Here is a 115343-nt window from a genome sequence, read left to right on the forward strand (position 1 = left end):
CGTCGGCCACCCGGACGCCGGTCACTTCGATCCAGTCCGGGCCGTAGGCCACCTTGGCGCCCATGTGCGCCAGCGTGTCGGCGAATGCGACGTCGCCCTGGATGCTGTCGGCGCCCACGCCGGTCACGCGCAAGGGGCCGCCGCCGATCGCGCCCAGCGCCAGGAAATAGGATGCCGTGGAGGCATCGCCCTCCACCGCGATCTGGCCGGGGCTGCGGTAAGCCGCGCCGCCGTCGATCACGAAGCGGCTCCAGCCGTCGCGACGAACCTGAACGCCGAAGCGCGCCATCAGGTTCAGCGTGATTTCGATATAGGGCTTGGAGATCAGCTCGCCCACCACTTCGATGGTGACGGGCTTGCCGCTGCGGCCGGCCTGCAAAGGCGCAGCCAGGAGCAAGGCCGTCAGGAACTGGCTGGACACCGAGCCCTGCACGCGCGTCACGGCATCAGCCGCGATCTCGCCGCGGCCGATATGCAGCGGCGGATAGCCCGGTTGGCCCAGATAGTCGATCCGCGCGCCCAGCGCGTTCAAGGCGTCCGCCAGGTCACCGATGGGCCGTTCGTGCATGCGCGGCACGCCCGACAACCGGTAGTCGCCGCCCATGAGGGCCAGCGCGGCCGTCAGCGGGCGAATCGCCGTACCGGCGTTGCCCATGAAGAGGTCCGCGCTTTCCACCGGAAAACGGCGCACGCCCTCGACGGTGACTCGGCCGGCCTCAAGGTCTGACACCTGCACGCCCAACTGGCGCAATGCGGCCAGCATGACGCGCGTATCGTCGGAATCCAGCAGGCCGGTGATGACGGTCGTGCCCTCGGCAATCGCCGACAGCAGCAGCACGCGGTTGGAAATGCTCTTGGAACCCGGCAAGGCGATCACGCCCTGCGCTTGCCGCACGCGCGGCAGGTCCAGATATGGCAAAGCGCCCATGTCGACTACTCCTTGCGCCAGTTGCGGCGCGCCTGGGCCGCGGTTTCCAGCAGCGCCAGCAAAACCGCGTCGTCGCCCTCGGCGATCGCGCGTTCGGCGCGATCCAGCACGGCGCGCACATCGGCAAGCTCGGCCAGCATCGCATCGCGATTGGATAGGAAGATATCGCGCCACATCTCCGGCGAACCCGCCGCGATGCGCGTGAAATCACGAAAACCGCTGCCGGCCAGATCCAGGCGGGTCCGGGCGTCGGCGGCCGTAGCCACCTGCTCCATGTAGACCGCAGACAACAGGTGAGGCAGATGGCTGACCGATGCCAGCAGACGATCGTGCGCGCCGGCGTCCATGTCGATCACGCTGGCGCCGCACGCCTCCCAGGCGCGGCGCACCAGATCGGCCGACGTCGCGCTGTTCTGGGCGAGCGGCGTCAGAATGACGGTGCGCCCGCGGTACAGCCCGGGATCGGCGGCCTCCGGCCCGGTGCGTTCGGCGCCCGCAATGGGATGCCCCGGCACAAAACGCCCGATATTGCCGCCCAGCGCCTCGCGCGCCGCCTCGACGACCTCGGCTTTGGTGCTGCCTGCGTCGGTCAGCACCGCCCTGGCGCCCAGATGCGGCAGCATCCGCGCCAGCACGTTCTTCAGCCCGCCGACGGGCGTGGACAGCAAGATCAAATCGGCGCGGGCCGCGGCGTCTTCCGCGCTGACGGCCTCGTCGATCAAGCCGAGCTCGACCGCGCGCGCCAGCGATGTCGCATTGCGCCCCACGCCCAGCACCCGGCCCACTTGCCCGGCCTGGCGCAAGGCCGCTGCGAAGGATCCGCCGATCAGGCCGACGCCCACGACGGCCAGTACAGGAATCAGGGGGCCAGCGGCCCCCTGATCGGTAGAAGGTAACGCGTCGTTCATGCGGACAGGATGGCGGTCAGGGCGTCGATGAAGCGGGTGTTCTCTTGCGGCAGGCCGATAGACACGCGCAGCCATTCAGGCAGGCCGTCTCCGGCCACCGGGCGCACGATCACCCCGCGTTTGAGCAGTTCCAGATTGATGCGCGGTGCGTCGCCTACATGCACCAGCACGAAATTGCCGTAGCTGGGCACATAGCGCAGCTTCAAGCGGTCGAACGCCTCGCACAATTGCGCCTTGCCCGACTTGTTCGAGGCATACGCCTCTTCCAGGTAGGCGGCATCGCCCAGCGCGGCGATGGCCGCTGCCTGGGCCAGCGTATTGACGTTGAACGGCTGGCGCACGCGGTTCAGCAGATCGGTCAGGGGCGGCTGCGCCACCGAAAAGCCCACGCGCAGGCCCGCCAGGCCGTAAGCCTTGGAGAACGTGCGCGAGACGATCAGGTTCGGGAACCGGCGGACCAGCGCGGTGCTGTCGAAGCGGTGTTCCGGATCCAGATACTCGTTGTAGGCCTCGTCCAGCACCACGGTGACGCGGTCGCCATGGGCGGCTTGCACGCGCTCCAGGAACGACGCGACCTTGTCGCCCGGCACGAAGGTGCCGGTCGGATTGTTGGGGTTGGCGATGAACAGCAGGCGCGTATCGTCGGCGATCGCGTCGAACATCGCGTCCAGGTCATGGCCGTAGTCTTGCGCCGGCACGACGATGTGGCGCGCGCCGCGCGCTTGCGTGGCCAGCCGATACACGGCGAACGAATGCTGCGCGTAGACCGCCGAGGCGCCCGGCTCCAGCAAGGCCAGCGCGGCGATTTCCAGGATGTCGTTCGAGCCGTTGCCCAGCGTGATCCAGCTCATCGGCACGCCGTAGCGTTCGGCCAGTGCCGCCTTCAGGTCGAAACCGTTGGGGTCGGGATAGCGGGCCAGCGATTCCGCCGCGGCCAGCATGGCCGCGCGCGCCGACTTGGGCATGCCCAGCGGGTTTTCATTGGACGCCAGCTTGACGATGCCGGCCGGATCCAGCCCGAACTCGCGGGCCAGTTCTTCAATGGGCTTGCCCGCCTGGTACGGCGCGATGGCGCTGACGTGGGCGGGAGCAACGAGGGGCTTGGATGCGGTGGTCATGGTGTGGGGGCTCAGGGCGCGGGGTACGAACCCAGCACTTTCAGGTAGGCGACCTGCGCCTGCAAGGCGGCAAGGGCGCGCTCGACGTTCGGGTCGTTGCGGTGACCCAGGACATCAACGTAGAAATAATATTCCCACTGGCCGGTGCGCGCGGGGCGGGACTCGAAGCGCGTCATCGACACGCCGTTGGCCGCCAGCGGGGCCAGCATTTCGTAAACGGCGCCCGCGCGGTTCGGCACCGCCAGGATCAGGCTGGTCTTGTCCTTGCCGCTGACCAGCGGCTGGATATTGCCGATGGCCAGGAAGCGGGTGCGGTTGTGCGGATCGTCCTGGATACCGGCCGCGACGACCTGCAGGTTCCAGGCAGGCGCGGCCACTTCGCCGGCGATCGCCGCGATGGTCGGATCGCCCGCCGCCGCGCGCGCCGCCTCGGAATTGCTGGAGGCCGCCACGCGCTCAAGGTCGGGATAGTTGCGCGTCAGCCATCCCTGGCACTGGGCCAAGGCCTGCGGATGGGCGGAAATGGCCTTGATGCCGTCCATGCCGCCCGATTGCGACATCAGGCAATGGCGAATCACCAGCGAACGTTCACCCAGGATCGTCAGCGGCGTGTTCAACAACAAGTCCAGGCTGCGGTTGACGGCGCCTTCGGTGGAGTTCTCCACCGGCACCATGCCCACATCGGCCTGGCCGCCTTCGACCGCGCGGAAGACCTCGTCGAACGAGGCGCACGGCAGCTTTTGCACGGAATGACCGAAATGCTCCAGCGCCGCCTGTTCGGAAAACGAGCCTTGCGGCCCCAGGTACGCGACGGTCATGCCGCGTTCCAGGCCGCGGCAGGCCGAGATGATCTCGGTCCAGACCGACGCCACGCCGGCGTTCGGAAACGGGCCGGGGTTGAGCTGCTGCAAGCGGCGGATGACTTCGGCTTCGCGCTCGGGGCGCAACACCGGGCCGTCGGCTTGCGCGGCATGCTTGGCCTCGCCCACTTCCAGCGCGGCGCGCGCGCGCTGCGACAGCAGGTCGAGTATCTGCGCGTCCAACGCATCGATGCGGGTGCGCAAGGGAAGCAGCTTGCGCTGCAGTTCTTCATCCATAGCGGCGCTCGAATTCCTTCAGATACTCGACCAGCGCCGACACCCCGGCAAGGGGCACGGCGTTGTAGATGGAGGCGCGCATGCCGCCCACGCTCTTGTGCCCCTTCAACTGCGTCAGGCCAGCCGCGTCGGCGCCTTGCAGGAAGGCGTCGTTGAGCGACTCGTCACGCAGTACGAACGGCACGTTCATGCGTGAACGCACGGGTGCGTGAATGGGGTTGCGGTAGAAGCCGGAACTGTCCAGATAGCCGTACAGCAGGTCGGCCTTGGCCTGGTTGGCCGCGTCCATGCCTGCGACGCCGCCGTTGGCCTTGACCCACTTGAACACCAGCCCCGCGATGTAGATCGCGAACGTCGGCGGCGTGTTGTAGCGCGAATGCTCGGCCGCCACGTTGGCGTAGTCGAAGGCCGACGGGCAGATCGGCAAGGCATGGCCGATCAGGTCGCGGCGGGCGATGACCATGGTCACGCCTGCCGGACCCGCGTTCTTTTGCGCGCCGGCATACATCATGCCGCAGCGCGTCACGTCCATGGGACGCGACAGAAAATGCGAGGACGCGTCGACGACCAGCGGCACATCGGGCGCACCCAGCGCGGCGGTGTCGGGCCAGTCCATGAACTCGACGCCGCCGATGGTTTCGTTGCTGCACAGGTGCAGATAAGCGGACTCCGGACGCACCTTCCAGGTGTCGACCGGCGGCACCCAGGTCAGCGGCCCCTGCTCGCGGCCATCCAGCTGGATGGCCTGCTCGCTGCTTGCCGCCACTTGGGCGCTGCCGTAGCGGCCGGCTTCCTTGTACGAACGCTTGGACCAATGGCCCGTCACGACGAAGTCGGCAGCCGGCGTGCTGCGGCGCCCCATCAGATTCATGGGAACGATGGCGTTTTCCCCGGAACCCCCGCCTTGCATGAACATGACGGCGTAATCGGCGGGCAAGCCCAGCAGATCACGCAGATCCGATTCCGCTTCGTCGCAGATCTGCACGAAATGCTTGCCGCGATGGCTCATTTCCATCACGGACATGCCGCTTCCGTGCCAATCCAGCATCTCAGCTGCTGCTTGCTGCAATACCACCTCGGGCAAGGCCGAGGGGCCTGCCGAGAAGTTCCAGGGGCGGGCCATTATTGCTCCGTAGGTTCCGTCGAATCCGTCGCTTGCGCGTCATCGTTGCTGCCGTCGCCGCCTTCGTCCGGGCCCTCTTCGCCCAGTTCGCCGTCGTCGTCCGCATCGCTTTCCACGACACGACGGACGCCGGACAGCGTGCTGCCGTCGTCAACGTTGATCAGCGTGACGCCTTGTGTCGCGCGGCCCATTTCGCGAATTTCCGCGACACGGGTGCGCACCAGCACGCCACCGGTGGTGATCAGCATGATCTCGTCGGTCGGGTTGACCAGCACCGCACCCACGACCTTGCCGTTGCGCGAACTGGTCTGGATGGCGATCATGCCCTTCGTACCACGGCCATGGCGCGTGTATTCGCCGATCGGCGTGCGCTTGCCGTAACCGTTCTCGGTAGCGGTCAGCACGGTCTGCGTTTCGTCGCCGGCAACCAGCAGCGCGATGACGGTCTGCGTTTCCTCGAGCATCATGCCGCGCACGCCGCGGGCGTTGCGGCCCATCGGACGCACGTCGTTTTCGTCGAAGCGGACGGCCTTGCCGGAATCCGAGAACAGCATGACGTCATGCTTGCCGTCGGTCAGGTCGGCGCCGATCAGGTAGTCGCCATCGTCAAGGTCGACGGCGATGATGCCGGCCTTGCGCGGGTTGGAGAAGTCGGACAGCGGGGTCTTCTTGACCGTGCCGCGCGTCGTCGCCATGAAGACGAAATGGTCTTCGCTGAACTCCTTGACCGGCAGCACCACCGTGACTTTCTCGCCGTCAGCCAGCGGGAACATGTTGACGATAGGCTTGCCGCGCGAGTTGCGCGTGCCTTGAGGCACTTCCCAGACCTTCAGCCAGTACACGCGGCCGCGGTTGGAGAAGCACAGCAGGAAGTCGTGCGTGTTGGCGATGAACAACTGGTCGATCCAGTCGTTTTCCTTCATCGCCGTCGCCTGCTTGCCGCGTCCGCCGCGCTTTTGCGAGCGGTACTCGGACAGGGGCTGGCTCTTGATGTAGCCGCCGTGCGACAGGGTCACGACCATGTCGGTGGGCGTGATCAGGTCTTCGGTGTCGAGCTCGGTCGCGTTCATCTCGATTTCCGAACGGCGCGAGTCCTTCACGCCGGTCGAGAATTCGGCCTTGATCGCTTGCAGCTCGTCGGAGATGATCGTCGTGATGCGCTCGGGGCGCGCCAGGATGTCGAGCAAATCGGCGATGGTGGACATGATGTCCTTGTATTCGCCGACGATCTTGTCCTGCTCCAGCCCGGTCAGGCGTTGCAGGCGCATGTTCAGGATTTCCTGAGCCTGCGTATCGCTCAGGCGGTACATGCCGTCGCCCTGCAGGCCGAACTCGGCGTCCAGGTCGTCCGGACGGAAGGCCGAACGGCCTCCCGGCGTATCGCCGTCTGCACGCGACAGCATGTCGCGCACCAGCGACGAGTCCCACGACTTGGCCATCAATTCCTGGCGGGCGACGGGAGGCGTCGGCGCGGCCTTGATGATCGTGATGAAATCGTCGATGTTGGCCAGTGCGACGGCCAGGCCTTCCAGCACATGGCCGCGTTCGCGGGCCTTGCGCAGCTGGAACACCGTGCGGCGCGTGACCACTTCGCGGCGGTGCTGCAGGAAGTAGTCGATCATCTGCTTCAGGTTGAGCAGGCGGGGCTGGCCGTCGACCAGCGCCACCAGGTTCATCCCGAAGGTGTCTTGCAGCTGCGTATTCTTGTACAGGTTGTTCAGGACAACCTCGGGAACCTCGCCGCGCTTGAGCTCGATGACCAGGCGCATGCCGTCCTTGTCGGACTCGTCGCGAATATCGGAGATGCCTTCGATCTTCTTGTCGTTGACGAGTTCGGCGATGCGTTCCTGCAGGGTCTTCTTGTTGACCTGGTAGGGAATCGCGTCGATGACGATCGCCTGGCGATTACCCTTCTCCATGTCTTCGAAGTGGGTCTTGGCGCGCATGATGACGCGGCCGCGACCGGTGCGATAGCCTTCGCGCACGCCGGACATGCCGTAGATGATGCCGCCCGTGGGGAAGTCCGGCGCCGGGATGAGCTCGATGAGCTCATCGACCGTGCAGGCCGGATTGCGCAGGCAGTACAGGCAGCCGTCGACCACTTCCTGGAGGTTGTGCGGCGGAATGTTGGTGGCCATGCCCACCGCGATGCCCGAGCTGCCGTTGACCAGCAGGTTGGGCAGGCGCGACGGCAACAGCAGCGGCTCTTGCTCGCTGCCATCGTAGTTGGGGCCGAAGTCCACCGTTTCCTGGTCGATGTCGGCCAGCAGTTCGTGAGCGATCTTGGCCAGGCGGATTTCGGTATAGCGCATCGCCGCGGCGTTATCGCCGTCGATCGAGCCGAAGTTGCCCTGGCCGTCGACCAGCATGTAGCGCATGGAGAAATCCTGCGCCATGCGGACGATGGTGTCATAGACGGACTGGTCGCCGTGGGGGTGGTACTTACCGATGACGTCCCCGACGATACGCGCCGACTTCTTGTAGGCGCGATTCCAATCGTTGTTCAGTTCATGCATCGCGTAGAGCACGCGCCGGTGGACGGGTTTCAGCCCGTCCCGCACATCCGGTAGCGCCCGCCCAACGATCACGCTCATCGCGTAATCGAGGTAACTGCGGCGCATCTCTTCTTCCAGCGAAACCGGAAGCGTCTCCTTGGCAAAGGAATCCATATATATAACGACAGAATCGTGTAAGGAGGAACCCGGGCCGGGTAAACAGGAAATTCTATCATTCGATTCCGATCCCGTTGGGCGGGGCCGCGGGAAGTGGCCGAGGAGCGGCCTCTGCGTGCCGCCATCCGAATGCCGCGGCCGGCTGTCGGGCCGCGCCCAATGGCCTTGTTGTCAAAAACCAACATGGAAAACCGATGGAGCGCCGAAAACGTCGTATCCAGCGTTAATGCGCCTGTCCAGGGAAGCCAAAGCCCCCCAAATGCCTTAAGATTGTTTCCAGCACGCAGGAAACCCAGTAGCTATTCCTTTGAACCAGCTCTTGGCGTTGCTATACTGGCCCCGTTTTCCTGATATGCGGCGGGGGTTCGCTGCGAGTCACTTATCCAGCTTCAAGCTCAACGAGGAGAAACATGAACAAACCCTCCAAATTCGCTCTGGCGCTCGCCTTCGCCGCCGTCACGGCCTCTGGTGTAGCTTCCGCGCAAACCGTGGACAACTGGCGCAACCCGTTCGGTAACGTTTGGAAAAACGGTACGAACGAACTGTGCTGGCGCGATGCTTTCTGGACCCCTGCCACCGGTATCCCCGGTTGCGACGGTGTCCCGGTTGCACAACAGAAGGCGAAGCCGGCCCCGATGGCGGCAAAGGTCGTGTTCAATGCTGACACGTTCTTCGACTTCGACAAGTCGACCCTGAAGCCCGAAGGCCGTCAGCTGCTGGATCAAGTCGCCCAGCAAGCTCGCGGTATCGAGCTGGAAACCATCATTGCTGTTGGCCACACCGACTCCATCGGTACTGACGCCTACAACCAGAAGCTGTCCGAGCGCCGCGCCGCTTCGGTCAAGACCTACCTGGTCAGCAAGGGTATCGACCCCAACCGTATCTATACGGAAGGCAAGGGCGAGTCGAACCCGATCGCTTCCAACAAGACGAAAGAGGGCCGCGCCCAAAACCGTCGCGTTGAAATCGAAATCGTGGGTAGCCGCAAGTAATTGCCGGACTAGCTACAATAAAGGGCCTCGCATAGCGAGGCCCTTTTTTTCGTCCGTCTTGCACCAATACGGTGCAATGGCGTGTTTCCTCCCCGCCTTTGCGCGACGGCCCCCTCTCTATATATAGCGTCGCTTTTCGCTGGACCGCCCATGACCACGCAAATTCACGACTCCGCCCGCCCCGCCGTCAACGCCGACCAGGCCGAACTGGACAAGTTCAGCGCCCTGGCCAGCCGCTGGTGGGACCCCGAAAGCGAGTTCAAGCCTCTGCACGCCATCAATCCGCTGCGGCTGGAGTGGATTCAGGAGTCCGCCGGCAGCCTCGCCGGCAAAAAAGTGCTGGATGTCGGGTGCGGCGGCGGCATCCTGTCGGAAGCGATGGCCCGCGGCGGCGCGGATGTCACCGGCATCGACCTGGCCGACAAGTCGCTGAAGGTCGCCCGCCTGCACGGCCTGGAATCGGGCGTGAAGGTCGAATACCGCAACGTGCCGGTGGAAGAACTGGCCGCGGAACAGCCCGGCCAGTACGACGTGGTCACCTGCATGGAAATGCTGGAACACGTGCCGGACCCGGCGTCGATCGTGCGCGCCTGCTCGACGCTCGTCAAACCGGGCGGCTGGGTGTTCTTTTCGACGCTGAACCGTAACGCCAAGGCATTCCTGTTCGCGATCGTCGGCGCGGAATACGTCCTGCGCCTGTTGCCGCGCGGCACCCACAGCTACGACCAGTTCATCAAGCCCAGCGAACTGTCGGCGGCGGCTCGCGCCGCGAGCCTCGAGCCGATCAGCATGCGCGGCATGGATTACAACCCGATCACCCAGATCTACACGCTGTCGGCCGACACCTCGGTCAACTATCTGATGGCTACCCGTAAATGAGCGCCCTGATCCTGTTCGACTTCGACGGCACCCTGGCCGACACCGCCCCCGACCTGGCCGCCGCCGCCAACAAGCAGCGCACCCGTCGCGGCCTGGAACCCCTGCCCTACGAAACCCTGCGCCCCGTGGCGTCGCAAGGCGCGCGCGGGCTGTTGCGCGTGGCACTGGACTTGAAGGCCGGCGACCCGGACTACGAACCCACGCGTTTGCAGTTCCTGGAAGACTACGCGGCCAGCTCGACCGTGCACAGCAAGCTGTTTCCCGGCATCGAAGCATTGCTGGCGGACATCCGCCGCCGCGGCCTGTCCTGGGGCATCGTCACCAACAAGGTCACCTACCTGACCCTGCCGATCGTCGAATTCCTGGACCTGACGCGCGACAGCGCCGTGCTGGTCTGCGGCGACACGACCGCTCACGCCAAACCGCATCCCCTGCCGTTGCAGCATGCGGCGCGCGAAGCCGGTTTTGCCGTGGACCGCTGCGTCTATGTGGGCGACGACCTGCGCGACATCCAGGCCGCGCATGCCGCGGGCATGCCCGCCGTGGCGGCCGCCTACGGCTATGTGGGCGAAGAAGACAACATCAGCACCTGGGAAGCCGAAACCTGCGCGAACACCCCCGCGGAACTCTGGTCCGCGATCCAGCCGCTGCTGCCCAGCGACCTGCGCTGACGCAGCGGGCGCAGCGGGCCACCGTCGGCCCGCCCGCCTTCCGGCATGGGTTTTCCTACCGTTTTTCGTGCCGATTAGTTGGCCTGATCGAATAATTTATCCGGAACCCGGCCCTTTATCCGGAATCCAAAGTCCCTTAAAGTGTCACTCATGCAAGGCATTCGGGTGCCTCCCGATTGCCCTTCCGGCTGACGCCGGGGTTGCGGCAGTTCCCATCCGCAACCACAACCCATCGCGCCGACGGCATTCTGCCGCCGCGCAGCGCCCGGCTTCTTGCCGCCGCGCCCCTTAGACCTTTCAGTACCTATAACGCCCTGCCCCGCGCGCCGCCTGACGGCATCGCGCCAGAGGAATGCCTATGCTTTTGCCCATCCTGCTACTTTCCGCCGCCGGCTTCACGATCCTGACCACCGAATTCCTGATCGTCGGCCTGCTGCCCGGGCTGGCCCGCGACTTGAATGTCACGGTGTCCCAGGCCGGCCTGCTGGTCTCGCTGTTCGCCTTCACGGTGGCGGCAACCGGCCCCCTGTTGACCGCACTGATGGCCAACGTCGAACGCAAACGCCTGTTCATCGGCGTACTGCTGCTGTTCGGCGTGTCCAACGCCGTGGCGGCGGTGGCCCCGAACATCTGGGTCATGGCCGTGGCCCGCTTCGTGCCCGCCCTGGCCCTGCCCGTGTTCTGGTCGCTGGCCAGCGCCACCGCCGTGGAACTGGTCGGGCCGGCGCGCGCCGGCCGCGCCATCTCGATGGTGGCCTTCGGCATCGTGGCCGCCACCGTGTTCGGCATCCCGATCGGCGTGCTGATCTCCGACGCCTTCGGCTGGCGCGCGGCCTTCTGGGTGTTGTCGGGCGTCGCCTTCGCCAAGGCGCTGCTCTTGCTGCTGGCATTCCCCAGCACCCGCATCCGCGCCGACAGCGTCAAACTGGTCACGCAACTGCGCATCCTGCGCAACCCGGTCGTGCTGGGCCACGTGGTGCTGTCGCTGCTGGTGTTCACCGGCATGTTCACGGCCTACACCTATCTGGCGGACATGCTGGAACGGCTGGCCGGATTCAACGGGCAGATCGTCGGCTGGACCATGATGGCCTTCGGCGGCGTGGGCCTGATCGGCAACACGCTGGGTGGCCGCATGGTGGACCGCAGCCCGCTGGGCGCGACCGCGCTGTTCTCGTCGATGATGGCGGCGGGCCTGGCATTCGTGGCGCCCGCGATGCAATCGCACGGCCTGCTGGCGGTGGCGCTGGGCATCTGGGGCATCGCGCAGGCCGCGCTGTTCATCGTGTGCCATGTGCGCCTGATGAAAGCGGCACCCGAAGCGCCGGCCTTCGCCGCGTCGCTGAACATCTCGGGCGCCAACATCGGCATCGGGCTGGGCGCGGTGGTCGGCGGCCATGTGATCGACCATTACGGCCTGGCCACGCTGGGTTGGGCGGCCTCGGTCATCGTGGCGGTTTCCGTCGCCCTGGCCTTCGCGCTGATGGCGGCGTCGCGCCCGCGCCAGGCGAAAGCCGAGTGCGCCAACGCCGTCTAGCCGGCGCGTGTATCCCCCGCGCCACGCTTGCAAAAGCGGGCGTGGACAACGCAGCAGGCTATTGCGTTTACCAGTACAATAGAAGTTCTTGGGGCCGATCCGGATTCGACGTGGGTCGCGAAACAACTCAGGGCATGCCGAGCACCAGTTCGCTCGTTAAACCACTGGAAACACTACAAACGCCAACGACGAGCGTTTCGCTCTCGCCGCTTAAGCGGTGAGCCGCTGCACTGATCTGTCCTTGGGTCAGGTGGAGGAAGGCAACTTCCTAGGGGGGTAACCCTCGAACCACAGCAGCGACATTCACAAGGAATCGGTCTGCGCTGGGGTCACACGGCTCAGATTTAAATTACGTGAATCGCTTTGGTCCGGCCTGTCGGTTGGCTAAGTCCAAAGTTAAAACTAAATAAATCGACTACGCATGTAGAACTGATTGCAGAGGGCTTGCGGACGGGGGTTCAATTCCCCCCGGCTCCACCAAACACTCCAGTGCTATCAAGCACTTAAAAAAGGCCAACCCTAAAAGTTGGCCTTTTTTTTCGGGCGAATTTGATTGGCCCACTTAGCGGAAGCGACGCGCGTCGCGGCATGGGCAAGACGTCAGGGTGGGAAATTTCTACAGCCCGAAAGGGCGATTTCCCAATCCCGCCAATACGCCGAAGAGAGATCCTAATCACATCGGGGCACGAAGCGAAAGCCAAGGCCCCTATCGTGAAAGAAGACCGTTCGACGCTCGGCAATCAAATCCAACCGCACCGCACTCGATCTGATTTCACTCCATACCTCTGGAGTTAATCATGCGCTTTCTTACCCATTCCGCCCCCTCTTCGCACACTGGCCTGCGCGCGTTCCACGAGCGCCGTCCCCATTTCAAAGTCGCAGCGTTGCTCGTCCCCCTGGCATTGGCTCTGTCGGCGACGACTGTCATGGCCCAACAGACCATCGGTTGCGTCAGCAGGCCCGATGCCAGCGCGTTGCTGCAGCTGGGTTGCCCGACCACCCCGACGGATAAAGGCCTCCTGAACGCAAAAGTCCAGCTGTCGTCCGACGACGTATTCGGCTTGGCCGGCAATACCATGACGCCGGGGATGACCGTCTACAACACCGCCACCACGGAAGGTCCGAACGGCGTTCGTCCGGGCCTGTATACCTGGGACGGCACGCGCTGGCTTTCGAACACCGCAGGCGAATACGTCTGGGTGAACTCGACGGCAACCGGCAACTCCACGGCTGCCAATTCCGGTGCGAAGGGTGCGAATTCGGTGGCGGTGGGAGGCAATGCCCTGGCCACCGGTTCCAGTGCGATCGCCATTGGGCCGCAGTCGGCTGCCCTGGGCGACGAATCCGTTGCAATGGGTATGAACGCCGCAGCAAACGCCTCGGGGGGAGTCGCCATCGGCAGCGGCGCGACCGTGCAACAAGCCGGCGGTGTCGCGATCGGCGCCGGTTCGGTCTCGAACACCGCAGCCGGCGTCGCCGGCTACGTTCCCACCGGCGCGACGTCTGCGCAGACGGCTTCGATTCAGGCCACGACGAGCACGCAGGCAGCGGTTTCGGTAGGAAATGCCGCATCCGGACAGTATCGCCAAATCTCGGGCGTCGCGGCCGGGACGGCCGATAGCGATGCCGTCAACGTGTCGCAGTTGAAGGCGGTCGGCGGTGACTCCCGCCAGTACACCGACGAGCAGGTCGACAAAGTCGGCGGCGAAAGCCGCCAGTACACGGATCACCAGATCAGCGCCGTGCGCGGCGACTTGTCGCAGTTGAAGGGCGGCGCGTACTCGGGCGTGGCCGCAGCGACGGCTTTGACCATGATTCCCGATGTGGACCTGGGCCGCACGGTTTCGGTCGGTTTTGGCACGGCTTACTACAAGGGGTACCAGGCGCTGGCGATTGGCGGCACGGTCCGCTTGATGCAGAACCTGAAAGCCCGTGCCGGCGCCGGCATCAGTTCCGGGAACACCACCTTCGGCGTCGGCGCGTCGTATCAGTGGTGACAGGGCGGGGCCGCCACCGGCCCTGCCGCAGTCACCGCCCGACTCGCAAAGCTCCCCTTACCTACTTGAATTCGAGAACATCATGAAATCCATTTTTATCTCCGTTGCGATAGCCCTTTCGGTCGCCCTTGCCGGGTGCGCCTCGTCGGGACCCCGCCATAACACGGATGTCATAACCCTGGCCGATGGCGAGCTCGCCTATCGCGTGCAATGCCAGGGGCTGTTGGAAGATGGCGCGGTCTGCCAGGAACACGCCAAACAGATTTGTGCAGACCGTCCGATCACATTGATCTCGACCCTCGGCCACGTTGACAAAACGTATCAACCCGAACAGAGGGCCCGCGAAATCACGATCCGATGCGGCGCTTCCAGCGCTTCCTGAATCGAAGACGCGAATGGAAAGCCCTAGCGAATGTTGCTAGGGCTTTTTGCTTTTTGCTTTTTGCCTTTTTTCTCGATGCGTATCGACGCGCCTGGCGCGCCGCCCACTGCGCCGCTTGTGCCCCGCATCAACTGCTAACCATTGCTTTGCATTCCTTGACGCCGCTCGGCGCTTTGGGCAATGGTGCACGGCGTATCGTTGGACCGGTGCAGTCCTCTGCTTGCGATATCTGCCGCGGCACTTGGACGGGCGGCCCGTCTATTACCGGATATGTCCCCAACATTATTCAGGGTCGAAATAATCCGTCACATATTACCAATGCTTTCAAGACATAATAAACGCAAGGAAATGCCACCAGCGTCTGTGAGGTCACTCTTGCGATGAAAGTCCTTTCCATATTCGGCACGCGCCCCGAGGCCATCAAGATGGCCCCGCTTGTCGCCGCGCTCCAACAGGAGCCGGAAATCCAGAGCGTGGTTTGCCTGACTGGTCAGCATCGGGAGATGCTGGATCAGGTCTTGGCCCTGTTCGACCTGCGCGCCCAGCACGACCTGGACATCATGGTCCCCAACCAGACCCTGAACGGGCTGTACGCGCGGCTGATCAGCCGGGTGGACAGCGTGCTGGAGGCCGAGGCGCCCGATTGCGTCCTGGTGCATGGCGACACCAGCACCGCATCGGCCTGCGCCCTGGCGTCGTTCCACCGCCGCGTTCGCATCGGCCACGTCGAGGCCGGTTTACGCACCGGCAACCTGGCCATGCCGTTCCCCGAAGAAATGAACCGCCGCGTGGTCGACGCCGTCGGCGACTGGCTGTTCGCGCCTACGGCGGAGTCGCGCGGCAATCTGCTGCGCGAAAACCTGGCCGGCCGCATCACCGTCACCGGCAACACCGTCATCGACGCACTGGCGATGACCTGCGCCAAACTGGATCCGCAAGGCCCGTTGGCGCGCCAACTGGAAACCCGCCATGACTGGCTGGATCCGTCCCGCCGGCTGCTGCTGGTGACCGGACACCGGCGCGAGAGCTTTGGCGGCGGTTTCAAGAGCATCTGCGCGGCGCTGGCCGAACTGGCCCGCCGCGACGACCTGCAGATCGTCTATCCCGTGCACTTGAATCCGCAAGTCCGCAATGTGGTGATGACGGAGTTGGCCGGCCTGTCGCATGTGCACCTGATCGATCCCCTGGATTACCTGGACTTCGTCTGGTTCATGCAGCGTTCTTACCTGATCCTGACCGATTCCGGCGGGGTTCAGGAAGAAGCCCCGTACCTGGGCAAACCGGTGCTGGTCATGCGCGACGTGACCGAGCGCCCGGAAGCCGTGCGCGCGGGAACGGTGGCGCTGGTCGGCACCGACACGCGGCGCATCGTGACCGAAGTCACCCGCCTGCTGGACGACCCCGACCTTCATGCGTCTTTCTCGCGACGCATCAATCCTTATGGCGACGGCCAAGCCAGCCAACGCATCGTGGACGCCTTGTGCGGACGCGCCGTATCGGAATTCGATCCCTACGGAACCGCGGCCGCCCCTTCCGCCTGACGCCCTCGCGACGTATTCCCTGCCCGGAGCCCCCATGCACCACCCCGCCCTGACCACCCCCGTTATCCGCAGGCTTTGCCGCGCCCTGATGGCCGCCGGCATGCTGCTTCCCCTTGCCACGATGGCCAGCCCCGTGGGCGACGCCTTGCGGCGCCTGCAAAGCGACGACTGGGTGACGCGCACCACCACGCTGCAAGACCTGGGCATCACGGAGCCGGTCGTCCTGAGCAATAGCGAGGCGCGGCAGGACTTCTACCTGCCCGTGCCGCGCGGTGTGCCCATTTCGGACGCCACGCTGAACTTCGACGCGAAATACACGAAGGGCGAGCCGGGGCGCACGAGCATGGTGCTGTGGGTGGACGGCGTGCCGCAAACCGCGCAGCGGATCGCCGACGGCGACGGGTCCCTGACCCGCAACCTGACCGTAGAGCCGCGCAGCCGCGAAACCGGCTTCCTGCGGCTGGGCGTGGACTGGCAATCGGAAATCGCGCTGCGCCATTGCGAAAGCAACCGCGACACGGCCAATGCGCTGACGATCTCGCCGCAGACCCGCTTGAGCTACCGCTATGACGCGTCGGCCATCGGCAACCTGGATGACGCGTGGGGCACCTTGCCCGGAAAACCCGTGCTGATGGTGCCCGCCGCCAAACTGGACGCGCAGGCCTTCGACAGCGCCTGGCGCATTGGCGTGGCGATGGAGCGCACGGGAAAGCGCGTGGCGGTCAAGGCGTTCCCCTCGGTCGGCGACGAGGTCGACACGCGCGGCCTGCAGGCGCCCGCCGGCCTTGCGCAGATCCCCGCGTTCGCCGCGCTGGCGGACAATGCGAAGCACAAGCTGGCCAGCCCGGCCGAAATCGGCGCGCTGCTGGTCCTGGGCGCCCCCGCCGTCAGCGGCGATGTGGTGATCGTCGACGCGTCGCTGCGTGCGCGCTACAACGCGGCGCTGGACGCCTTGCAGGCGCAGTTGGCCTCGGACGCCGACGCCGCCGACGCGTTCAAGGCCTGGCGTCAGCAGCGCATGCCGCTGGCCGGCGCCGACCTGCCTTCCAAGGATATCCGGCTGCTGTCGCTGGGCCGCCAAGCCGTGATCGCGGTGGCGGCCGATGCCGGCGCGCAGGGCGCGGGCGCGTTCGATGCGGCATGGCGCCGCATCCTGGTCACCCGCCAGGTCAACGTGAAGACCGCCACGCCGCCCCAGACGTTCGAGGACGGCGGCTTGCGCCTGACGACGTTGGGCGGTTCGCCGGACAGCTTCGACGTGGTCGACCGCGGCGACTGGAACACGACCTTCCCGCTGGCTTCTGTGTCTTCCGACGGCCAGATGCCGGACGAGCTGATCATGGACCTTGCCGCGGCGCCGGGCGCGTCGACGACGCGGCCCGTGGCGTCGGTGTTCTGGAACGGCATCCTGCTGGCCGCCAAGCAACTGGACGCCGACGGCCGGCCCGAGCGCCTGACCGCGCGCGTGCCGGGCTATGCGCTGGGCGTCACCAATGCCGTGCGCGTCACGTTCCAGCGCCAGCCGGTGTCGGTGGACTGCAACGAGATCCCCCAGGGCTACCCCGTGAACGTGCTGCCGACCAGCTACGTGAAGCCGGGCAAGGCGCAGCCCGACGGCACGTTCGTGGGGCTGCTGCCGCTATTGGCCGGCAGCCCGCAGTTGATCATTCCGGACAGCTACCTGGCCGATGCGCCCGACAACATCAAGCGCGTGATCGGCATCGCGTCCGCCAGCGGCATGTCCGCGACGCGCGCGGAATTGACGGTGGCGCCTGCGGGCCAGGCGGTCAAGCCGGCCCGGCCGTTCCTGGCGATGGAAGTCACGGTGGACGGGGCCAAGCCCCTGGTCCAGGTGACCGACCGCAAGCAATTGAAGGTGGACGGCAAGAACGCGACCTGGCTGGACCTCTCCGGCCTGGACCACTTGAGCACCGCGGAAGTCGTCCGCGGCGGGGGCCAGGACGGCTTGCTGTGGCACACGCTGGGCCAGCATCCGGGCATGCTTGATGCGCCTTTCGTGCTGAACCGCGGCAACGTCGCCATCATCGGCGCCACGGGCCCCGTGGCCTGGATCGATAGCGCCAACCCCGACGCCAGCCACCCGCCGGGCGCAGGCGAAAGCGCCTTCTTCGAATGGCGCCGCTATATCTCGTGGAGCGTGCCCGCCATCAGCATCAGCATGCTGATCCTGATTCTTATCCTGATCGTCGCCCTGCGCGTGAACCGCAGGAAGAGCAAGGAAAACAAGTAACCCGGAAGCGCCATGTCCTCGCTTTACTGGCCCTACTTCATCGCGGACTACTACCGCGGGCTGGAAGTCGTGACCGCCATCGTGGGCGTGGTCATCCTGCTGTCGAGCCTGGATGACCTGTTCATCGACGCCTGGTTCTGGCTGCGCGAACTGAAACGCTCGCTGACGGTCAAGCGCCGCTACACCCCGCTGTCCGCTGAGCAGCTGCGCGCCAAGGAAGAGCAGCCGCTGGCGATCATGGTGCCCGCGTGGCTGGAGTACGACGTGATCTCGTCGATGCTCGAGACCATGGTGTCGACGCTGGAATACAAGAACTACATGATCTTCGCCGGCACTTACCAGAACGACCAGCGGACGATCGACGAAGTGGAACGCATGCGCCGGCGCTACCGGCAACTGGTCCGCGTGGAGGTGCCGCACGACGGGCCCACCTGCAAGGCCGACTGCCTGAACTGGATCGTGCAGGCCATCTTCGCGCAAGACGAGAAGCAACCGGTGCCCTTCGCCGGCGTCATCCTGCATGACAGCGAAGACGTGCTGCACCCGCTGGAACTCAAGTACTACAACTATCTGCTGCCGCGCATCGACTTCATCCAGTTGCCCGTGACGTCGCTGGAACGCCATTGGTACGAACTGGTCGCCGGCACCTACATGGACGAATTCGCGGAATGGCACACCAAAGACCTGGTGGTGCGCGAAAGCCTGTCCAAGATGGTGCCGTCCGCCGGCGTGGGCACCTGCTTTTCGCGCCATGCGCTGGTGGAGTTGGCCGCCGAAACCAATAACCAGCCTTTCAACACGGACACGCTGACCGAAGACTACGACATCGGCGCGCGGCTGGCCCAGCGCGGCATGAAGCAGATTTTCGGCAAGTTTCGCGTGGAATACGTGACGCGGCGCCGGTCGTGGTTCGGGCTTGGGCCTGAAAAGATCTCGACCATCAGGATGCCGCTGGGCGTGCGCGAATACTTTCCCAATACGTTCCGCACCGCCTACCGGCAGAAGGCGCGCTGGACCTTGGGTATCGGCCTGCAAGGCTGGCAGCAGGTGGGCTGGACGGGATCGCTGGCCACCAAATACCTGCTGTTCCGCGACCGCAAGGGGCTGGTCACTTCGTTCATCGCCATCCTGGCGTATTTGCTGCTGGCCAACTTCTTCCTGTTTTTCCTGGCGGACAAGTTTGGCTGGTGGACGGTGTATTACCCGTCTTACTTCCGGCCCGGCGGGTGGCTGGTGACGCTGATGTGGATCAACGCAGTGGCCCTGCTGCTGCGCGTGGTGCAGCGGGCCTACTTCGTGGGCCACATGTATGGCTGGGAACATGCCTTGCTGTCGATCCCGCGGATGATCGTGGGCAACTTCATCAATGCGATGGCGGCGGCGCGGGCCTGGCGACTGTTCATCATGCATCTGATCACGGGCAAGCGCCTGGCCTGGGACAAGACCATGCATGACTTCCCCAGCACCGACCAGCTGTCGCAGCAGCGCAAGCGGCTGGGCGAACTGCTGCTGTCCTGGCAGGCCATCGACCAGGACACGCTGTCGCGCGCGCTTGAAATCCAGGCGCGCGAGAAAAAGCCATTGGGCAAGATCCTGATGGAGCAAGGCTGGCTGGACGAGCGCACGCTCAACGAGGCCATCGATTTCCAACAAGCGGGACAGGAGGCGCCGCCGCCCCCGCACGTAGAAGACAAACCCGCGACGACATGACTCCGTTGACCCGTTCGCTCATCTTGTCCGCCGCGCTGGCATGCGTGTGGGCCGCCGCGCCCGCCACGGCCCAGAGCCAGAACCCGCCCCGGCCCCCGGCCAAGGCGGAAGCACCGCTGGAAGGCGCCGCGTGGCAGTTTGCCGATGAAGGCTACAAGAACTACGACGCGGGCAAGTATGAACTTGCCCAGCGGCAGGCGGAATCCGCCATCGCCCTGCGTCCGGACGTGGAACGGCTGCGCTTGCTGCTGATCTATTCGCTGCAGAAGCAAGGCAAGCTGAAAGAGGCCGACCAGGCCGCCGCCGACGCCATCAAGAACGGCCTGGATACGCCCGCGTTGCGGCAGGCGCGCGCCAACCTCAAGCCGCAGGCCGCCCCCCGGCCGGCCGGCAAAGCCACCGCCGGCGCGGCTGGCGCACCGGCCACGACGTCCGCCTACCGCCGCGGCTTTCCCATCGCCACGCGTGCCTACGCCGATTACAACCGTGCCGACTACCCGGCGGCCGCGCGCGGCGCCGAACAGGCGTTCCGCATCGATCCGAAGCAAGGCGCCTGGGCCATGCTGTGGCTGGACGCGCTGGAAGCCCAGGGCAAGTATGAAGACGCCGACGCCGCTGCCGCCCGAGCGATTGCGCTGGGCGCGCCGAACAAGAACGACTTGACCGCGCGCCAGCAGACGATGAAGCGGCGCATGGCGATCAAGCCGGCCGAAGCGGGTTATCAGGCCCTGATCGCCAACCGTCCGGGCGACGCCGTGCCGCTGGCGCGCCAGGCCGTCGCGCTGGCGCCCGATACCGCCAGCCATCGCCTGCTGCTCGTCAGCGCGCTGATGCTGGACAACCAGTTGCAGGCCGCCGAAGACGCCGCGACGGACGCGATGAAGCAGGACGACGAAAACACCGTGGCGCTGGTCATGCGCGCCTATCTGCGCCAGCGCCAGGGCAAGACCGATCTGGCCAACGCCGACTTCGACGCGGCCCTCAAGCAGGACTGGCTGGACGATGACCAGCGCCGCAACATCCGGTTGATCGCCGCCGACGCGTCGCTGGCCGCAGGCGAGAATGCGCGCGCACTGGCTTTGATGCAGCCGCTGGGCGCCAAGGACGACGCGGCGGACGCCCGCGTCAAGCGCGCACGGTCGCGCCCGGCAGTGCCCGCCACGCTGACCTTGGCCAACTATCCCGCCCCCGTGCAGGATTGCCGCGACACGCCCTACGGCACGTCGTGTGAACTGCTGCCCTCGGACGCCGCCGGCAGCGGCGGCCCCGCCTCGCTGGCCTACGCCGCCTATGCGCGCGAAGACTATCAGGAAGCCATCGCCCAGGCCCGCCAGGCGGTCGCGCAAGACCCCGCCAACAAAGAGCTTCAGCGCCTCTTGACCACCACGCTGGCCGCCGGCGACCGCGCGCAATTGGCGGAAGCCAACCAGCGCATGAGTGAAGCACTGGCGGCCCAGCCCGACGACCCCACGCTGCTGATGCAGCGCGGTTATCTGCATCAGCGCATGAAACAACCCAAGCTGGCGCTGCAGGATTTCCAGGCGGCGCGCGCCACCGGCAAAGCCCCCCCCACCGTCATCCTGGACGAGGGCTACGCGCTATCGGGCGTCGGCGACAAGCGCGGCGCGGTCGGCAAGCTGAAGGAAGCCATCGACGAAGCCGATGCTGGCAGGCTGGAACTGACGCCGCAGCAGCGCTTCGACACCCGCAACGGCATCGCGGGACTGGACCGCGAATGGGGCGGCTATTTTTCCGCCGGCTATCGCGGCGCCCGGCCCGCTTCGGCCGGACTGGGCGGCGCGGCCGTCACCGTGCCGGGCGACGCCGTCTTCAGCACCGCCGAGATCTTCTGGCGGCCTTCGGATTTCCTGAATTCGTCCACCCAGGTCTTCGAACTGTACGGCCGCCTGTCCAATACGCTGTACGACAAGGGCGGCAAGACCTCGAGCCAGACGGTGTCCGACCCGTGCGGCGGCAGCGTCGACATCAATGAAACCAGCAACCAGGGGCTGGCCGGCTTCCCCACGACGATCGGCTCGCTGGGGATGCGCTTCACGCCGTCCACCGAGGTCGGCCTGACGTTCGGCCTGGAACGCCAGTTCAACCTGGGCTCGGCGACCCGGCGCGGGACCTTCAGCCCGGACCCGTCGGCGTTGCGCTGCGCGCTCAACCAGGACAACCAGACCGCCCACTATGAAACCAACGCCGGCAGCGGCGGCTGGCTGGCCTATGTGACTTACGGGCTGTATGAAGGCACCACACTGCGCATCGACCGGCCCGACTGGTTCACGATGGAAGGCTACGTGCAGGCCGGCTATTCCTGGCAGGACATGCCCGCCAAGTTCTGGCTGCGCGACAATGCGACCGGCGTGGACGGCGAGAAGTCATCGGGCAGGCTGAAGCGTGACCAGGCCTTCGGCGCCGGCGAACTGCGCGTGGGCCGCAGCTACCGCATGGACGCCATCAGCGACCGCCTCGTGTTCTTCCCGTATGCCGTGATCGGCGCCGACTGGCTGTCGAACCGCAACCGCGTATCGGGCCTGGACATCAACGGCACCGATTCCTATAACCTGCTGGGCAACGGTTCGTCCTGGTCGATGGGCGCCGGCCCCGGCTTCAACGTCCGTTACTGGTTCCGCGAAGACCATTACAACGCGCCGCGGTCCTATCTGGACTGGACGACGCAGTACCGTTTCAACATCGGCGGCGGGGCGGCTGACCGGGCCCGGGGCCTGTTCATCAACCTGACCCTGTCGTACTGACGACGCGCATCGAACAAGGAGTCCGTCCTCATGCAAACCCTTTTCCCCTTCTCCCGCCGCCTGGCGCTTGGCCTGTCCGCCGCGCTGCTGGCCGTTGCCGCCCACGCGCAGGAAGGCTCGTCCCTCGTCATCCAGGGCAAGGACAACTGGCTGTTCCCCGGTTGGGGCAGCCTGACGCAAGTCGACATGCGCGGCATCGACGCCTCGACCCAGCTGGTGCGCGAAACCCGCGACGCATTGGCCGCCAAGGGCATCCAGCTGGAAGTGCTGGTGCTGCCGGACAAGACGCTGTTCTATCAGGACAAGCTGCCCGACGGCAAATCGCTGAGCGCCGACGTGAAGAAGCGCTATCAGACCATCCAGGACAAGCTGAAGCAGGCCGGCGTGTCGACCTTCGACGACGAAGCCGTACTGAAGCGCGTGAAGGACAGCGGCAAGGACGTCTTCTACCGCACCGACCAGCACTGGACGCAGGCCGCGGCCGACGCCACCGCCGAAGCGCTGGCGCAGCAAATCAAGCAAGACGTGAAGACGCTGGCCGGCAAACCCGGCACCGGCATGCCGCTGGGCAGCGTGGTCAACGAGCGCCGCTATGGCGATCTGGCCGAACTGTTCCTGACGCCGGACCAGCGCAAGCAGGCCGGCCGCGAGACCTACACCGTGCGCCGCCAGGCCGAAAACCAGAGCCTGCTGGACGATGCGCCGGCCCCCGTGCACGTGACCGGCCACAGCATGGTGCAGCCGTATTTCGGTTTTCCGCAGAAGCTGTCCAACGTGCTGGACCGGCCGGTCTCCGTCAATTGGAAGCCCGGCAACGTCGGCCAGTGGATCATGCTGTTGGAGTACCTGGAGTCGCCCGCGTTCAAGCAGAACAAGCCGCAGGTGCTGGTCTGGCAGATGTTCGAGCCGACCTATGCGCAAGGGCCGGATGCGAAGGGCTTGTGGGACAACGCGTCCATCATGGGCGCCGACACCTGGCGCAGCCGCATGAAGGCCGCCATTGGCAAGTAGCGCCGTGGAACCCTCTGACAAAGCCGCCGCGCCCAGCCACCGGCTGAGTGCCTTCGTGGTCGCGTTGCTGCTGGCGGTCGGCCTGGGCTGGGGCGCCTGGTGCCTGGTCGACGCCAAGATCAGCCCGGCCGAGGTGTCGCCGGCCGCGTGGGCCGACGGATCGGCGGGCAGCGTGCTGAACAAGGCCATGCATATGCCCAGGCAGGCGGAAGTGGACACCTGGAACGCCTCGGTGCGCTACCGCGTGCTGGGCGACCTGGGCGACCAGGTCGCGATGGGCTGCCCGCAATGGCTGTTCTACCGCGACGGCTTGCGCCAGCAACCGGGCGTCCATGTTTTCAATGAACGCCTGCGCCTGATGCGGCACTGGGTGGAGGAACTGCGCCAGCAGCAGGTGCAGGTGCTGGTCGTCGCCGTGCCCGACAAATCCCGCGTCGAAGCCGACCGGCTCTGCGGCCTGCCGGTATCCCTGCCGATGCGCCAGACGCTGGACGCATGGCAGGACGCCCTGCGCGTGCAGGGCGTGCCCTTCGTGGACCTGCGCGACGCGCTGAAGGCCGCGCCCGCCCCCCGTTTCTTCCGCACCGACGTGCACATGAACGCGCAGGGTGCGGAAGCCGCCGCGCAGCGCGTAGCCGAAGCGGCCTTGCCGCTGCTGCAAGGACCCGGCGCGCAAGCGTTCAAGACCGACGCGCCCGTGCCCGCCGCGCCGCGGATGGGCGACCTGATCGTGCTGGCGGGGCTGGAGCATGCCCGGCCTGGCTGGCGGCCCGAGCTGGAAGTCGTCTCGGAACAGAAGATAGAACCGGTGCGCGCCGGCGGGCTGCTGGACGAGGCGCCGCCCGTGGAGGTGCTGCTGGCGGGCACCTCCAACGGCCGCCGCAGCCAGTTCGCGGAACGGCTGGGCATCGGCCTGGGCCGCGAAGTCTGGAACATGAGCCTGGACGGCGGGCAGTTCTCGGGGGCGTTGCAAATCGCGCTCAAGCAGCGCGGCCAATGGCCAAAGAGCCTGAAGCTGCTGATCTGGGAGTTCTCGGAAAACGCGTTGTCCCTGCCGCTGACCCCGGACGAAAAGGCCGTGCTGGCCCGCCTGCCTTAGCGAACCAAGATGCTATTCAACTCTTACCTGTTCCTGCTGATCTTCCTGCCCGTCACGCTGGCCATCTATTACGCGCTGGGGCCGCTGAACGTGCGCCTGGCGGCATTGTGGCTGTGCCTGACCTCGCTCGTCTTCTACGGCTGGTGGAACCCGCAGTTCGTCGTGCTTTTGGCCGGCTCCATCGCATTCAACTACGTGATCAGCCAGTTGATCCTGCGCAACACCGGACGCCCCAAGCTGCAAGGGCTGATCGTCGGGCTGGGCGTAGGCGCCGACCTGGTGCTGCTGTTCCACTACAAGTACTTCGCGACGCTGCTGAACTTCCTGACCGACCTGGGCGTGACCAGCACGACGATGGACGACATCATCCTGCCCCTGGGAATTTCGTTCTTCACGTTCACGCAGATCGGCTACCTGCTGGATTGCAAGGCGGGCGTGGTGAAGGAACGCAGCCTGCTCAGCTACGTGCTGTTCGTCACGTTCTTTCCGCACCTGATCGCCGGCCCCATCCTGCATCACAAAGAAATGATGCCGCAGTTCGCGCAACCCGGGAACTACCGGTTCAAGGCGGAAAACCTGTCGGTCGGCGCCATGCTGTTCGTGATCGGGTTGGCCAAGAAGGTGCTGCTGGCCGATGGCATCGCGCCCTATGCGGACGCCGGTTTCGCCGCGCCCGGCGAATTGATGTTCTGGGGTTCGTGGGGCGCCAGTGTCTGCTATGCGCTGCAGCTGTACTTCGATTTTTCGGGCTATTCGGACATGGCGCTGGGCCTGGCCAAGATGTTCGGCATCCGCTTCCCGCTGAACTTCAATTCGCCCTACAAGGCCAGCAGCATCATCGACTTCTGGGCGCGCTGGCATATGACGCTGACCCGCTACATCACCGCCTACCTGTACTACCCCGTGGCGATGGCGGTGTCGAAATGGCGCACGGACCGCAACCTGCCGGTGGGGTCTGCGGGCATCAGAACGCCGGGCGGATTCGTCAGCAGCATCGTGTTCCCGACGCTGTTCACAATGACGCTGGCGGGCGTGTGGCACGGCGCGGGCCTGCAGTTCATCGTCTTCGGGCTGCTGCACGCCATGTACCTGTCGGTGAACCACGCCTGGCGGATTTTCGTGGTGGGCCGCAAGCCGGCCGCCGCGCGCAAGGTGGGCGGCGTCAAGCGCGCGCTGTGCATCCTGCTGACCTTCGTGGCGGTGCTTGTGGCGCAGGCGTTCTTCCGCGCCCACGGCGTGGGCGACGCGATGCTGCTGATGCAGGGCATGGTGGGCATGCGCGGCATGGAATCGCTGGACCTGTCCGCGCATGTGGCCGGCCTGGCCTGGGGCGACGCCTGGCGCGTCATCGTGGGCCATCACCTGCAACTGGCCTATGCGGTCGTGCTGCTGGGCATCGCCTGGTTCACGCCCAATGCACACCAGATCCTGGGCCGCTATTCGCCCGCGCTCTTCAAGACGCAGGAAGCGCCCCGCGCCTTCATGCGGTGGCGTCCCAACGCGGCCTGGCTAGCGGTGATGCTGGCGCTGCTGTTCCTTTGCCTGGTAAACCTGCATAAGGAAACCCGGTTCCTCTATTTCCAATTCTGACCGCGACGCGGTCCTGGAGCATCCTATGGACATCAAGACGATCGAGGCCAAAGTCTCGGACATCATCGAAGGCATCATCCTGACCAAGGTGGATCCCGACACCCTGCTGATCGACTCCGGCCTGGTGGATTCGCTGGCCGCGGTGGACCTGGCGCTGGCCGTGGAACGCGAGTTCGGCTGCAAGATCCCCCCGACCGAGATCGACGTGCATCTGGAATCGGTGCACACGCTTGCCGCATTCATCGCGGAGAACGCCCGCGCTTGACGCGCACGCGAGCAGCCAGGGGGACGGGACGATGCGTTTCGATTTCAACACCTTTGATTTTGCCGACACGGCCGCGGGCGCCGATGCCGTCGCGGTCGTTGACGCGCAAGGCGCCACGACATGGGGCGAGTTGAAGGCCGCCACCGAGGCCTGGGAAGCGGCTGCGCGCCGGGCCGGCGCCACGGCGGGCGTGCCGCTTGAAGTCTCCGGCCACAAGGAGACCGCGTTCCTGGTCGCCATCCTGGGGTGCCTGCGGCTGGGCGTGCCTTTCGTGCCGGTGGACGTCATCAACCCGCCCGAGCGCATCGCGCGCATCGGCGAGCTGGTGCGCGCCGGCCTGCGCTACGACGCGCAAGGCCGCGCCTTCCTGCCGGGCTGCGAGGCGCCCGCGCCGCTGGCCGAAGCGGGGCTGGCCTACATCATGTTCACGTCGGGCAGCACGGGCGATCCCAAGGGCGTGCAGATCGGGCGGGAAAGCGTCACGCTCTTTGCCGGCTGGATCCGGGACTGCCTGGGCCTGGGCCCCGCGCCGGCGTTCATGGACCAGATGCTGTTCAGCTTCGACTTCTCGCTGTTCAACTGGGTGGGCGCGCTGGAACTGGGCGGCGCCTGCGTGCTGTGTCCGCGCGAGACCATCGCCGAACGCGACGCCTTCATCCGGTATCTGGCCGACACGCGCGTCAGCGTCTGGGCCTCGACGCCGTCGTTCGTGCGGCAGCAGTTGTTCAACCCCGACTTCGATCACGCCCATCTGCCAGACCTGCGCGTCTTCGTCTTCGGCGCGGAATCGTTGACGCCGCCCATGGCCGAAGCCCTGTGGCAGCGCTTTCCGCACGTGCGCATCATCAATTCCTACGGGCCGACGGAAGCCACCTGCTCCACGACCTGGGTCGAGATCGATCCGGCCTTGCGCGCCGCCGCGCCCAACCCCTTCCCCATCGGCCGCGCCAAACCGTATGCGGACGTCTTCATCGAAAACGGCGAAATCAGCATCGCGGGTGACCACGTCATGCGCGGCTACCTGAATCGCCCGGACCTGAACGCTTCGCGCATGTTCACGCGCGACGGCAAGCGCGGATATCGCAGCGGCGACCTGGGCGAGATCGATGCGCAAGGCCTGGTCACCTTCCGCGGCCGCGTCGACGACCAGATCAAGCTGCACGGCTACCGCATCGAGCTCGCCGAGATCGACGCGGCCATCGCCACACTGCCGGGCGCGCGCGCAGGCGCCACCGTCGCCCTGCGCCGCCCCGATGGCGCCATCGTCCGGCTGATCGGCTTTGTCGAACCGGCGGTCGCGGGCCCCGACGGCTTGCAGCCGCTGCCGCCAGCGCTGCAAGATTGGAAAGCCGTGCTGGGCCGCCGCCTGCCGCCCTACATGATCCCGTCGGAACTGGTCGCCTGCCACCGCTTCCCCACGACCAGCACGGACAAGGCGGACCGCAAGCAGCTGCAGGAGCTGTATCTGGACGCCCGCCTCAGCAAAAAACCGGAGTCCTGAACCATGCCCATCCCTTTTCGCAATGCGGCCCTTGCCTTGGCGCTGGCCGCTATCGCCGGCAGTGCCGCGGCCGAAGGCGCCTTCGCGCAGCTCTACGCGGCCCGTCCGCCGGCCGGCTCCTCGTTCGTGCGCCTGGTGAACCCGGACGCCGCGCCGTTGCGCGTGCAGATCGCCGGCGGGCCGGCGCAGGAGCCCGGCGCGGCCAAGCCCGCCACCACCTATGCCATCGTCAAAGGCAACCAGCCCTTCACCGTGCTGGTCGACGGCAAGCCCGCGGCAAGCCTGCAGGTGGCCCCCGACACCTTCACCACGCTGATTCCCCGGCGCACGGACGGCAAACTGACGTTCGCCGTCATCGACGACAGCAATGGCGCGCAGGACGCGCTGAAGGCGGAACTGCGTTTCTACAACCTGGCGGCCGACTGCCCCACCGGCCAGTTGGGCGTCAGCCCGTCCGGGCCGGCGCTATTCCAGGACGTGAAGCCGGGCGCGTCCGCCGCGCGCGCCATCAACCCCGTCAGCGCCACGTTGGCGGCAGGTTGCGGCGCCGCCGCCTCGCCCACGCTGCCCCTGCCGGCGTTGCAGCCCGGCGACCACTACAGCCTGTTCCTGACCGGGACCGTGGCCGCGCCGGTGTTGCGCGGTCAGGTCAGCGCCACGGACCCCTACCGCCGCTAAGGAGACGACATGCGCCGCGTTTTCCGCGATGACCACGAACTGTTCCGCGACCAGGTCCGGCGCTTTGTCGCCAACGAGATCGCGCCCCACTACGCCGAATGGGAAAAGGCCGGCGTCACGCCGCGCTCGCTCTGGTTGCGCGCGGGCGAAGAAGGCCTGCTCAATTGCGCCCTGCCGGACCCCTACGGCCTGGGCGGCGACTTCGGCCATTCCGCCGTCGTGATCGAAGAGCTGGCCCATGCCAATTTCCTGGGCATCGGCTTTTCGATCCACTCCGACATGGTGTCGCCCTATCTGCTGAACTTCGGCACCGATGCGCAAAAAGAGCGCTGGCTGCCCCCAATGACGCGCGGCGAAACGATCGGCGCCATCGCCCTGACCGAACCCGGCGCCGGCAGCGACCTGAAGGCCATCCGCACGCGGGCGCGCCGCAACGGCGACCACTACGTGCTGAACGGCCAGAAGACCTTCATCACCAACGGCGTCAATGCCGGCCTGGCCATCGTGCTGGCCAGCACCGACCTTGACCTGGGCGCGCGCGGCCTGTCGCTGTTCTGCGTCGAGGAAAACCTGCCGGGCTACACCAAGGGCGCGGCGCTGGACAAGATCGGCCAGCACAGCCAGGACACGTGCGAACTGTATTTCGACGACGTCCGCGTGCCGGCCGATTGCCTGCTGGGCCAGGAAAACGCCGCCTTCGAATACATGACCCGAGAGCTGGCCCGCGAACGGCTGGCGATCGCCTTGCGCGCGGCCGCCTCGGTCGAAGGCATGCTGGACGAAGCCGCGCAATACACGCGCGACCGCAAGGTCTTCAGCCGCCGCGTGATCGACTATCAGAACACCCGCTTCAAGCTGGCCAACGCGCGCGCGCAGACCACGATGCTGCGCGTGTTCCTGGACGACTGCCTGACGCGCCAGATGGAAGGCGAGCTGGACGCCACGACGGCCGCCATCGCCAAGCTCAACGCCACCGAAATCCAGGGCCGCGTGCTGGACGACCTGCTGCAGATGTATGGCGGCTATGGCTACATGGCGGAATACGGCATCGGCCGCGCCTGGGTCGACGCCCGCGCCCTGCGCATTTTCGGCGGCACCAGCGAAGTCATGCTGGAGATCATCGGCCGCAGTTTCAACTGACGCGCGCTCAGACGCGCGCCGCCAGCCACGCGCGCATCAGCGCGCGCGCCTCGGGCGTGTCGTCGATGACCCACGGGTCCATCGCGAACGCCACGACCCGCTTGGCCCCATAGCCGCGGGCCACTTCCCATTGCGATTTCACCCGGCCGAAATCGGCCGAACGCGCTTTGAAGGTAGACCCGTCGGTGCTGCCTGACGGCAATTCCTCGAACAGCTCCATGATCAGGTCGAACGAGGCCTGTCGCGCCAGCAGCATGTCGTGCAGCGGTTCCAACGCCTGATAGTTCGCCAGGCCGGCCACGCCCACGCCGTCCTGGATCATCGGGTGGATGCGCACTTGGTCAAGGATGCCGCGCCACAGCTTCATCAGCGACCCGTCGCCGGGCAGGCGGCTGTGATAGGTCGAAATGCAGGGCACGCCCCGGCTGGTGGCCTGCGCCGTGCGCGAGAACGCGTCCAGCCACGGGATCAGTTGCGCCTGGCGCTCGGCAGACGCCCAGTTGTACTGTTCAAGCTCATACGGCAGATACCAGCCGCGAAACGCGCGGCGCTTGGACCACGGGGCCGTTTCCATATAGGCCACGCCGCGCGTGCGGGTCTGGTCCAGGTAGCCCGTGAACGCCGCTTTGTCCGTGCCGGCCAGCACGTCCCACCAGCGCTGATCGTAGGGCAGGCCGACGTGCACTCCCAGCCCTTGGCGTTCGGCTTCATCGAAGATGCGGCGCAGCACGGCATCGGGCACCATCCAGTCGTCCGGACGTCCACCCTCCAGGCCGACCCATTGCAGGAAGACTTCGCGGCAGCCCAGCCGCCGGTAGGCGGACAGCCGCAAGCGCCAGTCTTCGGGGCTCAAGTCCAGATGGCTGCGCCAGAGTTGCAGGAACGTGGCGTTCAGCGATAGCGGGGGCGCACAGGCGGCCAACGGCGCCAAAGCACCCAGCGCCAGCGCCTGAAGCAGGCGCCGGCGGGAGGGGGATGCAAGCAGACGGCGTGTCAGGAGGGTATCCTGCGCCGCCTTCAGCCGCGGTTGCCGAACAGGCCGGACAACGACGCCAGCAGGTCGGTCGGGTTGAATTGCTGGCCCGGCTGCACCGCGCCTTCCGGCGTGGCCTTGTCCACCAGCTGCGGCAGCAGCGAAGACAGGGAGCCCAGCACGGAATCGGTGTCCTGGCCGGTCTTGGCGGCCAGATCATTGACGACGCCGGGGTCCAGCACGGCACCGAGCTGGTCGGGGCTGACGGGCAGGTTCTGCCCCGTGCCCACCCACGACGAGACGATCTCGTTCAAGCCGCCCTGCTGGAAGCTCGCGATCAGGCCGCTCAGGCCGCCCGGGTATTTGTTCAATTGCTCGATCAGCGCGGGCAGCAGCGATGCCGAGCCCCCTTGCTGACCGCCGCCGGCCATCGAGGCCAAGGTATCCAACAGACTCATCGCCATGCTCCTGGAAAGTCGGAAATCCAGTATAGGGCCGCGGCCCACGCAACGCATGTCAGGCCCGTTACCTGAGGCCGGATCTTTGCAAAACTTGTAAATCTCAGTCGGGTCAGCCCGGCGTCTTGGCCGCCGCCGACGCCTTCAAGGCCTTCAGCGCCTTCTGCCCCGCACGGCCGTCGGCCGGCAAGCCCAGTTCACGTTGCGCCGCCTGCAGGGCCTGCCGCGTGCGGGTGCCGATCATGCCATCGGGTTCGCCGACGTCATAGCCTTTGGCAATCAACAAGCGTTGCAGCTCGCGCCGTTCCGCCCGCGACAGTCCGGGATCATCCGTCGGCCAAGCCTGCGCCAGCGGGCCGCCGCCGCGCAGCCGGTCGGACAGATGGGCGATCGCCAGCGCGTAGCTTTCTGCCGCGTTGTACGAATACAGGGCGTCGAAATTGCGCGTGACCAGGAAGGCCGGGCCATTGCGCCCCGCCGGCAGCAACAGGCCGGCCGGCGTGTCGCCGCCGGTCAAGGGCTGCCCATCCGCCCGCGTCACGCCCTGCCTGGCCCACGACGACATCGGCCGCTTGTTCTTGCGGCCCGAGCCCGCCGTGTCCAGGCCGGCGGGAAGCCTGACCTCGTAGCCCCACGCCAGCGCCGGATTCCAGCCGGCGCGTTTCAGGAAATTGGCGGTGGAGGCCAGCGCATCCGGCACGCTGTCGACCAGGTCGCGCCGGCCGTCGCCATCGAAATCCACGGCCAGCCGCAGATAGGTGGACGGCATGAACTGGGTCTGCCCGAACGCGCCGGCCCAGGATCCGACCAGCCGGTCGGGTGCAATGTGCTCATCCTGGATGATCTTCAAGGTGGCGAAGAATTCACCGCGGAAATACGCTTGCCGGCGCCCGAAGCAGGACAGCGTGGACAGCGACGTCAGCAGCGGTCGGCCACCCAGCGTGCGGCCGAAGTTGCTTTCCACGCCCCACACGGCCGCGATGGTCGCCGGGTCCACGCCGTAGCGCGACGCCGCGCGGTCCAGCTCGGCCTGCCAACGCGCCATGCCGGCCTGCCCGTCCGCCACGCGTTCATCATCGACCAGCCCGGCCATGTAATCCCAGATCGGCGTCTTGAATTCGGGCTGGGCGTCCAGCAGGCCGATCACGGCCATGTCCGGGGCCAAGCCCGACGTATGCGTATCGAAAGTCGCGCCCGACACGCCCGCCTTGAGCGCGGGGCCGCGCAGCTGCGACAGGCAGGCCGCAAAGGAATCTGCCGCCTGCGCGGTCTGGGCGGCGCCCGTCAGCAGCGTCAGGGCGGCGCCGGAAAGCGCGGTGGCGAGCAGGGACTTCATGTTCGGTTTTCCTTAAGGTGGGCGGTGCGGGGCAAATGAAGGCGGACCGGATCAGCCTGCTTGCAACGCGGCCAGTTCATCATCGTCGAAACCTGCGGCGCGGCGCGCCTCCAGGTTGAAGGGGCCGCGCAGCCGGGGCGCGTCATAGCGCAGCGCCAGTTCGGCATAACAGGCCACGGGTTCCCGGCCCGCTTCGGCGCACAACCGCTTGAACCAATAATTGCCGATGGCCACGTGGCCGATCTCGTCGCGCAGAATGATGTCGACGATGGCCGCACTTTCCGCGTCCCCCGCCCCAGCCAGCTTGTTGCGGATCATGGGCGAGGCGTCCAGGCCCCTCGCCTCAAGCGTGCGCGGCACCAGCGCCAGGCGCGCCAGCAGATCGCCGCGCGTGCGTTCGGCCATGTCCCACAGGCCGTTGTGCGCCGGGAAATCGCCATAGGCGAAACCCAGCGCGAGCAGCCGCTGGCGCAGCAGCTCGAAGTGATAGGCCTCTTCGCGGGCGACGCGCAGCCAGTCGCGGTAGAAGGCGTCGGGCATGCCGGCAAAGCGCCAAAGAATGTCCAGCGCCAGATTGACCGCATTGAATTCGATGTGGGCCAGCGCATGCAGCAGCGCCGCGCGCCCTTCCTGGGTGGCCATCGACCGGTGCTTGACCTGTGCGGGCGCGACCAGCTCGGGCCGCGCCGGGTGGCCGGGCAAGCCGGCGGGCGCCGCGAAGTCCCGCTGGCAGTCCAGCGGCACGGTGTCAGCGATGGCGCGTACCGCCGCCATTTTCTCGGGCCATTCCAAAGCGGCCAAGGCCGCTAGCGCTTGTGCGCGCAGGCAGTCCGGACCCGGCCGTTCCTGGCTGGACGGGATCGTGTTGCTGTCCATGATGATTGCTAACCCCAGGCGGCGTGGCGCCGCTTCAAACCCTGAAAAAACCCACGGTTTCAGTACCGTGCATTGACGATGACTTTATCATTCACGGATGGATTCCCTGCGCCTGACCATTGAAACCGACCTGTCCCGCATCGACGCCCCGCAATGGGATGCGCTGGCCGGCGACCAGCCCTTTCTGCGGCACGCCTTCCTGTGCGCCCTGCATGAGACCGGCTGCGCGTCCCCCACCACGGGCTGGGCGCCGCATTACCTGGCGCTGTGGCGCGGCGACGCGTTGGCCGCGGCCACGCCGCTCTACCTGAAATCGCATTCGCGCGGCGAGTACGTGTTCGACTACGCCTGGGCCGACGCGTTCCAGCGCCACGGCATGCGCTACTACCCCAAGCTGTTGTCGGCCATCCCCTACACCCCGGTGACGGGGCCGCGCCTGCTGGCATCCAACGACGAAGACCGCGCCACGCTCGCGCGCGGCCTGGTCGCCTTCGCCGAAGAGATCAAGGTGTCGTCGCTGCATCTGCTGTTTCCGTCGGATGCCGACATGCGGGTACTGCGCGACGCCGGCTTCATGATCCGCGAAAGCGTGCAGTTCCATTGGACCAACGCCGGCTATGCGGACTTCGACGCGTTCCTGGCGCAGATGAGCCACGACAAGCGCAAGAAGATCCGGCAAGACCGGAAGAAGGTCGCGGCGGCCGGCTTGTCGTACCGCTGGCTGCGCGGCGGCGAGATCGGCGACGCAGAGCTCGGTTTCTTCTACGACTGTTATTGCCGCACCTATTTCCAGCACGGCAACCCGCCCTATCTGAACCGCGATTTCTTCGTGCGCGCGCACCGCGAACAGCCGGACGCCTTCGTGCTGATCCTGGCCGAACGCTGCGGCGAACCGGTAGCGGCGGCGTTGAACCTGACGGGCGGCGACGCGCTCTACGGCCGCTATTGGGGCGCGACGGAATATGTGCCGGGGCTGCATTTCGAGACCTGCTACCTGCAATCGATCGCGTACTGCATCGCGCACGGCATCGCCCGTTTCGAAGGCGGCGCGCAGGGTGAGCACAAGATGGCGCGCGGGCTGCTGCCCACGCCGACGTGGTCGGCGCATTGGGTCGCCCATCCCGGATTCGCCGAGGCGATCCAGAACTTCCTGGACGAAGAGACGTCGGCCGTGACGGATTATCTGGGCGAACTGGAAGGCCACACGCCGTTCAAGCGCAGCGAGTAGCGGACACCGAACGGTGACCGGCGCGTAGCGAATCTACAGGAAGCGGTCGAGCATCTTGCGGCTGTGCTTGTCCAGCGACAGGATGTCGCGCACCAGATAGAAGATGCCGTGGCTGTCGGCGATCAGTAGCGTCTGCGGGCTGAGCCGGCGGATGTCTTCTTCGCCGCGCAGGACGAAGGATGTCGGGCCACGGTCCGTTTCCACCTTCCAGGTGCTGGGCGTGGCGTACGTGGACACGCTGGCCAGCTTGCGGATCTCGGGCATGAATTCCCGGCCCGCCAGCTCTTCTTCGATCAGCGCGCGCGGCCCATCCGGCACATCGGACAGGTGTTCAATCCACAGCAGCTCGTGGCCGTCGCTGGTCACCAGCGACAGGCCGCGGCCCGCTTCGCTGATCGGGAACGCGCGCACCGGGATGACCCCTTCGTGCGTCTCGCCGTCGGCGGATACATATTCCAGACGCCCGAAGGCGTTGCGGCGCAGCTGAAAGGTCGGCAACGTCATGACGATAATCCCGGTTCCGCGTCAGGCCACGGCGGCCATGTCTTCGCTGCCCGACGCCTGCGCGTCGGCTTCCGCCTGGCGCGCCTGCGCCTGGTAGAGGCGATAGTAGGCGCCCTCGCGGGCCATCAGTTCTTCGTGCGGCCCCTGCTCCACGATCTGGCCGCGGTCCAGCACGACCAGGCGGTCGGCCTTGCGCAGCGTGCTCAGGCGGTGGGCAATGGCGATGGTGGTGCGGCCGCGCACCAGATTGTCCAGCGCCTTCTGGATTTCCTTTTCGGTCGTGGTGTCCACCGACGACGTGGCTTCGTCCAGGATCAGGATGCGCGGATCGATCAGCAGCGCGCGCGCGATCGAAATGCGCTGGCGTTCGCCGCCCGACAGGGCCTGGCCGCGTTCGCCCACCAGCGAGTCGTAACCGTGCGGCAAACGCAGGATGAACTCGTGCGCATGGGCGGCGCGGGCCGCGGCCACGATCTCGTCGCGCGTCGCGTCCGGCTTGCCGTAGGCGATGTTCTCGGCGATGGTGCCAAAGAACAGGAACGGCTCTTGCAGCACCAGCCCGATGTTGCGGCGGTAGTCCGCCACGCGTACCGAACGGATGTCGGCGCCGTCCACCAGCACCGCGCCTTCGGACACGTCATAGAAGCGGCAGATCAGGTTGATCAGCGTGCTCTTGCCTGAACCGCTGTGCCCCACCAGGCCGATCATTTCGCCCGGGGCGATGGTCAGGTCCAGCCCGCGGATGACCTGGCGGTTGCCATAGCGGAAACCGACGTCGCGCAGTTCGATGCGGCCGTTGATGTGCGGCAGCTTGGCCGGATTCTGCGGTTCCGGCACGCTGGAGACATGGTCCAGGATGTCGAAAATGCGCTTGGCGCCGGCCGCCGCCTTTTGCGTGACCGAGACGATGCGGCTCATCGAATCCAGGCGCATGTAGAAGCGCCCGATATACGCCAGGAACGCGGCCAGCACGCCGACGGTGATCTGCTTTTGCGAGACCTGCCAGATACCGAAGATCCACACCACCAGCAGGCCCACTTCCGTCAGCAGCGTGACGGTGGGCGAAAACAGCGACCAGGTCGTGTTCACGCGGTCGTTGACTTCCAGGTTGCGGTTGTTGGCTTCGCGGAACCGCGCGACTTCGCGCTTTTCCTGGGCGAATGCCTTCACCACGCGGATGCCCGGAATGGTGTCGGCCAGCACGTTGGTGATCTCGGACCAGATGCGGTCCACCTTCTCGAAGCCATGGCGCAGGCGGTCGCGCACCGCGTGGATCATCCAGATGATGAACGGCAGCGGCACCAGCGTGACCAGCGCCAGCCACGGGTTGATCGTCACCAGGATCACCGCCGTCATGACGATCATCAGGATGTCGTTGGCGAAATCCAGCAGGTGCAGCGACAGGAACACGCAGATGCGGTCGGTTTCGCTGCCGATGCGAGAAATCAGGTCGCCCGTGCGCTTGCCGCCGAAATACTCCAGCGATAGCTGCTGCAGGTGTTCATAGGTGGTCGTGCGCAGGTCGGCCCCGATGCGTTCACTGACCCAGGCCAGGATGTAGGTCCGGGCCCAGCCCAGCCCCCAGGCAAGAAAGGCCGACGCCAGCAGGCCGCTCAGGTACAGGCGGACCTTGCTGTAGTCGATGGGCGCGCCGTTCTGGAACGGGATCAGCACATCGTCCATCAGCGGCATGGTCAGGTACGGCGGCACCAGCGTGGCGGCCGTGCCCAGCAGCGTCAGGATGAAGCCGGCCAGCAACGGGCCGCGGTACGGGCGCGCGAACCGCCACAGGCGCAGCAGCGCCCAGGTCGAGGACGGCGCAGCCTGATCCTGGTGACAGGCGGGGCATTCTTCCTCGCCGGCGGGAATAACGTTATTGCAATTGGTGCAGGTGCGTTCGGCCTGCTCTTCTTCCGGCAGGCCGGACAGGCGGATCGCCTGCTGCGCTTCGAACTGGGCCAGTAGGCGCAGCGCGGCCGGATTGCGGGCCAGCGTGAAGCGCCAGACCGCCAGGCGGGCGGTATCGTCGTGCAGCTCCAGCACGGCGGCGCCGGCATGGTCGGTCAGATTCAGCGTTAATTGGGGGCCATAGACCCACGAGTCCCAACCGTTATCGTCGGAATTGCGGGCCAACAAGCGCCGGTCAGTGGCTGCGATCAGCCCCGGTTGGAACTTCAGCCGCTGATCCAGGTCTATTTCAACCCAGGCCAGCAGGCTTTCGCCCTCCGCCAATTCAGCGCGGATTTCGTCCCGCCAGCGGGCAGGAAAGGCATCGGCAAGGCCGGAAAGCAGGTGTGGTTTTTTCATTGGAACGCATACCGGGCCAGGACTCTGCCCTACTAGGCGGCAACCGGTCTGCCACCCACGGCGGCAAACGTGTCCCTTCCTTACAACACAACGAGTTCACGCCTTGAAGGCGTCGTATAGTATCAGCCGATTTTTCTAATTAGGAATATCTGGGATCCCCCACTCGTTGGCATTATTCTTAAGGCGTATCCCCATAAATTCGCCAATAAATTCGCGGTCTTGCATAGGGGCGTCCGCGCGTGCCAACCTGCTTCTCAAGTAAATTAAAACATGAAAAAGAAAGACATTGAATTTCTCGATGTCGTGGCTTTGCGCGGCCCGAACATTTGGACGTATCGCCCGGTCCTTGAAGCATGGGTGGATATTGGTGAATTGGAGGACTTTCCGTCCAACACCATTCCCGGGTTCTACGAGCGCCTTTCCAGCTGGCTGCCGACCCTGATCGAACACCGTTGCAGCCCCGGCGTACGCGGCGGCTTCCTGGCCCGCCTGAAAGAAGGCACCTGGCCCGGCCACATTCTTGAACATGTCACCCTGGAATTACAGAACCTGGCCGGCTTGCGCGGCGGTTTCGGCAAGGCCCGGGAAACCTCGACCCGCGGCGTCTATAAGGTCGTCGTGCGCGCGTGGCAGGAACAAGTGACCCGCACCGCCCTGAACGAAGCGCGCGACCTGGTCATGGCGGCCATCGAAGACCGCCCGTTCGACGTGCCCGCCACCATCGCCCGCCTGCGCAGCCTGGTGGACAAGCACTGCCTGGGCCCCAGCACGGCTTGCATCGTGGATGCCGCCGACGACCGCGACATCCCCTACATCCGCCTGTTCGAGGGCAACCTCGTGCAATTCGGCTACGGTTCGGCCCAGCGCCGGATCTGGACGGCTGAAACCGACCGCACCAGCGCCATCGCCGAAGGGATCTCGCGCGACAAGGACCTGACCAAGGAGCTGCTGTCGACTTGCGGCGTGCCGGTGCCGGAAGGCCGTCTGGTGCGCAGCGAGGACGACGCCTGGGAAGCCGCCGAAGACATCGGCCTGCCCGTCGTGGTCAAGCCCTACGACGGCAACCACGGACGCGGCGTATTCACCAACCTGACGACCCGCGACGAAGTCGTTTCCGCCTACCGCGTGGCGGTGGACGAAGGCAGCGGCGTGATCGTCGAGCGCTTCGTGCTGGGCAACGAACACCGCCTGCTGGTGGTGGGCAACCGCATGGTGGCCGCCGCCGCCGGCGAATTGGCCTGGGTGACGGGCGACGGCAAGTCCACCATCACCGCGCTGATCGACAGCCAGATCAACACCGACCCGCGCCGCGGCCGCACCGAGAACCATCCGCTGAATCCGGTGCGCCTGGATTCCGCTGCCCGGCTCGAGATCGCGCGCCAGGGGCTGTCCGAAGACAGCGTTCCCGACGACGGCCAGCGCGTGCTGGTGCAGCGCAGCGGCAATGTCGCCTTCGACGTCACCGACCGCGTGCATCCCAGCATCGCCGCCACCGTGACGCTGGCCGCCCGCGTGGTGGGCCTGGACATCGCCGGCGTCGACCTCGTGGCCGAAGACATCTCCCGCCCGCTGGCGGAGCAACGCGGCGCCATCGTGGAAGTCAACGCCGGCCCGGGCCTGCTGATGCACCTGAAGCCGGCCGACGGCACGCCGCGCCCCGTGGGCCGCGCCATCGTCGACCACCTGTTCCCCGAAGGCGACGCCGGCCGCATCCCCATCGTGGGCGTCACCGGCACCAACGGCAAGACGGTCGTGGCGCGCCTGGTGGCCCGCCTGCTGCACCTGTCGGGCAAGCGCACCGGCCTGGCCTGCAGCGAAGGGCTCTACCTGGACCGCCGCCTGGTGCAAAAGGGCGATCGCGCCGACTTCGCGTCCGGCACCCGCCTGCTGATGAACCGCAACGTGGATGCCGCCGTCATCGAAAACGACAGCGGCGTCATCCTGGGCCAGGGGCTGGCCTATGACCGCTGCCAGGTAGGCGTGGTCACCAACATCGACGACGCCGACCATCTGGGCGACTTCGATATCAACGAAACGGAGCGCATGTTCAATGTGTTCCGCACGCAGGTCGACGTGGTCCTGCCCACCGGCGCCGCAGTGCTCAACGCCCGTGACCCGCGCGTGGTGGAAATGGCCGAACTGTGCGACGGCGCCGTGATCTTCTTCGGCATCGACCCCGCCCTGCCCGCCATCGCCGACCATCTGCAACAGGACGGCCGCGCGGTGTTCGTGCGCGACGGCAGCATCATCCTTGCGCAAGGCGCCCGCGAAGAACGGCTGGCCGACGTGGCCGCGATCCCGTTGACGCATGGCGGCCGCGTGGCCTTCCAGGTTGAAAACGTGCTGGCCGCGGTGGGTTCGGCCTGGGCGCTGGACATTCCCGTGGAACTGATCCGCGCCGGCATCGAGACCTTCGACATCGACCAGGCCGACGCGCCGTGGCAATTCACGCTGTTCGAGCGCAACGGCGGCACCGTCGTGGTGGACGACGTGCACAACGCCTCGGCGTTGCGCCCGCTGATCGCCGCCATCGACCAGTTCCCGTCGGCGACCCGCGCCGTGGTCTATTCCGCCGGCGCCGACCGCCGCGACGCGGACCTGATCGAGCAGGGCCGCCTGCTGGGCGACGCGTTCGACCGCGTCGTGCTCTACGACGACAAGACGGTCGCCAGCAAGCGCCCCGACGGCCAGGCGCGCGCGCTGCTGCGCCAGGGCCTGTCGCAAGGCAGCCGCGTGAAAGACATCCAGGACGAGCCCGACCATGGCAAGGCCATCGAGAGCGTGCTGAACGGCATTGCAGCCGGCGACTTCGCCCTGCTGCAATCCGACGAAGCATTCTCCGGCCCCACCATCGATCTGGTCCGCCGCTGGATTCAACAATACTGACAGGAATACCTGCCATGGAAGTTTCCCGTATCCGAGCCCTGCGCGGCCCCAATCTGTGGAGCAAGAACACCGCGATCGAGGCCATCGTGTCCTGCGCCGACGCCGAGTGCTCCATCGACAATCTGCCCGAGTTCGAAGCCCGCCTGCGCGCGCGGCTGCCGCAGATCGGCCTGATGCGCCCGGAAGGCCATCAAGGCGCCCTGTCCATCGCCCACGTCTTGCAGATCGTCGCGTTGACGATGCAGGCGCACGCCGGCTGCCCCGTCACCTTCGGGCGCACCTCGTCCACCATCGAGCCTGGCGTGTTCCAGGTGGTGGTCGAATACAGCGAAGAGGAAGTCGGCAAGCTGGCGATGGAGCTTGCGCAAGCGCTGGTGCGCGCCGCGCTGGACGACACGCCATTCGACTTCGCCGACGCGCTCAAGCGCCTGCGCGAACTGGACGAAGACGTGCGCCTGGGGCCCAGCACGGGCTCGATCGTGAACGCCGCCGTCGCCCGCAGCATCCCCTACCGCCGCCTGACCCAGGGCAGCATGGTGCAGTTCGGCTGGGGCAGCAAGCAGCGCCGCATCCAGGCCGCCGAAACCGACCAGACCAGCGCCATCTCCGAATCGATCGCGCAGGACAAGGACCTGACCAAGATGCTGCTGGACGCCGCCGGCGTTCCGGTGCCGATGGGCCGTTCCGTGACCACGGCGGAAGATGCCTGGGAAGCGGCACAAGAGCTGGGCGGCCCCGTGGTGGTCAAGCCGCGCGACGGCAGCCAGGGGCGCGGCGTGGCCGTGAACATCGAAACGCGCGAACGCGTGATCCAGGCGTTCGAAGTAGCCGAAGAGATCAGCTCGGAAGTGATCGTCGAACGCTACATCCCCGGCCACGACTTCCGCCTGCTGGTGGTGGGCGGCGCGCTGGTCGCGGCATCGCGCCGCGATCCGCCTCAAGTGACGGGCGACGGCCAGCACACCATCCGCGAACTGGTGGATCAGGTCAATGCCGACCCGTTGCGCGGCGATGGCCACGCCACGTCGCTGACCAAGATCCGCTTCGACGACATCGCTTTGGCGACACTGAAGAAGCAGGGTTTCGACGCCGATTCCGTGCCGCCCCCGGGCACCCTGATCTTCCTGCGCAACAACGCCAACCTCAGCACCGGCGGCTCGGCCACCGACGTGACCGATGAGGTGCATCCCGAAATGGCGGCGCGCGCCGTGTCCGCGGCCCGCATGATCGGCCTGGACATCTGCGGCGTCGACGTCGTAGCCGAAAGCGTGCACTACCCGCTGGAAGAACAGCACGGCGGCGTGGTGGAAGTGAATGCCGCACCCGGCTTGCGCATGCACCTGAACCCGTCGTTCGGCAAGGGCCGCGCGGTGGGCGACGCCATCATCGCCAACATGTATGCGGACGGCGACGACGGCCGCATTCCGGTGGTGGCCGTTGCCGGCACCAATGGCAAGACGACGACGGTGCGCCTGACCGCCCATCTGCTGGGCACGGCCGGCAACCGCGTCGGCATGACGAATTCCGATGGCGTCTACGTGGACAACCTGCGCATCGACACGGGCGACTGCAGCGGTCCGCGCAGCGCCCGCAGCGTACTCATGCACCCCGACGTGGACGCCGCGGTGTTCGAGACGGCGCGTGGCGGCATCTTGCGCGAAGGCCTGGCGTTCGACCGCTGCAACGTGGCCATTGTCACCAACATCGGCATGGGCGACCACCTGGGCCTGGGCTACATCAGCACGGTGGAAGACCTGGCCGTGGTCAAGCGCGTCATCGTGCAGCACGTGCACCCGTCAGGCACCGCGGTGCTGAACGCCGCCGACCCCATCGTGGCCGAAATGGCCGCGAGCTGCCCGGGTTCGATCACCTACTTCGCCGAAGACCGCAACCATCCCGTGCTGGCCACCCATCGCGCGCAGGGCTTGCGCTCGGTCTACCGCGACGGCGACGCGATCGTCGCGGCGCAAGGCGCGGAAGAAGTCCGCCTGCCGCTGGCCGGCATCCCGCTTACGCGCAACGGCGCGATCACGTTCCAGGTCGAAAACGCCATGGCCTCGATCGCCGCCGCCTGGGCGTTGAACCTGGACTGGGACATCATCCGCCGCGGCCTGGCCACCTTCGTCAACGATGCCCAGACCGCGCCCGGACGCTTCAATGTGTTCGACCATCGTGGCGCCACGGTGATCGCGGACTACGGCCACAATCCCGACGCGATCCTGGCGCTGGTGCGCGCGGTGGACGCCATGCCCGCCAAGCGCCGTTCGGTGGTCATCAGCGGGGCGGGCGACCGCCGCGATGAAGACATCCGCATGCAGACCGAGATCCTCGGCGCCGCGTTCGACGACGTGCTGCTGTACCAGGACCAATGCCAACGCGGCCGTGCCGATGGCGAAGTGCTGGCGCTGCTGCAGGAAGGCCTGGTCGGCGCGCCGCGCACGACGCACATCGAAGAGATCCACGGCGAGTTCCTGGCGATCGACACGGCGCTCGGACGCCTGACGGCCGGCGACCTGTGCCTGATCCTGGTCGACCAGGTGGAAGAGGCGCTGGACCACATCGCCCGCCGCATCGCCGAAGGCTGATCCGTCCGCGGTTCACGACGGCCACAGTAACGAGAAACGGGGCGCTCTGGCGCCCCGTTTCTCGTTACTGCCGTTGTTCTCGCTGCAGCATGACCGCCGTTGCGGCCCTGCCATGCCTTATCGCGTCAACCGTGGGAGGCCTCCACGGGCGCCGTCGCCTGGTACCGATCCGTCACGTGGGTGCACCCCACAGCCGCCATGGCGGCCAGCGTCAGCAAGATAGCGCTGCAAAGTCGTTGCGTCATGCGTGCCCCTCTCCCATTCCTGTTGGTGAACCGCGCAGCGGGTTCCGCCACGACTATACCGGGGCTCGTCCGCGACAGCCAGCGCAGCCCGGGCGCGCCAATCCTGCGCCTGCCCCGCACCTCCCGTTACCTGCCCCGATCAAAAGGGGACAAAACATTGCGGAAATGTAACTCCCCTGCCTAGTACGCCTGATCGCCCGGCCCGTCTGAGAATGGCGCGAATATTGCGCTTTGCACCGTTACATTTACCCACAGCCAGGTTTGACAGGCCCCCTGCCGGACTCGTACGGTAGGGGCTAGCTGATCAGTGTCCAACTCAACCGCGATTGCAGGACTTATAGGCCATAAGCCTTGTGTCGCACGCAGACAGAGAGAGGTCACCATGAATAACGACATCATCGCCGGCAAGTGGAAGCAACTGACCGGCAAGGCCAAAGCGGCCTGGGGTGAACTCACCGACGACGAGTTGACCCGTACCGAAGGCAACGCCGAGCGCTTGGCTGGCTTGATCCAGGAACGCTATGGCAAGACCAAGGATGAAGCGCAAAAGGAAGTCCGGGATTTCTTCGACCGCAATCCCTGATTCCCGCCACCGCCTTGATCGGTCGAAACCACTGGAGAAGCTGACATGTTGCACTACGCCGTAGTTTTCTTCGTCATCGCGATCATCGCGGCGGTTCTCGGCTTCGGCGGCATTGCCGCCGGGGCTGCGGGTATCGCCAAGGTCCTGTTCTTCGTATTCCTGGTGCTGGCGCTCTTGTCCATCTTGAGCGGCGCCCTGAAGAAGAAATAGGAAACGTTGATAAAACGCGTACCCCAAAGCACTAGCAAAATCCGCGTCGTCTCGGGACGACGCGCCGAACACTGGATTTAAAGGAGCACAACTATGGAAATTCGTAAGCTGATCGCCGCCGCCGCACTGGGAACGGGCGCTGTCTTCACTTCCATGGCTTTTGCGGCCGATGACGGCAAACCCAAGCAATCGGTGGGCGAATACGCCTCCGACGCGACCGTGACCACCAAGGTCAAGGCCGCCATCGTCGCCGACAAGCAACTGAGCGCCCTGGACATCGCCGTGGAAACCAACAACGGCGTGGCCACGCTGACCGGTTCGGTGGGCACTTCCGCTGAAGCCGATCACGCCGCCACCGTGACGCGCGGCGTGGAAGGCGTCAAGCAGGTCATGAACAACATCAAGGTCGACCCGGCCAAGAACAAGAAGTAACGCGGATATCGTTTCCGACTGAGGCCTAGAGAGCCCTGCGGCGCCTGTGAATCACACAGGCGCCGCTTTCGTTTCGGCGTCCGTTTCGGCACGCCCTAGATCGTGACCGTGCCCCGCCCGATCTCCAGCGCCCGGCCGCCGACCTGGATGCGGCCATCGGCCAGCACATCCAGCAGCAATCGGCACGGCCGGCCCATCTGGTCGCCCTGCTCGACCAGGATGCTGGCCGGCAACGCACGCTTCTTGTGGACCAGCCAGCCCCCCAAGTTGGCGCAAGCCGACCCCGTGCCCGCATCCTCATCCACGCCGCCGCCCGCCTTGGCGAAGAAGTAGCGGGCCACCACCACCTGACGCGCGTCCTGCACCCGCCCTTCGTCGAAGGCGAATACATACAGTGTCTTGCGGCCCAGGCTGCTGGTCTGCCAGCGGTGCAGTTTCGAGCCGTCGGGGGCCGCGCGGCGCACGGCCTCGACGCTGGCCAGCGGCACCAGCAACTGATCGGCCCCGGTATCCACCCAGATCGGGTCACCCAGCAGGTCGTCGGCTTGCAGCCCGACCAGGCCGGCGATTTCGGCGCGGTCCAGTTCCGGTTGCGCCGTGCGCACGCCATCGGGGCACGGCGCCGTGAAGGTCCAGGCATCGCCGCGGGCCTGGACCGGCACCACGCCGGCCTTGAACTCGAGCGTCAGCGCGTCACCGGTTTGGCGCAGGTCGCGCACGACTTGCGAGGTGCCGATGGTGGGATGGCCCGCGAACTTCATCTCGTAGCCGGGCGTGAAGATGCGCACGCGCGCATCCGCGCGGTCGGACGGCAGGATGAAGGTGGTTTCGGAAAGGTTGAACTGCGCCGCCAGGTTCAGCATGGTGGCGTCGTCCATGCCGCGCGCGTCTTCAAAGACGCACAGCTGGTTGCCGCTGAACGGCGTGGACGCGAAAACGTTGAGCAGGCGAAACGCGTAAGAAGTCATGAAGGGGCGTGTGGAGGAAGGCCGCCGGCCAGTCCGGCGAGGCCTTCCAATGTATCGCAGCGCCCGGCTTCAGGCCATCAAGCAGTCCTTACCAGATTGCAAAGAAAAACACCCATGCCATGCAGAACGGCGCGAGGCCTGCCGTCAGCACAAGCCAGGCAGCGGCCTTGCGCCATCCGCCGGTTGGGCGCTGCGCCAGCAAGCGCGCGAACAGGCGCAAGGTCCACAGCACCGCAAGGGTCAGCAGCGTGAAGCGCACCGGGCCGGCCCAGGCGGCTTGCACGCCCTCGTGCTTGAGCAGGTTGACCGTGGTGGCGGACAAGCCCAGGAACACGCCGATGCCGGCCGACGGGATCAGCGCCTGCGCCAGCTTGTGCACGCCGGGGCGGATCCAGCGCGTGGCGGGCGCATCCGGCTGGCTCGCGGCGGGCGCCAGGCGGTCTGCGATCCACAGCGACAGGAAGCTTGCGCCCCCGACGATGACCGTGGCCCCGACGACGAACAGCAGGATGCCCGCGCCGTCCAGCCACGAAAAACTGTCGTTCACGTCCGGATAGTGGGTCAGGATGAACCAGGGCGCGTTGTCCATCAACGGCCACATGATGTCGCGCTCCACCAGCCAGGTCGCGGCCCATTGTTTGGCGGTCACGTACCACGGGCTGGCGCTCCAGAGGAACGCGCCGATCGCGATGCCCATCAGCCCGAAGCACAGCAAGGCCGTCTGCCACGCGTCGCCGTCGGCGACGTGCACGATCTCTTCTTCAGGCGAACGCGGAGTCAGTTCGATCGCGCCGCGATAGCCGCTGCACCGGCCGCACATGTGGCAATCGCCCGCGCCCTTCATGTGGCGAAGCGGCACCAGCGGCGCACAGTTGATGGTTTCGATACGAATGACGGGATGGCGCCACTTCTCTTCGTCTACCTTGAAGTGCCACGGCGCCAGCTTGGCCAGCAGATTGAACACGCCGTTGACCGGGCACAGGTACTTGCACCACACCCGTTTGCTGCGGCCATAGCGCCAGCCCACGATCATGGCCGCCACGGTAGAGCCGCCCAGCACCGCCAGCACCGCCAGCGGGTACTGGTAGACGCTGACCAGTTGGCCGTAGACCGTCGTTAGCGCGAAGGCCACGAACGGCCAGCCGCCCCAACGCATCCATTTGGGAATCGCGCGGCCCTGCCCCCGCTCGCTGGCCCATTCGGTCAGCATGCCTTCGGGACAGAGCCACCCACACCAGGCGCGGCCCAGGATCGGCATCGAGATCAGCACGAACGGCCACCAGACGCCCCAGAAGGCGAACTGCGCGACGATCGTCAGATTATTGAAGACCGATGCCGTGTTGTCCGGCAACGGAAGGATCACGGGAACGATCAAAAGGAACGCGTACAACGCGACAATGCCCCACTGCAGCTTGCGCAACAGCGGGGCATGGTCACGGAGGAAATCGGCGATCCGGGAGGTCACCCTCCCGAGTACAGCAGCCATGTTCAAACCTTCATAGTTCAGTCGGGCATCACGTCGGAATCAGGATGCGCTCCGCGCAGCGGCCGGCGCCCGGGCGGACTTCCCGCCCACCCAGCGCAGCAGCGCCCAGACCACGATCCAGTAAGCCACCCACAACAAGACCGAGATCAGTGCCGGCAAGGCGCGGTACCCGGCGAAGTCCGCCAGGATCTTGCCAATGCCGGTGCTGTCGCTCAAGAGCCACGAGGTGTCCCAGACCGGATCGATGATGGTGGGCAGCACGTCCAGCGAAATCAGATGGTCCAGGCCGCCGACCAGCAGCGACCCCGCCAGCAGCAGCAACAGGATTTCGGTCACTTTGAAAAAGCGGCGCCAGGTGATCAACTTGCCGCCCAGCTGCAGCAGCCAGAACGTCAGCAAGGCCACCGCGAAACCCGCGACGCCGGCCAGCGCCAGCATCAGCATGTCGCTGCCGCCTTCGCCCGCCGACACCGTGCCGTACAGGAACACCACGGTTTCGCTGCCTTCACGCGCCACGGCGATGGCCACCAGCACGAACAGCCCCCACCAGTTGTCGCTGGCGACCGAGCTGCGCGCCCCGCTTTCCAGTTCGCCTTTCAGCGTGCGGCCGTGCTTCTTCATCCACACGACCATCTGCACGACCAGCGCGCACGCCGCCAGCGACATGATGGCCTGGAACCATTCCTGGCCTTCGTCGCTAAGCCAGGACGAGACGCCCAGCAGCACCAGCGCCAACGCGACGGCCAGGGCCAGGCCGGCCGCGACACCGCCCCACAGGTAGTTCAGCCCGCGCTTGCCTTCCGGTGTGGAGCGCAGCCAGGTGTACAAGATGCCCACCACCAGCATGGCTTCGACGCTTTCACGCCAGACGATAAAGAGGACCTGTTCCATGTATAGCTACCGCTTATTCCTTGGGCTTGACGACCAGGGTGCCTTTCACGCTCTGGTGAAAGTCATCGAAGAAGGGATACTCGCCCGGGCGGGAAATGGTGATCACCACGAAGGATTTAACCCCCGGGCCCAGCACTTTTTCCTTGCGCAGCGGAATGCTCTCGAATTCCACCGGCTCGTTGCTCTCGTTGATGAGCTCGATCTTGAAACGGCCGGCGGGCACTTCGAGCGTCGCCGGCTCGAACGTGCCGTCCGGCTTGAACCGCAACGTGAACGTCGGCAGTTCGTCCGCCTGCGCGGGTGCCATGCCGGAAAAAGCGGCCAGGCCGATCAGCACGGCGGCCACAACGCGATACAGGCGGCGCACGATCAGTATCCGCCCTTCTTGCCGGTGCCGGCGTAGACGAATTCATATTCCAGTTCAAACGGCTCGAACCACGGACCCACGCCGGTTTCCTTGTCGACGTGGCGGCCGAAGTGGGCCATCTTGTTTTCGGACGGCGGCAGGATCGAGTACTTCAGCTTGTACTTGCCCGGACCTTCCAGCTTGATGTTGTCGCCATAGTGCGGGCCGTCGTTGGCGACCATGGGCATGAAGGTGCCCTTCTGCACGTTCTGGCTGCCGACCTTCTGGATCTCGAAGTTCACGACCAGGTAAGGCACCCATTCGCCTTCGGGGAAGCCCGTCTTGTTGCCGGCGGTGGCGTGGATGTCCGCCTCAAGGTGCACGTCGGAATCCTTGGCGGGACGCATCATCCCGGGCGGGTCCATTTCGATCGGCTGCAGATAGACCGCGCCGATTTCCATGCCGCCCTTCTCAACCGGCTTGCCGATGGGGTATTCGGCCGCTTGCGCGGCGGACACGCTCAGAGCGACGATGGCCAGCGCCAAGGCTTTCTTGATCATGTGCATAATCCTTGAGACACAAATGAATGGCGGTTTCGATAAACTAAACAAGAACCGTTTTCATTAATGTAACGAAAAAAACTGACATATCCCTGAACTCGAAGGCCAAACAAAGGGCGGATTATTGCGTTCAGTCAAAAGGGCAACCCTGTCGGACCGTGTCGGCGCGCGCCCACAAAAAAGCCGGTCAGGCTAACGCCCTACCGGCTTCTGGATCCACAGGGCAAGGGCCTCGGCCCGCCCGCTTGCGGCGATTACTTGCGGCCCGAACCCGGCGGCGTGCTGCCGGGCGTGAATGGGAACGTCGAGAACATCGCGCGCGTCTGGTCCTGCATCTGATCCTGCATCTGCACGAACAGGTTTTTGCTCTGATCGATGTAGTTGTTCATCATGTTCTGCAGCATGGGCGTCTGCACGTTCATGAACTGGGTCCAGGCTTCGGGCCCGAACTGGCTGCCGTACAGGCCCTTGGACTGCTCGGCCATGCGCGTCTGGATTTCCATGAAGGCCTGGATGTTCTTCTCAAGATAGGAACCCATGATGCCCTGCATGGCGTGGCCGTAGAAACGGATGATCTGCGACAGCATGTTCGACGAGAACATGGGCATGCCGCCGCTTTCCTCTTCCAGGATGATCTGCAAAAGGATGCTGCGCGTCAGGTCTTCGCCGCTCTTGGCGTCGACTACCTGGAATTCTTCGTTGGCCAGGACCAGTTGCTTGACATCTGCCAGAGTGATGTAGGTGCTGGTCCGGGTGTCGTATAGGCGACGGTTGGGGTATTTTTTAATCAGGCGCAGGCTGGCGCCGGTTTGTGCTTGCGTCATGTATGTCCCCGGATCGGGCGATCTCTAAGACTTCGGATAAGGTGGAGTGTAATGCCGGAAGGCCCTCTCCCCGAGGCCTTCCAGCGCCTGAGGCCGCCCGATGGCGGCCCGCTGACCAACATTAGCCCATGTGCAGGCCGCCGTTGAGCGAGAAATCCGCGCCAGTCGAAAAGCCGGACTCGTCCGAGGCCAGCCACGACGTCATCGACGCGATTTCCTCGGGCGTGCCCAGACGACGAACCGGAATGGTGGCCACGATCTTCTCAAGCACTTCGGGACGGATGGCGCGAACCATGTCCGTGCCGATGTAGCCCGGCGAAATCGTGTTGACCGTGACGCCCTTGCTGGCGACTTCCTGGGCCAGCGCCATCGTGAAGCCGTGAATGCCCGCCTTCGCCGTGGAATAGTTCGTCTGGCCGAATTGGCCCTTCTGCCCGTTCACCGAGCTGATGTTGACGATGCGGCCCCACTGGCGCTCGACCATGCCTTCGATGACCTGTTTGGTCACATTGAACAGGCTGTTCAAGTTGGTGTCGATGACCGCGCGCCAATCGTCCGCGGTCATTTTGCGGAACAGGCCGTCACGCGTGATGCCCGCGTTGTTGACCAGCACGTCAACCGGTCCCAGGTCTGCCGTGACCCGTTCAAAGGCCGCTACCGTCGAATCCCAGTCCGACACGTTGCCCACCGACGCGTAGAAGGTGTAGCCCTGCGCTGCCTGCTCATCCAGCCATTGCTGGTAGTTTCGGCTTGGGCCGCAACCTGCCACCACGCGAAAGCCATCCTTGGCCAAGCGCTGGCAAATAGAGGTGCCGATACCGCCCATCCCGCCTGTTACGTAAGCCAGTTTTCCGCTCATTGGACTTCCTCCTGTGTGCGACGGACGCCTCGTTGATTAACTTCTTATTGGCCTGGGCCAACCGCGCATGGCGGTTTCAGGCAGCCCGGACCTTTACATACCTGCCAGGCGCCGGCTCGATCGGCCGGTACTTGGCATTGCCTAATTTCGTACGCGCCTTGACCTGCTTGCCCGAGTGCCCCGACAGCCATTGCGTCCAGTCGGGCCACCAGCTGCCCGCGTTTTCGGCGGCTTGCGCGAACCAGGCGTTGGGGTCGCCCGGCATGTCATGGCCCGCGTTGCCCAGCTTGTCGGCCACCCAGTAGCTGCGGCGCTTCTTAGCCGGCGGATTCACCACGCCGGCGATGTGGCCCGACGCGCCCAGCACGAAGCGCTGCGGTCCGCGCAGCAATTGCGTGGACGCGTAGGCCGATACCCAAGGCACGATGTGGTCTTCGCGGGAACCGAAAATGTATGCCGGCATCGTCAGGCGCGTCAGGTCCAGCGGCAGGCCGGCGGCTTGCGCGCGGCCCGGCACTTTCAGGTTGTTCTCAAGGTAGGTATTACGGAAGTACCACGAGAAGAACGGCCCCGGCAGATTGGTGCTGTCGCCATTCCAGAACAGCAAGTCGAACGGAGGCGGCTTCTGGCCCTTCAGGTAGTTGCCCACCACATAATTCCAGACCAGTTCGTTGGGCCGCAGGAACGAGAACGTGGTGGCCAGGTCGCGCCCGGGCATCAACCCGCCGTTGCCCAACTGGTGGTCGCGCAGCAGCGCATGCGCTTCGTCGACGAACACCTTCAGGATGCCGGTGTCATGGAAGTCCAGCAGCGAGGTCAACAGCGTCAGCGACGCCACGGGCTGTTCATCGCGGGCCTCGGCCAACGCCAGCGCGGATGCCAGCATCGTGCCGCCCACGCAGAACCCCAGGGCGTTGACCTTGGGCTGCTTGGTGATGTCGCTGGCCACGCGCAGCGCTTGCAGCACGGCGCCGTCCAGATAGTCGGACCAAGTGGCACGGTCCACGCCGTCGGCGTCACTGGCGACCGGGTTGCGCCACGACACCAGGAACACCGTGTAGCCCTCTCCGACCGCGTGGCGCACGAAGGAATTCTCCGGCTGCAGGTCCAGGATGTAGAACTTGTTGATGTTCGGCGGCACGATCACCAGCGGCAGTTCGTGCACGGCGGCCGTCGACGGCGCGTACTGGATCAGCTGGAACAGCGTGTTTTCGTACACCACTTCGCCGGGCGTCACCGCCACGTTGCGGCCGATCTCGAACTGCGATTCGTCGGTCTGGGTGATGCGGCCTTTCTTGACGTCGCCCAGCAGATTGGCCAGCCCTTCGTTCAAGGCGCGTCCGGCGCTTTCCACGATGGATTGCTGGGCATCCGGATTCAGCGCCAGGAAGTTCGACGGAGACAGCGCGTCAACCCATTGCATGATGGAGAAACGCAGCCGCTCGCGCATCGGTTCGCTGACCTGGGCCGCGTCGACCATGCGTTGCATGGCGCGGGCCGACAGCAGATAGGTATGCGCCAGCAGCAGATGCGAACCGTTTGCGGCCCACGCATCGCCCGCGAAGCGGCGGTCGGACAGGGGCGCAAGCGCGCCGCGTCGGGCGTCGTCACACAGGCGCTGCCACTCGCGAGAGAATTCGGCCTGAATGTCGGCCAGGATTTCCGGTGCCACGCTCACCGGAATGGGCCCTGCGGCGGAGAGATTGGCATTCACTTCGACACCTTGTTATCGAGACTTCGCGATTGATGTTGCATTCCGGGTCCGGGACTGTCAATGCGGGTATACAAGGAGGCCGCCGGAGCGGGCGGCAAGCCCGCGCGCCGCCCTTGCGCAAGATCAATCCGGGTCGAGCCAGGCCACCAGCGCCATGCGTCCGGTTTCGCCATCGCGCCGGTACGAAAAGAAGCGTTCGGATTCGGACACGGTGCACATCCCGCAAAGGGACACCTCTTGTACCCCGGCGCGGCGCAAGCGGAAATCAGCCAATCCGGCGAGGTCCGCCAGCCACTTTCCCGATAGGCCAGGGCGCGGCGTGAAGTAGCGCGCGGTGGCGGGATCGTCTTGGGTGAAGGCGTCAAGCACGTCTTGCCCCACTTCGAACACCTGCGGGCCGATGCCGGGGCCGACCCAGGCGCGCCAGCCGGCGGCCTCGGGTGCCTTGGCGCGCATGGCCGCCAGCGTCTGTTCCAGCACGCCGCCCGACAGGCCGCGCCAGCCGGCATGCGCCGCGCCCAGCACCTGGCCGCCGGCGTCGGCGATGACGACCGGCAGGCAGTCCGCCACCATGACGGCCAGCACGCGGCCCGGTTGCGACGTGACGCTGGCGTCCACCGCGGGTTCGTCCGGCACGTCCGGCGCATCGGCGTCCACGACGTCGCTGCCATGCACCTGGCGCAACCACAGCGGGTCGGCCGGGACGGCGGCGCGCACCCGGCGCCGGTTCTCGGCCACGGTGTCGGGATCGTCGCCTGCGCGGCGCCCCAGGTTCAGGGTGTCGTGCGGCGCCACGCCCGCGCCGCCGGCGCGCGTCGTGCAGAAATAGTTCACGCCGGCCCATTCCGGGCCGGTTACGACAGGCAGGCTGGCGATCACGCGTTCCATGCAATGCTTTCCTGGACCAGGGTCATGTCCTCGGGCAGGGCGGCTGCGAACTGGACTTCGCCGCTGCCGCCCGGGTCGTCAAAATGCAGGGCGCGGGCGTGCAGCATCTGGCGCTGCGCCCCCGCGATGTTCCTGCCCCCGTAGATCGTGTCCGCCAGCAGCGGGTGGCCCAGGCTGGCCATGTGGACGCGGATCTGGTGGGTGCGGCCGGTTTCCAGGCGGCACACCACTTCGGTGACGCGTCCGCCGGGGTCCACCTGGCCGCGGCGGGCCGGGGTGTAATTGGTGATGGCGGGCTTGGGCGCGACAGGGCGCTCGACGCTCATGCGGATCGGCACGCGGGCATCACGGCCGATGGCGCGTTCGACGCGGCCGGCGCCTGCGACCCAGCCATGCGCCAGCGCCACGTATTCGCGGCCCATGCTGCGCGCCTGCAACTGGCGCACCAGATGCGTCTGGGCGCGCTCGTTGCGGGCCACGACCATCAGTCCGGACGTGTCCTTGTCCAGCCTGTGAACGATGCCGGCACGCGCAACGGACGCCAGTTCGGGGAAGCGGTGCAGCAGGCCATTGAGCAGCGTGCCGCTCCAGTTGCCCGCGCCGGGATGCGTGACCAGGCCCGCGGGCTTGTTCACGACGATCCATTCGGGGCTTTCGGCCACGACGGCGAATTCAACGGGTTCGGGAGTGAAGGCGCGCGCATCGGGCGCCGGCTGAGCCCAGACCAGCAGCTCGTCGCCCGGGCCGACCGTCTGGCGGATCTTGCCGGGAGCGCCGTTGACGTGCACGTTGCCGGCTTCGATCCAGCCTTGCAGGCGGCTACGGGAATGGTCGGGCAACAACCCGGCCAGCACCTTGTCCAGCCGGTCGGCCTTGACGGTGGAAGGCACGGTTACAAGTTGCGGTTCACCCCGGTTTCCACTGGGGTTATCACCGGCGTTTTCGTCGCCGGTTTCGTCGGAAAGGCCCAGAAGTTCATCGTCGGAAACGAGATCTGTGCCGGCGGCTGTATCAGACATGGAGACAAATCATATAATCAGCCTGCCATGCTAACACCAAGGATACGATTCTCGTGATTCACCACTCCGCAGCTCCCTTGAACCCCGCATCCCGAAGCGGGCCGGTTTTGCGCATGGTTATCGCGCTATTTGCCGTCATCGTCATCGCCGGTTGCGGCTCGACCAACAGCAAATACGACAAAACCACCAACTGGAGCGCCGAACAGCTCTACGCCGACGCCAAGGCCGAAATGTCCTCCGGAGGCTGGAAGGAAGCACGTGAACGTCTGACCGCCATCGAAAGCCGCTATCCCTTCGGCGTCTACGCCCAGCAAGCCCTGCTTGAACTGGCCTACGTCAACTGGAAGGACGGCGAGAACGAACAAGCCCTGGCCGCCATCGACCGCTTCCAGCAGCTGTACCCCAACCACCCCGGCACCGACTACGCCCTGTACCTGAAGGGCCTGATCAACTTCACGCCGGCCAGCGCCTTCATGAGCAACATCACTGGCCAGGATCCCGCCGAGCGCGATCCCAAGGGCCTGCGCGCGTCCTATGACGCGTTCAACGAGCTCATCAAGCGCTATCCGGACAGCAAGTACACGGTGGACGCCGAGAAGCGCGTGGCATGGCTGGTCAACACCATCGCCATGAACGAAGTCCACGTCGCCCGCTATTACTACGAGCGCGGCGCCTACGTGGCTGCCGCCAACCGCGCGCAAACCGTGATCACCGACTTCGAAGGCGCCCCCGCCACCGAAGAGGCGCTCTACCTGATGGTCGAGTCCTACGACAAGCTGGGCATGACGGAACTGAAGAACGACGCGCAGCGCGTCTACGACAAGAACTTCCCCAACAGCGACTTCAAGACCAAGGGCCTGAAGGCCGACCGCAGCTGGTGGAACCCGTTTGACTGATTCGTCCGCGTTTGACTGATTCGTCGGCGCTCGACGAATCAGTCCGCGGATTCTCCACGCATGGGAAAAGAAAGCCCCTCGATCGAGGGGCTTTCTTTTTGCCGTCGGAACAATGGGCCACGGCGGGCCACACTCCCGGCCGCGCACTCGGGCCTGTTGACGCTATGCGTCCGAGCCTTCCTGCTTGCGACGGTAGAACGCCAGCACCTCGTCCAGCTCGCGTGTTCGCGCGAACGGCGGCAGGCCGCGCCACAACCGCTTGCCGTAGGGCTTTTCGACCAGGCGCGCATCGCCCACCATCAGCACGCCCCAGTCCGATTCGGTGCGGATCAAGCGGCCCGCGCCCTGCTTGAGCGAGATCGCTGCCTCGGGCAATTGGTATTCCGAAAACGGATTGCCGCCCTGGGCCCGGCAGGCCCGCAGGCGCGCTTCGATGACCGGGTCGTCCGGCGGCGCGAACGGCAGTTTGTCGATGGCGACCAAGGTCAGCACGTCGCCGGGCAGGTCGATGCCTTCCCAAAAGCTCGCGCTGCCCACCAGCACCGGATGCTTGAGCTTGCAGAAGCGGTCCAGCAGATCGCGCCGCGTGCCCTCGCCCTGTTTCAGCAGCGGCCAGTCGTGCCCCGCGTCGTCGAAGGCATCGGCCAGCAACGTCGCGACCTTGTCCACCGCGCGCAAGGTCGTGCACAGCACCAGCGTGCCGCCGGGGCTGGCTTCGAGCAAGGGCATCAGCGTCTGGACGAAGCGGTCCAGGAACTGCGGCGATTGCGGTTCGGGCATGCCGCGCGGCACGTACAGCAGCGCCTGTTCGGGGTAGTTGAACGGCGATTCCCACTTGCCGGTGCGCGCGCTGGACAGGCCGAGCTGGCTGGTGAAGTGCGTAAATTCGCCGTTCACGGAGAGCGTAGCGGACGTCATGATCCAGGCCTGGCCAGGCTTGCGGTATTTGGAGAACGCCTGCGCCACCGACAGCGGCGCCGAGTGCAGGCGCACATGATGCTGGCCATGCTCGACCCAGCGCACCGCCGGCCCCGTCCACTGGACGGCCGCCGCCGCCACGCCTTCCAGGATGGCGGCGGGGGTCGACGGGCCGTCGCCCAGGTCGGCCGCCGCGGTGGCTTCGGGGGATTGGTCGTCGCGGCCCCAGCCTTCGTCGGCCATGCCGGCATCGGCGCGGCCCGGCGTTGCCCAGCGCTTGAGGCGCACCGATATTTCGGCGCCACTGCGTGCGGCGGCCAGCAGGTCGGGGTGCTTTTCCGCCACCACGCCCAAGGCCTTGGTGGCCGTGTCCACAGCCTCGCGCAGGACGGCCAGCGCCTCGTCGAATTCCTCGGGGTTCGGGATCGCGTCGAACGTGGCCTTGCGGCCCGGCATCCGGTCCAGCGGCGCGCAGGCCAGCCGCAATTCGCGCGCGGCGGTTTCCAGATGGCGGCTGACATCGCTCCATTTGGCGGCTTCGCGCGCATAGGCCAGGCCCGCGACTTCCAGCGCGCGGCCGAAATCCATCAATTGGTGCGTGGACACGCTGCTGCCCAGGAACCGGGTGGCCGTGTCGGGCAATTGGTGGGCTTCGTCGAAGATGACGGTATCGGCTTCGGGCAACAGGTCGGTCACGCCCTCTTCGCGCAACACCAGGTCGGCCATGAAGAGCGCGTGGTTGACGACCACCACGTCGGCCTCCTGGGCCTGGCGGCGCGCCTTGACGACGAAACAGTCGCGGATGCGCGGGCATTCCTGGCCCAGGCAGTTCTCGCGGGTCGACGTCACGCGCTGCCAGATGTCGGCGTCTTCGGGCACCTGCGCAAGATCGCTGCGGTCGCCCGTCTTCGTGATGCCCGCGAAGACCTGGATCTGGCGCAGTTGCTGGATCTCGGTGCGCGACTTCAGCGCGCGCTCGTCGCCCTGCAGGCGTTCAAGGTGGTAGTGGCACACGTAGTTGCCGCGGCCCTTGAGCAGCGCGGCCGTCACCGGCGCGGCCAGCGCGGCGCGCACGCGCGGCAAATCGCGCGCGAACAGCTGGTCTTGCAGCGTGCGGGTGCCGGTGGAGATCAGCACCTTGCCGCCCTGAATGAAGGCGGGTACAAGATAAGCCCAGGTCTTGCCGATGCCGGTGCCCGCTTCGGCCACGAGCGTGGCGCGGTCCTGGATGGCGTCGCCGATGGCCTGCGACAGCTCCACCTGCGATGGGCGTGGCTTGTAGCCGGGCATGGCCGTGGCCAGGGGCCCGTCCTCGTCGAAAAATTCGGAAATATCCAGGTCCAGCATTACGGCAGCCTAGTGTCGGTCGGAGTCTATGGTGAACCGGTACCGGTTACGGTTCGGGCGCCAGACACTGATGTGGGAAAGGACCAAATGATACCCGTTGCGGCGTCCGGTTTCGGCTGCCGCAGGGACGGATCGGTCCACCCTGGCACGTTCTGTAACAGCGGCTTATGGCACAATCCGCCCCTTGTTTTTCCTTTTTGTCGTCGTATAGAGATGTCTGAAACTTCCACTATCACGAACGTCGCCGCCGGCGTCGACAACGCCCGCATCGTCGCGCAGCTTGCTACCGAGCTTGGCGCGCGCGCCTCCCAGATCGCCTCGGCGGTGGAACTGCTGGATGACGGCGCCACCGTGCCCTTCATCTCCCGCTATCGCAAGGAAGCCACCGGCGGCCTGGACGATACCGTGCTGCGCAATCTGGAAGTCCGCCTGGGTTATCTGCGCGAACTCGAAGAACGCCGCGGCTCCATCCTTGAATCCATCTCGCAGCAGGGCAAGCTCACGCCCGAGCTGCAGCAGGAAATCGCAACGGCCGACACCAAGCAGCGCCTGGAAGACTTGTACGCGCCGTACAAGCCCAAGCGCCGCACCCGCGCCCAGATCGCCCGCGAGGCGGGCCTGGAGCCGCTGGCGGACGCCATCCTGGCCGATGCGGCCTGCGACCCCGCCGCGCTGGCCGCGCAGTACCTGAACCCCGAAGCGTCCATCAACGACGCCAAGGCCGCGCTGGACGGCGCGCGCGACATCCTGGCCGAGCGCTACGCGGAAAACGCGGACTTGCTGGCTGACATGCGCGAGCACCTGTGGTCCACCGGCCTGATCTATTCCAAGATGGTCGACGGCAAGGAAACCGAAGGCGCGAACTTCCGCGACTGGTTCGACTTCAACGAACCGCTGCGCACGCTGCCTTCGCACCGCATCCTGGCGCTGCTGCGCGGACGCCAGCAGGGCGTGCTGGAATTGCGCCTGGGCCTGGAAGCCGAGCTGGAAGCGCAACTGCCGCACCCGTGCGTGGCGCGCATCGCCGGCTTCCTGAAGCTGGGCAACGGCCTGTTCGCGCTGGACGCCACGCCGCGCGCCCGCTGGCTGGGCGAAGTCTGCCGCTGGACCTGGCGCGTGAAGCTGCTGACGGCGTTTGAAAGCGAGCTGATCGGCCGCCTGCGCGAAAGCGGCGAAACCGAAGCCATCCGCGTGTTCGCCGCCAACCTGAAGGACCTGCTGCTGGCGGCTCCCGCCGGCCCCAAGGCCGTGCTGGGCCTGGACCCGGGCATCCGTACGGGCTGCAAGATCGCCGTGATCGACCAGACCGGCAAGGTCGTCGACACCACCACCGTCTACCCGTTCGAACCGCGCCGCGACCGCGAAGGCACGATCAACACGCTGGCGGCGCTGGTCGCGCGGCACAAGGTGGACCTGATCGCCATCGGCAACGGCACCGCATCGCGTGAAAGCGAAAAGCTGGTGGGCGACATGATGGAACGCTTCCCCGACCTGAAGGTCACCCGCGTGGTGGTCTCCGAGGCCGGCGCGTCCGTGTACTCCGCTTCTGAAACCGCGGCGCTGGAATTCCCCGATCTGGACGTAACCCTGCGGGGCGCCGTGTCCATCGCCCGCCGCCTGCAGGATCCGCTGGCCGAGCTGGTCAAGATCGATCCCAAGGCGATCGGCGTGGGCCAGTACCAGCACGACGTCAACCAGCGCGAGCTGGCGCGTTCGCTGGACGCCGTGGTCGAGGATTGCGTGAACGCCGTGGGTGTGGACGTCAATACGGCGTCGGCGGCGCTGCTGGCCCGGGTGTCGGGCCTGAACTCGCTGCTGGCCAAGAACATCGTGGCCTGGCGCGACGAGAACGGCGCATTCCCCACCCGCAAAATCCTGCTCAAGGTACCGCGCTTCGGTGAAAAGGCCTTCGAACAGGCCGCCGGGTTCCTCCGCATCCCCAATGGCGACAACCCGCTGGACGCCTCGTCGGTCCACCCGGAAGCCTATCCGGTGGTCGAGCGCATCGTCGCCAAGATCAAGGCCGAAGTGAAGCAGATCATCGGCCAGCGCGAAGCCTTGAAGGGCGTGTCGCCGTCGGACTTCACCGACGAGCGTTTCGGCTTGCCGACCGTGCGCGACATCTTCGCCGAACTGGAAAAACCCGGCCGCGATCCGCGCCCGGAATTCAAGACGGCGCAGTTCAAGGAAGGCGTGGAAACGCTGAACGACCTGTACCCCGGCATGGTGCTGGAAGGCGTCGTGACCAACGTGGCCAATTTCGGCGCGTTTGTCGACATCGGCGTCCACCAGGACGGCCTGGTCCACATCTCGGCCCTGGCCGAGAAGTTCGTCAAGGATCCGCGCGATGTCGTGCGTGTGGGCCAGACCGTCAGCGTAAAGGTGCTGGAAGTGGACGCCGCGCGCAAACGCGTCGCCCTGACCATGCGCCTGAACGACACGGCGGCCCCGGCGCGCCGCAGCGGCGACGCGCCCAAGGGCGGCGACCGGCCCCGCCGCCCCCAAGGCGATGGCGGGCGCGGCAACACGGGCGGCGGCGCGGCGAACAGCGCAATGGCGGACGCCTTCGCCAAGCTCAAGCGCTGATCCTCCCGGATCGCTCGACAAAAAAAGCCCGGCGCATGACGCGCCGGGCTTTTTCTTTAGCTAGGACTTTCCCTTAAATGGGCCTAATCCTTGCGCTCCCTCAATCAAAAAAACACAAAAATAAGGGAAAATATCTAATTGTGTCCAAATAATAAAAACCGGCGGCATTGGGGAACCCGGCAGGCACAAATTCCATGATCAGGCGAACAGCGGCGCGAACCGTCTATCAGGCACGAAGCACAACAACAACAGCGCCCTACCCTGAGATCCCCCCGGAGAGCCATCCGTCATGCGCAATACCATTACGCTTGCCGCCAATGAAGCGGCAACCATTACCGAAAAAGAAGCCGGCCACAGCGGCGCCTACAGCGAAGTCACCCTGGGTCAGTACGCGCATCTGATCGTCGACGGCGCTGAAGTGACCTTCAAGCACATCACGCTGGAACGCCTGGGCACCCGCGTCATCGAACTGCGCAACGGCGCCCAACTGCATGTGGGCGCGTTGGGTTTCGCCAGCATGGGGGCAAGCATCGTCTATCGCATCGGGGCGGGCTGCGCGCTGGTGTTCGACGCCAGCCAGTGGGATCCGGAAGTCGTCGCCAACACCACCTTCGACTTCACCAGCCAAGGCAGCGGCGCGCTGAAGTACTTCCCGTTCATCAACCCGGAATGGTTGGACTGCCCGAACGTCACGGGCTATTCGGAAGGCGACATGCTTGAAATCGCGGGCCAGGGCAGCGCCCAGCGCTTCCAGGTGCGCGATGGCCGCATCGTGGCCAGCGCGCGGCAGGCCTGACGCTCGCCGGCTTCTGCCCTACTCTCGCAACGTCATGCCCGCCGGCGACGCATCGCGCCGCCGGTTCAAGCCTTATTCCTGCGACAACGACGCCAGGGCGTCACGCGCACGCACCAGTTGCGCTTCGGAATCGGCCTGCGCGCCCGCCGGCGCCGCGGCAACCGCCACGCCGTCGATCATGGCCGCGTAGCCCTCGCCGCTGGCCTGCAGCACGCTGTCGGCCGGCTCCGATTGCAGGCGGCGCATCAAGGCGCCGGCCTCCTTCGGATCGGCAAAGCGCTGCGACAGCAGCAATTCTTCGCCATCGGCCGCCAGCAGGCGGAAGCGGAAACCGCCATCTTCGTCGCGGAAGCTGACAAAGCGCGCGCCCTTGCCCTTTTCCTTCTTGCCCTGCGCCTTGCCCGCGGCGGCGCCAGCGTTCAGGTTGCGCAGGCCCACGGCCTCGCGCAGTTCCTGCATCATCGGCACGGCCAGCTTGCGGGCGCGGGCAGCGCCAGCTTGCAGGATGTCTTCGATGCGGCCCGGGTTAGCGATCAGATCGAAGTACTTTTCGCGCATCGGCGCCAGCAGCGCTTCCAGATGCTCGTACAGCGCCTGCTTGGCATCGCCCCAACCCATGCCCTCTTCCAGCTGCTTGCGGAACGCCGCCGATTCGGCATGCGTCGCAAACGCCCGGTACAGCGTGTACAGGTGCGAGCTTTCGGCATCCTTGGCTTCGCCCGGCGCACGCGAATCCGTCACGATGCGCATCACCGATGCGCGCAGCGCATTCGCGCCGCCTTCGAACAGCGGGATCGTGTTGTTGTAGCTCTTGGACATCTTGCGGCCATCCAGGCCGGGCAGCGTCGCCACGTCTTCCTCGATCGTCACTTCCGGCAGCGCGAAGTACTCGCGGCCGTACAAGTGGTTGAAACGCTGGGCGATATCGCGCGCCATTTCCAGGTGCTGGATCTGGTCGCGGCCCACCGGCACCTTGTTCGCGTTGAACATGAGGATGTCGGCCGCCATCAGGACCGGGTAGGAAAACAGCCCCATCGTAACGCCGTCGTCCGGGTCCACGCCCTTGGCGACATTCTGGTCCACCGACGCCTTGTAGGCGTGCGCGCGGTTCATCAGGCCCTTGGCCGTGACGCAGGTCAGCAGCCAGCTGAGTTCGGGGATTTCGGGAATGTCGGACTGGCGGTAGAACGTCACGCGCTCGTGGTCCAGCCCCACCGCCAGCCACGTAGCGGCGATTTCCAGGCGGGACCGCGCCACGCGGGCCGGGTCATCGCACTTGATCAGCGCGTGGTAATCCGCCAGGAAGAAGAACGCGTCCACGCCGGGCTGGGTACTGGCCTGGACCGCGGGACGGATCGCGCCTGCGTAGTTGCCAAGGTGGGGAGTTCCTGTCGTGGTAATGCCGGTAAGGACGCGGGTATTCATGGGGCGAAGAGGCGTTTGCTAGGGGAAACAAGCAGTGTAACGTGCCGGCGGCACGGAACCGCCGGCCGGCGCGCCCAAGGTGAATTCGCCGGCCTACCAGGTCACAGGACGGCCAGCAGCGGCGCCGCCAGCGCGCACAGCCCGCCCGCGGTCAGCGCGGCACGCGGGCGGAACGTCAGGAACCAGATCAGCAACAGGCCGGCGATGCTGAGAATGCCGACCCATTCGACCGTGCCGTAACTCCAGCCCCAGACCGCGGCGGAAGCCCACAGCGACAGCGCCAGCGCCCCCCAGCCGAATGCCCGCAGCGGCACCCGGTGGCGTCGCGGCATGGCGCGGTCGAACACGTCTTCGTAGTGGCGGTCCATGCCCAGGCACAGGGCGGAAAACCCGGCGTAGGCCAGGCAGAAGGCGGCAAGCGTCATGGCGTATCACCTCGCGGTTCATAGGCGACGGGGTTCGGGGCGCGGGGCGCCTCGGAAACAGCGACTTGGGCAACAGCTTGAGCAGCGGATTGGGGCGACGCCGTCTTGGCGGCGGCTTTCGCAGGCGCCTTCGCCGGGGCTTTTCGGACCCGGGCCGCCTTGCGCGCCATCCATGCGAACAGCAGCGCGCCGGCCAGGCAGGTCAGGTCGAATCCGGCCATGACCCAATCGCCTTGCGGCAGCGACACGCCCAGATGGCGAGACGTCGTGAACACGTTGACGACCGGCACCAGGGCCAGCGACGCGGCGGCCACGCCCAGCAGGTCCTGCCACTTGCGGCGCTGGAACAAGAAGGCGTAGACGAGCGACAGCGCCCAGGCCGAGAAGAAGGCCCGCACTTCCCATACCTGGCGTCCGGGCATGTCGGCCGGCAACAGTCGATTGGCCAGGAAAAAGGCCGCCACGCCAAATACCACGCCCGCGATCGTGCCGGCGTTCAGGCCGTCGACCAGGCGCAGGGAAAACGCTTCGCGCGCATCGCCCGGCCGCGCCTTTTGGCGGCGCTTGGCAATCCACAGCACCAGGCCCGAGCCCACCATGCCGGTGCCGGCCAGGCTGACCAGGAAATAGAACCAGCGCAGCAGGGGCTCGGCGAACAGCCCCAGATGCAGGCCCGTGATGACGCCGGCGGTCTTCACCGTGGCGCTCAGGTCGTCCTCGCCTTCCTGGAATTCACCCGTCGCGCCGTTAAAGCGCATATAGGGCGCCAAGCGGCCATACGACACGCCGTCGGCGGCATCGCGCACCAGCGTGACGGTGGCGCCGGCATCACCCGGGTTGTTGACGGTGACGCGGCCGACCCGGCCCTGCCAGTGCTGCTGGGCTTGCTCCACCAGCGGCGCGATCTGCACGAGCGGTGCGGGCTGGTTCAGCGGCGGCGTGACCTTGAACGATTTGAAGACATCGTCCGTGTATTGGCGGGGGTTTTCGTAGACGGCATGGATGCCCGCGGGCATCAACATGACCATGAACAGCACCAGGCCGCTGAACGTGATCATCAGGTGGAACGGCAACCCCAGCACGGACAATACGTTGTGCCCGTCCATCCAGGCGCGTTGCCCGCCCTTTTTAGGACGGAAGGTAAAGAAATCGGTGAATATCTTTTTGTGCGTGATGATGCCGCTGATGATGGCCACCAGCATGAACATGCCCGCGATGCTGGCCAGCCAGCGCCCCCACGGAAACGCGGTCTCCAGTTCGAAGTGGAAACGGTAGAAGAAGTCGCCGCCGCGCGTCTCGCGCCCGACCACGGCCTGCCCCGTCGCGGAATCCAGCTTCACGCGCACGAACCCGCGCTCGCCCGGCTTGGGCTTGGCCACCTGGTACAGCATCTGGATCAGCGGCTCGCGGTTCGACGGCGGCGTGATGAACCAGCGTTTGGCATCCGGCGCATGCGCGCTCAGGTAACGTTGTCCGATATCCACGGCCTGCACCGCAGGCACCGGCTGAACCTCGATCTCGGGCTGCATCCAATGCGTGATCTCGGGCCTGAAGAACGCCAGCGACCCCGTCAGGAACATCGCGAACAGCACCCAGCCGAAAATCAGACCGGCCCAGGTGTGCAACCAGGACATGGACTGGCGCAGGCCTTCTTCGCCCTGCGCGCGGGCTTTCCCTGCCTTCATGCCGCCCCCATCATGCGCCCCGCCAGGAACAGGCCGCCCAGCACGGCGGCCGGCAGCAATACCCCGGCCCAGGCGCGCCAGGCGTTGCGCGTGGCGAACACCCAGATGACGCCACAGGCATAGAACACGAAGGACAGCATCTGCGCCGTGGTGACGGCGTCCGCCCGCCCCATGGGCAGCCAGACGGCCAGGCACGCCGCAGCCGCCGAGGCAAGGACATAGCCGCCCAGGATGGCCGCAGCCATTCTGGAAAACACGGCCATTCGATAGCGCATCATGCCTGCGCCGGCTGCGGGAGCTTTCACTTGGACACGTTGAAGGTCAGGGTGGATACGTAGCGGATCTTGGCGTAGGACTTGCCGTCGGCCTCGCCCGCCTTCTCTTCGACGTGCGCGGCTTCCAGCACATACTGGCCGGGCCACGGCGTCGTGATTTCGATGCGGCCGTTCTCATCGCTGTGGAAACGCTTTTCCCACTTCGGCGGACCGAACACGGTGACTTCGGTCTTGGCCAGCGGCTTGCCCTGGAATTGCAGGACGAACGTGTTGGCGCCGGCGGCGGTCGGCACAAGCTCCAGGTCCAGCTTGCCTTGCGTGTCGGCGCGGCCGGCCCTGGCGTTGTACTTGACCAGGGTCTCCTTGAACTGGATGGGCTGGGCCAGGCGGACATCGCCCTTGCCTGCCGCACCGAACTCCACGAAATCCGCGCCTTCGGCGGACACCTTCAACGCCTTGCCGTCCGTGCCGGTCACGACCGGCGCGACCAGGACCTTGCCCAGCAGGCCATCGCGCTTTTCGCGCAGGTCATCGGCCCATTCGCCGAAGTACGCCTTGGCCGGACCCTCGGCGCTGCGTTCCAGCCAAACAAAGTGCGCCTGCGCGGCGCCCGCGCTGCCCAACAGGGCAATAGCGGCCAAAGTCCTAGCGAATTTCATTTTGGATTATTCCTTTAGTCCGAAAACCGGTCCATCAACCCAATCAGGCAAGCCCCGCGGCCGATGCCTGTTTGGCAGGGCCTAAATTATAACCATTCTCACTACGGTCTACACAAGAAAATGGGGGATGGATAGGACGCGCTGGTTAACCCCTATTCTTTTAAATCCCCATTTAAATATATTAATCACATATCAATGCTCTTCAACCGCGCTTCAACCAGGAGTCCCTGATGACCCATCCCCGCTGGACTGGCATCTTTCCCGCCATCACCACCAAGTTCCACGCCGACGAACGGATCGATGCCGAAGGCACCGCCAAGCACATCGATTTCCAGATTCGCAACGGCGTCCACGGCATGGTCACCTGCGGCTCGCTGGGCGAGGCCAGCACCTTGACGCTGGAAGAAAAGCTGGAGGTCGCCAAGATCGCGCTGGACGCCGCGGGCGGTCGCGTACCTGTCCTGGCCAACGTGTCCGAAACCAGCACCCGAGAAGCGCTGCGCTACATCGAAGGCGCCAACAAGCTGGGCGTGGCCGGGTTCATGCTCATGCCGTCCCTGATCTACGTGGCGGACGCGCGCGAAGCCATGCTGAACGTGCGCACCATGGCCGATGCCGCGCAGCAGCCCGTCATGGTCTACAACAACCCGCTGGCGTATCGCGTCGACCTGAAACCGGAACACATGGCCGAACTGGCCGACTGCAAATGGATCGCCGCAGTGAAGGACAGCTCGGGCGATACCCGCCGCGTCACCGATCTGCGCAATGCCGTGGGCGACCGCTACCAGATCTTCCTGGGCGTGGACGACCTGGCCTACGAAGGGCTGGCCCTGGGCTGCGACGGCCTGCTGGCCGGCGTGGGCTGCGCCTTCCCGCGTGAAACCGTCGCCCTCTATGACCTGGTGAAAGCGGGCAAGCACGCCGAAGCCCTGGCGCTCTACCAGTGGATGACGCCGCTGCTGCACCTGGACGTCTCTGCCAAGCTGGTGCAGAACCTGAAGCTGATCGATGTGCTGGTGGGCGTCGGCACCGAACACGTGCGCCGCCCGCGCCTGCCGGTCATCGGCGAGGAACGCGCGCTGATCGAACGGGTGGTGGCCAAGGCGCTGGCCACCCGCCCGGCGAAGTACCAGTCCGTGCCCTGACAGTGCCGCACGGCGATGCGCGGCGGCGGTAGCCCGTAGATAACCCAAGGTTATCCCGCTGCGCGATTCATTACCGGTTCGGACAGGCGTTGCGGCCGCCACGCCACGACGCCTGTCCGTTCCATGTCTAGACTGAAGCGGTTCCCCAAGACCAAAGGCGCGTCCATGCAACAGATCCGTGTCATCGATTCCCACACCGGCGGCGAACCCACCCGGCTGGTCATCTCGGGCTTCCCCGATCTTGGCGCCGGCACCATGGCCGAGCGGCAGCAGCGGCTGGCCGGCACGCACGATGCCTGGCGCGCCGCCACCGTGCTGGAACCCCGCGGCAGCGACGTCATGGTGGGCGCATTGCTGTGCGCCCCCGCCGACCCGGCCAATGCCGCTGGCGTGATCTTCTTCAACAACGCGGGTTATCTGGGCATGTGCGGCCACGGCACCATCGGTCTGGTGGCCACACTGGCCTATCTGAACCGGATTACCCCGGGTGAACACGGCATCGAGACCCCTGTCGGCACCGTCCGGGCCACGCTGCACGACGACGGCACAGTCAGCGTGCGCAACGTGCCCGCCTACCGCCTGCATCACGCCGTGCACGTGAACGTGCCGGGCTACGGCGACGTGACAGGCGACGTGGCCTGGGGCGGCAATTGGTTCTTCCTGACCGCCGAACACGGCCAGCGTGTCGCGCCGGACAACCTGGATGCCCTGACCACCCACGCCTGGGCCATCCGTCAGGCATTGCAACGCGCGGGCATCACCGGAGCCGACGGCGCGCAGGTCGACCATATCGAACTGTTCGCCCCCGATGCCGATGCCGACAGCCGCAATTTCGTCCTGTGCCCCGGCAAGGCCTATGACCGCTCGCCGTGCGGCACCGGCACCAGCGCCAAGCTGGCCTGCCTGGCGGCCGACGGCAAGCTCGCCCCCGGCCAGATCTGGCGCCAGGCCAGCGTGATCGGAAGCGTATTCGAAGCCAGCTACGCGCAAGCCGGCGACCAGATCCTGCCCACCATCCGCGGGCGCGCTTATGTCTGCGCCGACGCCACCCTGTTGATCCAGCCGGACGATCCCTTCGGCTGGGGCATCCGGTTGTAGTTCCTTCACGGAAAGCCCTCCCATGTCACACGGTCACACGGATGTCCTGGTGGTCGGCGCCGGCATCGTCGGCGCCGCCTGCGCCCACGAGCTGGCGCGGGCCGGCCTCTCGGTGCATGTGGTCGACGCCCGCCTGGGCGGCGCCACGCAAGCCGGCATGGGGCACCTGGTCGTCATGGACGACAACACGGCCGAGCTGGCGCTAAGCAGCGCATCGCTGGAGATCTGGCGCGAATGGGGGCCCCGCATGAACGCAACCGAAACCGGCTGCGCCTATACCGGCTGCGGCACGATGTGGATCGCCGCCAACGAAGAGGAAATGGCCGAGGCCGAGCGCAAGCAGGCTCGCCTGCGTGCCTGCGGCGTCGCCGCCACGCTGTTGAACGCGCGGCAACTGGCTGACGCCGAACCCGCCTTGCGAACCGGTTTGGCCGGCGCGCTGCAGGTGCCCGGCGACGGCCTGGTCTACGCGCCCAGCGCCGCCCGTTGGCTGCTGGCGCAAGCGCCGCCCACCCTGTCGTTCGAAGCCGTCGAAGTCCGGCAGATCGACACGCATGGCGCGGTTCTGACCGATGGCTCCCGGCGCGACGCCAGCGCAGTGGTCCTGGCCGCGGGCATGCCTGCCACCCGCTTGTGCGCCGACCTTCCCCTGCACCCCAAAAAAGGCCATCTGGCCATCACCGACCGCTACCCCTTCGCGATCCGCCATCAGCTGGTCGAACTGGGCTACATGGCCAGCACGCAACAGCGCGAAGGCGCCGCCGTCGCCTTCAATGTGCAGCCCCGGCCAACGGGCCAATTGCTGATCGGCTCGTCCCGCCAAGTAGGCGAGGAAGACCCCGCCGTCGAGCCCGCCGTCCTGTCGCGCATGCTCAAACTCGCCATCGACTACCTGCCGGCGCTGTCCGGCCACAACATCCTGCGCACCTGGACGGGCGTACGCGCCGCCACCCCGGACGGCCTGCCCCTCGTCGGCCGGCATCCCACGCGCGAATCGCTCTGGCTGGCGGTGGGCCACGAAGGCCTGGGTGTCACCACCGCCCCGGCCACCGCGAAGCTGCTGACCGCCTTGATGACGGGCGCGCCGCTGCCGCTGGATGCCGCGCCGCTTGCGGCCACCCGCCACTTCGACAAGGCCACGACATGAGGCCCACCCCGCCTGCCCGCCTGCGCATCCAACTGGACGGCCAGCCCCTGAGCGTTGCCCCCGGCAGCAGCGTCGCCGCCGCCCTGGCCGCCCGCGCGCCCGGCAATTCCCGCATCTCGGTCACTGGCGAAAAGCGGGCTGCCGTTTGCGGCATGGGCGTCTGCCACGAATGCCGCGTCCTGATCGACGGGCATCTGCGCCTGGCCTGCCAGACGCCTTGCCAGCAAGGCATGCGCATCGACACCGTGCTGGACCGCGCCTTGCACGCCGCCACGGCTAACCCGCCGGATGGCCACCACAGCGCGTGCGACCTGCTCATCATCGGCGCGGGTCCCGCCGGCATGGCCGCGGCGCTGGCTGCCGCCCCAAGCGGGCGCGCCATCGTTGTCGTGGACGACAACCCCGCCCCGGGCGGGCAGATATGGCGCGACGGCCCCGGCGTGAAACTGCCCGGTCCGGCCAAACGCCAACGCGAACAATTGGCGCGCCACAGCAACATCCGGCTCCTCTGCGGCACCCGCGTCGCGGGCCTCGCCGGCCAACCCGGCTCGCCCGCCCTGCTGCTGGAAGATGCGCACCAAGGCTGGGTCCAGCATTATGGTTCGCTGATCCTCTGCACGGGCGCACGCGAATTGCTGCTGCCCTTTCCCGGTTGGACGCTGCCCGGCGTGACGGGTGCGGGCGGCCTGCAGGCGCTGATCAAAGGCGGCGTGCCCGTGCGCGGCCAACGCATTGTGGTCGCCGGCACCGGGCCGCTGCTGCTGGCAGCCGCGCAAAGCGCGCGGCAGGCCGGCGCGACCGTGGTCCGCATCGCCGAGCAAGCCGGCTGGCATGCGCTGCTGCGTGTCTCCGGCAGCCTGACCCGCTGGCCCGGCAAAGCCCTGCAGGCCGCCGCTCTGTTCCACCCGCAGTACCGCGGCGCCAGCCATGTGCTGGAAGCCAGCGGCGACGGCCGGCTGCAGCACGTCAGGCTGCGCCGCGGACACCGCGAAGAACGGATCGCTTGCCATCGGCTGGCCTGCGGATTCGGTCTGGTGCCCAATACCCAATTGGGCCAGATGCTGGGTTGCGCCCTGAACCTCCACAACGGCCTGCACGTGAACGACATGCTTCAGACCTCCGTGCCCGGCGTCTTTGCCGCGGGCGAATGCACCGGCGTGGGCGGCAGCGAACGGGCAAGCAGCCAGGGCGCGATCGCGGGATACGCCGCGGTCGGCGAATTGGCGCAGGCCACGCGCCTGGCGCCCGGCCTGGCGCGGTGGCAGGCGTTCGCCGACACCCTGCGCCGCCATTTCTCGTTGGGCGAACCGGTGCTGGCGTTGGCCCGCCCCGATACGCTGATCTGCCGTTGCGAAGACGTGCCGCAATCCGCCCTGGCCGGATGCGACGGCTGGATCGACGCAAAGCTGCACACGCGCTGCGGCATGGGCGCCTGTCAGGGGCGCGTATGCGGCGCCGCCACGCAAGCCCTGTACGGCTGGCAGCCCATGCCGTCCCGCCACCTGCTGGCGCCCACGCGCATCGACACGCTTGCCGGCATTGGCCCCCCCGACGCCCACGCCGATGCCCCCCACGACAACACGCCGCCCCCACGCAGCGGATTCCCCGAATAAGGAGCCACCATGACTGACACCCTGGACGATTGCATCGCCTTTGCCGAGCGCCTGGCCGATGAAGCCCGCGACCTGTATGCGCCCTACCTGAGCACCGCGCCGCGCACCGACATCAAGCCGGACCGCAGCCTTGTCACCGCGCTGGACCACGCCATCGAGGCGCATTTGCGGTCACGCATCGAAGGCGCATTCCCCAGCCACGGCATCTATGGCGAAGAAGGCGGCACCGTTCGGCTGGACGCGGAATCCGTCTGGGTGCTGGACCCCATCGACGGCACCGCCCCGTTCATCGCCGGCGTGCCCGTGTTCGGCACGCTGATCGCGCTGCTGCACCGGGGCGTACCCGTGATGGGCGTGATGGATTTTCCGGCAATCCGCGAACGCTGGGTCGGCGCGGCGGGTCGCCCCACGCGGCACCAAGGGCAGCCTTGCCGCACACGCGCTTGCGACCACCTGGGCGACGCCATGCTCAGCACCAGCAACCCTGACTTCTACGCCCCCGAAGAGCTGCCCGCCTTCCAGGCGCTGCGCGAACGCACCCGCTGGCGCATCTACGGCGGATGCTGCCTGGCCTACGGGCTGTTGGCATCCGGCCGCACGGACGTCGCCATCGACGCCCGGCTGGCGCTGTACGACTACGCGCCCTTCATCCCGGTCATCCAGGGCGCGGGCGGCGTCATCACCGACTGGGACGGCCGCCCGCTTGGCCTGGACAACCCCAGCCCGCGCATTCTTGCTGCCGGCGACCCCGCGCGGCACCGCGAAGCGCTGGACCTGTTGCGCCACGCCATGGGCTGATCCGCCCACCGGCCGCCACCGGCGGCCCTATTCCCGCACTGACATGTTTCCTCTCGGGCCAGGAGCCTCCTGCCATGGATATCCGCATTGAAAATCTTTGCATCTCGTACAACCGGCAACGCGTCATCGACGGCTTGAACCTGGACATCGCGCCGGGCAGCTTCTTCACGCTGCTCGGACCCAGCGGCTGCGGCAAGACCACTTTGCTGCGCACGCTGGCGGGCTTCATCCCCGTCGAATCCGGACGCCTGCTGTTCGGCGGCAAGGACGTCACACGCTTGCCGGCGCACCAGCGCAACATCGGCATGGTGTTCCAGGATTACGCGCTCTTTCCCAACCGCAGCGTCTTCGACAACGCGGCGTATGGCCTGCGTGCCCGGAACGTCGCGCCCGCGTTGATCAAGCAGAAAGTCGCGGCCGCGCTGGAACGCGTCGGCCTGGCGGAATACGCGGCGCGGCTGCCCGCCGAGCTTTCCGGCGGGCAGCGCCAGCGCGTGGCCCTCGCCCGCGCGCTGGTCATCCAGCCTCAGGTGCTGCTGATGGACGAACCGCTGTCGAACCTGGACGCGAAGCTGCGCATCCAGGTCCGACAGACCATCGCCGAATTGCAGCGGGAAGCGGGCATCACCACGGTCTTCGTCACCCATGACCAGGAAGAGGCGCTGGCCCTGTCCGATCAGATCGCCGTCATGGAAAAGGGCCGTGTGGCGCAACTGGGCGCGCCGCGCGACGTCTACGGGCACCCCGCCAGCGGCTACGTCGCCGACTTCATCGGCGCGGCCAACCTGCTGCCCGTGCAATGCGTCACCCCGGCCCCCGGGTCCGTCCGGCTGGAGCTGGACGGGCACCCCATCGCCGCGCACGCGCCCGCGCCCTTGAACGGCGCCGCCGTGCTGGTCGCGCGGCCCGAAGACATCCAACTGAACGCCTCGCCAGGCGTGGGGGTGCCCGCCCGCATTCTGGCGGAGCAGTACCTGGGGATCAAGATGAACTACCGCGTCCAATTGCCCGGAGGCCGTCTCATGAACGTGGACGTGCACGGCGGGCAGGCGTCGCCGCTGGCCCGTGGCATGGCGGTCGGCCTGGTATTCGATCCCGGCAAGACCCTGGTGCTGGCATCATGAAGCGGCTGATCTCCTCGCTGCGGTCTCCATGGACCTGGCTGTCGCTGGCGGTGCTGGCCGTGCTGGCGGTCTTCCTGGTGTGGCCCGTGCTGAACATCCTGTCGGCCAGCGTGCTGGCCCGCAACGACGACGGGCACTCGGGCTGGCGCCTGCTGGTGTCGGATCCGCGCTACCTGCGCGCCATCGGCAACACCCTGATGCTGGGGGCCGGCGTGACGCTGCTGGCCGCCGGCATCGGCGTACCGCTTGCCTACCTGACGGCGCGCCACCGCTATCCCGGCAAGGCACTGGTGTCGATCCTGCCCCTGATCACGCTGATCATCCCCGAGGTGATCGGCGCGCAGACCTGGCTGATGATCCTGGGCAACAACGGCGTGCTTACGCGGGCCGTTCGCGACGGCCTGGGGCTGGACATGCCGTCGTTCTACGGCTGGCCCGGGCTGCTGATCGTCATGACCTTCACCTACTACGCCTATATCTACATTGGCACGCTGGCAGCCATCCGGGGCTTCGATTCGCAATTGGAAGAAGCCGCGCAAAGCCTGGGCACGTCCCCGCCCGTCTCCCGGTTGAAGGTCATGGCGCCGGTCGTGATGCCCGCCATCCTGGCCAGCGCCCTGCTCGTGTTCACCATGGTGGTGGGCAACTTCGCCACCTCGATGATCCTGGGGCATCAGGTCGAGCTCCTGTCCGTGCTGACCTATCAGGCCTCGGTATCCGAGACCGGCAGCGATCCGGTCATGCAAAGCACACTGGCGACCACGTCGATTTCGCTCGTGATGCTGGCGCTCTTTCTTCAACGCTGGATCGTATCGCGCGGACGCTACGAGATCACCCAAGGACGCGGTGCGCCCGCGACCCCGCTGCGCGGCCCGGGCGCGTTGGCGATGGCAGGCGCCGCGCTGGCCGTCATGGCACTGTCCATGCTGCCGCTCGGTACGCTGGCCGCGGGCGCCTTCACGCGCGCGAACGGTCCGGTGATGCGTTGGGGCGAATGGACGGCGGCCCACCTTGAACGCGTGCTGATCAACGCGCCCGCGCCGGTCTTGAACTCCATCGCCTACGCGGGTGCGGCCACGCTCGCGGCCATCGCCTTCAGCACGCTGGCCAGCTACCTGATCGTCAAGAAGCGCAACCTGCTGACGCCGTGGCTGGACTACCTCAGCTCGATTCCGCTGGCGCTGTCCGGCACCGTCATCGGAATCGGACTGCTGATGACCTTCGGCCACGGCGCGTTCGATCTTTCCGGCACGGCTTCGCTAATCGTGCTGGCCTACATTGTGCGGCGCTTGCCGTTCGGTGTGCGCAACGCCTCGTCCACGCTCTTCAACCTGCCCGACTCCGTCGAAGAGGCGTCCGTCAGCCTGGGCGTGCCGCCATTCGCGTCTTTCCTGAAAGTCGTGCTGCCGCTGATGGCGCCGGCCATCGCGGCCGCCGCCGTGTTGACCTGGACCACCACCGTGTCGGAGCTGAGCGCGTCGGTCATCGTGTATTCGCCCGGACACGAAACCCTGCCCATTCAGATCTTCCGGCTGATCGACAGCGGCCTCATGGCCCAGGCGTCCGCCTATGGCCTGGTGCTGATCACCGTGATCCTGGCGCCGGTGCTGCTGGCGACCCGGCTATTCAAACTCCGGCTTTTCGCCTGAGCCGTCTTTATTCCCCTAGCGCAAGAGGCATCCCATGATTCATCTTCCCTCGCTCAACCGCCGTCAAGTGCTCAAGCTGCTGGCCGCCAGCGGCGGCGCGTGCGCCCTGCCCGCCCGCGCGCTGGCCCAGCGTGCCGAACAAGTGGTGCTGTACACCACATTGAATTCGCAATCGGTGGAAACGGCCAACGACATGGCCCGGGTGAAGCTGCCCGACGTGCGTCCCAGCGCAGTCGTCGGTGGCAGCAGCCAGCTGCTTAAGCGGATCGAAGCTGAATCCGCCAAGCCCAAGAGCGACCTGTTCTGGACGTCCAGCGCCAACATCATGCATGGCTACCGGGCGCTGTTCGAATCCTACTTGTCCCCGGAAGCCGCTGCGATCCCCGCCGCGCTGCATGGCCCCGGCAACCTGTGGACTGCCGCCAACATCCATATCGTGGTGGCCATGGTCAATGCGCGCCAGCTCACAGGCGCCGCGCCGGCCAGTTGGGCCGACCTGACCGACCGCCGTTTCAAAGGCAAGATCATCATCGGCGACCCCGGCAACAGTTCGACCGCATACACGGCGTTGTGGGGCATCGAACGCATCTTGGGCGAAGCGGGCCTGAAGGCGCTGGCACACAACGTCAGCGTGTCCAGCTCGGCCTCGCACGTGGTGCGCAGCGTGGGCCAGGGAGAATACGCGGTCGGCATCACCTTCGAATCGACCGCCTACCCCTACGTGGCCGGCGGCCAGAAAGAGATCGGCATCATGTACCCCGAGGACGGCACCTTCACCGTGGCGGACAACATGGCCCTGGTGAAGAACGCGCCCAACCCGAAGGCCGCCCGCCTCATGTACGACCTGCTGCTATCGCGCGACATGCAACTGGCGCTGCTGCAGAACGCCTACCGGCGGCCCAGCCGCAACGACATCGACGTCAGCAAGCATCTGGGCATGCCGCCGCTGGCGGACATCCGGATTGTGGCCGCTGACGAAGCCGAGGCAGCCGCCGACCGCGACGCTTTCCTGCGCCGCTGGCGCGCGCACGTGGCTGCCGCGCGCGCCGCCTGACGAGTATTGCGGCCCATCAAGAAAAAGCGGCCCGAAGGCCGCCTTTTCCATTGCGCTTACCAGCGATACCGCAAGCTGGCCTTCACCGAACGCTGATAGCCGTACCAGCACCAGGAATCGCCCGAGCAAGAGGCGATGTATTCCTTGTCGAACAGGTTCTGCACGTTCAGCGCCACCTGCATGCCCTTCAACGACGGCGACACGCGGCCCAGATCGTAGTCCAGCATCAGGTCGAACAACGTCACCGACGGCACCTTCAGGGTGTTGGTGTCGTTGGCGTACGACGAGCCGATGTAGCGCACGCCACCGCCCACGCCCATGCCCGCCAGCGGCCCGTCCTGCAGTTGATAGCGCGCCCACGCAGACGCCTGCTGCGACGGCACGCCCACCGGCGTCTTGCCCTTGAGGTCCAGGCCAGTCAAGCTGGGGTTGGCCTTGGAATATTCGTTGTCCGTCAACGAATACGCCGCCACCAGCGTCAGCCCGCGCAGGGGTTCCGTCTTGGCTTCCAGCTCGATCCCCTGCGTGCGCAGTTCGCCCGCCTGGATCGAGCACCGGCCGCCCGTCGTACCGCAGATGTGCGTCGGATCAGGATCGGTGGTCGTCATGTTCTCGCGGCGGATATCGAAGGCCGCGAACGACAGCATCGTGGCGCTGCCGGGCGGCTGGTACTTGATGCCGACTTCGTACTGGTTGCCTTCGATCGGTTTGAAGGGCACGTTCTGCCAGCCCGTGCCCGATTGCGGCTCGAACGATTCGGAATAGCTGAAGTACGGCGCCACGCCGTTGTCGAAGTTGTAGATCACGCCCAGACGCCCCGTGAACGCCTCGGCGTTCAGCGACGACGGCGCGACGCGGCCCGTCGCGATCGTGGTGCTTTCGCCGACCGTGCGCGACCAGTCATAGCGACCGCCCAGCAACACCGACAAGCGCTCGATCTTGATCTGGTCCTGGAAGTACAGGCCCGTCTGGTACTGCCTGGACGTCGCGTCGGTCGAGAAGGCCGGCACCGGGATGTTCTGATGGTTATCCGGATTGAGCACATACAGTGGCGGCGCGCTGCCGAAGCCGGACAAGGTATCGGTCTTGACGTGCTGGTAATCGAAGCCCAGCAGCACCGTGTGCCCGAAGGCGCCGGTATTGAAGTTCGCCTGCAGGTTGTTGTCGATGGTCAACGCGCCGACATCCACATCGGTCGCGATCGACGCGCGCTGCTGATACAGGTAGTCGGGATCGAGATAGCCGAAGTTGGGATTGGACGCGCCGTAGATGCTGCGGTACTGCGCCTCGGAACGCGTCCAGCGCAGGCTTTGCGTCGCCTTGAACGTGTCGTTGAAGCGGTGGTCCAGCACGTAGCCCAGCGAATAGCTCTTGCGGTCGCTCTTTTCGAAGTTGGCGTCGCCGTCGTAGTAGTCCGCAGGCAGGCGGATGCCGTCAGGCGCGCGTTGCAACGTGCGCATCGACGACACGCTGCCGTAAGACCCCATGTCGGGGTCGCGCTGGAAATTCGTCAGCACGGTCAGCGAGGTATCGCCGCTGGGTTTCCACGTGAATGCCGGCGCCACGAAATAGCGTCGTTCCTTGGTGTCCATGACCTGGCCGTCGGACAGGTAGCCCGAGCCGACCAGGCGATAGAGGTACTTGCCCTCTTCGTCCACCGGGCCGCCGAAATCGAAGTTGGCGCGGCGGAAATCGTAGTTGCCGACCTGCACTTCCACTTCGCGCAGCGTCTCTTCCAGCGGGCGCTTGCTGACCTGGTTGACCACTCCGCCCGGGCCGCCCTGGCCGTACATGACCGATGCCGGCCCTTTCAGGACATCCACGCGTTCAAGGCGGTAGGCGTCCACCTGTGGCAAGGCGTCGCGTCCGCCGAACACCCGCAGGCCGTCCAGGTAGGTCGACGCCGAAAAGCCGCGCACGGTGAACTGGTCCAGGCGCGTGGCGGTGGCGCCGCGCGATTCGGTCGCCACGCCGGCTGTATAGCGCAGCACCTGGTTCAGGGTCTGCGCGCCCTGCTCCGTGATCTGTTCACGCGTCACGACGGACACCGATTGCGGCGTCTCGATCAGCGGCGTGTCCGTCTTGGTGGCGCTGACGCTGGCGCGGGCGACGTATCCCACCGTCGGCGCCAACGCGCTGTCCGTCATGCCCGACACCGTCACCGGCGCCAACACCAGCGCATCGCCCGAAGACGATGCCGGCGCCGGCGCGAGCGTCCAGGTGTTGCCGGACTGCGCACGGGCCTGCAGGCCGCTGCCCGACAAGAGGCGGGCAAAGCCGGCGCCCACCGAATACGCGCCATTCAACCCATCCGACCGCCGTCCGCGCACCAGCGCGGGGTCGAACGACAGGATCACGCCCGCGCTGCGCGCGAATTGCGTCAGCGCATCAGCCAATTGGCCTGCGGGGACCTGGTAGCTGCGCTGCGTCGTGGCGGCGGCAGGCACGGATTGCGCCCAGGCGGCGGGCATGCCGGCGGCAAGCGCGCCCGCGCAAGTCGCGGCCAACACGGCCATGCGGCCAGCGGTCAGCGTGGAGCGCAAGCGCGCATGAGATGAAGCAGACACAAAAACTCTCCCAATACGGTGGTCTATCCCCCCTTTCCGTACGGGAATCGAAAACCTGCAACGCGCCAAAAAAGAAAGTTGTAACGATCAGGCTTCGCGCGGACCGACCTGCAGCCAATACGGCGTGTGCCGGGTCACCGAGATGGGCAAGGCGGGTTCCAGCGCCCTGAGCGCGCGCTCGGCGTCGTCCAGAGGGAAAACGCCGGACAAGCGCAGCTCCGCCACGGCCGGATCCACGCGGATCACCCCCACGCGTTGGCGCGCCAGATATTGGGCGAAATAATTCAGGCGCCAGTCCTTCGCCACCACCAGGCCGTCCACCCAGGCCAGGCGGTCCGGGTCCGAGGCATGGCGGCCGACGAGATGACCGTCCGCGAACGCCAGGCGTTCGCCCGCCGACGCATGCGTCCAGGCGCCGTCGCGCCATAGCGCCACGCTGCCCTCGTACACGCCCAGGCGCGCCCCCTCGCTCGTGCGGCGCAGGTCGAACCGGGCCCGTTCCGCATGGAGTTCGCCATAGCCCGTATTCACGCGCAACGCGTCAATGCCAGGACGCGCTTCCGTATCCACCAGCATCTCGCCGCGCAACAAGTCGATGCCGCGCACAGTGCCGCTCATGTGCAGACGCACCGCGCTATCGCTGTTCAGGGTGATGTTCAAGCCATCGGCCAGCGCAACGCGACGGCGTTCGCCCACGCCGGTGCTCAGGTCGGCAGCCAGACGTTGCCATGGCGTATGCCGGTAACCTGCCCACCCCGTGACGGCCAGGCCGGTAAAGGCCAGCAGGCCACGCAACGCCGTGCGGCGCCCGCGCGACGGCGGCGCATTCAATGCCGCATGCGCCAACGCCGCCGGCACCCGGCGCGCATCGCGGCCGATCGCCTGCAAACGGTCCCAGGCCTGTCGATGCGAGGCGTCGGCTTGCAGCCAGGCCGCACAGGATTCCCGGTCGTGCGCGTCGGCCAGGCCCGATTGCAGCTTGGCCCACCAGGCGATGGCCTGGCGCACGACCGGGTCCGGCGGCATGCCGCGCGCGGCGTCACTCATGGAACGCCGCATAGCACGCGGACATCGCGCGCACCATGTACTGTTGAACGGAACTGAGTGACACGTCCAGGCGCCGGGCGATTTCCGGATACGACAAGCCATCCAGCTGCGACAGCAGGAAGGCCGAACGCGCCTTGGGCGGCAGCCCGTCCAGCAAGCGGTCCAGTTCCATCAGCGATTGCAGTTGTTCGGCCTGCGTCTCGGGCGATGGCGCATACGCTTCGGGCAGCGTGGCCAGATAGGCCAGATATGAATATTCGAGGGCCGCGCGCCGCTGGTGATCCACCACCAGGCCACGGGCGATCGTGGTCAACAAGGCGCGGGCCTCGCTCGCGCGGACCGCCTTGCGCCCCTGGATCACCCGTACGAAGACATCCTGCGCCAGGTCCTCCGCGCGGTGCTCGCAACCCAGCTTGCGGCGCAACCAGCCGAACAGCCAAGATCGGTGATCGCGGTACAGGCCATCGACCGGCGCGACAGCGGAGTCGACGCACGGGATCGATGCGGGGAGATAAGGAGAGGACACGATTGAGACGGTGGCACGGGACCAGAAGTCTCAAAATCTTAATTGATAATGACTAGCGTTACCAATCCTATATACACCCCGCCCCTGCAACAGGGGCCGGATGCGGCATAACTACAACGTCACGGTCAGCCGGCGCTCCGATTCCAGGTATTCGCGCGACTGCATTTCCAGGATGCGCGACACCGTGCGATGGAATTCGTTGGCCAGCGCGCCTTCGGTGTAGATCTCTTCGGGCTCGCATTCGGCCGACATGATGAGTTTGACGCGATGGTCGTAGAACACGTCGATCAGCCACGTGAAGCGGCGCGCCTCGGACGCCTGGCGCGGCCCCATCTTCGGCACGCCAGACAGGATCACGGCGTGGAAGCGGTTGGCCAGTTCCAGGTAGTCGTTCTGCGAACGCGGGCCGCCACAAAGCGTCGCGAAATCAAACCACACCACGGCCCCCGCCAAGGCCAGCGCGCGAATCTCGCGATGCTCGATATGCAGCACCGGGTCTTGCGGCGGCGTGTCGGCCAGGCTGTCGAACGCCTTTTGCAACGCGGCCTGCGCATGCTCGTCCAGCGGCGTGTGAAAGCACTGCACTTGCTCAAGCGAACGGCGGCGGTAATCCACGCCGGCATCCACGTTCATGACGTCCATGCGCGACTGGATCAGCGCAATGGCGGGCAGCACGCGGTCGCGGTGCAGGCCATCCGTGTAGAGCGTGGACGGCTCGTAGTTGGACGTCATCACAAACGACGTGCCGTATTCGAACAGCTTGAGCAGCAAGCGGTGCAGGATCATCGCGTCGGCCACATCCGACACGTGGAATTCGTCAAAGCAGATCAGGCGGTAGCGCTTGGCGACCCGCTTGGCCACTTCGTCCAGCGGGTCTTGCATGCCCTTCACTTCTTCCAGCTCGCGATGCACGCCGCGCATAAATTCGTGAAAGTGCAGCCGCGTCTTGCGCACCACCGGCACGGTCGCGTAGAAGGCATCCATCAGGAAGCTCTTGCCGCGCCCCACCCCGCCCCACAGATACACGCCGCGCGGCACGTCGGGCCGATTCAGCAGCTTCTTCAGCGCGTTCGAGCGCATCGACTTGAACTTGACCCATTCGTCGTAATAGCGCTGCAAGCGGTCGATGGCCAGCTTTTGCGCGGCATCGGGCTTGTAGCCACGTTCGGCCAGGGCGTGTTCGTAGTATTCGCGGACGTTCATGGGGCTTAGCTCAACCAACCAAAATGAAAAAAGGGCGGGTCCTTGAACCCGCCCCCTGTCTAGCTCAGGTCAAGGACGCTTAGAAGTTCAGCGCGCGCTTGTCCACGGCCAGAGCGGCTTCCTTCACGGCTTCCGACAGCGTCGGGTGCGCGTGGCAGATGCGGGCGATGTCTTCAGCGGCGCCACGGAATTCCATGATGGTCACGGCTTCCGAGATCAGCTCCGAGGCCATCGGGCCCACAATGTGCACGCCCAACACTTCGTCGGTCTTGGCGTCAGCGATCACCTTGGCAAAGCCCGTGGTGTCGCCCAGCGCGCGAGCGCGGCCGTTGGCCAGGAACGGGAAGCTGCCAGCCTTGTACTCACGGCCTTCGGCCTTGAGCTGCTGTTCGGTCTTGCCGACCCAGGCGATTTCCGGCGACGTGTAGATGACCCACGGCACGGTGTCGAAGTTGACGTGGCCGTGCTGGCCCGAGATGCGCTCGGCAACCGCCACGCCTTCTTCTTCGGCCTTGTGCGCCAGCATCGGGCCGCGCACGACGTCGCCCACTGCCCAGACGTTCGGCAGGTTGGTCTTGCAGTCGCCGTCCACGGCCACGAAGCCGCGTTCGTCCAGCTTCAAGCCCACGGCGTCGGCGTTCAGGCCGCCGGTGTAAGGCACGCGGCCGATCGAGACGATCAGCTTGTCGACGACCAGCTTCTGCTCGGCGCCCTTGGCGTCGACGTAGGGCACGGTCACCGACTTGGCGGTGGCCTTGATCTCGCCGATCTTCACACCCATCTGGATGTTCAGGCCTTGCTTGGTGAACGCCTTCAGCGCTTCCTTGGCCACTTGGCCGTCAGCGGCGGCCAGGAATTCCGGCATCGCTTCCAGGATGGTGACGTCGGAACCCAGGCGGCGCCACACGCTGCCCATTTCCAGGCCGATCACGCCAGCGCCGATCACGCCCAGCGTCTTCGGCACGGCGCCGATGTTCAGCGCGCCGTCGTTGGACAGCACGACCTTTTCGTCGAACGGCAGGCCGGGCAGTTCGCGTGCCGACGAACCCGTCGCCACCACGACATGCTTGGCGACCAGGTCTTCTTCGGTGGTGCCGGTGACCTTGATGGCCCAACCGCCTTCCACTTGGCCGCTGAACGCGCCCATGCCATGGAAGAACGTGACCTTGTTCTTCTTGAACAGGTACAGGATGCCGTCGTTGTTCTGCTTGACCACCGTGTTCTTGCGGCCGATCAGCGTGTCGAGCTTCAGGCTGACGCCCTTGACTTCGATGCCGTGCTCGGCGAAGTGGTGGTTGGCTTGTTCAAAGTGCTCGGACGATTGCAGCAGCGCCTTGGACGGGATGCAACCGACGTTGGTGCACGTGCCGCCGGGAGCCGGGCCGCCTTGGCCGTTCTGCCAGGCGTCGATGCAAGCGACCGACATGCCGAGTTGCGCTGCGCGGATGGCGGCGATGTAGCCGCCAGGGCCGGCGCCGATCACGACGACGTCAAATTGTTTGGACATAGTGTTCTCGCGTGTGAGATGTGGGGTGGAACTCGCCCCGCCCGACGCGGTGGCGCCGGAGGCCGGCTGAGAGCCGGCCGGGGCGCCGCAGGCCCGAAGGCCGGGTGCGGCGCCACGCGCGGAGCGTCGAGATTACAGGTCCAGCAACAGACGCTGCGGATCTTCCAGGGCGTCCTTCATGGCGACCAGGCCCAGCACGGCTTCGCGGCCGTCGATGATGCGGTGGTCGTAGGACAGCGCCAGGTAGTTCATCGGGCGGATGACGATCTGGCCGTTTTCAACAACGGCGCGGTCCTTGGTGGCGTGCACGCCCAGGATGGCCGATTGCGGCGGGTTGATGATCGGGGTCGACAGCATCGAACCGAACACGCCGCCGTTGGAGATCGAGAACGTGCCGCCGGTCATTTCTTCAATGCCCAGCTTGCCGTCAGCGGCGCGGCGGCCGAAGTCGGCGATGGTCTTTTCGATTTCAGCGATGGACAGCTGGTCGGCGTTGCGCAGGATCGGCACCACCAGGCCACGCGGGCTGCCGACAGCGATACCGATGTCGAAGTAGCCGTGATAGATGATGTCCTTGCCGTCGATCGAGGCGTTGATCAGCGGGTACTTCTTCAGCGCGGCCACGGCGGCCTTGACGAAGAACGACATGAAGCCCAGCTTGATGCCGTGTTCCTTTTCGAACTTGTCCTTGTACTTGCTGCGCAGATCGATGACCGCTTGCATGTTCACTTCGTTGAACGTGGTCAGGATCGCGTTTTCTTGCTGCGATTGCAGCAGGCGCTCGGCGATGCGGGCGCGCAGGCGGCTCATCGGCACGCGCTGTTCCGGACGGCCGTCCAGCGACAGCGTGGTCGGAGCCGGCGCAGCCGGGGCCTTGGCGGGCGCAGCCTTGGCGGCGGGCGCGCTGGCGGCCAGGGCGTCGCCCTTGGTCACGCGGCCGTCACGGCCGGTGCCGGCCACGGAAGCGGCGTCAACGCCCTTCTCGGCCAGGATCTTGGCGGCGGCGGGCGATGCCACGCCGGCGGCGGCGGACGAAGCCGGGGCAGCGGCGGCCGGAGCGGCAGCGGCTTGGGCGGCGGCCGGGGCGGCAGCAGCGGGTGCGGTGGCGGCGGCGGTGGCCTTGCCTGCCGTGTCGATGCGGGCCAGCACTTCGCCCGAGGTCACGGTGCTGCCATCGCCCTTGACGATTTCAGCCAGCACGCCCGAGGCGGGAGCGGGCACTTCCAGCACGACCTTGTCGGTTTCGACTTCGATCAGGATTTCGTCCGCTTCAACGGCAGCGCCCGGCTGCTTCTTCCAGGTCAGCAGGGTCGCTTCGGAGACGGATTCGGAAAGTTGGGGGACGACGACGTCGGTGATAGCCATTTTGTTTGTTCCGTAAAGTTGTGTTCTGGTCACGCGGCGCGGCAAGGTTCGAAACGGGGTTCCTGAACGCTTGCCGCCCGCGGCGCGTGCATCAAGTCGGGATTACTTCGTCAACATGACCTTGAACTTGGGCGCGAAAGCCGTTTCGATCAGGGCCTTCTGCTGCTCCTGGTGCTTGGCCAGGTAGCCCACGGCCGGCGATGCCGACGCGGCACGACCAGCGTAGCCCAGCTTTTGGCCTTCGACCATGTTCTCGTACACGTGATGCTGAACGTAGAACCAGGCGCCCTGGTTCTGCGGTTCGTCCTGAACCCAGATCACTTCGGTTGCCTTCGGGTACCTGCGCAGTTCCGTTTCGAACGCCTTGTGGGCGAACGGGTACAGCTGCTCGACGCGGACGATCGCGACATTGTCGGCGCCACGCTCGCGGCGGGCGTTGACCAGGTCGTAATACACCTTGCCCGAGCAAGCCAGCACGCGCTTGACCTTGCTGGCGTCGATCGTGTCGTCCACTTCGCCGATCACCGGACGGAAGCTGCCGCCGGCCAGATCGGTCAAGGGGGAGCCGGCATCCTTGTTGCGCAGCAGCGACTTCGGCGTGAACAACACCAGCGGCTTGCGGAACGGGCGGATCATCTGGCGACGCAGCACATGGAAGATCTGCGAGGCCGAGGTCGGCTGGATCACTTGCATGTTGTTGTCGGCGCACAGCTGCAGGAAGCGCTCGATACGGCCCGAGGAGTGCTCGGGGCCCTGGCCTTCGTAGCCGTGCGGCAGCATCAGCGTCAGGCCCGACTGGCGGCCCCACTTGGCTTCGCCGGAGCTGATGAACTGGTCGATCACGACCTGGGCGCCGTTGACGAAGTCGCCGAACTGGCCTTCCCAGATGGTCAGCGTGTTCGGTTCGGCGCTGGAGTAGCCGTATTCAAAGCCCAGCACCGCCTCTTCGGACAGCACGGAGTCGATGACGGTGAACGGGGCCTGGCCTTCCGACACGTTCTGCAGCGGAATGTAGGTGCCGTCGTTCCAGCGTTCGCGGTTCTGGTCGTGCAGCACGGCGTGGCGGTGCGTGAACGTGCCGCGGCCCGAATCCTGGCCGGTGATGCGGATGGCGTAGCCCGAGGACACCAGGGTCGCGAAGGCGAGGTGTTCGCCCATGCCCCAGTCCAGGTTCATTTCGCCCTTGGCCATCGTACGGCGGTCGTTCAGCAGCTTGGCCACCAGCGGGTGCACCGTAAAGCCTTCCGGAACCGTCGTGATGCGTTCGCCGATGCGCTTGAGTTCAGCCAGCGGCACGGCCGTGTCGGCCTGGTCGGTCCACTTGGCGCCCAGGAACGGCGACCAGTCGATCGCGTACTTGCTCTTGTAGTCGGTCAGCACCGGTTCGATGGTGCGCTGGCCGTCTTCCATCAGCTGGCGGTAGTCCTTGACCAGTTGGTCGGCTTCGCCTTCGGCCAGCACGCCTTGCGTGGTCAGCTTGTCCGCGTACAGCTTGCGCGTGCCGGGGTGATGGCCGATGCGCTTGTACATCAGGGGCTGCGTCAACGACGGGGTGTCTTGCTCGTTGTGGCCCAGCTTGCGGAAGCAGACGATGTCCACGACGATGTCGTGACGGAACTGCAGGCGGTAGTCAAGCGCCAGCTTGGTGACGAACACCACGGCTTCCGGGTCGTCGCCGTTGACGTGGAACACCGGGGCTTCGATCATCTTGACGACGTCGGTGCAATACAGCGTCGAACGCGAGTCGCGCGGGTCGGACGTCGTGAAGCCGATCTGGTTGTTGATGACGATGTGCAGCGTGCCGCCCGTGCCGTAGCCGCGGGTCTGCGCCAGGTTCAGCGTTTCCATGACCACGCCCTGACCGGCGAAAGCCGCGTCGCCGTGCACCAGCACCGGCAGCACTTGCTTGCCTTCGGCGTCGCCGCGGCGTTCCTGGCGAGCGCGCACGCTGCCTTCGACCACGGGGTTGACGATTTCAAGGTGGGACGGGTTGAACGCCAACGACAGGTGGACCGGGCCGCCACGGGTGGACAGGTCGCTGGAGAAGCCGTTGTGGTACTTCACGTCGCCGTCGGTCAGGCCTTCGGCGTGCTTGCCTTCGAACTCGGCGAACAGGTCGCCGGGCATCTTGCCCATGATGTTCACGAGCAGGTTCAGGCGGCCGCGGTGGGCCATGCCGACCACGATTTCCTGGACGCCGTTTTCACCGGCATGGTTCACCACTTCGTCCATCGAGGCGATGAAGCTTTCGCCGCCTTCCAGCGAGAAGCGCTTCTGGCCGACGTACTTGGTGTGCAGGAAGCGCTCGAGCCCTTCGGACTCGGTCAACTGCTGCAGGATGTGGCGCTTTTCTTCGACCGAGTAGGCGGGCGCGCCCAGGGTGGTTTCCAGGCGTTCCTGGATCCAGCGCTTGGCGGCGGGGTCGGAGATGTGCGTGAATTCAGCACCGACGCTGCGGCAATACGTGTCGCGCAGCGCCTTCAGGATGTCGCGCAGCGTCATCGTGCTGGCGGTCGTGAAGTAGGTGTTGGTGGCCGAGTAGGTCTGGTCCAGATCGGCTTCGGTCAGGCCGTAGAAGGCGGGATCGAGTTCAGGGATCGGGGGACGTTCCTGGCGCTTGAGCGGATCCAGGTCGGCCCAGCGCGAGCCCAGCGAGCGGTAGGCGGCAATCAGCGATTGCACCGAAACCTGCTTGCTGGCGACGCTCAGGTCGGGTTCAGCCGAGCGTTGCACGAAGGCATTGGCCTTGGCGCGCTGGGCAAACGATTCGACGATGGGAGCGTGGGCCTGGTCGCGAGTGGATTCCTGGCCATCGGTAGCGGGAGCGTGCTGCAACTGGTCGAAATATTCACGCCAGTTGTCAGGAACCGAACCGGGATTGTCGAGGTAGGCTTCGTAAAGCTCCTCAACATATGGGGCGTTACCCCCAAAGAGATAAGACGTGGATAGAGATTCTATTTCCGAAGACATATCGCTTCACCTTTACGAGTGCTTCACTCGACACGATGCAGGAAAACCTTCCGCAGCACGGGCTTCCCGTTAAGCGGATCGCAGGGGCAGAAGGCGCGTACAAGCCTTGATAGCCGTATGGTTGAAAGTATAACCCTTTGAGTTTATGGGCGTCTTCCTGCATTTGCGTGACGCAAAAGCCCGTGCGGAATACCTGCATGCGGCTTTGGAATGTCCGCCGAACGCCTGCAATCCAGCCGTCTTCGCGCCATCAAATTCCGTCAATCCAAAATGCCGCAGCGCGTCATTTTCAGTGCGCCAAAACAAGAGTGTTGCGCAATAGCCGCGTCACACGGGAAGCGCTGTCGTGGACAGGATCTCTTTCAGCACGAAAAAAGTACGGATCTGGCGTACGCCGGGCAGCTTGATGATCTCGCCCGCATGGAGCTTGTTGAAACGTTCCAGATCGCGGATGCGCAGCATCAGGAAGTAGTCGAATTCGCCTGCCACCAGGTGGCATTCCAGGCAGCCGCTGATGCCGCGCGCCGCTTCCTCGAAATCCGTGAAGGAGTCCGGCGTGGAACGGTCCAGCACCACGCCCACGATCACCAGTGTGGCCATGTCGACCTCGCCCGGGTCCAGCAGCGCGACCGTCTTCTTGATGACGCCTTCGGCCTTCAGCTTTTCGACGCGGCGCAGGCAGGCGGCCGGGCTCAGGTGCACGCGCGCGCTCAGGTCCAGGTTCGTGATCTGCGCGTCGTCCTGCAGCACGCGCAGGATGTGGCGGTCGATGCGGTCAAGGCCCGGGGCGACAGTCATTTGATATGTCCCTGAAAATTTAATTTCGTTATCGTTTTTATATTCGAAATATCGAATTCCAAACAACGATTATTAATCACTTTAAACACGACAAATCGACAAATTACGCAATTGACCGCAAATCCCCGCGATTCCTATGATTTCCCATCCGCGCCACCCGCCCGGCCCGGACCTTTCCCTTCAGGAGCCCGCATGGATCTGCAACGATTCCCCCGACATCGCCTGACCTTCGGCGACACCCCCATCGAAAAGCTCGACCGCCTGTCCGCGCACTTGGGCGGCAAGGTGGAGATCTACGCCAAGCGCGAAGACTGCAACAGCGGCCTGGCCTTCGGCGGCAACAAACTGCGCAAGCTGGAATACCTGATCCCGCAGGCGCTGGAGCAAGGCTGCGACACGCTGGTGACGATCGGCGGCATCCAGTCCAACCACACCCGCATGGTGGCCGCCGTCGCCGCCAAGCTGGGCCTGGCCTGCGTGCTGGTGCAGGAAAACTGGGTGGACTATTCGGACGCGGTCTACGACCGGGTCGGCAACATCATGATGAGCCGCCTGATGGGCGCCGACGTGCGGCTGGTGGACCAGGGCTTCGACATCGGCTTCCGGCGCAGCTGGGAAGAGGCGCTGGAAGACGTGAGGAAACGCGGCGGCAAGCCCTATGCCATTCCGGCCGGCGCGTCCGACCACGAGCTGGGCGGGCTGGGCTACGTGGGCTTCGCCGAGGAGGTGCGGCGCCAGGAGGCCGACCTGGGATTCAAGTTCGACTACATCGTCGTATGCGCCGTCACCGGCAGCACCCAGGCCGGCATGGTGGTGGGCTTTGCCGCCGACGGCCGCGCCGACCGCGTCATCGGCATCGACGCCTCGGCCACGCCGGAACAGACCCGCGCGCAGATCCTGCGCATCGCGCGGCGCACGGCGGACCTGGTGGGGCTGGAGACAGGCATCGCCGACCGCGACGTGGTGCTGGACACGCGCTACGCGCACCCGGCCTACGGCCTGCCCTCGGCGGAAACCAACGACGCCATCCGCACCTGCGCGCGGCTGGAAGGCATGATGACCGACCCGGTCTACGAAGGGAAATCCATGCAGGGGATGATGGACCTGATCCGCCGCGGCGACATCCCCGCCGGTTCGAAGGTCCTGTATGCGCACCTGGGAGGGGTGCCGGCGATCAACGCCTACAGCTTTCTGTACCGCAACGGCTAAGGAGGGCTTCGGCGCGGCCGGTTTCGGATCGATGGGATGGCCGGCCGGCGACCTGCGCTGAACCGGCCGCCGACCTACTTGGTCTTGGCGCCCGCCTGGAACCAGGCGCCGATCAACGCGCGCTCATCGTCGGTCATGCCGGTGGAATTGGCCATCGGCATGATTTTCGCAACCACCACTTGCTGGTAGACGGCCTGGGCGTGGGTCGCGATCTGCTCGGCGGAATCCAGCCGCACGCTCTTCATCTGCACCTGCGCGCCGTGGCACAACAGGCAGCGCTGGTCGAACACCTGGCGCACCCGCGCGAACTCCACGGGTTTGGGCGCGATGGACGCGGCGGGCCCGGTGGACGCGGCGGGCGCCGCCACCGGCGCGGGCCGCAAGCCCACGATGGTCAGGCCCAGCACCGCCACGCCCAGCAGCGCATACGGCAGCGGACTGCGCGCGTTGCCCAGCTTGAAGCGGTGGCGCACCACGAAGAACTGCCGGATGGCCGCGCCGCCCAGCATGATCAGCAGCAGCACGATCCAGTTGTATTGATGCGTGTAGGTGAAGCTGTAGTGGTTGCTCATCATGGCGAACAGCACCGGCAGCGTGAAGTACGTGTTGTGCACGCTGCGCTGCTTGCCGCGCTGGCCGTTGACCGGGTCCACCGGCTTGCCTGCCCGCATCGCCGCCACGTTCCTGCGCTGGCCCGGGATGATCCAGAAGAACACGTTGCCGCTCATGGTGGTGGCCATCATGGCGCCCACCAGCAGAAAGGCGGCGCGCCCCGCGAACCAATGACAGGCCAGCCACGAGGCCAGCGCGATGAACACCGCCACCAGCACGCCGACGACGGTGTCGCCATGCTTGCCCCGGCCGAACCATCGGCAGATGCCGTCGTAGACCAGCCAGAACACCACGAAGAACGCCAGCGCGACCGCAACCGCAGTGCCGGGCTGCCAGTCCATCTTCGTGCGGTCGATCAGATACGTGCTGGCATTCCACAGGTACGACACGGTGAACAGCGCGAAGCCGGTCAGCCAGGTGCTGTAGCTTTCCCAGAATGACCAGTGCAGGTGGTCGGGCAGCGTCTTCGGCTGCACGGCGTACTTCTGCATGTTGTAGAAGCCGCCCCCGTGCACCGCCCATTGCTCGCCGCCCACGCCCTTGGCCGTGGACTCCACGTCGCGGGGCTTTTCCAGGCTGTTGTCCAGCATCACGAAATAGAACGACGTGCCGATCCACGCGATGCCGGTGATGATGTGGGCCCAGCGCAGCAGCAGATTGACCCAATCCAGGTAATAGCTTTCCATTCACGCCCCCGCAGTGGACGGGCCTGCGATAGGCTCCGCCGCACTGCTCACCACCGCGGGCGCTGTAAGCAGAAGTCGGATCGCGCACAAGGCCGGCAGGCCCCGCACCGCTGCGATCAATTGCTGAAAATTGTATGCAAATTTTGTTTACAAGGCTATCGGCGATCGCCCCGCCCGGCATCAGGAATACCCTGATGCCGGACGCCCGAGGCAGGCGTCAGGATCCGCGGTAAGTCGAGTAGCTCCAGGGGCTGACAAGCAGCGGCACGTGATAGTGCTCGTCCGGGTGCGCGATGCCGAAATCCAGGCTGACCCGATTCAGGAAATTGGGCTCGGGCAAGGCCACGCCGCGCACCTTGAAGTACCCCGCCACATCGAACACCAGCCGGTACGTGCCCGCGCGCAGGTCTTGGTTGGTGAACAGCGGCTTGGCGCTGCGGCCGTCCGCGTTGAGCGTGAACTGGTCCAGCAGCGTGACGTCGTCGCCGCAGGTCGCATAGAGGGCGACATCCATGCCCGCTGCGGGGCAGCCGTGCATGGTGTCGAGTACGTGCGTGGTCAGACCCATCGTGCCTCCTCGTGCCCGCCTGTGGCCGGGCGATATCATGGTTATCCTTAGTGATGTACATAAATTGTATACAGCTTATTGCTTTCCAGCTATCGTTTAGCCCATCATGAAACCGTCCGCCAACCCGTGCCCGCCCGCCCATTCATGAACACCTACGACTCCACGCTTCCGTACCCCCGCGACCTGATCGGCTATGGCCGCAATCCGCCGCACGCGCAATGGCCGGACCGCGCCCGCATCGCCGTGCAATTCGTGCTGAATTACGAAGAAGGCGGCGAAAACTCCGTGCTGCATGGCGACGCGGGATCCGAACAGTTCCTGTCCGAGATGTTCAATCCTGCCAGCTACCCGGACCGCCACCTCAGCATGGAAGGCATCTATGAATACGGATCGCGCGCAGGCGTCTGGCGCATTCTGCGCGAATTCGAAAAGCGGCAGTTGCCGTTGACCGTGTTCGGCGTGGGCATGGCCTTGCAGCGCCATCCCGACCTGACGGCGGCGCTTGCCGAGCTGGGCCATGAGATTGCCTGCCACGGCTGGCGCTGGGTGCACTACCAGAACGTGGACGAAGCCACCGAACGCGAACACATGCGCCTGGGCATGGACGCCATCACACGGTTGACCGGCACGCGGCCGCTGGGCTGGTACACCGGCCGCGACAGCCCGCGCACGCGCCGGCTGGTGGCGGACTACGGCGGCTTCGAATACGACAGCGACTATTACGGCGACGACCTGCCGTTCTGGATGCAGGTGCAAAAGAGCGACGGGACCGTCGTGCCGCAACTGATCGTGCCTTACACGCTGGACTGCAACGACATGCGCTTCGCCCTGCCGCAGGGCTATTCGCATGCCGACCCGTTCTTCCAATACCTGAAGGACAGCTTCGACGTGCTCTACGCCGAAGGCGACGACGCGCCCAAGATGCTCAGCATCGGCATGCATTGCCGGCTGCTGGGCCGGCCCGGGCGCATCACGGCGCTGCAGCGCTTCCTGGACCACATCGCCCGCCACGACCGCGTCTGGGTATGCCGCAGGCTGGATATCGCCCGGCACTGGAAAGCCACCCACCCCTATCTTCCCAACCGGTAAGCGCGACGACCATGGCCTACACCCTGGAACAACTCAATGCCGCCACGCCCGACGAGGCCGTGGCCATGCTGGACGGCTTGTACGAGCACTCGCCCTGGATCGCCCGGCAGGCGCTGGCCGCGCGGCCGTTCCGGTCGCTGGCGCATTTGCAGGACCAGATGCGGCGCGTGCTGGACGACGCTGATATCGAAGCCCGGCTGGCGCTGATCCGCGCCCACCCGGAACTGGCGGGCCGCGCCATGCAGCGCAACAGCTTGACCGCCGAATCCACGAACGAACAGGATCAGGCGGGCCTGACGCATTGCTCACCCGAAGAACTGTCACGCCTGCAGCAGTTGAATGCCGACTACGGCGCCCGCTTCGGCTTCCCCTTCATCCTGGCCGTGCGCGGCGCACGCGGCACGGGATTGAACCGCCAGCAGATCATCGATGAATTCGCGCGCCGGCTGGACAACCCGCCGGACGTCGAACTCCAGGAGGCCGTGCGCAACATCCACCGCATCGTGCAAATCCGCGTGGCCGACAAGTTCGGCGCCGACCTGGCGCTGGGCAACGACATCTGGGATTGGCAGGAACGCCTCAGCATCCACAGCGACCCCGGCTATGCCGAAAAGGGCCAACTGACCGTCACCTATCTGACCGAGGCCCACCGGGCCTGCGCGCAACGCATCTCGCACTGGATGCGCGATTGCGGCTTCGACGAGGTCGAGATCGACGCGGTGGGCAACGTGGTCGGCCGCTACCGCGCCGACCGCGCCGACGCCCCCACGCTGATGACGGGCAGCCACTACGACACCGTGCGCAACGGCGGCAAGTACGACGGCCGCCTGGGCATCTTCGTGCCGATGGCCTGCGTGCGCGAACTGCATCGCCAGGGACGGCGCCTGCCCTACCACCTGGAAGTGATCGGGTTCGCCGAAGAAGAAGGCCAGCGCTACCGCGCCACGTTCCTCGGGTCCGGCGCGCTGATCGGCCACTTCAAGCCGGAATGGCTGGACCAGAAAGACGCCCAGGGCGTCACGATGCGCGAGGCCATGCTGCACGCCGGCCTGTGCATCGACGACATCCCCAAGCTGCGCCGCGATCCCGCCCGCTATCTGGGCTTTGTGGAAGTGCACATCGAACAAGGCCCGGTGCTGTTCGAAATGGGCCTGCCGCTGGGCATCGTCACATCGATCAACGGCAGCGTGCGCTACCAGGCGCAGATCTTCGGCATGGCCTGCCACGCCGGCACCACGCCGATGAACCGGCGCCGCGACGCCGCCACCGCCACGGCGGAGCTGGCCCTGTACCTGGAGCAGCGCGCGACGCGCGACGGCGATTCGGTCGGCACGATCGGCATGCTGGAAGTGCCCAGCGGATCCATCAACGTGGTGCCCGGCGAATGCCGCTTCAGCCTGGACTTGCGCGCCCCCAGCGACCCGCAGCGCGACGCGCTGGTGAACGACGTGCTGGCCGAACTGGCCGCCATCTGCCAGCGGCGCGGTCTGCGCTACGCCCTTGAGGAAACCATGCGCGCCGCCGCCGCGCCCAGCGACCCGGCCTGGCAGCAGCGCTGGGAACGCGCCGTCGACGCACTGGGAGTGCCCGTGCACCGCATGCCCAGCGGCGCCGGCCACGACGCCATGAAGCTGCACGAGGTCATGCCCCAGGCCATGCTGTTCGTGCGCGGCCAGAATTACGGCATCAGCCACAACCCCCGCGAATCCACCACCAGCGACGACATCCAGCTTGCCGCGCTTGCCATGCAGCGCCTGCTGGACGACCTTGCCAACGACATCACCCGCTGACACCATGACCGATTACGCCCGACTCGACGCCTGGGTAGACGCCCACTTTGACGAGGAAGTCCGCTTCCTGCAATCGCTGGTGCGCGTCCCCACGGACACCCCACCTGGCAACAACGCCCCGCATGCCGTCCGCACCGCCGAACTGCTGCAGGACTTCGGCTTCGAGGCCGAAGCCCACGCGGTGCCCGCGCAGCAGGTCAAGGACTATGGCCTGGAGTCCATCACCAACCTGATCGTCCGGCGCGAATACGGCCCGGGCCGCCGCGTGGCGCTCAACGCCCACGGCGACGTCGTCCCCCCGGGCGACGGCTGGCAGCACGACCCCTATGGCGCCGAGATCGACAACGGCAGCCTGTACGGCCGTGCCGCCGCGGTCAGCAAGAGCGATTTCGCCAGCTTCACCTTCGCCGTGCGCGCCCTGGAAGCCGTGGCCCGCCCCACGCACGGCGCCGTGGAACTGCACTTCACCTATGACGAGGAATTCGGCGGGCTGCTCGGCCCCGGCTGGCTGCTTTCGCAGGGCCTGACCAAGCCCGACCTGATGATCGCCGCCGGCTTCAGCTACGAAGTCGTGACGGCCCACAACGGCTGCCTGCAAATGGAAGTGACCGTGCACGGCAAGATGGCGCACGCGGCCATTCCGTCGACAGGCGTCGACGCGCTGCAAGGCGCGGTCAAGATCCTGAACGCGCTGTATGCGCAGAACGCCCTGTACCAGCAAGTGACGTCCGACGTCCCCGGCATCACGCACCCGTACCTGAACGTCGGCCGCATCGAAGGCGGCACCAACACCAACGTGGTGCCCGGCAAAGTCAGCTTCAAGCTGGACCGGCGCATGATCCCGGAAGAAAACGCCGTGGACGTCGAAGCCGACATCCGGCGCGTCATCCAGGAAGCCGCGGCGGCCACGCCGGGGATCACCATCGAGATCAAGCGCCTGCTGCTGGCCAATTCGATGCGCCCGCTGCCCGGCAACCAGCCGCTGGTCAGCGCCATCCAGAAGCACGGCGAAGCCGTCTTCGGCGAACCCATCCCCGCCATGGGCACCCCGCTCTACACCGACGTGCGCCTGTATGGCGAAGCGGGCATCCCCGGCGTGATCTACGGCGCCGGCCCGCGCACGGTGCTGGAGTCGCACGCCAAGCGCAGCGACGAACGCGTCGTGCTGGACGACCTGCGCCGCGCCACCAAGGTCATCGCGCGCACGCTGGCCGACCTGCTGAAGGCGACCTGACCGCGGCAGGAAAGAACCGAGACAGGGCATGACGCGCTGGCCTGCGCGCGGCATGCCCTTTGTCCGATAAATCCCCCATTAAGTAACTAAATATATCAAATTAACTCGGGTTTTCCTCTATTTCGGATGCCCGGCCCGTCTGTATACATTTCTCGTACACAAGAACGCTTTTCAGGATTTTCCCCGACCGATATCCCACTCCGCCAGGAGACTTCAGCCATGCAGGTTGCATCGTCCGCGCCCTCCCGCGCGCCGCAAGACCATCATCCCGTCGACCAGCGCCTGCCCACCGGCAAGCTAGCGGCGTTGGGCCTGCAACACGTGCTGGTGATGTACGCCGGCGCGGTGGCCGTGCCGCTCATCGTGGGCCGCGCGCTGAACCTGTCGCCGGACGAAGTGGCCATGCTGATCTCGGCGGACCTTTTCTGTTGCGGCATCGTCACGCTGATCCAGACCCTGGGCGCCACGCAGTGGTTCGGCATCAAGCTGCCGGTCATGATGGGCGTCACCTTCGCGTCGGTCGCGCCCATGGTCGCGATCGCCAACGCCAACCCCGGCGCCGCGGGGGCGCAACTGCTGTTCGGCACCATCATCGGCGCGGGCGTGGTGTCCATCCTGATCGCCCCGATGATCAGCCGGATGCTGCGCTTCTTTCCGCCCGTCGTGACGGGCACCATCATCGCCGTCATCGGCATTACGCTGATGCGCGTGGGCATCAACTGGATATTCGGCAACCCGTTCGGCCCCACTGCGCCTGTCATCGTCGACCCGACCTACGCCAAGTGGCTGGCCGACGTCACCTCGCCGGGCAGCCCCATTCCGCCCGTGCCGCAAGGGTTCGCCATCATGCCGTCGATGCCGAACCCCCGCTACGCCGACCTGACGGGCCTGGGCATCGCCGCGCTGGTCCTCGTCTCCATCCTGCTGATCGTCAAATACACGCGCGGCTTCATCGCCAACATCTCGGTGCTGCTGGGCATCGTGATCGGCGCCGTCGCCGCGTCCGCGACCGGCATCATGACCTTCGAGAAGATCGGCCAGGCCGCCTGGTTCGATATCGTGCTGCCGTTCCACTTCGGCATGCCGAAGTTCGACCCGATGCTGATCCTTAGCATGTCGCTGATCATGGTGGTGGTGATGATCGAATCCACCGGCATGTTCCTGGCGCTGGGTGAAATGACCGGCCGCGACGTCCGCCAGGAAGACCTGGCGCGCGGCCTGCGCACCGACGGCCTGGGCACCTTGCTGGGCGGCATTTTCAATACCTTTCCGTACACCAGCTTTTCGCAGAACGTCGGGCTGGTCGCGGTGACGGGCGTCAAAAGCCGCTACGTCTGCGTGGCGGGAGGCCTGGCCCTGCTGGTGCTGGGGCTGCTGCCCAAGATGGCCGCGCTGGTGGAGTCGCTGCCCACCGTGGTGCTGGGCGGCGCGGGCATCGTCATGTTCGGCATGGTCACCGCGACAGGGATCCGCATCCTGTCCGGCGTGGACTTCAAGGGCAACCGCCACAACGCGATGATCGTGGCCGTTTCGATCGGGGTCGGCATGGTGCCGCTGATCGCGCCCAACTTCAAGCAATGGATGCCGCACTCGCTGCACACGCTGGTCGAGTCGGGAATTTTATTGGCCTCGTTGTCGGCCGTGCTGCTCAACCTGTTCCTGAACGGCGCCACGCATGACAAGCGCGCCATCATCACGGCGGCGCTGCAGGCAGACGAACACTGAGCGTGCGGCCCTGGCCGGCCCGCGGCAAGCGCGGACCCGGCCAGGGCGCCGGGGCCGCTATCCCAGCCGTATCACGCGGCGCCAGAACAGCACCGCCACCATCACGAAGACCGCCAGCCCCAGATAGGACGCGGTGGACGCGAAGCCTTCGCCCGCAATCGCCAGCGGCGCATCCGTGCCGGCGCCGCCGATAATGGCCGCCATCAGCACGCCGACCAGGCTTTCGCCCACGATCAGGCCCGAGGCGATCAGCACGCCGCGGCGGTTCGCCGCATCCGCGTATTGCTCGTAAGGCTTGCCGGCGGCGTCGGCCCGGCGGCGCAAAGCCCGTTCCAGCAACCACGCCAGCAGCGCGCCGGCCACGATGGGCGCCGCCACGGTCGGCGGCAGATAGATGCCGATCCCCACCGCCAGCACCGGAATCCGGGCCACGCGGCACGTGCGTTTCAAGATCTCGTCCACCACGATCAGGCCCACGCCCACGGCCATGCCGATCAGGATCATGGTCCAGTTCAACTGATGGGTGAAGATGCCGCGCGCGATGGCCAGCATCAGCGTGGCCTGCGGGGCCGACAGGGCCTGGGCCGGATCCATGCCTTCGCGCGGCATCGCGTCCGCGAAGCCGTAGGCGTTGTACAGCAGTTCCAGCACCGGCGAAATCACCGCGGCGCCCACCACGCAACCGATCAGCAGCGCCACCTGCTGGCGCCATGGCGTGGCACCCACCAGCCAACCCGTCTTCAGATCTTGCAGGTTGTCGTTCGAGATCGAGGCCACGGCCACCACCGCCGACGTACTGAAGATAGACAGCGCGATCGCCATCTGCACGCCGTTCTGCACGCCCAGCAATTCTCCGCCCAAGGCCAGCATCAGCAGCGACACCAGCACGATGGCCACGATGCCGACGCCCGAGATCGGGCTGGTCGACGAACCCACCAGGCCCGCCATGTAGCCGCAGGCCGCCGCCACCAGGAAGCCGAACACGAAGGCGAACAGCACGGCGTAGGCCACCAGTTTCCAGATGGCGCCGGCCGACAGCGGCGCGCCCGACAGGAACACCTGGAACGTGATCACCAGCACCGCCACCAGGATCAGCGTGACGACGGAAATCCAGCCGGCGGACAAGTCGCGTTCGGTGCGCGGCGCCTGCCCTGCGCGTGCCGCGCCGGCCTTGGTCAAGGCCGAGAACGACGCTTTCACGCCGCGCGCCATCGGCATGAACAGCGTCGCCAGCGTCCAGATGGCGCCCACGCCGATCACCCCGGCGCCGATGAACCGCACCTGCGACGACCACAATCCGGTTGCGTATTGCGCCAGGGTCTGCCCGGCGGGCATGTCGCCCATGGCGGTCAGGACGGGCACCGCGATGCCCCAGGAAATGATCAGGCCCGTCAGCATGGCCAGGCCCGCGACGATGCCGATCAGGTAGCCCGCGCCCAGCAGCGCCAGCGAAAAGCCCATCGGCAGGCGGAACACCGCGCCGCCCAGGGCGAACCAGCCGCTGACGCCGTCGCCCAGTACGCGCAGGCCGCTGGCGGCGAAGCTGACCACGGCCGCCACGACGCCGCCGGTCACGATGTCGCCCATGCCGGTCGCGGCTGGCTTGCCGGCAGGCTGGCCGCCATCCCCTGCCGCATCCTGCGCCCGTTCGGCGCTGCCGACGCGCAGGATCTCGGCGGCCGCCACGCCTTCCGGATACGGCAGGTCGCTTTGCACCACCATCACGTGGCGCAGCGGAATGGTGAACATCACGCCCAGCATGCCGCCGGCCGCGCAGATGCCCAGCGTCTGCCAGAACGGAAAGCCCTGCCAGTGCCCCATCATGACCAGCGCGGGCAGGATGAAGATGATGGACGACAGCGTGCCGGCCGCCGAGGCCTGCGTCTGCACCATGTTGTTTTCGAGGATGTTGGCGTCCTTGAACAGGCGCAGCACCGACATCGAGATCACCGCTGCGGGAATGGCGGATGAGAACGTCAGGCCGACCTTCAGCCCCAGGAAGACATTGGAGGCCGTGAAGATCACGGTGATCAAGGCGCCCAGCAGGACACCGCGGAACGTCAGTTCCGGAAGGGTGACGTTTGCCGGGACGCTGACGGGTTGGGTCATTGAAGTCTCCCGTTGTGAATTTTGATAAACCGCGCATTCTAGCGCTTCGGCGTCCACCCAGTGGTCACCACGCGTAAACGCCGACTGGCGGCAGATGCTGCCGGCTTTGGAAACGCCTGCAAAAGATTATGCTGAAAGCCGGCACTTCCACCCTGGAATTTGATCACTCATGCCTTGGACACAGGTCTAGCATGGAGCGATAACAGGAGACATCACCACCATGCGCGACGCCAGCCACCCTTTCGCCGGGCAAGACGACCGGCACGACGCCGACCCCTCGGAAACCGCCGAATGGCGCGACGCCCTGCAGTCGCTGGTCGACACCGGAGGGGCCGGCCGCGCCGGCTTTGTGCTGGACAACCTGCTGGGCCACGCCGCGTCGCTGGGCCTGCGCGCCAATAGCCAGACCCGCACCGCCTATCTGAACACGATACCCGCCGACCAGGAACCGCCCTTCCCCGGCAACCTGGCGGTTGAAGAACGCATCGCGCGCATCAACCGCTGGAACGCGCTGGCCATGGTCGTGCGCGCCAACCAGGCGCACGGCGAGCTGGGCGGCCACATCGCCAGCTACGCGTCCGCCGCCGACCTGTTCGAAGTCGGCTTCAACCATTTCTTCCGCGCGCAGTCCGCCGACGGCCCGGGCGACCTGGTCTACATGCAGCCCCATTCGGCGCCCGGCGTCTACGCCCGCGCCTACCTGGAAGGTTTTCTCGGCGAAGACGACCTGGCCCACTTCCGCCAGGAAATCACGGCCACGGCGCGCGGGCTACGCGGGCTGTCGTCCTACCCGCACCCGTGGCTGATGCCGGACTTCTGGCAGTTCCCCACGGGTTCCATGGGCATCGGCCCCATCAACGCGATCTACCAGGCGCGCTTCATGCGCTACCTGGAACACCGCTCGCTGACGCCCGGCGGCGACCGCAAGGTCTGGGGCATTTTCGGCGACGGCGAAATGGACGAACCGGAATCCATCGCCGCGCTGACGCTGGCCGCGCGCGAAAAGCTCGACAACCTGGTCTTCGTCGTCAACTGCAACCTGCAGCGGCTGGATGGCCCGGTGCGCGGCAATGGCCGCATCATCGACGAGCTGGAGACGCTGTACGCGGGCGCGGGCTGGAACGTGATCAAACTGGTCTGGGGCAGCGACTGGGACGCCCTGCTCAGGCGCGATACCGGCGGCGCGCTGGCCCGCGCCTTCGCCAATACCGTGGACGGCCAGTTCCAGACCTTCGCCGCCAACGACGGCGCCTTCAACCGTGCCCATTTCTTCAATCAGAACCCCGAGCTGGCGGCGCTGGTGGCCGACTGGACCGACGAGGCCATCGACCGCCTGCATCGCGGCGGCCACGACATGGTGAAGATCCATGCCGCGTATCACCGCGCGTCCCGGCACCGCGGCCAGCCCACCGTGATCCTGGCGCAGACCAAGAAGGGCTTCGGCATGGGCTCGGCGGGCCAGGGCAAGATGACGACGCACCAGCAGAAGAAGCTGGACGACGAGGCCCTGCTGGCCTTCCGTGACCGCTTCGCGCTGCCGATCTCGGACGCCGACTGCCTGGCGCTGAAGTTCTACCGCCCTGCCGAAGACAGCGCCGAACTGCGCCACCTGCAAGCGCGCCGTGCGGCGCTGGGCGGCCACATCCCCCGCCGCAACACGCAGGCCCCGCGCCTGGCGCCGCCCGACGCCGAACACTGGGCGCGCTTCGCGCTGGCCGCCGACGGCAAGGAAATGTCGTCGACCATGGCCATCGTGCGCATGCTGACCGCGCTGCTCAAGGACGCCACGGTGGGCTCGCGCATCGTGCCGATCGTGGCCGACGAGGCCCGCACCTTCGGCATGGCCAACCTGTTCCGCCAGATCGGCATCTACTCGGCGCAAGGCCAGTTGTACGAGCCCGAGGACATCGGCTCGGTGCTGTACTACCGCGAAGCGCGCGACGGCCAGATCCTGGAAGAAGGCATCACTGAGGCAGGCGCGATCTCGTCCTGGACCGCGGCCGGCACCAGCTATTCGGTCAACGGCCTGCCGATGCTGCCTTTCTATATCTATTACTCGATGTTCGGCTTCCAGCGCATCGGCGACCTGATCTGGGCCGCCGCCGACCAGCGCACGCGGGGCTTCCTGATCGGCGCCACATCCGGCCGCACCACGCTGGGCGGCGAAGGCCTGCAGCATCAGGACGGCTCCAGCCACGTCATGGCCGCCGCCGTGCCCAATTGCCGCGCGTACGACCCCGCCTACGCCTTCGAGGTGGCCGTCATCGTCGAGCACGGCATGCGCCGCATGCTGGACGAGCAGCGCGACGAATTCTTCTACCTGACGGTCACCAACGAAAACCTGGCGCAACCCGACATGCCCGCCGACGCCGGCGTGCGCGACGGCATCCTGCGCGGGATGTACCGGCTGCGCCCGGCGCAAGGGCCAGTCCAGGTGCGCCTCTTGGGCGCCGGCCCGATGCTGCGCGAAGCCGAAATGGCGGCGGATCGCCTGCGCGAACGCCACGGCGTGGAAGCCGAAGTCTGGAGCGTCACCAGCTTTTCCGAGCTGGCCCGGAACGGCCGCGAGGCCGAGCGCGCCCGCGTGCTGGGGCTGGAATCGGCGGACAGCGTGGACTGGGTCCGCGCTTGCCTGGGTGCAAGCGACGCGCCCGTCATCGCCGCCACCGACTACGTGCGCGCCGTGCCCGAACAGATCCGGGCGTGGGTGCCCGCGCCTTTCCGGACCCTGGGTACGGACGGCTTCGGCCGCAGCGACACCCGCGCCCAGCTGCGCGACTTCTTCGAGGTCAGCGCGGACTGGATCGTGCTGTATGCGTTGGACAGCCTGGGCCGACAAGCCGAGGCCGGCACGCTGCGCCAGGCCTTGAACGCCGGCTCGCGGCAAACCCCTCCCTGGGAGCTCTAGCCGCTTCGCTGCACTGCAACAACCAAGCGCCCGCGCTTTCTGGTGAAATACGGGTGTTCCCTAAGCATTTCGCAAAGAAACCGGCGGGCCGCGAGCCCGCCGTTTGTCATCCCGTTTTCTTTTTCAGTTAGTGCCTCAGAGGCCCCGATCCCATGGACGAAACTCTTACCAAAATGGCGTTGGATTACCACGCCTATCCCACCCCCGGCAAAATCTCGGTCGTCCCGACCAAGACGTTGGCCAACCAGGACGACCTGTCCCTGGCCTACTCCCCCGGCGTGGCCGCCGCTTGCATGGCCATCTTCGAGCAAGGCGACGACGCCGCCTCGAAGTACACCTCGCGCGGCAACCTGGTGGGCGTGATCACCAACGGCACCGCCGTGCTGGGCCTGGGCAACATCGGCCCGCTGGCCGCCAAGCCGGTCATGGAAGGCAAGGGCTGCCTGTTCAAGAAGTTCGCGGGCATCGACGTGTTCGACATCGAACTGGCCGAAAACGATCCGGACAAGCTGGTCGACATCATCGCGGCGCTGGAACCCACGCTGGGCGGCGTCAACCTGGAAGACATCAAGGCGCCCGAGTGCTTCTACATCGAGAAGAAGCTGCGCGAGCGCATGAAGATCCCCGTCTTCCATGACGACCAGCACGGCACCGCCATCATCTCGTCGGCCGCCATCCTGAACGGCCTGAAGGTCGTGAACAAGGACATCGGCTCGGTCAAGCTGGCATGCTCGGGCGCCGGCGCCGCCGCCATCGCCTGCCTGGACCTGCTGGTCCACCTGGGCGTCAAGCGCGAGAACATCTTCGTGGTGGACTCCCGCGGCGTCATCTGGGACGGCCGCGACGAGAACATGGAAGCCAACAAGAAGCGCTACGCGCAGAAGACCGACGCACGCACGCTGGCCGACGTGGTCAACGGCGCCGACGTGTTCCTGGGCTGCTCCACCGCCGGCGTGCTGACGGGCGACATGGTCAAGACCATGGCCGACCGCCCGCTGATCCTGGCGCTGGCCAACCCGGAACCGGAAATCCGTCCGGAAGTGGCCAAGGCCGCCCGCCCGGATTGCATCATCGCCACCGGCCGTTCGGACTACCCGAACCAGGTCAACAACGTGCTGTGCTTCCCGTTCATCTTCCGCGGCGCCATGGATGCCGGCGCTTCGCGCATCACGGAAGAGATGAAGCTGGCTTGCGTAAAGGCCATCGCCGAACTGGCGCAGGCCGAGCAGAACGATGAAGTGGCCCGCGCCTACGCCGGCCAGGAACTGTCGTTCGGCCCCGACTACATCATCCCGAAGCCGTTCGACCCGCGCCTGATCGTCCAGATCGCGCCGGCCGTGGCCCAGGCCGCCGCCGATTCCGGCGTGGCCGCCCGCCCCATCGAAGACATCGAGGCCTACCGCCAGAAGCTGATGGGCTTCGTGTACCACTCGGGCCAGCTGATGCGTCCGCTGTTCGCCCAGGCAAAGAAGGCGCCCAAGCGCGTCATCTACGCCGACGGTGAAGACGAACGCGTTCTGCGCGCGGTGCAGACGGTCGCCGACGAGAAGCTGGCGTTCCCGATCCTGATCGGCCGCCCGGCCGTCATCGAAATGCGCATCGAAAAGGCCGGCCTGCGCCTGAAGGCCGGCGAGCATTTCGAGATCGTCGATCCCGAAGACGACAACCGCTTCAACGAAACCTGGAACGCGTACTACCAATTGAAGGGCCGCGAAGGCGTGACGCCGGCCATCGCCAAGGCGATGATCCGCAAGCACAACACGCTGATCGGCGCGATGCTGCTGCGTCGCGGCGACGCCGACGCCCTGCTTTGCGGCGTGGCCAGCAAGTACGACAACCAGTTGAAGTACATCGACGAAATCATCGGCAAGAAGGAAGGCCAGACGTACGCGGCGCTGAACGTGCTGATGCTGCCCGACCAGACGCTGTTCGTCACCGACACCCACGTCAACGAAAACCCGACGTCGGAAGAAGTGGCCAACATCACCATCCAGGCCGCCGATGAAATGCTGCGCTTTGGCGTGGTGCCGAAGATCGCCCTGCTGTCGCACTCGAACTTCGGCAGCCGCGTGACCGAATCGTCGAGGAAGATGGCCGCTGCCAGCAAGCTGGTGCAGGAACGCGCGCCCGACCTGGAAGTGGACGGCGAAATGCACGCCGACGCCGCCTTGTCCGAGAAGATCCGTGTGCTGGCCTATCCGGACAGCACGCTCAAGGGCCGCGCCAACCTGCTGGTCATGCCGAACCTGGACACCGGCAACATCACGTACAACATGCTGAAGATGACGGGCAGCAATGGCGTCGCGATGGGTCCGATCCTGCTGGGCGCCGCGCGTCCGGTGCACATCCTGACGACCAGCGCCACCGTGCGCCGCATCGTCAACATGACGGCGCTCGCCGTCGTGGATGCACAGCAGGAAGCCGCCGAGGCCGCCAGAAAGCGCCGTTGATCGCCTCCCGGCGATAACGGAACGGGCGTCCCGCAGCCGGGGCGCCCGTTTTTATTTGCGCCGCGGCAATCGGCCGCAGGCCCGGCGGTAGTCCGCGCGATCGGCCAGATGGTAAAACCAAGCTTGCCCCCTACCCTGGAGACGACATGCTGGCCGATGCCTTGTACGCCTGGTTCCATTACCTGGCCATCTTTGTACTGGTGGTGGTGCTGACCGCCGAAGCGGTGCTGCTGCGCCCCGACCTGACCGCCAACGGCGTCAAGCGCCTGGTCATCTACGATCGCCTCTACGGGGTCAGCGCCATCCTGGTGCTGGTCACCGGCGTGCTGCGGTTGACCCTGGGCGTGAAAGGCGCGGCGTTCTACATGAGCACGCCCTGGTTCCACGCCAAGATCACGCTCTTCGTCATCATCGCACTCTGTTCGATCCCGCCCACGCTGGCCATGCTGCGCTGGGCGAAGCAATCCCGTCAGCAGCCGGGCTTCGTGCCGGCCTTGCCGGAGATCAAGCGGGTGCGCCGCTGGGTGATGATCGAATCGCACTTGTTCATCTTCCTGCCCTTGTTCGCCGTCTTGATGGCGCGCCACATCAGCGTATAGGCGCGGGCGCTGGCCAGCCCGTGGCCAGGCAGGTGATCAGGTAGTCGACGAACGCCCTGGCCCGGGCCGGCAGCAGCCGCGTTTCGGTGACGACATGCACCGGAAACGGCCCCAGGCTCCAGCCCGGCAGGACGCGGCGCAGGCCGCCTGAACGCTCAAGTTCGCTCTGGTCTCCGCCCAGTGGCGCGATGCCCGCGCCCAGCACCGCCAGGCGGCGCGCCATGCCGGCCTCGTTCACCGAAAACCGGCTGCCCGGCATCACGCTGATCTGCTCTTGTCCGCGCACAAGCGGCCACCGCGTCGGCGCGCCATGCGCCTCGGCGCGGAAGCCGATGCATTCGTGCGCGGCCAAGTCCGATGGATGGGCGGGCGCGCCATGGGCCGCCAGATAGCTTTCCGACGCGTAGAGATGGACGTTCAGGGATCCCAGGCAACGCGCGATGCGCGAGGAGTCCGGCATGTCGCCGATCTTGATCGTCAGGTCGCAGGGCTCGGCCACGCGGTCCGCGTGCTCCAGGCTGGCCAGGTTCATGTGGAAGGCCACGTCCGGATGCCGGCGCGAAAAGCCCAGGAAGATCTCCGCCATCACGTCGGTGGCGAAGGTGGCCGGCATGTTGACGCGCAGCAAGCCCGAAGGCGTCGCGGTCAGGGCCTGCAATTCCTCGTGCGCGACTTGGGCCTCTTCGACGATGCGCAGGCAGCGCTCCAGATAAATTTCTCCGGCCCCCGTCAGCTCCACCTTGCGGGTGCTGCGGTTGAGCAGGCTCAGGCCCACTGAACGCTCCAGTTCGGCCACCCGGCGCGATAGCGTCGATTTCGGCAAACCCAGCACGACGGCGGCACGGCTGAAGCTGCGCGCCTTGGCCACTTCTGCAAACAGCTCCATGCTGTGCAGGCGCTTCACGGAAGTCTCATCCGAAATCACTCCCTTGACGGTTCCACCGGCGTGGAACGCCGCCGGCATGCCGCATTGTCGGAGGAGACTTTTAAGAATTTCTTAATGCGGCCTGCCATGCGGGGCGGGCCGCTACGGGCAAGCCGCCCGCTTCGGAGGGGCGGGTTCCTCGTCGCCGACGACGAAAGTCGCGAATTCGAAAACGCCGACCGTTTCGTTTTTCACGATGCCGGCCAACGTTCCGTCGAACGCCTGCATCACCGACATGCCCGCGGGCACCGCCTCATGACCGTCGCGTTCGGCCGTTTGCCCGTCGCCGGGGCTGAAGACGAAGATGCCCGGAAACGGTTCGCGTCCGGCGCCTTGGACCCGCCGGATGGTCTTGACCTGCGTGCCGGGAACGTAATGGAAACCGCCCAGATCCAGCGTGCAGGCCAGTTCCGTGTCGCTGACCCGCAAGAGGCGCCGGTCGGCGTCCAGGTAGATCCGGGGATTGCTCAGCATCAGCCCGAACACCTTGACCGCCACGGGGTCCTTCACTTCCACCCGCCAGCGGTCCGGGTCGGAAGCGCCGTCCACATACACGGTGCCGCTCGACCCGTACAGGATCGAGCCCGGCGCGATCGTCAGATCCCCCACCTGATTGCCGCTGCCCAGCTGGCACTGGCTCAGCACTTTCATGCCGCCCTCGCGCGTGGTGTCGAATTCGATATCGCGGGTGGCGTCGCACTGCCATCCTTGCACCGCTTGGTCGCCCTGCCCGCTGACGACGACGCTTTGCGGATACCGGCCGATCAGCGCGTACGTGTCCTGGTCGTAGTCGGTGCCAAGAAATCGCCGCAAGCGTGTCGCCTGCACGTCGAAAATGACCACGGGCTGCGGAAATTCGGCTTCCAGATAGGTGTCTAGCTGCCCCTCGTCCTGCAGCGTCAGCCGCGTGCCGGCGGGCATCGGCGTGCCGGCCACCGTCACCGCCTGTTCCAGCGTCACATGGCGCGCGGCCTCCTGCCGGTCGCTTTCCCGTTCGATCTGCCAGACAACGGCATGCACCCAGGCGTAGAAGGCGAACGGCACCGCCAGCACCACGAACAGGACGGCGGACGTCTTCCAATGCTTGCGGACGAACCGGCGATGCCGCGCGCTGGCCGCCAGCGCCGCCGCCCAACCGACGAGCACGATGCCGGCCAGGAAACCGAAGGAAAGCAGGATGTAGAAATTGGCTGACGGGAGCGAGACGGGAATCATGGCAAGGATGATATCCGCTTCCGTACGACAATAAAAAAACCGCCCGAAGGCGGTTTCTTGCCGAAGCGGAAAGCGGATTAACGCTTGTCCATCGGGGGCACGTCGCGGGTGACCGAACCCGTGAACAGCTGGCGCGGACGGCCGATCTTGTAATCGGGATCCGACAGCATTTCGTTCCACTGGGCGATCCAGCCCACCGTGCGGGCCAGCGCGAAGATGGCCGTGAACAGCGAGGTCGGGATGCCGATGGCGCGTTGGACGATACCCGAGTAGAAGTCCACGTTCGGGTACAGCTTGCGCTGCACGAAGTACGGATCCGACAGGGCGATGCGTTCCAGTTCCATGGCCAGCTTGAACAGCGGGTCGTTTTCCAGGCCCAGGGCCGAGAGCACTTCCTTGCACGTTTCCTGCATCAGCTTGGCGCGCGGGTCGTAGTTCTTGTAGACGCGGTGGCCAAAGCCCATCAGGCGAACGCCCGAGTTCTTGTCCTTGACCTTCTCCATGAACTCGCCGACCTTGTCGATGCCGCCGTTGGCTTGCAGCTCTTCCAGCATCTGCAGGCAAGCTTCGTTGGCGCCGCCGTGAGCCGGGCCCCACAGGCAAGCCACGCCAGCCGAGATGGCGGCAAACGGGTTGGTACCCGACGAACCGCACAGGCGCACGGTCGAGGTCGACGCGTTCTGCTCGTGGTCGGCGTGCAGGATGAAGATGCGGTCCAGCGCGCGTTCAACGACTTCGTTGACCTTGTAGTCTTCGCACGGCGTGGCGAACATCATGCGCAGGAAGTTGCCCGTGTAGGACAGGTCGTTCTGCGGATAGATGAACGGCTGGCCTTGCGAGTACTTGTACGCCATCGCGACCAGCGTCGGCATCTTGGCGATCAGGCGGATGGCCGAGATGTGGCGATGCTGCGGGTTCGTGATGTCGGTGGAGTCGTGGTAGAACGCGGACAACGCGCCAACCAGACCCGTCAACACGGCCATCGGGTGCGCGTCGCGGCGGAAGCCACGCAGGAAGAAGTGCAGTTGCTCGTTGACCATCGTGTGATGGGTCACTTGCGAGTCGAAGTCAGCTTTCTGAGCCTCGTTCGGCAGTTCGCCGTTCAGGATCAGGTAGCAGATGTCCATGAAGTCGCAATTGACGGCCAGTTGCTCGATCGGGAAGCCGCGGTACAGCAGTTCGCCCTTGTCGCCGTCGATGTACGTGATGGCCGATTCGCAAGCGGCCGTGGACATGAAGCCCGGGTCAAACGTAAACATGCCCGTCTGGCCATACAGCTTGCGGATGTCGATCACATCCGGACCGACCGTGCCCTTGTAGACAGGGAACTCAATGGGTGCGCTGCCATCCGAGAAGGATAGAGTGGCTTTTTTGTCAGACAGGTTCATGTTATTTCCTCTCACATTAATCAGAGTGCGCGCATCTGGCCAATAATCCCCCGAAGCCTGGGCGTATCCAGTTCGCCTTCGAGTTCCTTGCGGGCCAGCAGCAGGTCGAGAAGATCGTTATCTCCCATCTCGAACAGCTGGGTCAATGCGGCCACATCATCATCGGTAAGGTCAGCCTCGTAAGCATCAAGATACCGGGTGATGATCAAGTCGTTTTCGAGCAGGCCGCGGCGCGCCCGCCAACGCAGACGCGCCCGCTCCAGTTCAGTTAGCCTGCTCATCGTTACACCATAAATACAAAAGTCTTCACACTAGAAACTAGACCGTGCGGCGAACCATCAGTTCCTTGATCTTGCCGATCGCCTTGGTCGGGTTCAGTCCCTTGGGACAGACGTCGACGCAATTCATGATGGTGTGGCAACGGAACAGGCGGTACGGATCTTCCAGGTTGTCCAGACGCTCGCCCGTGGCTTCGTCGCGGCTGTCGGCGATGAAGCGGTAGGCTTGCAGCAGGCCGGCCGGGCCGACGAACTTGTCCGGGTTCCACCAGAACGACGGGCAGGAAGTGGAACAGCACGCGCACAGGATGCACTCGTACAGGCCATCCAGTTCTTCTCGCGCCTCGGGCGACTGCAGGCGCTCTTTTTCGGGCGGCGGCGCGTCGTTGATGAGGTACGGACGAACGGAGTGGTACTGGTTGAAAAAGTGCGTCATGTCCACGATCAGGTCGCGGATGACGGGCAGGCCCGGCAACGGACGCAGAACGATGGGTTCTTTCAGTTCGCGCAGGTTCGTCGTGCAGGCCAGGCCGTTCTTGCCGTTGATGTTCATGGCGTCCGAACCGCACACGCCTTCACGGCACGAGCGGCGCAGGGCCAGGCTGTCATCGACGTCGTTCTTGATGCGCACCAGCGCATCAAGCAGCATCTTGTCGGTCGGCTGGAGTTCAACGTCCAGCTTCTGCATGTACGGGCGCTCGTCCTTGTCCGGATCGTAGCGGTAGATTTCGAACTTGACGATTCTCTTGGTGCTCATAATGGGCTCTATCCGGACTTAGAAGGTACGCGCCTTGGGCGGGAAGGACTCAACCGTCAAAGGCTTCATCTGCACAGGCTTGTAATCCAGGCGGCTGCCTTCGGAGTACCACAGCGTGTGCTTCAGCCAGTTCTCGTCGTCGCGGGTCGGGTGGTCGTCCAACGCGTGCGCGCCGCGGCTTTCGGTGCGGGCAGCAGCCGACTTGATCGTGGCACGGGCCACTTCGGTCATGTTGGCCATTTCCAGCGCTTCGACGCGCGCGGTGTTGAACACCTTGGACTTGTCCTTGAAGTAGATATTGTCGGCTTGCTTGGCCAGATCTTCGATCTGCGTCACGCCTTCGTTCAGCAGTTCCAGCGTGCGGAACACGCCGCAGTGGCGCTGCATCGAGAAGCGGATGGCGTTGCCGATGTCTTGCGTCTTTTCGCCCGACGTGCGCGATTCCAGCTTGTTCACGCGGTCCAGCGAGTACTCGACGGCTTCCTTCGGAAGATCCTGGTGGGCGCGCTGGCGCTCCGGGTGCGAATTCACGATGTGGTTGCCGGTGGCGCGGCCGAACACGATCAGGTCCAGCAGCGAGTTCGTGCCCAGGCGGTTGGCGCCGTGCACCGACACCGCAGCGCATTCGCCGATGGCGTACAGGCCGTTGACGACCTTGTTCTCGCCGTTTTCGCGCGACAGCACCTGGCCGTGGTAGTTGGCCGGAATGCCGCCCATCTGGTAGTGGATGGTCGGAACGACGGGGATCGGTTCCTTGATCGGGTCGACGTTGCCGAACTTGATGGCGATTTCGCGGATCGAGGGCAGGCGCTTGTTGATGACGTCGGCGCCCAGGTGGTCAAGCTTCAGGACGACGTAGCTGCCGTCCGGACCGCAACCGCGGCCTTCCTTGATTTCCTGGTCCATCGAGCGGGACACGAAGTCGCGCGGAGCCAAGTCCTTCAGCGTGGGCGCATAGCGCTCCATGAAGCGTTCGCCGTCCTTGTTCAGCAGGATGCCGCCTTCGCCGCGCACGCCTTCCGTGATCAGCACGCCGGCGCCGGCCACGCCGGTCGGGTGGAACTGCCAGAATTCCATGTCTTGCAGCGGGATGCCCGCGCGCGCCGCCATGCCCAGGCCGTCACCGGTGTTGATGAAGGCGTTGGTGGAAGCGGCCCAGATGCGGCCCGCACCGCCGGTGGCCAGCACCGTGGTCTTGGCTTCCAGGATGTAGATCTCGCCCGTTTCCATTTCCAGGGCGGTCACGCCGACGACGTCGCCGGCTTCGTTGCGCAGCAGGTCCAGCGCCATCCATTCGACGAAGAACTGGGTGCGCGCGGCGACGTTGCGCTGGTAGAGGGTGTGCAGCAGCGCGTGGCCGGTGCGGTCGGCGGCGGCACAGGCGCGCTGCACCGGCTTTTCACCGAAGTTGGCGGTGTGGCCGCCGAACGGACGCTGGTAGATCGTGCCGTCGGGGTTGCGGTCGAACGGCATGCCGAAGTGCTCGAGTTCGTACACGGCGTTCGGCGCTTCGCGGCACATGAATTCGATGGCGTCCTGGTCGCCCAGCCAATCCGACCCCTTGACGGTGTCGTACATGTGCCAGTACCAGTTGTCTTCGCTCATGTTGCCCAGGGAGGCGCTCACGCCACCTTGCGCGGCAACGGTGTGCGAACGCGTGGGGAACACTTTGGACAGCACCGCAACCGACAGGCCCGCTTGGGACAGTTGCAGCGAACAACGCATGCCGGCTCCACCGGCGCCAACGACCACCACATCAAACTGGCGGCGCGGCAAGGATTTCATGACAGAGACCACGGCTTAAATGCTCCAGAGGATTTGCGCGAAGTAAACGACCGTACCGACCAACCAAAGGATCGTCAGCACTTGCAGCAGCAGGCGCAGGCCCACCGGCTTGACGTAATCCATCCAGATGTCGCGCACGCCAATCCAGGCATGCCAGGCCAACGCAATGAATGCAAGGGAGGCCAGGATCTGGCCTACCGGAATGAAGCCCACGTAGAAATTGAACAGCTTGACCCAATGTTCATACGTGAAGGCGGGCATCGTCAGGATGCCGACGAGCAGCACCAGCGTATACACGGCCATGATGACGGCGGTGATGCGCTGGATGATGAAGTCCATAACCCCATAGTGGGCGCCGACGACCAGGCGCTTGGGACCGTAGTTTTTAGCGGCGGCCATTTACAGGACTCCGAACAGTTTGAGACCGAACACCAGCGTCAGCGCCAGGCTGACACCGAAGACCACGCCGGCGCTTTTCTTGGCCGACAGCTTGTCGATACCGATGTGCAGGTCCAGCAGCAGGTAGCGGATGCCGGCACAGAAGTGGTGCAGGTAGCCCCAGATCAGGACCAGGAAGACAAGCTTGACGATCGGGTTGGCCGCGATGGAGGCGATCCAGGCGAACGACTGCGGTGCGGCCACGCTCGCCGCGAACAGCGGAACGATGACCAAGGGCAAACAGAGGAACAGCAAAATGCCGCTGATGCGGTGCAGGATGGACAGCTTGCCGGCCAGCGGCAGGCGATAGGAGAACGCGACTTGGGCAAGCCCAATATTGCGAAACTGCGGACGTGGCTTGGCAGCGGTGTCGGACATGACGGCCTCGGTGTTTCTGAACTAGGGAATCGTGACGGCGAAAATGCCGTGGCCCTTGCGGGCAAACACGCTATTTTCGCCTAGAGATTGGGTTGGTATCAAATCGTAGTGTAAAAGCTCATCAATTCAGACTATTGCGGTAGTGGTATCGATCGGTCAAGTACAAACCCCGGCGAATTTCCATGGGGCGGTCACCATAGGTGTACGACACCCGGTCTACCTGCAACAACGGCGTGCCGGCGGGAACATTAAGCAGGGGACAGACTTCGGCCGGCGCAATCACCGCGCGCAGCTTTTCGTCCGCGCGCACCATGCTGACGCCGAACTCGGATTCGAACAGCCCATAGAGCGGCGCCTTGTTGGCGGTCAGCAGCTCGAGGGTCAGCCCACGGAAAATGGTGCCAGGCAGCCAGATGTCGTCCACGACGGTGGGCGTCTGCCCCATGGACAGCAGGCGGCGGATCATGACGACAGTTTCGCCTGCCCGAAGGTCCAGGGCGCGCGCGATCTCGGCGGGCGCGCGCAGGCGCCGGCACTCCAGGATACGGCTTTCGGCGCGGCCGGGTTCGCCTTCTTCGTCGGCGGCCAGGCGCAGGAAACGGTAGCGCACGCGGGCTTCGTGGTGGGTGGCGACAAACGTGCCCTTGCCCTGCCGGCGCAGCAGCATGTGCTCGGCCGCCAACTCGTCGACCGCCTTGCGCACCGTGCCCTGGCTCACCTGGAAACGGGCGGCCAGATCGATTTCGCTGGGGATGAGTTCACCGGGCTTCCATTCGCCGCGCTCAAGGCTTTGAACAAGCAGATCCTTGATCTGGCGGTAGAGCGGACTGAAAGCGGCTCCCTCGCCCGTTGAACGGGCGGCGCGAGTGCGTAAGGAGGTTTCGGGCCGAGGCTCTGCCATGGATCTTCTTGAAAGTGTCATGTTCATCCGGATGATGGGAAGGCCGCTTAAAAAAAGGATGCAGACCCATATCCAAAATGCGCCGGCAAAGGCACAGCGGACTGTGCTGCAACGCATTCGAATAAACGCTCTATTGTGGCATATCGGGCGGGAAGCTGTCCAACGTCTTATGTCTTATATAAGATAGAAGAGCGTTTGACGCACCCCTGAAATCGTTCTAGGATTCACGGCTGTCAGGGGCCCGCGCCGGCATGCTTGCACGCGCTGTTTCGGCCTCGTCAACGATTACACTGATTGGTGAGATTCTTCTCGCCAAACCATTACGGAGAACGTCCATGTCCAAGCCTGCCTTGCGTGTCGCCGTCACCGGCGCCGCCGGCCAAATCGGTTACGCACTGCTATTCCGCATCGCCTCCGGCGAAATGCTGGGTAAAGATCAACCCGTCATCCTGCAACTGCTGGAAATTCCCGACGAGAAAGCGCAAAAGGCCCTGAAGGGCGTCATCATGGAATTGGATGACTGCGCCTTCCCGCTGCTGCAGGAAGTGACCGCCCACAGCGACCCGCGCACCGCCTTCAAGGACGCCGACGTGGCCCTGCTGGTCGGCGCCCGTCCGCGCGGCCCCGGCATGGAGCGCAAGGACCTGCTGTCCGTCAACGCCCAGATCTTCACCGCACAGGGCAAGGCCCTGAACGACGTGGCCAGCCGCAACGTCAAGGTCCTGGTCGTCGGCAACCCCGCCAACACCAACGCCTACATCGCCATGAAGTCGGCTCCGGACCTGCCGGCCAAGAACTTCACCGCCATGCTGCGCCTGGACCACAACCGCGCCCTGTCGCAACTGTCCGCCAAGTCGGGCAAGCCGGTCGCCGCCATCGAGAAGCTGGTCGTGTGGGGCAACCACTCGCCCACGATGTACCCCGACTTCCGCTTCGCCACCGTCGGCGGCGAGTCGCTGACCAAGCTGATCAATGACGACGCCTGGAACCGCGACACGTTCATCCCGACCGTGGGCAAGCGCGGCGCCGCCATCATCGAAGCCCGTGGCCTGTCCTCGGCCGCTTCGGCCGCCAACGCCGCCATCGACCACGTCCGTGACTGGGTCCTGGGCAGCAACGGCAAGTGGGTCACGATGGGTATCCCGTCGGATGGTTCCTACGGCATCCCCGAAGGCATCATCTACGGCGTGCCGGTCACGACTGAAAACGGCGAATACAAGCGTGTTGAAGGCCTGGAAATCGACGCCTTCTCGCGCGAGCGCCTGGACTTCACGCTGAAAGAGCTCCTGGAAGAGCGCGACGGCGTCAAGGACCTGCTGAAGTAAGCAGCGTTTGACTGAAGAATTGGGCCCGTTCATGCGGGCCCAATTCCTAAGCAAGGCCGCAATACATTCCCGAGGCATGAACCTGTCCCTTTTCAGCGCCCGCGGCGATTGTCGCCAAGGGGACAGATTCATGTTCCGGACCCGCGATAAGGTCGTGGGCTAGCCATAAGAAAGAACGGAGACCTCCATGTCCAGACCCGAATCGCCCGGCGCCCTCTTCCGCCGCGCCCTTGCCGAAGAAAGCCCGCTGCAGATCATCGGCGCCATCAATGCGAACCACGCCCTGCTGGCCAAGCGCGCCGGCTACCGCGCCATCTACCTGTCCGGCGGCGGCGTCGCAGCCGGTTCGCTGGGCCTGCCCGACCTGGGCATCAACACGATGGACGACGTCCTGACCGACGTGCGCCGCATCACCGACGTGTGCGACGTGCCGCTGGTGGTGGACATCGACACCGGCTTCGGCCCGTCGGCGTTCAACATCGCCCGCACCGTCAAGAGCCTGATCAAGTTCGGCGCGGCCGCCTGCCACATCGAAGACCAGGTCGGCGCCAAGCGCTGCGGCCATCGTCCCGGCAAGGAAATCGTCACTACCGAGGAAATGGCCGACCGCGTCAAGGCCGCCGCCGACGCGCGCACCGACAGCGACTTCTACCTGATCGCCCGCACCGACGCCATCGCCTCGCACGGCGTGGACGCCGCCATCGAGCGTGCGCTGGCCTGCGTGGAAGCCGGCGCCGACGCCATCTTCGCCGAAGCCGCCTACGACCTGCCCACCTACGACCGCTTCGTCAAAGCCGTCAAGGTGCCGGTCCTGGCCAACATCACCGAATTCGGCAAGACGCCGCTGTTCACCGTCGAAGAGTTAAAGAGCGTGGGCGTGGGCATGGTGCTCTACCCGCTGTCCGCCTTCCGCGCTATGAACAAGGCCGCCGAAGCCGTCTACACCGCCATCCGCCGCGACGGCCACCAGAAAAACGTGGTGGACCTGATGCAGACGCGCGAGGAACTGTACGACCGCATCGGCTACCACGAATTCGAATCCAGACTGGATGCGCTCTTCCAAAAGGGCAAAGCGTAAGTCCGCAACGCCTTTTGTATCCGGCGCCGCGGCCATCCCGGGGCGCCAAGCTGTTCCCCCATATCGTCAATCGCGAAAGGAAAGGAGTAGAGACATGAGCACGGCTCCCAAGAAGCAAGAAGCCAAACCGGACGCCAAGCCGGAAGAGAAAGCCGGTTTCAAACCCAAGAAGTCCGTTGCCCTGTCGGGCGTGGTCGCGGGCAACACCGCACTGTGCACGGTGGGCCGCAGCGGCAACGACCTGCACTACCGCGGCTACGACATCCTGGACATCGCGCACGCGAGCGAATTCGAGGAAATCGCCCACTTGCTGGTCCATGGCAAACTGCCCAACAAGTCCGAACTTGCCGCCTACAAGCAAAAGCTGAAGAGCCTGCGCGGCCTGCCGGCCCAGTTGCAAGTGGCGCTGGAAGCCCTGCCCGCTTCCAGCCACCCGATGGACGTCATGCGCACCGCCGTGTCGGTGCTGGGCTGCGTGCTGCCCGAGAAAGACGACCACAACACCCCGGGCGCGCGCGACATCGCCGACCGCCTGATGGCCAATCTGGGTTCGGCCCTGCTGTACTGGTACCACTACAGCCACAACGGTCGCATCATCGACGTGCAGACGGACGACGACAGCATCGGCGGCCACTTCCTGCACTTGCTGCACGGCGAAAAGCCCAGCGACGAATGGGTCAAGGCGATGCACATCTCCTTGAACCTGTACGCCGAACACGAGTTCAACGCGTCCACGTTCACGGCGCGCGTCATCGCCGGCACCGGTTCGGACATGTTCTCGTCCATCGCCGGCGCCATCGGCGCGCTGCGCGGCCCCAAGCATGGCGGCGCCAACGAAGTGGCGTTCGACGTGCAGAAGCGCTATGAGACGCCGGACGAGGCCGAAGCCGACATCCGCCGCCGCGTCGAGGCCCGCGAAGTTATCATCGGCTTTGGTCACCCCGTCTACACCGTGTCCGACCCGCGCAACAAGGTCATCAAGGACGTGGCCAAGAAACTGTCCAAAAAGGCCGGCACCACCAAGATGTTCGACATCGCCGAACGCCTTGAAACGGTCATGTGGGACATCAAGAAGATGTTCCCCAACCTGGACTGGTTCTCGGCCGTCAGCTATCACATGATGGGCGTGCCCACCGCCATGTTCACCCCGCTGTTCGTCATCGCGCGCACCGCAGGCTGGTCGGCTCACATCATCGAGCAGCGCATCGACAACAAGATCATCCGCCCCACCGCCAACTACGTGGGT

The 115343-nt window shown here is 65.8% G+C and carries 93 protein-coding genes and 1 other RNA gene (2 of these 94 running past the window's edge); 46 read left to right on the forward strand and 48 right to left on the reverse strand.

The window, feature by feature from the left end:
- The 6 genes in view from aroA to gyrA are tightly spaced (at most 11 nt apart) and all read right to left on the reverse strand, a layout consistent with a single transcriptional unit that may run on beyond the window.
- Positions 1-928 carry the 5' portion of a 3-phosphoshikimate 1-carboxyvinyltransferase gene (aroA, locus tag A9973_RS24705; protein WP_183016276.1) on the reverse strand. Its footprint begins 395 nt before the window's first position, so the window shows 928 of its 1323 coding nt (coding positions 1-928); the start codon lies at positions 926-928; its stop codon lies beyond the left edge, outside the window.
- Between the two features lie 5 nt (positions 929-933).
- The gene (locus A9973_RS24710; RefSeq protein WP_183016277.1) at positions 934-1836 is read right to left on the reverse strand and encodes a prephenate dehydrogenase/arogenate dehydrogenase family protein; all 903 of its coding nucleotides are present in this window, start codon (positions 1834-1836) and stop codon (positions 934-936) included.
- A complete protein-coding gene (hisC, locus tag A9973_RS24715; RefSeq protein ID WP_183016278.1) occupies positions 1833-2954 on the reverse strand; it encodes a histidinol-phosphate transaminase in 1122 nt (373 codons plus the stop codon). Before hisC ends, A9973_RS24710 begins: the two co-directional genes overlap by 4 nt.
- 11 nt (positions 2955-2965) lie before the next feature.
- A complete protein-coding gene (gene pheA / locus A9973_RS24720; RefSeq protein WP_183016279.1) occupies positions 2966-4051 on the reverse strand; it encodes a prephenate dehydratase in 1086 nt (361 codons plus the stop codon).
- The gene (gene serC, locus A9973_RS24725) at positions 4044-5174 is read right to left on the reverse strand and encodes a 3-phosphoserine/phosphohydroxythreonine transaminase (RefSeq protein WP_183016280.1); all 1131 of its coding nucleotides are present in this window, start codon (positions 5172-5174) and stop codon (positions 4044-4046) included. The genes pheA and serC overlap by 8 nt, the downstream gene beginning before the upstream one ends.
- Complete coding sequence (gene gyrA, locus A9973_RS24730; protein WP_183016281.1) at positions 5174-7843, reverse strand: DNA gyrase subunit A; 2670 nt, start codon at positions 7841-7843, stop codon at positions 5174-5176. Before gyrA ends, serC begins: the two co-directional genes overlap by 1 nt.
- Before the next feature lie 413 nt (positions 7844-8256).
- Here gyrA and ompA point away from each other — a divergent pair, with 413 nt between their 5' ends.
- The 18 genes from ompA to A9973_RS24820 all read left to right on the forward strand — a co-directional run bounded on the left by ompA (position 8257) and on the right by A9973_RS24820 (position 29849).
- On the forward strand, positions 8257-8838 hold the full coding sequence (gene ompA, locus A9973_RS24735; protein ID WP_006225153.1) for an outer membrane protein OmpA: 582 nt from the start codon (positions 8257-8259) through the stop codon (positions 8836-8838).
- A gap of 150 nt (positions 8839-8988) precedes the next feature.
- Positions 8989-9717, forward strand: a complete 729-nt coding sequence (gene ubiG / locus A9973_RS24740) for a bifunctional 2-polyprenyl-6-hydroxyphenol methylase/3-demethylubiquinol 3-O-methyltransferase UbiG (protein WP_183016282.1) — start codon at positions 8989-8991, stop codon at positions 9715-9717.
- Positions 9714-10388, forward strand: coding sequence for a phosphoglycolate phosphatase (gene gph / locus A9973_RS24745; protein ID WP_183016283.1), 675 nt, complete (start codon positions 9714-9716; stop codon positions 10386-10388). Before ubiG ends, gph begins: the two co-directional genes overlap by 4 nt.
- A gap of 358 nt (positions 10389-10746) precedes the next feature.
- Positions 10747-11922, forward strand: a complete 1176-nt coding sequence (locus A9973_RS24750; RefSeq protein WP_183016284.1) for an MFS transporter — start codon at positions 10747-10749, stop codon at positions 11920-11922.
- Positions 11923-12012: 90 nt separating this feature from the next.
- Positions 12013-12402, forward strand: a transfer-messenger RNA (tmRNA) gene (gene ssrA / locus A9973_RS24755).
- A 317-nt stretch (positions 12403-12719) separates the two neighbouring features.
- Positions 12720-13919 carry a YadA C-terminal domain-containing protein gene (locus A9973_RS24760; RefSeq protein ID WP_183016285.1) on the forward strand — a complete coding sequence of 400 codons (1200 nt, stop codon included), beginning with the start codon at positions 12720-12722 and terminating at the stop codon, positions 13917-13919.
- An 82-nt stretch (positions 13920-14001) separates the two neighbouring features.
- Positions 14002-14301: a hypothetical protein gene (locus tag A9973_RS24765; RefSeq protein ID WP_183016286.1), complete on the forward strand. Its 300-nt coding sequence runs from the start codon at positions 14002-14004 to the stop codon at positions 14299-14301.
- A 380-nt stretch (positions 14302-14681) separates the two neighbouring features.
- Positions 14682-15842, forward strand: a complete 1161-nt coding sequence (gene wecB, locus A9973_RS24770) for a non-hydrolyzing UDP-N-acetylglucosamine 2-epimerase (protein ID WP_183016287.1) — start codon at positions 14682-14684, stop codon at positions 15840-15842.
- 34 nt (positions 15843-15876) lie between these two features.
- Entirely contained in the window at positions 15877-18093 is a 2217-nt protein-coding gene (locus A9973_RS24775) for a cellulose biosynthesis cyclic di-GMP-binding regulatory protein BcsB (RefSeq protein WP_255469281.1), read from the forward strand.
- A 12-nt stretch (positions 18094-18105) separates the two neighbouring features.
- Complete coding sequence (locus A9973_RS24780) at positions 18106-19803, forward strand: glycosyl transferase family protein (RefSeq protein WP_183016288.1); 1698 nt, start codon at positions 18106-18108, stop codon at positions 19801-19803.
- Entirely contained in the window at positions 19800-22565 is a 2766-nt protein-coding gene (locus A9973_RS24785; protein WP_183016289.1) for a hypothetical protein, read from the forward strand. The genes A9973_RS24780 and A9973_RS24785 overlap by 4 nt, the downstream gene beginning before the upstream one ends.
- Positions 22566-22595: 30 nt before the next feature.
- Positions 22596-23576 carry a twin-arginine translocation pathway signal gene (locus A9973_RS24790; RefSeq protein WP_183016290.1) on the forward strand — a complete coding sequence of 327 codons (981 nt, stop codon included), beginning with the start codon at positions 22596-22598 and terminating at the stop codon, positions 23574-23576.
- Between the two features lie 4 nt (positions 23577-23580).
- Positions 23581-24675, forward strand: a complete 1095-nt coding sequence (locus tag A9973_RS24795) for a cell division protein FtsQ (RefSeq protein WP_183016291.1) — start codon at positions 23581-23583, stop codon at positions 24673-24675.
- A gap of 9 nt (positions 24676-24684) precedes the next feature.
- Positions 24685-26265 (forward strand): MBOAT family protein, encoded by a 1581-nt coding sequence (locus A9973_RS24800; protein WP_183016292.1) that lies wholly within the window; start codon positions 24685-24687, stop codon positions 26263-26265.
- Positions 26266-26290: 25 nt separating this feature from the next.
- A complete protein-coding gene (locus A9973_RS24805; protein WP_169271048.1) occupies positions 26291-26530 on the forward strand; it encodes an acyl carrier protein in 240 nt (79 codons plus the stop codon).
- A gap of 31 nt (positions 26531-26561) precedes the next feature.
- Positions 26562-28031, forward strand: coding sequence for an AMP-binding protein (locus A9973_RS24810; RefSeq protein WP_183016293.1), 1470 nt, complete (start codon positions 26562-26564; stop codon positions 28029-28031).
- Positions 28032-28034: 3 nt separating this feature from the next.
- Positions 28035-28709 carry an alginate O-acetyltransferase AlgF gene (locus A9973_RS24815; protein ID WP_183016294.1) on the forward strand — a complete coding sequence of 225 codons (675 nt, stop codon included), beginning with the start codon at positions 28035-28037 and terminating at the stop codon, positions 28707-28709.
- 9 nt (positions 28710-28718) lie between these two features.
- Positions 28719-29849: an acyl-CoA dehydrogenase family protein gene (locus tag A9973_RS24820; RefSeq protein ID WP_183016295.1), complete on the forward strand. Its 1131-nt coding sequence runs from the start codon at positions 28719-28721 to the stop codon at positions 29847-29849.
- Positions 29850-29856: 7 nt separating this feature from the next.
- Here the strand turns inward: A9973_RS24820 and A9973_RS24825 are convergent, their stop codons facing one another.
- From A9973_RS24825 to A9973_RS24840, 4 genes are all read right to left on the reverse strand, one after another.
- Entirely contained in the window at positions 29857-30780 is a 924-nt protein-coding gene (locus A9973_RS24825; protein ID WP_255469282.1) for a DUF4434 domain-containing protein, read from the reverse strand.
- A gap of 86 nt (positions 30781-30866) precedes the next feature.
- Positions 30867-31280, reverse strand: a complete 414-nt coding sequence (locus tag A9973_RS24830; RefSeq protein WP_183016296.1) for a YidB family protein — start codon at positions 31278-31280, stop codon at positions 30867-30869.
- A 112-nt stretch (positions 31281-31392) separates the two neighbouring features.
- Positions 31393-32616, reverse strand: coding sequence for a lytic murein transglycosylase (locus A9973_RS24835; protein WP_183016297.1), 1224 nt, complete (start codon positions 32614-32616; stop codon positions 31393-31395).
- 51 nt (positions 32617-32667) lie between these two features.
- The gene (locus tag A9973_RS24840; RefSeq protein WP_183016298.1) at positions 32668-33492 is read right to left on the reverse strand and encodes a ferritin-like domain-containing protein; all 825 of its coding nucleotides are present in this window, start codon (positions 33490-33492) and stop codon (positions 32668-32670) included.
- A 97-nt stretch (positions 33493-33589) separates the two neighbouring features.
- Here A9973_RS24840 and A9973_RS24845 point away from each other — a divergent pair, with 97 nt between their 5' ends.
- On the forward strand, positions 33590-34720 hold the full coding sequence (locus tag A9973_RS24845; RefSeq protein WP_183016299.1) for a GNAT family N-acetyltransferase: 1131 nt from the start codon (positions 33590-33592) through the stop codon (positions 34718-34720).
- Between the two features lie 33 nt (positions 34721-34753).
- On the opposite strand, the gene A9973_RS24850 is transcribed toward A9973_RS24845, so the two are convergent.
- Positions 34754-35224: a DUF1854 domain-containing protein gene (locus A9973_RS24850; protein WP_183016300.1), complete on the reverse strand. Its 471-nt coding sequence runs from the start codon at positions 35222-35224 to the stop codon at positions 34754-34756.
- Between the two features lie 21 nt (positions 35225-35245).
- Positions 35246-37531 carry an ABC transporter ATP-binding protein gene (locus A9973_RS24855; RefSeq protein ID WP_183016301.1) on the reverse strand — a complete coding sequence of 762 codons (2286 nt, stop codon included), beginning with the start codon at positions 37529-37531 and terminating at the stop codon, positions 35246-35248.
- Between the two features lie 270 nt (positions 37532-37801).
- Here A9973_RS24855 and cphA (A9973_RS24860) point away from each other — a divergent pair, with 270 nt between their 5' ends.
- The 5 genes from cphA (A9973_RS24860) (at position 37802) to A9973_RS24880 (ending at position 44472) form a co-directional block, all read left to right on the forward strand.
- Positions 37802-40417: a cyanophycin synthetase gene (cphA, locus tag A9973_RS24860; RefSeq protein ID WP_183016302.1), complete on the forward strand. Its 2616-nt coding sequence runs from the start codon at positions 37802-37804 to the stop codon at positions 40415-40417.
- A gap of 14 nt (positions 40418-40431) precedes the next feature.
- A complete protein-coding gene (gene cphA, locus A9973_RS24865; protein ID WP_183016303.1) occupies positions 40432-43002 on the forward strand; it encodes a cyanophycin synthetase in 2571 nt (856 codons plus the stop codon).
- A 627-nt stretch (positions 43003-43629) separates the two neighbouring features.
- A complete protein-coding gene (locus A9973_RS24870; protein ID WP_006218180.1) occupies positions 43630-43830 on the forward strand; it encodes a CsbD family protein in 201 nt (66 codons plus the stop codon).
- 45 nt (positions 43831-43875) lie between these two features.
- A complete protein-coding gene (locus tag A9973_RS24875) occupies positions 43876-44040 on the forward strand; it encodes a DUF1328 domain-containing protein (protein ID WP_183016304.1) in 165 nt (54 codons plus the stop codon).
- A 93-nt stretch (positions 44041-44133) separates the two neighbouring features.
- On the forward strand, positions 44134-44472 hold the full coding sequence (locus tag A9973_RS24880) for a BON domain-containing protein (RefSeq protein ID WP_183016305.1): 339 nt from the start codon (positions 44134-44136) through the stop codon (positions 44470-44472).
- A 95-nt stretch (positions 44473-44567) separates the two neighbouring features.
- On the opposite strand, the gene A9973_RS24885 is transcribed toward A9973_RS24880, so the two are convergent.
- From A9973_RS24885 to A9973_RS24930, 10 genes are all read right to left on the reverse strand, one after another.
- Positions 44568-45440 (reverse strand): PhzF family phenazine biosynthesis protein, encoded by an 873-nt coding sequence (locus A9973_RS24885; RefSeq protein WP_183016306.1) that lies wholly within the window; start codon positions 45438-45440, stop codon positions 44568-44570.
- Positions 45441-45528: 88 nt separating this feature from the next.
- Positions 45529-46926: a 4Fe-4S binding protein gene (locus tag A9973_RS24890; RefSeq protein ID WP_183016307.1), complete on the reverse strand. Its 1398-nt coding sequence runs from the start codon at positions 46924-46926 to the stop codon at positions 45529-45531.
- A gap of 39 nt (positions 46927-46965) precedes the next feature.
- Positions 46966-47817 (reverse strand): FTR1 family protein, encoded by an 852-nt coding sequence (locus tag A9973_RS24895; RefSeq protein WP_183016308.1) that lies wholly within the window; start codon positions 47815-47817, stop codon positions 46966-46968.
- A gap of 13 nt (positions 47818-47830) precedes the next feature.
- Positions 47831-48184, reverse strand: a complete 354-nt coding sequence (locus A9973_RS24900; protein WP_183016309.1) for a cupredoxin domain-containing protein — start codon at positions 48182-48184, stop codon at positions 47831-47833.
- A gap of 2 nt (positions 48185-48186) precedes the next feature.
- On the reverse strand, positions 48187-48723 hold the full coding sequence (locus A9973_RS24905; RefSeq protein ID WP_183016310.1) for an iron transporter: 537 nt from the start codon (positions 48721-48723) through the stop codon (positions 48187-48189).
- A 254-nt stretch (positions 48724-48977) separates the two neighbouring features.
- Positions 48978-49547, reverse strand: coding sequence for a polyhydroxyalkanoate synthesis repressor PhaR (gene phaR / locus A9973_RS24910; protein WP_006222902.1), 570 nt, complete (start codon positions 49545-49547; stop codon positions 48978-48980).
- Positions 49548-49668: 121 nt separating this feature from the next.
- Complete coding sequence (gene phbB, locus A9973_RS24915) at positions 49669-50406, reverse strand: acetoacetyl-CoA reductase (RefSeq protein WP_169271065.1); 738 nt, start codon at positions 50404-50406, stop codon at positions 49669-49671.
- A 76-nt stretch (positions 50407-50482) separates the two neighbouring features.
- Positions 50483-52120 (reverse strand): class I poly(R)-hydroxyalkanoic acid synthase, encoded by a 1638-nt coding sequence (locus A9973_RS24920; protein WP_183016311.1) that lies wholly within the window; start codon positions 52118-52120, stop codon positions 50483-50485.
- A 123-nt stretch (positions 52121-52243) separates the two neighbouring features.
- On the reverse strand, positions 52244-53008 hold the full coding sequence (gene pgeF / locus A9973_RS24925; RefSeq protein WP_183016312.1) for a peptidoglycan editing factor PgeF: 765 nt from the start codon (positions 53006-53008) through the stop codon (positions 52244-52246).
- A complete protein-coding gene (locus tag A9973_RS24930) occupies positions 52996-54027 on the reverse strand; it encodes an RluA family pseudouridine synthase (RefSeq protein WP_220805641.1) in 1032 nt (343 codons plus the stop codon). The genes pgeF and A9973_RS24930 overlap by 13 nt, the downstream gene beginning before the upstream one ends.
- 113 nt (positions 54028-54140) lie before the next feature.
- On the opposite strand from A9973_RS24930, the gene A9973_RS24935 reads away from it, so the two are divergent.
- On the forward strand, positions 54141-54923 hold the full coding sequence (locus A9973_RS24935) for an outer membrane protein assembly factor BamD (RefSeq protein ID WP_183016313.1): 783 nt from the start codon (positions 54141-54143) through the stop codon (positions 54921-54923).
- 162 nt (positions 54924-55085) lie between these two features.
- Here A9973_RS24935 and A9973_RS24940 read toward each other — a convergent pair whose 3' ends face one another.
- Positions 55086-57188 carry an ATP-dependent DNA helicase gene (locus tag A9973_RS24940; protein WP_183016314.1) on the reverse strand — a complete coding sequence of 701 codons (2103 nt, stop codon included), beginning with the start codon at positions 57186-57188 and terminating at the stop codon, positions 55086-55088.
- 213 nt (positions 57189-57401) lie between these two features.
- Here A9973_RS24940 and tex point away from each other — a divergent pair, with 213 nt between their 5' ends.
- Both tex and A9973_RS24950 read left to right on the forward strand, forming a co-directional pair.
- Complete coding sequence (tex, locus tag A9973_RS24945; RefSeq protein WP_183016315.1) at positions 57402-59774, forward strand: RNA-binding transcriptional accessory protein Tex; 2373 nt, start codon at positions 57402-57404, stop codon at positions 59772-59774.
- Between the two features lie 289 nt (positions 59775-60063).
- Positions 60064-60570, forward strand: coding sequence for a hypothetical protein (locus tag A9973_RS24950; protein WP_183016316.1), 507 nt, complete (start codon positions 60064-60066; stop codon positions 60568-60570).
- Positions 60571-60642: 72 nt separating this feature from the next.
- Here the strand turns inward: A9973_RS24950 and A9973_RS24955 are convergent, their stop codons facing one another.
- From A9973_RS24955 to A9973_RS24975, 5 genes are all read right to left on the reverse strand, one after another.
- A complete protein-coding gene (locus A9973_RS24955) occupies positions 60643-61995 on the reverse strand; it encodes a tryptophan--tRNA ligase (RefSeq protein ID WP_183016317.1) in 1353 nt (450 codons plus the stop codon).
- 101 nt (positions 61996-62096) lie between these two features.
- Positions 62097-62420, reverse strand: coding sequence for a DUF3325 domain-containing protein (locus A9973_RS24960; protein WP_183016318.1), 324 nt, complete (start codon positions 62418-62420; stop codon positions 62097-62099).
- Positions 62417-64105 carry a PepSY domain-containing protein gene (locus A9973_RS24965; RefSeq protein ID WP_183016319.1) on the reverse strand — a complete coding sequence of 563 codons (1689 nt, stop codon included), beginning with the start codon at positions 64103-64105 and terminating at the stop codon, positions 62417-62419. Before A9973_RS24965 ends, A9973_RS24960 begins: the two co-directional genes overlap by 4 nt.
- Complete coding sequence (locus A9973_RS24970; protein WP_183016320.1) at positions 64102-64383, reverse strand: DUF3649 domain-containing protein; 282 nt, start codon at positions 64381-64383, stop codon at positions 64102-64104. Before A9973_RS24970 ends, A9973_RS24965 begins: the two co-directional genes overlap by 4 nt.
- A 23-nt stretch (positions 64384-64406) precedes the next feature.
- Positions 64407-65039 carry a DUF4198 domain-containing protein gene (locus tag A9973_RS24975; protein WP_183016321.1) on the reverse strand — a complete coding sequence of 211 codons (633 nt, stop codon included), beginning with the start codon at positions 65037-65039 and terminating at the stop codon, positions 64407-64409.
- Between the two features lie 230 nt (positions 65040-65269).
- Between A9973_RS24975 and A9973_RS24980 the strand changes: the two genes are divergently transcribed.
- The 8 genes from A9973_RS24980 (at position 65270) to A9973_RS25015 (ending at position 74667) form a co-directional block, all read left to right on the forward strand.
- On the forward strand, positions 65270-66184 hold the full coding sequence (locus A9973_RS24980; RefSeq protein ID WP_183016322.1) for a dihydrodipicolinate synthase family protein: 915 nt from the start codon (positions 65270-65272) through the stop codon (positions 66182-66184).
- A 165-nt stretch (positions 66185-66349) separates the two neighbouring features.
- A complete protein-coding gene (locus A9973_RS24985) occupies positions 66350-67282 on the forward strand; it encodes a 4-hydroxyproline epimerase (protein ID WP_183016323.1) in 933 nt (310 codons plus the stop codon).
- 22 nt (positions 67283-67304) lie between these two features.
- Positions 67305-68429: an FAD-binding oxidoreductase gene (locus A9973_RS24990; RefSeq protein WP_183016324.1), complete on the forward strand. Its 1125-nt coding sequence runs from the start codon at positions 67305-67307 to the stop codon at positions 68427-68429.
- The gene (locus A9973_RS24995; protein WP_183016325.1) at positions 68426-70042 is read left to right on the forward strand and encodes an FAD-dependent oxidoreductase; all 1617 of its coding nucleotides are present in this window, start codon (positions 68426-68428) and stop codon (positions 70040-70042) included. Before A9973_RS24990 ends, A9973_RS24995 begins: the two co-directional genes overlap by 4 nt.
- A gap of 9 nt (positions 70043-70051) precedes the next feature.
- Positions 70052-70840 carry an inositol monophosphatase family protein gene (locus A9973_RS25000; RefSeq protein ID WP_183016326.1) on the forward strand — a complete coding sequence of 263 codons (789 nt, stop codon included), beginning with the start codon at positions 70052-70054 and terminating at the stop codon, positions 70838-70840.
- A gap of 74 nt (positions 70841-70914) precedes the next feature.
- Positions 70915-71964, forward strand: a complete 1050-nt coding sequence (locus A9973_RS25005; protein ID WP_183016327.1) for an ABC transporter ATP-binding protein — start codon at positions 70915-70917, stop codon at positions 71962-71964.
- Positions 71961-73613 carry an iron ABC transporter permease gene (locus A9973_RS25010; protein WP_183016328.1) on the forward strand — a complete coding sequence of 551 codons (1653 nt, stop codon included), beginning with the start codon at positions 71961-71963 and terminating at the stop codon, positions 73611-73613. Before A9973_RS25005 ends, A9973_RS25010 begins: the two co-directional genes overlap by 4 nt.
- Before the next feature lie 34 nt (positions 73614-73647).
- Positions 73648-74667 carry an extracellular solute-binding protein gene (locus tag A9973_RS25015; RefSeq protein WP_183016329.1) on the forward strand — a complete coding sequence of 340 codons (1020 nt, stop codon included), beginning with the start codon at positions 73648-73650 and terminating at the stop codon, positions 74665-74667.
- 56 nt (positions 74668-74723) lie between these two features.
- On the opposite strand, the gene A9973_RS25020 is transcribed toward A9973_RS25015, so the two are convergent.
- The 8 genes from A9973_RS25020 to A9973_RS25055 form a co-directional block, all read right to left on the reverse strand.
- Positions 74724-77183, reverse strand: coding sequence for a TonB-dependent siderophore receptor (locus A9973_RS25020; RefSeq protein WP_183016388.1), 2460 nt, complete (start codon positions 77181-77183; stop codon positions 74724-74726).
- Between the two features lie 138 nt (positions 77184-77321).
- Positions 77322-78281, reverse strand: a complete 960-nt coding sequence (locus tag A9973_RS25025; protein WP_183016330.1) for a FecR domain-containing protein — start codon at positions 78279-78281, stop codon at positions 77322-77324.
- A complete protein-coding gene (locus A9973_RS25030) occupies positions 78274-78807 on the reverse strand; it encodes a sigma-70 family RNA polymerase sigma factor (protein WP_183016331.1) in 534 nt (177 codons plus the stop codon). Before A9973_RS25030 ends, A9973_RS25025 begins: the two co-directional genes overlap by 8 nt.
- Before the next feature lie 111 nt (positions 78808-78918).
- Positions 78919-80010 carry a cell division protein ZapE gene (zapE, locus tag A9973_RS25035; protein ID WP_183016332.1) on the reverse strand — a complete coding sequence of 364 codons (1092 nt, stop codon included), beginning with the start codon at positions 80008-80010 and terminating at the stop codon, positions 78919-78921.
- Between the two features lie 79 nt (positions 80011-80089).
- Positions 80090-81517, reverse strand: a complete 1428-nt coding sequence (gene lpdA / locus A9973_RS25040) for a dihydrolipoyl dehydrogenase (protein WP_183016333.1) — start codon at positions 81515-81517, stop codon at positions 80090-80092.
- 132 nt (positions 81518-81649) lie between these two features.
- Positions 81650-82882: a 2-oxoglutarate dehydrogenase complex dihydrolipoyllysine-residue succinyltransferase gene (gene odhB, locus A9973_RS25045; RefSeq protein ID WP_183016334.1), complete on the reverse strand. Its 1233-nt coding sequence runs from the start codon at positions 82880-82882 to the stop codon at positions 81650-81652.
- Positions 82883-82984: 102 nt separating this feature from the next.
- The gene (locus tag A9973_RS25050) at positions 82985-85852 is read right to left on the reverse strand and encodes a 2-oxoglutarate dehydrogenase E1 component (RefSeq protein WP_183016335.1); all 2868 of its coding nucleotides are present in this window, start codon (positions 85850-85852) and stop codon (positions 82985-82987) included.
- A 327-nt stretch (positions 85853-86179) separates the two neighbouring features.
- Positions 86180-86650 (reverse strand): Lrp/AsnC family transcriptional regulator, encoded by a 471-nt coding sequence (locus A9973_RS25055; RefSeq protein ID WP_183016336.1) that lies wholly within the window; start codon positions 86648-86650, stop codon positions 86180-86182.
- A gap of 192 nt (positions 86651-86842) precedes the next feature.
- Here A9973_RS25055 and A9973_RS25060 point away from each other — a divergent pair, with 192 nt between their 5' ends.
- Positions 86843-87859 carry a 1-aminocyclopropane-1-carboxylate deaminase gene (locus A9973_RS25060; protein WP_183016337.1) on the forward strand — a complete coding sequence of 339 codons (1017 nt, stop codon included), beginning with the start codon at positions 86843-86845 and terminating at the stop codon, positions 87857-87859.
- Between the two features lie 74 nt (positions 87860-87933).
- Here A9973_RS25060 and A9973_RS25065 read toward each other — a convergent pair whose 3' ends face one another.
- Positions 87934-89157 carry a urate hydroxylase PuuD gene (locus A9973_RS25065; protein ID WP_183016338.1) on the reverse strand — a complete coding sequence of 408 codons (1224 nt, stop codon included), beginning with the start codon at positions 89155-89157 and terminating at the stop codon, positions 87934-87936.
- A 217-nt stretch (positions 89158-89374) separates the two neighbouring features.
- Positions 89375-89725 (reverse strand): hydroxyisourate hydrolase, encoded by a 351-nt coding sequence (gene uraH, locus A9973_RS25070; RefSeq protein WP_183016339.1) that lies wholly within the window; start codon positions 89723-89725, stop codon positions 89375-89377.
- Between the two features lie 144 nt (positions 89726-89869).
- Here uraH and puuE point away from each other — a divergent pair, with 144 nt between their 5' ends.
- From puuE to A9973_RS25090, 4 genes are all read left to right on the forward strand, one after another.
- Positions 89870-90814 carry an allantoinase PuuE gene (gene puuE / locus A9973_RS25075; RefSeq protein ID WP_183016340.1) on the forward strand — a complete coding sequence of 315 codons (945 nt, stop codon included), beginning with the start codon at positions 89870-89872 and terminating at the stop codon, positions 90812-90814.
- 11 nt (positions 90815-90825) lie between these two features.
- Positions 90826-92604, forward strand: a complete 1779-nt coding sequence (uraD, locus tag A9973_RS25080) for a 2-oxo-4-hydroxy-4-carboxy-5-ureidoimidazoline decarboxylase (RefSeq protein WP_183016341.1) — start codon at positions 90826-90828, stop codon at positions 92602-92604.
- A 4-nt stretch (positions 92605-92608) separates the two neighbouring features.
- Positions 92609-93838 (forward strand): M20/M25/M40 family metallo-hydrolase, encoded by a 1230-nt coding sequence (locus A9973_RS25085; RefSeq protein ID WP_183016342.1) that lies wholly within the window; start codon positions 92609-92611, stop codon positions 93836-93838.
- Positions 93839-94057: 219 nt separating this feature from the next.
- On the forward strand, positions 94058-95563 hold the full coding sequence (locus A9973_RS25090) for a nucleobase:cation symporter-2 family protein (protein WP_183016343.1): 1506 nt from the start codon (positions 94058-94060) through the stop codon (positions 95561-95563).
- A 57-nt stretch (positions 95564-95620) separates the two neighbouring features.
- Here the strand turns inward: A9973_RS25090 and A9973_RS25095 are convergent, their stop codons facing one another.
- Positions 95621-97672 carry an OPT family oligopeptide transporter gene (locus A9973_RS25095; RefSeq protein WP_183016344.1) on the reverse strand — a complete coding sequence of 684 codons (2052 nt, stop codon included), beginning with the start codon at positions 97670-97672 and terminating at the stop codon, positions 95621-95623.
- A 220-nt stretch (positions 97673-97892) separates the two neighbouring features.
- Between A9973_RS25095 and mdeB the strand changes: the two genes are divergently transcribed.
- The 3 genes from mdeB to A9973_RS25110 all read left to right on the forward strand — a co-directional run bounded on the left by mdeB (position 97893) and on the right by A9973_RS25110 (position 103629).
- Positions 97893-100580 carry an alpha-ketoglutarate dehydrogenase gene (gene mdeB / locus A9973_RS25100; protein WP_183016345.1) on the forward strand — a complete coding sequence of 896 codons (2688 nt, stop codon included), beginning with the start codon at positions 97893-97895 and terminating at the stop codon, positions 100578-100580.
- Positions 100581-100732: 152 nt separating this feature from the next.
- Positions 100733-103030, forward strand: a complete 2298-nt coding sequence (locus A9973_RS25105) for an NADP-dependent malic enzyme (RefSeq protein ID WP_183016346.1) — start codon at positions 100733-100735, stop codon at positions 103028-103030.
- Between the two features lie 146 nt (positions 103031-103176).
- Complete coding sequence (locus A9973_RS25110) at positions 103177-103629, forward strand: DUF2214 family protein (RefSeq protein ID WP_183016347.1); 453 nt, start codon at positions 103177-103179, stop codon at positions 103627-103629.
- On the opposite strand, the gene A9973_RS25115 is transcribed toward A9973_RS25110, so the two are convergent.
- From A9973_RS25115 to A9973_RS25155, 9 genes are all read right to left on the reverse strand, one after another.
- A complete protein-coding gene (locus tag A9973_RS25115) occupies positions 103619-104515 on the reverse strand; it encodes a LysR family transcriptional regulator (RefSeq protein WP_183016389.1) in 897 nt (298 codons plus the stop codon). The two genes, A9973_RS25110 and A9973_RS25115, sit on opposite strands and share 11 nt — an antisense overlap.
- 141 nt (positions 104516-104656) lie before the next feature.
- Positions 104657-105769: a hypothetical protein gene (locus A9973_RS25120; protein WP_183016348.1), complete on the reverse strand. Its 1113-nt coding sequence runs from the start codon at positions 105767-105769 to the stop codon at positions 104657-104659.
- A 77-nt stretch (positions 105770-105846) separates the two neighbouring features.
- Positions 105847-107157: a citrate synthase gene (locus A9973_RS25125; RefSeq protein WP_183016349.1), complete on the reverse strand. Its 1311-nt coding sequence runs from the start codon at positions 107155-107157 to the stop codon at positions 105847-105849.
- A gap of 20 nt (positions 107158-107177) precedes the next feature.
- A complete protein-coding gene (locus A9973_RS25130) occupies positions 107178-107438 on the reverse strand; it encodes a succinate dehydrogenase assembly factor 2 (protein ID WP_183016350.1) in 261 nt (86 codons plus the stop codon).
- Between the two features lie 37 nt (positions 107439-107475).
- Positions 107476-108192, reverse strand: coding sequence for a succinate dehydrogenase iron-sulfur subunit (locus A9973_RS25135; RefSeq protein ID WP_105555041.1), 717 nt, complete (start codon positions 108190-108192; stop codon positions 107476-107478).
- A gap of 18 nt (positions 108193-108210) precedes the next feature.
- Entirely contained in the window at positions 108211-109989 is a 1779-nt protein-coding gene (gene sdhA, locus A9973_RS25140; RefSeq protein ID WP_183016351.1) for a succinate dehydrogenase flavoprotein subunit, read from the reverse strand.
- Between the two features lie 3 nt (positions 109990-109992).
- Positions 109993-110376 (reverse strand): succinate dehydrogenase, hydrophobic membrane anchor protein, encoded by a 384-nt coding sequence (gene sdhD, locus A9973_RS25145; protein WP_054423899.1) that lies wholly within the window; start codon positions 110374-110376, stop codon positions 109993-109995.
- Positions 110377-110793: a succinate dehydrogenase, cytochrome b556 subunit gene (sdhC, locus tag A9973_RS25150; RefSeq protein WP_006223904.1), complete on the reverse strand. Its 417-nt coding sequence runs from the start codon at positions 110791-110793 to the stop codon at positions 110377-110379. It abuts the gene before it with no gap.
- Between the two features lie 121 nt (positions 110794-110914).
- Positions 110915-111694, reverse strand: coding sequence for a GntR family transcriptional regulator (locus A9973_RS25155; protein WP_006223903.1), 780 nt, complete (start codon positions 111692-111694; stop codon positions 110915-110917).
- Positions 111695-112029: 335 nt separating this feature from the next.
- On the opposite strand from A9973_RS25155, the gene A9973_RS25160 reads away from it, so the two are divergent.
- The 3 genes from A9973_RS25160 to prpC all read left to right on the forward strand — a co-directional run.
- The gene (locus tag A9973_RS25160; protein ID WP_054423904.1) at positions 112030-113019 is read left to right on the forward strand and encodes a malate dehydrogenase; all 990 of its coding nucleotides are present in this window, start codon (positions 112030-112032) and stop codon (positions 113017-113019) included.
- A gap of 187 nt (positions 113020-113206) precedes the next feature.
- Positions 113207-114097, forward strand: a complete 891-nt coding sequence (gene prpB / locus A9973_RS25165) for a methylisocitrate lyase (RefSeq protein WP_006218121.1) — start codon at positions 113207-113209, stop codon at positions 114095-114097.
- Positions 114098-114191: 94 nt separating this feature from the next.
- On the forward strand, positions 114192-115343 hold the 5' portion of the coding sequence (gene prpC / locus A9973_RS25170; protein ID WP_183016352.1) for a 2-methylcitrate synthase. It continues 42 nt past the right edge of the window; the window shows 1152 of its 1194 coding nt (coding positions 1-1152); the start codon lies at positions 114192-114194; its stop codon lies off the right edge, out of view.

The organism is Achromobacter sp. UMC46 (assembly GCF_014170335.1).
Classification (GTDB): Bacteria; Pseudomonadota; Gammaproteobacteria; order Burkholderiales; family Burkholderiaceae_B; genus Achromobacter.

Bases quoted from the DNA above. Each gene is read 5' to 3' on its own strand.
- A9973_RS24710 (WP_183016277.1), bottom strand. From the start codon at position 1,836: ATGAACGACGCGTTACCTTCTACCGATCAGGGGGCCGCTGGCCCCCTG.
- hisC (WP_183016278.1), bottom strand. From the start codon at position 2,954: ATGACCACCGCATCCAAGCCCCTCGTTGCTCCCGCCCACGTCAGCGCC.
- pheA (WP_183016279.1), bottom strand. From the start codon at position 4,051: ATGGATGAAGAACTGCAGCGCAAGCTGCTTCCCTTGCGCACCCGCATC.
- serC (WP_183016280.1), bottom strand. From the start codon at position 5,174: ATGGCCCGCCCCTGGAACTTCTCGGCAGGCCCCTCGGCCTTGCCCGAG.
- gyrA (WP_183016281.1), bottom strand. From the start codon at position 7,843: ATGGATTCCTTTGCCAAGGAGACGCTTCCGGTTTCGCTGGAAGAAGAG.
- ompA (WP_006225153.1), top strand. From the start codon at position 8,257: ATGAACAAACCCTCCAAATTCGCTCTGGCGCTCGCCTTCGCCGCCGTC.
- ubiG (WP_183016282.1), top strand. From the start codon at position 8,989: ATGACCACGCAAATTCACGACTCCGCCCGCCCCGCCGTCAACGCCGAC.
- gph (WP_183016283.1), top strand. From the start codon at position 9,714: ATGAGCGCCCTGATCCTGTTCGACTTCGACGGCACCCTGGCCGACACC.
- A9973_RS24750 (WP_183016284.1), top strand. From the start codon at position 10,747: ATGCTTTTGCCCATCCTGCTACTTTCCGCCGCCGGCTTCACGATCCTG.
- A9973_RS24760 (WP_183016285.1), top strand. From the start codon at position 12,720: ATGCGCTTTCTTACCCATTCCGCCCCCTCTTCGCACACTGGCCTGCGC.
- A9973_RS24765 (WP_183016286.1), top strand. From the start codon at position 14,002: ATGAAATCCATTTTTATCTCCGTTGCGATAGCCCTTTCGGTCGCCCTT.
- wecB (WP_183016287.1), top strand. From the start codon at position 14,682: ATGAAAGTCCTTTCCATATTCGGCACGCGCCCCGAGGCCATCAAGATG.
- A9973_RS24775 (WP_255469281.1), top strand. From the start codon at position 15,877: ATGCACCACCCCGCCCTGACCACCCCCGTTATCCGCAGGCTTTGCCGC.
- A9973_RS24780 (WP_183016288.1), top strand. From the start codon at position 18,106: ATGTCCTCGCTTTACTGGCCCTACTTCATCGCGGACTACTACCGCGGG.
- A9973_RS24785 (WP_183016289.1), top strand. From the start codon at position 19,800: ATGACTCCGTTGACCCGTTCGCTCATCTTGTCCGCCGCGCTGGCATGC.
- A9973_RS24790 (WP_183016290.1), top strand. From the start codon at position 22,596: ATGCAAACCCTTTTCCCCTTCTCCCGCCGCCTGGCGCTTGGCCTGTCC.
- A9973_RS24800 (WP_183016292.1), top strand. From the start codon at position 24,685: ATGCTATTCAACTCTTACCTGTTCCTGCTGATCTTCCTGCCCGTCACG.
- A9973_RS24805 (WP_169271048.1), top strand. From the start codon at position 26,291: ATGGACATCAAGACGATCGAGGCCAAAGTCTCGGACATCATCGAAGGC.
- A9973_RS24810 (WP_183016293.1), top strand. From the start codon at position 26,562: ATGCGTTTCGATTTCAACACCTTTGATTTTGCCGACACGGCCGCGGGC.
- A9973_RS24815 (WP_183016294.1), top strand. From the start codon at position 28,035: ATGCCCATCCCTTTTCGCAATGCGGCCCTTGCCTTGGCGCTGGCCGCT.
- A9973_RS24820 (WP_183016295.1), top strand. From the start codon at position 28,719: ATGCGCCGCGTTTTCCGCGATGACCACGAACTGTTCCGCGACCAGGTC.
- A9973_RS24830 (WP_183016296.1), bottom strand. From the start codon at position 31,280: ATGAGTCTGTTGGATACCTTGGCCTCGATGGCCGGCGGCGGTCAGCAA.
- A9973_RS24835 (WP_183016297.1), bottom strand. From the start codon at position 32,616: ATGAAGTCCCTGCTCGCCACCGCGCTTTCCGGCGCCGCCCTGACGCTG.
- A9973_RS24840 (WP_183016298.1), bottom strand. From the start codon at position 33,492: ATGGACAGCAACACGATCCCGTCCAGCCAGGAACGGCCGGGTCCGGAC.
- A9973_RS24845 (WP_183016299.1), top strand. From the start codon at position 33,590: ATGGATTCCCTGCGCCTGACCATTGAAACCGACCTGTCCCGCATCGAC.
- A9973_RS24850 (WP_183016300.1), bottom strand. From the start codon at position 35,224: ATGACGTTGCCGACCTTTCAGCTGCGCCGCAACGCCTTCGGGCGTCTG.
- A9973_RS24855 (WP_183016301.1), bottom strand. From the start codon at position 37,531: ATGAAAAAACCACACCTGCTTTCCGGCCTTGCCGATGCCTTTCCTGCC.
- cphA (WP_183016302.1), top strand. From the start codon at position 37,802: ATGAAAAAGAAAGACATTGAATTTCTCGATGTCGTGGCTTTGCGCGGC.
- cphA (WP_183016303.1), top strand. From the start codon at position 40,432: ATGGAAGTTTCCCGTATCCGAGCCCTGCGCGGCCCCAATCTGTGGAGC.
- A9973_RS24870 (WP_006218180.1), top strand. From the start codon at position 43,630: ATGAATAACGACATCATCGCCGGCAAGTGGAAGCAACTGACCGGCAAG.
- A9973_RS24875 (WP_183016304.1), top strand. From the start codon at position 43,876: ATGTTGCACTACGCCGTAGTTTTCTTCGTCATCGCGATCATCGCGGCG.
- A9973_RS24880 (WP_183016305.1), top strand. From the start codon at position 44,134: ATGGAAATTCGTAAGCTGATCGCCGCCGCCGCACTGGGAACGGGCGCT.
- A9973_RS24885 (WP_183016306.1), bottom strand. From the start codon at position 45,440: ATGACTTCTTACGCGTTTCGCCTGCTCAACGTTTTCGCGTCCACGCCG.
- A9973_RS24890 (WP_183016307.1), bottom strand. From the start codon at position 46,926: ATGGCTGCTGTACTCGGGAGGGTGACCTCCCGGATCGCCGATTTCCTC.
- A9973_RS24895 (WP_183016308.1), bottom strand. From the start codon at position 47,817: ATGGAACAGGTCCTCTTTATCGTCTGGCGTGAAAGCGTCGAAGCCATG.
- A9973_RS24905 (WP_183016310.1), bottom strand. From the start codon at position 48,723: ATGATCAAGAAAGCCTTGGCGCTGGCCATCGTCGCTCTGAGCGTGTCC.
- phaR (WP_006222902.1), bottom strand. From the start codon at position 49,547: ATGACGCAAGCACAAACCGGCGCCAGCCTGCGCCTGATTAAAAAATAC.
- phbB (WP_169271065.1), bottom strand. From the start codon at position 50,406: ATGAGCGGAAAACTGGCTTACGTAACAGGCGGGATGGGCGGTATCGGC.
- pgeF (WP_183016312.1), bottom strand. From the start codon at position 53,008: ATGGAACGCGTGATCGCCAGCCTGCCTGTCGTAACCGGCCCGGAATGG.
- A9973_RS24930 (WP_220805641.1), bottom strand. From the start codon at position 54,027: ATGTCTGATACAGCCGCCGGCACAGATCTCGTTTCCGACGATGAACTT.
- A9973_RS24935 (WP_183016313.1), top strand. From the start codon at position 54,141: ATGGTTATCGCGCTATTTGCCGTCATCGTCATCGCCGGTTGCGGCTCG.
- A9973_RS24940 (WP_183016314.1), bottom strand. From the start codon at position 57,188: ATGCTGGACCTGGATATTTCCGAATTTTTCGACGAGGACGGGCCCCTG.
- tex (WP_183016315.1), top strand. From the start codon at position 57,402: ATGTCTGAAACTTCCACTATCACGAACGTCGCCGCCGGCGTCGACAAC.
- A9973_RS24950 (WP_183016316.1), top strand. From the start codon at position 60,064: ATGCGCAATACCATTACGCTTGCCGCCAATGAAGCGGCAACCATTACC.
- A9973_RS24955 (WP_183016317.1), bottom strand. From the start codon at position 61,995: ATGAATACCCGCGTCCTTACCGGCATTACCACGACAGGAACTCCCCAC.
- A9973_RS24960 (WP_183016318.1), bottom strand. From the start codon at position 62,420: ATGACGCTTGCCGCCTTCTGCCTGGCCTACGCCGGGTTTTCCGCCCTG.
- A9973_RS24965 (WP_183016319.1), bottom strand. From the start codon at position 64,105: ATGAAGGCAGGGAAAGCCCGCGCGCAGGGCGAAGAAGGCCTGCGCCAG.
- A9973_RS24970 (WP_183016320.1), bottom strand. From the start codon at position 64,383: ATGATGCGCTATCGAATGGCCGTGTTTTCCAGAATGGCTGCGGCCATC.
- A9973_RS24975 (WP_183016321.1), bottom strand. From the start codon at position 65,039: ATGAAATTCGCTAGGACTTTGGCCGCTATTGCCCTGTTGGGCAGCGCG.
- A9973_RS24980 (WP_183016322.1), top strand. From the start codon at position 65,270: ATGACCCATCCCCGCTGGACTGGCATCTTTCCCGCCATCACCACCAAG.
- A9973_RS24985 (WP_183016323.1), top strand. From the start codon at position 66,350: ATGCAACAGATCCGTGTCATCGATTCCCACACCGGCGGCGAACCCACC.
- A9973_RS24990 (WP_183016324.1), top strand. From the start codon at position 67,305: ATGTCACACGGTCACACGGATGTCCTGGTGGTCGGCGCCGGCATCGTC.
- A9973_RS24995 (WP_183016325.1), top strand. From the start codon at position 68,426: ATGAGGCCCACCCCGCCTGCCCGCCTGCGCATCCAACTGGACGGCCAG.
- A9973_RS25000 (WP_183016326.1), top strand. From the start codon at position 70,052: ATGACTGACACCCTGGACGATTGCATCGCCTTTGCCGAGCGCCTGGCC.
- A9973_RS25005 (WP_183016327.1), top strand. From the start codon at position 70,915: ATGGATATCCGCATTGAAAATCTTTGCATCTCGTACAACCGGCAACGC.
- A9973_RS25010 (WP_183016328.1), top strand. From the start codon at position 71,961: ATGAAGCGGCTGATCTCCTCGCTGCGGTCTCCATGGACCTGGCTGTCG.
- A9973_RS25015 (WP_183016329.1), top strand. From the start codon at position 73,648: ATGATTCATCTTCCCTCGCTCAACCGCCGTCAAGTGCTCAAGCTGCTG.
- A9973_RS25020 (WP_183016388.1), bottom strand. From the start codon at position 77,183: ATGGCCGTGTTGGCCGCGACTTGCGCGGGCGCGCTTGCCGCCGGCATG.
- A9973_RS25025 (WP_183016330.1), bottom strand. From the start codon at position 78,281: ATGAGTGACGCCGCGCGCGGCATGCCGCCGGACCCGGTCGTGCGCCAG.
- zapE (WP_183016332.1), bottom strand. From the start codon at position 80,010: ATGAACGTCCGCGAATACTACGAACACGCCCTGGCCGAACGTGGCTAC.
- lpdA (WP_183016333.1), bottom strand. From the start codon at position 81,517: ATGTCCAAACAATTTGACGTCGTCGTGATCGGCGCCGGCCCTGGCGGC.
- odhB (WP_183016334.1), bottom strand. From the start codon at position 82,882: ATGGCTATCACCGACGTCGTCGTCCCCCAACTTTCCGAATCCGTCTCC.
- A9973_RS25050 (WP_183016335.1), bottom strand. From the start codon at position 85,852: ATGTCTTCGGAAATAGAATCTCTATCCACGTCTTATCTCTTTGGGGGT.
- A9973_RS25055 (WP_183016336.1), bottom strand. From the start codon at position 86,650: ATGACTGTCGCCCCGGGCCTTGACCGCATCGACCGCCACATCCTGCGC.
- A9973_RS25060 (WP_183016337.1), top strand. From the start codon at position 86,843: ATGGATCTGCAACGATTCCCCCGACATCGCCTGACCTTCGGCGACACC.
- A9973_RS25065 (WP_183016338.1), bottom strand. From the start codon at position 89,157: ATGGAAAGCTATTACCTGGATTGGGTCAATCTGCTGCTGCGCTGGGCC.
- uraH (WP_183016339.1), bottom strand. From the start codon at position 89,725: ATGGGTCTGACCACGCACGTACTCGACACCATGCACGGCTGCCCCGCA.
- puuE (WP_183016340.1), top strand. From the start codon at position 89,870: ATGAACACCTACGACTCCACGCTTCCGTACCCCCGCGACCTGATCGGC.
- uraD (WP_183016341.1), top strand. From the start codon at position 90,826: ATGGCCTACACCCTGGAACAACTCAATGCCGCCACGCCCGACGAGGCC.
- A9973_RS25085 (WP_183016342.1), top strand. From the start codon at position 92,609: ATGACCGATTACGCCCGACTCGACGCCTGGGTAGACGCCCACTTTGAC.
- A9973_RS25090 (WP_183016343.1), top strand. From the start codon at position 94,058: ATGCAGGTTGCATCGTCCGCGCCCTCCCGCGCGCCGCAAGACCATCAT.
- A9973_RS25095 (WP_183016344.1), bottom strand. From the start codon at position 97,672: ATGACCCAACCCGTCAGCGTCCCGGCAAACGTCACCCTTCCGGAACTG.
- mdeB (WP_183016345.1), top strand. From the start codon at position 97,893: ATGCGCGACGCCAGCCACCCTTTCGCCGGGCAAGACGACCGGCACGAC.
- A9973_RS25105 (WP_183016346.1), top strand. From the start codon at position 100,733: ATGGACGAAACTCTTACCAAAATGGCGTTGGATTACCACGCCTATCCC.
- A9973_RS25110 (WP_183016347.1), top strand. From the start codon at position 103,177: ATGCTGGCCGATGCCTTGTACGCCTGGTTCCATTACCTGGCCATCTTT.
- A9973_RS25115 (WP_183016389.1), bottom strand. From the start codon at position 104,515: ATGGAGCTGTTTGCAGAAGTGGCCAAGGCGCGCAGCTTCAGCCGTGCC.
- A9973_RS25120 (WP_183016348.1), bottom strand. From the start codon at position 105,769: ATGATTCCCGTCTCGCTCCCGTCAGCCAATTTCTACATCCTGCTTTCC.
- A9973_RS25125 (WP_183016349.1), bottom strand. From the start codon at position 107,157: ATGAACCTGTCTGACAAAAAAGCCACTCTATCCTTCTCGGATGGCAGC.
- A9973_RS25130 (WP_183016350.1), bottom strand. From the start codon at position 107,438: ATGAGCAGGCTAACTGAACTGGAGCGGGCGCGTCTGCGTTGGCGGGCG.
- A9973_RS25135 (WP_105555041.1), bottom strand. From the start codon at position 108,192: ATGAGCACCAAGAGAATCGTCAAGTTCGAAATCTACCGCTACGATCCG.
- sdhD (WP_054423899.1), bottom strand. From the start codon at position 110,376: ATGGCCGCCGCTAAAAACTACGGTCCCAAGCGCCTGGTCGTCGGCGCC.
- sdhC (WP_006223904.1), bottom strand. From the start codon at position 110,793: ATGTCCGACACCGCTGCCAAGCCACGTCCGCAGTTTCGCAATATTGGG.
- A9973_RS25155 (WP_006223903.1), bottom strand. From the start codon at position 111,694: ATGGCAGAGCCTCGGCCCGAAACCTCCTTACGCACTCGCGCCGCCCGT.
- A9973_RS25160 (WP_054423904.1), top strand. From the start codon at position 112,030: ATGTCCAAGCCTGCCTTGCGTGTCGCCGTCACCGGCGCCGCCGGCCAA.
- prpB (WP_006218121.1), top strand. From the start codon at position 113,207: ATGTCCAGACCCGAATCGCCCGGCGCCCTCTTCCGCCGCGCCCTTGCC.